The sequence below is a fragment of the Desulfacinum hydrothermale DSM 13146 genome, assembly GCF_900176285.1.
Classification (GTDB): Bacteria; Desulfobacterota; Syntrophobacteria; order Syntrophobacterales; family DSM-9756; genus Desulfacinum; species Desulfacinum hydrothermale.
Map to the genome: position 1 here is coordinate 251987 of NZ_FWXF01000001.1, position 111502 is coordinate 363488.

At 63.3% G+C, this 111502-nt stretch carries 109 protein-coding genes, 3 tRNA genes, 1 pseudogene and 1 riboswitch (1 of these 114 only partly in view); of the genes and pseudogenes, 47 read left to right on the forward strand and 66 right to left on the reverse strand.

Annotated elements, in window-relative coordinates:
- Nucleotides 1–296, reverse strand: a pseudogene (locus B9A12_RS16845) (hypothetical protein); the annotation flags it as partial.
- Nucleotides 297–500: 204 nt separating this feature from the next.
- On the opposite strand from B9A12_RS16845, the gene B9A12_RS01220 reads away from it, so the two are divergent.
- From B9A12_RS01220 to B9A12_RS01230, 3 genes are all read left to right on the forward strand, one after another.
- The gene (locus B9A12_RS01220) at nt 501–1757 is read left to right on the forward strand and encodes a thiolase family protein (RefSeq protein WP_084055719.1); all 1257 of its coding nucleotides are present in this window, start codon (nt 501–503) and stop codon (nt 1755–1757) included.
- Between the two features lie 3 nt (nt 1758–1760).
- On the forward strand, nt 1761–2099 hold the full coding sequence (locus tag B9A12_RS01225) for a thiolase family protein (RefSeq protein WP_084055720.1): 339 nt from the start codon (nt 1761–1763) through the stop codon (nt 2097–2099).
- Between the two features lie 80 nt (nt 2100–2179).
- Entirely contained in the window at nt 2180–2752 is a 573-nt protein-coding gene (locus B9A12_RS01230; protein ID WP_170920252.1) for an isochorismatase family protein, read from the forward strand.
- A gap of 495 nt (nt 2753–3247) precedes the next feature.
- Here B9A12_RS01230 and B9A12_RS01235 read toward each other — a convergent pair whose 3' ends face one another.
- Nucleotides 3248–4273, reverse strand: coding sequence for a peptidase U32 family protein (locus B9A12_RS01235; protein ID WP_084055722.1), 1026 nt, complete (start codon nt 4271–4273; stop codon nt 3248–3250).
- A 187-nt stretch (nt 4274–4460) separates the two neighbouring features.
- Between B9A12_RS01235 and B9A12_RS01240 the strand changes: the two genes are divergently transcribed.
- Nucleotides 4461–5159 carry a lipid-binding SYLF domain-containing protein gene (locus B9A12_RS01240; protein ID WP_084055723.1) on the forward strand — a complete coding sequence of 233 codons (699 nt, stop codon included), beginning with the start codon at nt 4461–4463 and terminating at the stop codon, nt 5157–5159.
- Nucleotides 5160–5311: 152 nt separating this feature from the next.
- Here the strand turns inward: B9A12_RS01240 and B9A12_RS01245 are convergent, their stop codons facing one another.
- The 4 genes from B9A12_RS01245 to B9A12_RS01260 all read right to left on the reverse strand — a co-directional run bounded on the left by B9A12_RS01245 (nt 5312) and on the right by B9A12_RS01260 (nt 9054).
- Nucleotides 5312–6757: a glycosyltransferase gene (locus tag B9A12_RS01245; RefSeq protein WP_084055724.1), complete on the reverse strand. Its 1446-nt coding sequence runs from the start codon at nt 6755–6757 to the stop codon at nt 5312–5314.
- A gap of 79 nt (nt 6758–6836) precedes the next feature.
- On the reverse strand, nt 6837–7637 hold the full coding sequence (locus B9A12_RS01250) for an energy-coupling factor transporter transmembrane component T family protein (protein WP_170920253.1): 801 nt from the start codon (nt 7635–7637) through the stop codon (nt 6837–6839).
- Nucleotides 7622–8368, reverse strand: coding sequence for an energy-coupling factor ABC transporter ATP-binding protein (locus B9A12_RS01255; RefSeq protein ID WP_084055726.1), 747 nt, complete (start codon nt 8366–8368; stop codon nt 7622–7624). Before B9A12_RS01255 ends, B9A12_RS01250 begins: the two co-directional genes overlap by 16 nt.
- Nucleotides 8369–8508: 140 nt before the next feature.
- Nucleotides 8509–9054, reverse strand: coding sequence for a biotin transporter BioY (locus tag B9A12_RS01260; protein ID WP_084055727.1), 546 nt, complete (start codon nt 9052–9054; stop codon nt 8509–8511).
- 309 nt (nt 9055–9363) lie between these two features.
- Here B9A12_RS01260 and B9A12_RS01265 point away from each other — a divergent pair, with 309 nt between their 5' ends.
- Nucleotides 9364–9774, forward strand: coding sequence for a hypothetical protein (locus tag B9A12_RS01265; RefSeq protein ID WP_084055728.1), 411 nt, complete (start codon nt 9364–9366; stop codon nt 9772–9774).
- Here B9A12_RS01265 and B9A12_RS01270 read toward each other — a convergent pair.
- Nucleotides 9771–10628 carry a lysophospholipid acyltransferase family protein gene (locus B9A12_RS01270; protein WP_170920254.1) on the reverse strand — a complete coding sequence of 286 codons (858 nt, stop codon included), beginning with the start codon at nt 10626–10628 and terminating at the stop codon, nt 9771–9773. The two genes, B9A12_RS01265 and B9A12_RS01270, sit on opposite strands and share 4 nt — an antisense overlap.
- Nucleotides 10629–10823: 195 nt before the next feature.
- Nucleotides 10824–12569 (reverse strand): FG-GAP-like repeat-containing protein, encoded by a 1746-nt coding sequence (locus tag B9A12_RS01275; protein WP_084055730.1) that lies wholly within the window; start codon nt 12567–12569, stop codon nt 10824–10826.
- A 455-nt stretch (nt 12570–13024) separates the two neighbouring features.
- Between B9A12_RS01275 and B9A12_RS01280 the strand changes: the two genes are divergently transcribed.
- Complete coding sequence (locus B9A12_RS01280; protein ID WP_084055731.1) at nt 13025–14374, forward strand: alginate export family protein; 1350 nt, start codon at nt 13025–13027, stop codon at nt 14372–14374.
- 183 nt (nt 14375–14557) lie between these two features.
- Here the strand turns inward: B9A12_RS01280 and B9A12_RS01285 are convergent, their stop codons facing one another.
- From B9A12_RS01285 to B9A12_RS01290, 3 genes are all read right to left on the reverse strand, one after another.
- On the reverse strand, nt 14558–15721 hold the full coding sequence (locus B9A12_RS01285; RefSeq protein ID WP_084055732.1) for a VLRF1 family aeRF1-type release factor: 1164 nt from the start codon (nt 15719–15721) through the stop codon (nt 14558–14560).
- A 118-nt stretch (nt 15722–15839) separates the two neighbouring features.
- Entirely contained in the window at nt 15840–15998 is a 159-nt protein-coding gene (locus tag B9A12_RS16850; RefSeq protein ID WP_170920255.1) for a hypothetical protein, read from the reverse strand.
- Nucleotides 15999–16583: 585 nt separating this feature from the next.
- On the reverse strand, nt 16584–16781 hold the full coding sequence (locus B9A12_RS01290; protein WP_084055733.1) for a hypothetical protein: 198 nt from the start codon (nt 16779–16781) through the stop codon (nt 16584–16586).
- A gap of 469 nt (nt 16782–17250) precedes the next feature.
- Here B9A12_RS01290 and B9A12_RS01295 point away from each other — a divergent pair, with 469 nt between their 5' ends.
- From B9A12_RS01295 to B9A12_RS01305, 3 genes are all read left to right on the forward strand, one after another.
- Nucleotides 17251–18513, forward strand: coding sequence for a CoB--CoM heterodisulfide reductase iron-sulfur subunit A family protein (locus B9A12_RS01295; protein WP_084055734.1), 1263 nt, complete (start codon nt 17251–17253; stop codon nt 18511–18513).
- A gap of 4 nt (nt 18514–18517) precedes the next feature.
- On the forward strand, nt 18518–20758 hold the full coding sequence (locus B9A12_RS01300) for a hydrogenase iron-sulfur subunit (RefSeq protein ID WP_084055735.1): 2241 nt from the start codon (nt 18518–18520) through the stop codon (nt 20756–20758).
- Between the two features lie 104 nt (nt 20759–20862).
- Nucleotides 20863–22077: a 4Fe-4S dicluster domain-containing protein gene (locus B9A12_RS01305; protein ID WP_084055736.1), complete on the forward strand. Its 1215-nt coding sequence runs from the start codon at nt 20863–20865 to the stop codon at nt 22075–22077.
- Nucleotides 22078–22387: 310 nt separating this feature from the next.
- Here the strand turns inward: B9A12_RS01305 and B9A12_RS01310 are convergent, their stop codons facing one another.
- Nucleotides 22388–23830: an FAD-binding oxidoreductase gene (locus B9A12_RS01310; protein ID WP_084055737.1), complete on the reverse strand. Its 1443-nt coding sequence runs from the start codon at nt 23828–23830 to the stop codon at nt 22388–22390.
- Between the two features lie 376 nt (nt 23831–24206).
- Between B9A12_RS01310 and B9A12_RS01315 the strand changes: the two genes are divergently transcribed.
- Nucleotides 24207–25373 (forward strand): DNA polymerase Y family protein, encoded by a 1167-nt coding sequence (locus B9A12_RS01315; protein WP_084055738.1) that lies wholly within the window; start codon nt 24207–24209, stop codon nt 25371–25373.
- A gap of 108 nt (nt 25374–25481) precedes the next feature.
- On the forward strand, nt 25482–28439 hold the full coding sequence (gene dnaE / locus B9A12_RS01320; RefSeq protein WP_084055739.1) for a DNA polymerase III subunit alpha: 2958 nt from the start codon (nt 25482–25484) through the stop codon (nt 28437–28439).
- A 178-nt stretch (nt 28440–28617) separates the two neighbouring features.
- Here the strand turns inward: dnaE and B9A12_RS01325 are convergent, their stop codons facing one another.
- Nucleotides 28618–29049, reverse strand: coding sequence for a secondary thiamine-phosphate synthase enzyme YjbQ (locus tag B9A12_RS01325; protein ID WP_084055740.1), 432 nt, complete (start codon nt 29047–29049; stop codon nt 28618–28620).
- A 21-nt stretch (nt 29050–29070) separates the two neighbouring features.
- On the reverse strand, nt 29071–29364 hold the full coding sequence (locus B9A12_RS01330; protein WP_084055962.1) for a hypothetical protein: 294 nt from the start codon (nt 29362–29364) through the stop codon (nt 29071–29073).
- Between the two features lie 359 nt (nt 29365–29723).
- Here B9A12_RS01330 and B9A12_RS01335 point away from each other — a divergent pair, with 359 nt between their 5' ends.
- The 4 genes from B9A12_RS01335 to B9A12_RS01350 all read left to right on the forward strand — a co-directional run bounded on the left by B9A12_RS01335 (nt 29724) and on the right by B9A12_RS01350 (nt 32492).
- Nucleotides 29724–30056, forward strand: a complete 333-nt coding sequence (locus tag B9A12_RS01335) for a hypothetical protein (protein WP_084055741.1) — start codon at nt 29724–29726, stop codon at nt 30054–30056.
- Between the two features lie 105 nt (nt 30057–30161).
- Nucleotides 30162–31088: a BtaA family protein gene (locus B9A12_RS01340; protein WP_139796429.1), complete on the forward strand. Its 927-nt coding sequence runs from the start codon at nt 30162–30164 to the stop codon at nt 31086–31088.
- A 52-nt stretch (nt 31089–31140) separates the two neighbouring features.
- Complete coding sequence (locus B9A12_RS01345) at nt 31141–31641, forward strand: rubrerythrin family protein (RefSeq protein WP_084055743.1); 501 nt, start codon at nt 31141–31143, stop codon at nt 31639–31641.
- A 17-nt stretch (nt 31642–31658) separates the two neighbouring features.
- On the forward strand, nt 31659–32492 hold the full coding sequence (locus B9A12_RS01350; protein ID WP_084055744.1) for a tRNA (adenine-N1)-methyltransferase: 834 nt from the start codon (nt 31659–31661) through the stop codon (nt 32490–32492).
- On the opposite strand, the gene B9A12_RS17920 is transcribed toward B9A12_RS01350, so the two are convergent.
- From B9A12_RS17920 to B9A12_RS01365, 4 genes are all read right to left on the reverse strand, one after another.
- Nucleotides 32410–32616: a FeoB-associated Cys-rich membrane protein gene (locus B9A12_RS17920; protein ID WP_139796430.1), complete on the reverse strand. Its 207-nt coding sequence runs from the start codon at nt 32614–32616 to the stop codon at nt 32410–32412. The genes B9A12_RS01350 and B9A12_RS17920 overlap by 83 nt on opposite strands.
- A gap of 78 nt (nt 32617–32694) precedes the next feature.
- Complete coding sequence (gene feoB, locus B9A12_RS01355) at nt 32695–34923, reverse strand: ferrous iron transport protein B (RefSeq protein WP_084055745.1); 2229 nt, start codon at nt 34921–34923, stop codon at nt 32695–32697.
- Complete coding sequence (locus B9A12_RS01360) at nt 34920–35162, reverse strand: FeoA family protein (protein WP_084055746.1); 243 nt, start codon at nt 35160–35162, stop codon at nt 34920–34922. Before B9A12_RS01360 ends, feoB begins: the two co-directional genes overlap by 4 nt.
- A gap of 338 nt (nt 35163–35500) precedes the next feature.
- Nucleotides 35501–35758 (reverse strand): FeoA family protein, encoded by a 258-nt coding sequence (locus B9A12_RS01365; RefSeq protein WP_170920256.1) that lies wholly within the window; start codon nt 35756–35758, stop codon nt 35501–35503.
- 525 nt (nt 35759–36283) lie between these two features.
- On the opposite strand from B9A12_RS01365, the gene B9A12_RS01370 reads away from it, so the two are divergent.
- The 4 genes from B9A12_RS01370 (at nt 36284) to B9A12_RS01385 (ending at nt 40622) form a co-directional block, all read left to right on the forward strand.
- Nucleotides 36284–38212 (forward strand): hypothetical protein, encoded by a 1929-nt coding sequence (locus B9A12_RS01370; protein ID WP_084055748.1) that lies wholly within the window; start codon nt 36284–36286, stop codon nt 38210–38212.
- A 141-nt stretch (nt 38213–38353) separates the two neighbouring features.
- A complete protein-coding gene (locus B9A12_RS01375) occupies nt 38354–39001 on the forward strand; it encodes a protein-L-isoaspartate(D-aspartate) O-methyltransferase (protein ID WP_084055749.1) in 648 nt (215 codons plus the stop codon).
- Nucleotides 39002–39502, forward strand: coding sequence for a TIGR00725 family protein (locus B9A12_RS01380; protein ID WP_084055750.1), 501 nt, complete (start codon nt 39002–39004; stop codon nt 39500–39502).
- Nucleotides 39492–40622: a DUF484 family protein gene (locus B9A12_RS01385; RefSeq protein ID WP_139796431.1), complete on the forward strand. Its 1131-nt coding sequence runs from the start codon at nt 39492–39494 to the stop codon at nt 40620–40622. The genes B9A12_RS01380 and B9A12_RS01385 overlap by 11 nt, the downstream gene beginning before the upstream one ends.
- Nucleotides 40623–40738: 116 nt before the next feature.
- Here B9A12_RS01385 and B9A12_RS01390 read toward each other — a convergent pair whose 3' ends face one another.
- From B9A12_RS01390 to B9A12_RS01425, 8 genes are all read right to left on the reverse strand, one after another.
- Nucleotides 40739–41581, reverse strand: a complete 843-nt coding sequence (locus B9A12_RS01390; RefSeq protein WP_084055752.1) for an FAD/NAD(P)-binding protein — start codon at nt 41579–41581, stop codon at nt 40739–40741.
- Complete coding sequence (locus tag B9A12_RS01395; RefSeq protein WP_084055753.1) at nt 41574–42635, reverse strand: 4Fe-4S dicluster domain-containing protein; 1062 nt, start codon at nt 42633–42635, stop codon at nt 41574–41576. The genes B9A12_RS01390 and B9A12_RS01395 overlap by 8 nt, the downstream gene beginning before the upstream one ends.
- A 102-nt stretch (nt 42636–42737) precedes the next feature.
- Nucleotides 42738–43688, reverse strand: coding sequence for a Coenzyme F420 hydrogenase/dehydrogenase, beta subunit C-terminal domain (locus B9A12_RS01400; RefSeq protein ID WP_139796432.1), 951 nt, complete (start codon nt 43686–43688; stop codon nt 42738–42740).
- Nucleotides 43685–44194 (reverse strand): hydrogenase iron-sulfur subunit, encoded by a 510-nt coding sequence (locus tag B9A12_RS01405; protein ID WP_084055755.1) that lies wholly within the window; start codon nt 44192–44194, stop codon nt 43685–43687. Before B9A12_RS01405 ends, B9A12_RS01400 begins: the two co-directional genes overlap by 4 nt.
- A gap of 106 nt (nt 44195–44300) precedes the next feature.
- Nucleotides 44301–46259 carry a CoB--CoM heterodisulfide reductase iron-sulfur subunit A family protein gene (locus B9A12_RS01410; RefSeq protein WP_084055756.1) on the reverse strand — a complete coding sequence of 653 codons (1959 nt, stop codon included), beginning with the start codon at nt 46257–46259 and terminating at the stop codon, nt 44301–44303.
- Between the two features lie 11 nt (nt 46260–46270).
- On the reverse strand, nt 46271–47173 hold the full coding sequence (locus B9A12_RS01415; protein WP_084055757.1) for a CoB--CoM heterodisulfide reductase iron-sulfur subunit B family protein: 903 nt from the start codon (nt 47171–47173) through the stop codon (nt 46271–46273).
- Nucleotides 47174–47318: 145 nt separating this feature from the next.
- Nucleotides 47319–47894 carry a 4Fe-4S dicluster domain-containing protein gene (locus B9A12_RS01420; protein ID WP_084055758.1) on the reverse strand — a complete coding sequence of 192 codons (576 nt, stop codon included), beginning with the start codon at nt 47892–47894 and terminating at the stop codon, nt 47319–47321.
- A gap of 46 nt (nt 47895–47940) precedes the next feature.
- On the reverse strand, nt 47941–48987 hold the full coding sequence (locus B9A12_RS01425) for a GAF domain-containing protein (RefSeq protein ID WP_170920257.1): 1047 nt from the start codon (nt 48985–48987) through the stop codon (nt 47941–47943).
- A gap of 381 nt (nt 48988–49368) precedes the next feature.
- On the opposite strand from B9A12_RS01425, the gene B9A12_RS01430 reads away from it, so the two are divergent.
- Nucleotides 49369–50628, forward strand: coding sequence for an MFS transporter (locus B9A12_RS01430; protein WP_212636783.1), 1260 nt, complete (start codon nt 49369–49371; stop codon nt 50626–50628).
- Nucleotides 50629–50861: 233 nt separating this feature from the next.
- A tRNA-Pro gene (locus B9A12_RS01435) sits at nt 50862–50939 on the forward strand.
- 96 nt (nt 50940–51035) lie between these two features.
- Here the strand turns inward: B9A12_RS01435 and B9A12_RS01440 are convergent.
- Together B9A12_RS01440 and B9A12_RS01445 are read right to left on the reverse strand one after the other, a co-directional pair.
- Complete coding sequence (locus B9A12_RS01440) at nt 51036–51533, reverse strand: NYN domain-containing protein (RefSeq protein WP_281247892.1); 498 nt, start codon at nt 51531–51533, stop codon at nt 51036–51038.
- A gap of 34 nt (nt 51534–51567) precedes the next feature.
- Nucleotides 51568–52218 (reverse strand): DNA integrity scanning protein DisA nucleotide-binding domain protein, encoded by a 651-nt coding sequence (locus B9A12_RS01445; protein ID WP_084055761.1) that lies wholly within the window; start codon nt 52216–52218, stop codon nt 51568–51570.
- Between the two features lie 206 nt (nt 52219–52424).
- On the opposite strand from B9A12_RS01445, the gene B9A12_RS01450 reads away from it, so the two are divergent.
- The gene (locus B9A12_RS01450) at nt 52425–54656 is read left to right on the forward strand and encodes a 6-phosphofructokinase (RefSeq protein ID WP_212636784.1); all 2232 of its coding nucleotides are present in this window, start codon (nt 52425–52427) and stop codon (nt 54654–54656) included.
- Nucleotides 54653–55174, forward strand: a complete 522-nt coding sequence (locus B9A12_RS01455; RefSeq protein ID WP_084055762.1) for a Slp family lipoprotein — start codon at nt 54653–54655, stop codon at nt 55172–55174. The genes B9A12_RS01450 and B9A12_RS01455 overlap by 4 nt, the downstream gene beginning before the upstream one ends.
- A gap of 10 nt (nt 55175–55184) precedes the next feature.
- Here B9A12_RS01455 and B9A12_RS01460 read toward each other — a convergent pair whose 3' ends face one another.
- The 6 genes from B9A12_RS01460 to B9A12_RS01485 form a co-directional block, all read right to left on the reverse strand.
- The gene (locus tag B9A12_RS01460; protein WP_084055763.1) at nt 55185–56468 is read right to left on the reverse strand and encodes a TRAP transporter large permease; all 1284 of its coding nucleotides are present in this window, start codon (nt 56466–56468) and stop codon (nt 55185–55187) included.
- 305 nt (nt 56469–56773) lie between these two features.
- Nucleotides 56774–57280, reverse strand: coding sequence for a TRAP transporter small permease (locus B9A12_RS01465; RefSeq protein ID WP_212636785.1), 507 nt, complete (start codon nt 57278–57280; stop codon nt 56774–56776).
- A 16-nt stretch (nt 57281–57296) separates the two neighbouring features.
- A complete protein-coding gene (locus B9A12_RS01470; RefSeq protein ID WP_084055765.1) occupies nt 57297–58316 on the reverse strand; it encodes a DctP family TRAP transporter solute-binding subunit in 1020 nt (339 codons plus the stop codon).
- A 279-nt stretch (nt 58317–58595) separates the two neighbouring features.
- Nucleotides 58596–60665 carry a molybdopterin-containing oxidoreductase family protein gene (locus B9A12_RS01475; RefSeq protein WP_084055766.1) on the reverse strand — a complete coding sequence of 690 codons (2070 nt, stop codon included), beginning with the start codon at nt 60663–60665 and terminating at the stop codon, nt 58596–58598.
- Nucleotides 60666–60677: 12 nt separating this feature from the next.
- The gene (locus B9A12_RS01480) at nt 60678–60944 is read right to left on the reverse strand and encodes a DUF8180 domain-containing protein (RefSeq protein WP_084055767.1); all 267 of its coding nucleotides are present in this window, start codon (nt 60942–60944) and stop codon (nt 60678–60680) included.
- A gap of 140 nt (nt 60945–61084) precedes the next feature.
- Nucleotides 61085–61897, reverse strand: a complete 813-nt coding sequence (locus tag B9A12_RS01485) for a DUF4198 domain-containing protein (RefSeq protein ID WP_084055768.1) — start codon at nt 61895–61897, stop codon at nt 61085–61087.
- 343 nt (nt 61898–62240) lie between these two features.
- On the opposite strand from B9A12_RS01485, the gene B9A12_RS16855 reads away from it, so the two are divergent.
- From B9A12_RS16855 to B9A12_RS01495, 3 genes are all read left to right on the forward strand, one after another.
- Nucleotides 62241–62390: a hypothetical protein gene (locus B9A12_RS16855; protein WP_170920259.1), complete on the forward strand. Its 150-nt coding sequence runs from the start codon at nt 62241–62243 to the stop codon at nt 62388–62390.
- Between the two features lie 75 nt (nt 62391–62465).
- Nucleotides 62466–62657, forward strand: a riboswitch (cobalamin riboswitch).
- Between the two features lie 212 nt (nt 62658–62869).
- A complete protein-coding gene (locus tag B9A12_RS01490) occupies nt 62870–63115 on the forward strand; it encodes a hypothetical protein (RefSeq protein ID WP_084055769.1) in 246 nt (81 codons plus the stop codon).
- Between the two features lie 54 nt (nt 63116–63169).
- Nucleotides 63170–64072 carry a sirohydrochlorin cobaltochelatase gene (locus tag B9A12_RS01495; RefSeq protein WP_084055770.1) on the forward strand — a complete coding sequence of 301 codons (903 nt, stop codon included), beginning with the start codon at nt 63170–63172 and terminating at the stop codon, nt 64070–64072.
- On the opposite strand, the gene B9A12_RS01500 is transcribed toward B9A12_RS01495, so the two are convergent.
- On the reverse strand, nt 64036–64890 hold the full coding sequence (locus B9A12_RS01500) for an epoxyqueuosine reductase (protein ID WP_212636786.1): 855 nt from the start codon (nt 64888–64890) through the stop codon (nt 64036–64038). The genes B9A12_RS01495 and B9A12_RS01500 overlap by 37 nt on opposite strands.
- Before the next feature lie 150 nt (nt 64891–65040).
- On the opposite strand from B9A12_RS01500, the gene B9A12_RS01505 reads away from it, so the two are divergent.
- Nucleotides 65041–65538: a hypothetical protein gene (locus B9A12_RS01505; RefSeq protein WP_084055771.1), complete on the forward strand. Its 498-nt coding sequence runs from the start codon at nt 65041–65043 to the stop codon at nt 65536–65538.
- Here the strand turns inward: B9A12_RS01505 and B9A12_RS01510 are convergent.
- A complete protein-coding gene (locus B9A12_RS01510) occupies nt 65499–66044 on the reverse strand; it encodes a hypothetical protein (protein WP_084055772.1) in 546 nt (181 codons plus the stop codon). The genes B9A12_RS01505 and B9A12_RS01510 overlap by 40 nt on opposite strands.
- 80 nt (nt 66045–66124) lie before the next feature.
- Between B9A12_RS01510 and B9A12_RS01515 the strand changes: the two genes are divergently transcribed.
- Nucleotides 66125–66997, forward strand: a complete 873-nt coding sequence (locus B9A12_RS01515; protein ID WP_170920260.1) for an HDOD domain-containing protein — start codon at nt 66125–66127, stop codon at nt 66995–66997.
- A 55-nt stretch (nt 66998–67052) separates the two neighbouring features.
- Here the strand turns inward: B9A12_RS01515 and B9A12_RS01520 are convergent.
- Nucleotides 67053–67129: transfer RNA gene (locus B9A12_RS01520), tRNA-Gly, on the reverse strand.
- A 161-nt stretch (nt 67130–67290) separates the two neighbouring features.
- Here B9A12_RS01520 and B9A12_RS01525 point away from each other — a divergent pair.
- Nucleotides 67291–68268 carry a threonine ammonia-lyase gene (locus B9A12_RS01525; protein WP_084055774.1) on the forward strand — a complete coding sequence of 326 codons (978 nt, stop codon included), beginning with the start codon at nt 67291–67293 and terminating at the stop codon, nt 68266–68268.
- 96 nt (nt 68269–68364) lie between these two features.
- On the opposite strand, the gene pyrR is transcribed toward B9A12_RS01525, so the two are convergent.
- Nucleotides 68365–68919: a bifunctional pyr operon transcriptional regulator/uracil phosphoribosyltransferase PyrR gene (gene pyrR, locus B9A12_RS01530; protein WP_084055775.1), complete on the reverse strand. Its 555-nt coding sequence runs from the start codon at nt 68917–68919 to the stop codon at nt 68365–68367.
- A 465-nt stretch (nt 68920–69384) separates the two neighbouring features.
- On the opposite strand from pyrR, the gene B9A12_RS01535 reads away from it, so the two are divergent.
- From B9A12_RS01535 to B9A12_RS01580, 10 genes are all read left to right on the forward strand, one after another.
- Nucleotides 69385–70068 carry a YfgM family protein gene (locus tag B9A12_RS01535; RefSeq protein WP_212636787.1) on the forward strand — a complete coding sequence of 228 codons (684 nt, stop codon included), beginning with the start codon at nt 69385–69387 and terminating at the stop codon, nt 70066–70068.
- 681 nt (nt 70069–70749) lie between these two features.
- Nucleotides 70750–72051: a phenylacetate--CoA ligase family protein gene (locus B9A12_RS01540; RefSeq protein WP_084055777.1), complete on the forward strand. Its 1302-nt coding sequence runs from the start codon at nt 70750–70752 to the stop codon at nt 72049–72051.
- A gap of 86 nt (nt 72052–72137) precedes the next feature.
- Entirely contained in the window at nt 72138–72569 is a 432-nt protein-coding gene (locus tag B9A12_RS01545; protein WP_084055778.1) for an ACT domain-containing protein, read from the forward strand.
- 78 nt (nt 72570–72647) lie between these two features.
- On the forward strand, nt 72648–73808 hold the full coding sequence (locus tag B9A12_RS01550) for an ABC transporter substrate-binding protein (protein WP_084055779.1): 1161 nt from the start codon (nt 72648–72650) through the stop codon (nt 73806–73808).
- A gap of 10 nt (nt 73809–73818) precedes the next feature.
- The gene (locus tag B9A12_RS01555; RefSeq protein WP_084055780.1) at nt 73819–74694 is read left to right on the forward strand and encodes a branched-chain amino acid ABC transporter permease; all 876 of its coding nucleotides are present in this window, start codon (nt 73819–73821) and stop codon (nt 74692–74694) included.
- Between the two features lie 71 nt (nt 74695–74765).
- Nucleotides 74766–75713 (forward strand): branched-chain amino acid ABC transporter permease, encoded by a 948-nt coding sequence (locus tag B9A12_RS01560; RefSeq protein ID WP_245802312.1) that lies wholly within the window; start codon nt 74766–74768, stop codon nt 75711–75713.
- Between the two features lie 67 nt (nt 75714–75780).
- Nucleotides 75781–76551: an ABC transporter ATP-binding protein gene (locus B9A12_RS01565; protein ID WP_139796434.1), complete on the forward strand. Its 771-nt coding sequence runs from the start codon at nt 75781–75783 to the stop codon at nt 76549–76551.
- Nucleotides 76552–76644: 93 nt separating this feature from the next.
- Nucleotides 76645–77388 carry an ABC transporter ATP-binding protein gene (locus B9A12_RS01570; protein ID WP_084055968.1) on the forward strand — a complete coding sequence of 248 codons (744 nt, stop codon included), beginning with the start codon at nt 76645–76647 and terminating at the stop codon, nt 77386–77388.
- A gap of 2 nt (nt 77389–77390) precedes the next feature.
- The gene (locus B9A12_RS01575) at nt 77391–78656 is read left to right on the forward strand and encodes a phenylacetate--CoA ligase family protein (protein ID WP_084055781.1); all 1266 of its coding nucleotides are present in this window, start codon (nt 77391–77393) and stop codon (nt 78654–78656) included.
- Between the two features lie 55 nt (nt 78657–78711).
- A complete protein-coding gene (locus B9A12_RS01580; protein WP_084055782.1) occupies nt 78712–79647 on the forward strand; it encodes a ketopantoate reductase family protein in 936 nt (311 codons plus the stop codon).
- Between the two features lie 149 nt (nt 79648–79796).
- Here the strand turns inward: B9A12_RS01580 and B9A12_RS01585 are convergent.
- The 5 genes from B9A12_RS01585 to B9A12_RS01605 form a co-directional block, all read right to left on the reverse strand.
- Nucleotides 79797–79895: transfer RNA gene (locus B9A12_RS01585), tRNA-Sec, on the reverse strand.
- A 93-nt stretch (nt 79896–79988) separates the two neighbouring features.
- A complete protein-coding gene (locus B9A12_RS01590) occupies nt 79989–81167 on the reverse strand; it encodes a DUF362 domain-containing protein (RefSeq protein ID WP_084055783.1) in 1179 nt (392 codons plus the stop codon).
- A 22-nt stretch (nt 81168–81189) separates the two neighbouring features.
- Nucleotides 81190–81864, reverse strand: coding sequence for a DUF1614 domain-containing protein (locus tag B9A12_RS01595; protein WP_084055784.1), 675 nt, complete (start codon nt 81862–81864; stop codon nt 81190–81192).
- Nucleotides 81865–82120: 256 nt separating this feature from the next.
- On the reverse strand, nt 82121–83740 hold the full coding sequence (gene pckA / locus B9A12_RS01600) for a phosphoenolpyruvate carboxykinase (ATP) (RefSeq protein WP_084055785.1): 1620 nt from the start codon (nt 83738–83740) through the stop codon (nt 82121–82123).
- Nucleotides 83741–83799: 59 nt separating this feature from the next.
- A complete protein-coding gene (locus tag B9A12_RS01605) occupies nt 83800–84381 on the reverse strand; it encodes a D-glycero-alpha-D-manno-heptose-1,7-bisphosphate 7-phosphatase (RefSeq protein ID WP_084055786.1) in 582 nt (193 codons plus the stop codon).
- A 149-nt stretch (nt 84382–84530) separates the two neighbouring features.
- Between B9A12_RS01605 and rnc the strand changes: the two genes are divergently transcribed.
- Complete coding sequence (rnc, locus tag B9A12_RS01610; RefSeq protein WP_084055787.1) at nt 84531–85241, forward strand: ribonuclease III; 711 nt, start codon at nt 84531–84533, stop codon at nt 85239–85241.
- 114 nt (nt 85242–85355) lie between these two features.
- On the opposite strand, the gene B9A12_RS01615 is transcribed toward rnc, so the two are convergent.
- The gene (locus tag B9A12_RS01615) at nt 85356–86048 is read right to left on the reverse strand and encodes a hypothetical protein (RefSeq protein WP_084055788.1); all 693 of its coding nucleotides are present in this window, start codon (nt 86046–86048) and stop codon (nt 85356–85358) included.
- Between the two features lie 248 nt (nt 86049–86296).
- Here B9A12_RS01615 and B9A12_RS01620 point away from each other — a divergent pair, with 248 nt between their 5' ends.
- Both B9A12_RS01620 and era read left to right on the forward strand, forming a co-directional pair.
- Nucleotides 86297–87508 (forward strand): elongator complex protein 3, encoded by a 1212-nt coding sequence (locus tag B9A12_RS01620; protein WP_170920261.1) that lies wholly within the window; start codon nt 86297–86299, stop codon nt 87506–87508.
- An 86-nt stretch (nt 87509–87594) separates the two neighbouring features.
- Nucleotides 87595–88500 carry a GTPase Era gene (era, locus tag B9A12_RS01625; RefSeq protein WP_084055790.1) on the forward strand — a complete coding sequence of 302 codons (906 nt, stop codon included), beginning with the start codon at nt 87595–87597 and terminating at the stop codon, nt 88498–88500.
- Between the two features lie 52 nt (nt 88501–88552).
- Here the strand turns inward: era and B9A12_RS01630 are convergent, their stop codons facing one another.
- The 6 genes from B9A12_RS01630 to B9A12_RS01655 form a co-directional block, all read right to left on the reverse strand.
- The gene (locus B9A12_RS01630; protein WP_084055791.1) at nt 88553–88993 is read right to left on the reverse strand and encodes a hypothetical protein; all 441 of its coding nucleotides are present in this window, start codon (nt 88991–88993) and stop codon (nt 88553–88555) included.
- A 73-nt stretch (nt 88994–89066) separates the two neighbouring features.
- Nucleotides 89067–91031: a VWA domain-containing protein gene (locus B9A12_RS01635; RefSeq protein ID WP_170920262.1), complete on the reverse strand. Its 1965-nt coding sequence runs from the start codon at nt 91029–91031 to the stop codon at nt 89067–89069.
- A 230-nt stretch (nt 91032–91261) separates the two neighbouring features.
- A complete protein-coding gene (gene mce / locus B9A12_RS01640) occupies nt 91262–91672 on the reverse strand; it encodes a methylmalonyl-CoA epimerase (protein ID WP_084055793.1) in 411 nt (136 codons plus the stop codon).
- A gap of 267 nt (nt 91673–91939) precedes the next feature.
- Nucleotides 91940–92890 (reverse strand): methylmalonyl Co-A mutase-associated GTPase MeaB, encoded by a 951-nt coding sequence (meaB, locus tag B9A12_RS01645; protein ID WP_084055794.1) that lies wholly within the window; start codon nt 92888–92890, stop codon nt 91940–91942.
- A 10-nt stretch (nt 92891–92900) separates the two neighbouring features.
- Complete coding sequence (locus tag B9A12_RS01650) at nt 92901–93308, reverse strand: cobalamin B12-binding domain-containing protein (protein ID WP_084055795.1); 408 nt, start codon at nt 93306–93308, stop codon at nt 92901–92903.
- Nucleotides 93309–93445: 137 nt separating this feature from the next.
- Complete coding sequence (locus tag B9A12_RS01655) at nt 93446–95125, reverse strand: acyl-CoA mutase large subunit family protein (protein WP_084055796.1); 1680 nt, start codon at nt 95123–95125, stop codon at nt 93446–93448.
- A gap of 476 nt (nt 95126–95601) precedes the next feature.
- On the opposite strand from B9A12_RS01655, the gene B9A12_RS01660 reads away from it, so the two are divergent.
- On the forward strand, nt 95602–95964 hold the full coding sequence (locus B9A12_RS01660; protein ID WP_084055797.1) for a molybdenum cofactor biosynthesis protein MoaE: 363 nt from the start codon (nt 95602–95604) through the stop codon (nt 95962–95964).
- Between the two features lie 56 nt (nt 95965–96020).
- On the opposite strand, the gene B9A12_RS01665 is transcribed toward B9A12_RS01660, so the two are convergent.
- From B9A12_RS01665 to B9A12_RS01730, 14 genes are all read right to left on the reverse strand, one after another.
- Nucleotides 96021–96362 (reverse strand): hypothetical protein, encoded by a 342-nt coding sequence (locus B9A12_RS01665; RefSeq protein WP_084055798.1) that lies wholly within the window; start codon nt 96360–96362, stop codon nt 96021–96023.
- 453 nt (nt 96363–96815) lie between these two features.
- Nucleotides 96816–97316 (reverse strand): hypothetical protein, encoded by a 501-nt coding sequence (locus B9A12_RS01670; RefSeq protein ID WP_084055799.1) that lies wholly within the window; start codon nt 97314–97316, stop codon nt 96816–96818.
- A gap of 295 nt (nt 97317–97611) precedes the next feature.
- Nucleotides 97612–98547 carry a malate dehydrogenase gene (mdh, locus tag B9A12_RS01675; RefSeq protein WP_084055800.1) on the reverse strand — a complete coding sequence of 312 codons (936 nt, stop codon included), beginning with the start codon at nt 98545–98547 and terminating at the stop codon, nt 97612–97614.
- A gap of 42 nt (nt 98548–98589) precedes the next feature.
- Nucleotides 98590–100608 carry a pyruvate carboxylase subunit B gene (locus B9A12_RS01680; protein WP_084055801.1) on the reverse strand — a complete coding sequence of 673 codons (2019 nt, stop codon included), beginning with the start codon at nt 100606–100608 and terminating at the stop codon, nt 98590–98592.
- A gap of 45 nt (nt 100609–100653) precedes the next feature.
- The gene (locus tag B9A12_RS01685) at nt 100654–100863 is read right to left on the reverse strand and encodes a hypothetical protein (protein ID WP_084055802.1); all 210 of its coding nucleotides are present in this window, start codon (nt 100861–100863) and stop codon (nt 100654–100656) included.
- Between the two features lie 127 nt (nt 100864–100990).
- Entirely contained in the window at nt 100991–101545 is a 555-nt protein-coding gene (locus tag B9A12_RS01690; protein ID WP_084055803.1) for an HDIG domain-containing metalloprotein, read from the reverse strand.
- A gap of 128 nt (nt 101546–101673) precedes the next feature.
- Nucleotides 101674–102003 carry a Rho termination factor N-terminal domain-containing protein gene (locus B9A12_RS01695; protein WP_084055804.1) on the reverse strand — a complete coding sequence of 110 codons (330 nt, stop codon included), beginning with the start codon at nt 102001–102003 and terminating at the stop codon, nt 101674–101676.
- Nucleotides 101996–102784: a slipin family protein gene (locus tag B9A12_RS01700; protein WP_084055805.1), complete on the reverse strand. Its 789-nt coding sequence runs from the start codon at nt 102782–102784 to the stop codon at nt 101996–101998. Before B9A12_RS01700 ends, B9A12_RS01695 begins: the two co-directional genes overlap by 8 nt.
- A 54-nt stretch (nt 102785–102838) precedes the next feature.
- Entirely contained in the window at nt 102839–104161 is a 1323-nt protein-coding gene (locus B9A12_RS01705; protein ID WP_084055806.1) for an NfeD family protein, read from the reverse strand.
- Nucleotides 104162–104346: 185 nt separating this feature from the next.
- Nucleotides 104347–105117 carry a uracil-DNA glycosylase gene (locus B9A12_RS01710; RefSeq protein WP_245802314.1) on the reverse strand — a complete coding sequence of 257 codons (771 nt, stop codon included), beginning with the start codon at nt 105115–105117 and terminating at the stop codon, nt 104347–104349.
- Nucleotides 105110–106318 (reverse strand): bifunctional phosphopantothenoylcysteine decarboxylase/phosphopantothenate--cysteine ligase CoaBC, encoded by a 1209-nt coding sequence (gene coaBC / locus B9A12_RS01715; RefSeq protein ID WP_084055807.1) that lies wholly within the window; start codon nt 106316–106318, stop codon nt 105110–105112. Before coaBC ends, B9A12_RS01710 begins: the two co-directional genes overlap by 8 nt.
- Nucleotides 106319–106375: 57 nt before the next feature.
- A complete protein-coding gene (locus B9A12_RS01720; RefSeq protein WP_084055808.1) occupies nt 106376–106825 on the reverse strand; it encodes a hypothetical protein in 450 nt (149 codons plus the stop codon).
- A gap of 150 nt (nt 106826–106975) precedes the next feature.
- Nucleotides 106976–107608 carry an MBL fold metallo-hydrolase gene (locus B9A12_RS01725; RefSeq protein ID WP_084055809.1) on the reverse strand — a complete coding sequence of 211 codons (633 nt, stop codon included), beginning with the start codon at nt 107606–107608 and terminating at the stop codon, nt 106976–106978.
- Nucleotides 107609–107631: 23 nt separating this feature from the next.
- Entirely contained in the window at nt 107632–108156 is a 525-nt protein-coding gene (locus B9A12_RS01730; RefSeq protein ID WP_212636789.1) for a nitroreductase family protein, read from the reverse strand.
- 231 nt (nt 108157–108387) lie between these two features.
- Here B9A12_RS01730 and B9A12_RS01735 point away from each other — a divergent pair, with 231 nt between their 5' ends.
- From B9A12_RS01735 to mlaD, 4 genes are all read left to right on the forward strand, one after another.
- The gene (locus B9A12_RS01735; protein ID WP_170920263.1) at nt 108388–108702 is read left to right on the forward strand and encodes an STAS domain-containing protein; all 315 of its coding nucleotides are present in this window, start codon (nt 108388–108390) and stop codon (nt 108700–108702) included.
- The gene (locus B9A12_RS01740) at nt 108689–109513 is read left to right on the forward strand and encodes an ABC transporter ATP-binding protein (protein WP_084055811.1); all 825 of its coding nucleotides are present in this window, start codon (nt 108689–108691) and stop codon (nt 109511–109513) included. The genes B9A12_RS01735 and B9A12_RS01740 overlap by 14 nt, the downstream gene beginning before the upstream one ends.
- A 44-nt stretch (nt 109514–109557) precedes the next feature.
- Nucleotides 109558–110355 carry an MlaE family ABC transporter permease gene (locus B9A12_RS01745; protein ID WP_139796435.1) on the forward strand — a complete coding sequence of 266 codons (798 nt, stop codon included), beginning with the start codon at nt 109558–109560 and terminating at the stop codon, nt 110353–110355.
- 74 nt (nt 110356–110429) lie between these two features.
- The gene (gene mlaD / locus B9A12_RS01750; RefSeq protein WP_084055812.1) at nt 110430–110888 is read left to right on the forward strand and encodes an outer membrane lipid asymmetry maintenance protein MlaD; all 459 of its coding nucleotides are present in this window, start codon (nt 110430–110432) and stop codon (nt 110886–110888) included.
- Between the two features lie 95 nt (nt 110889–110983).
- Here mlaD and B9A12_RS16860 read toward each other — a convergent pair whose 3' ends face one another.
- Both B9A12_RS16860 and B9A12_RS01760 read right to left on the reverse strand, forming a co-directional pair.
- Nucleotides 110984–111244, reverse strand: a complete 261-nt coding sequence (locus tag B9A12_RS16860; RefSeq protein WP_084055813.1) for a hypothetical protein — start codon at nt 111242–111244, stop codon at nt 110984–110986.
- Between the two features lie 97 nt (nt 111245–111341).
- Nucleotides 111342–111502: the end of a L,D-transpeptidase family protein gene (locus tag B9A12_RS01760; protein ID WP_170920264.1), read on the reverse strand. 814 nt of this gene lie beyond the right edge of the window; only the last 161 of its 975 coding nucleotides appear in the window; its start codon lies off the right edge, out of view; its stop codon occupies nt 111342–111344.

Sequence of the window (111502 nt, forward strand, 5' to 3'; positions counted from 1 at the left end):
AACCGTGCGCCCATCTCCCTCTGGAGGGATTCAAAGCGTTTATCGATGGCTTCAAAGCGCTTCTCCGCGGCGTCGAATCGAGCTGCTTCGATCTCTCGCAGGGATTTGAGTTCCTCCTCCACCCGGACCATGCGTTCCATGAGGGAAAGTTCCTTGGAACGGCGTTCGTTTTCCCGGACGAAGGCCGCGATCTTCTCGGCGAAAAGCCCGTCGGCTTCTCGTTGCAAGATCTGTTGCACGATGGCGGCGATCTTTTGCTCCAAAACGGCGTCGTCCGTGTGATGCGATACGGCCATGGGGGCCTCCCGTTGGGGAATGGGTACAACCGGGAAGATGCGCTCTGAATCTATATCATGGAGGATAATGTTCGGCAAGGTGGTCGAGCGACGCTGGAAAAGAGAAGAGAGTGTGCGGCCGACGGGGTTTCCGTGCCGCATCACGAACGGCCAAAACCCGAAGGGGGATAACCGACAACCGATAACGGGTTACGGAGAACGGGCATGAGGGATGTGGTGTTGGTGAGCGGGGTGCGCACCCCGGTGGGACGTTACCTGGGGGCGCTCCGGGAGGTGGAGGCCTACGACCTGGCCGCGCGGGTGTTGGACGAGGCGGTGCGAAGGGCCGGTATCGAACCCGCCCAGGTGGACGAGGTGGTCCTGGGTCAGGCCTACCAGAACGGCGAATACGTGAACATCGCCCGCATGGCGCTTCTCAAGGCCGGCTGGCCCGAATCCATCCCGGGCATCACGTTGGATCGGCGCTGTTGCACGGGCCTGGACGTGGTGCGCTACGGTGCGCTGCTCATCCGTTCCGGTGCCGCCCGGGTGGTGGTGGCGGGGGGCGTGGAGAGCATGAGCAACGCCGAATTCTACCTTCCCGGCCACATCAAGTGGGGTGTGGGCGGAAGAGAGGGCATGCCCCGTGGCCACGGGGATCTGTCCATCTGGGGCCTTCCCTTCTACGACCGCATTCAGCGGGCCCGGGTCATGTCCCAGCCCCAGGAACGCTATGGTGTTTTGCCGTCCATGATGAGCTGGGCGGAAGTCGCCGCCCGCCAGGAGGGCATCTCCCGAAACGATTGCGACGCCTGGGCGGTGGAGAGCCATCGGAAGGCCTGTGCGGCCTGGGCAGAAGGGCGTTTCCGGGCCGAGCTGGTGCCGGTGGAGGTGCGGGCTCCCAAGGGCCCGCCGGTGGTGGTGGACCGGGACGAAACGCCCCGTGAGGACACCACGGTGGAGAAGCTGGCCCGCCTCAAACCGGTGCTGGGCGGGGTGTGCACCGCCGGCAATTCCTCTTCGGAAAACGACGGTGCGGCCGCCGTGGTGCTCATGGACTCCCGGACGGCTCTGGAATGGGGCCTTCGGCCCATGGCTCGAGTTCTTGCCTGCGCCGTGGCGGCCTGCGATCCGCGGCGCACCTATGAGGCGGTGCCCACGGCCGTCAACAGGGCCCTGGACCAGGTGGGGCTCCACCTGGAGGCCATGGATCTCATCGAAGTCCAAGAAGCCTTTGCGGCCCAGGTTCTGGCGGACTTGAAGCAGATGGGGATCGGGCCGGAGCGCTACGATCGGGTGAACGTGAATGGAAGCGGCATCTCCCTGGGACATCCCATCGCCTGCACCGGGGTGCGTGTGCTGGTCACCCTTTGCCATGAGATGCGCCGTCGCGGGGTGCGCTACGGCCTGGAGGCCATCTGCGGGGGTGGCGGCCTGGGGATCGCCGCCGTTTTTGAAAACCTGGAAAATCCCGAGGAGTGAGCCATGGGGCGGTTGGTCCAGGACGTGGTGGTGGATTCGGTGCGCACCCCCTTCGGGCGCGCCGGGGAAAAGGGAATCTTCTGGAAGACGCGAGCCGAAGACCTGGCCGTGGCGGTGCTCAAGGCCCTCACGGAAAGAAACCCGGCTCTCGATCCTTCCCACCTGGATGACTGTCTGTGGGGCGTGACCAACCAGGTGAAGGAGCAAGGAGGCACGCTGGGCCGCATGGTGAGTCTTCTGGCCGACTGGGGCTGGACCGTTCCAGGCTGTTCCATCGATCGCTTTGCCTGCCGCAGCCAGGAAAAGGGCGCCTCCGGGCCCAATGGGGCCTTCCCCTTTTGACTCGCACCGGCCCCTTGCGTATGCTGGGCGCAAGGGACCCCCGTTTGCATCCATGCACCGCCTTGGAGGAGGAAGCCGTCATGACCGCAGACAACGCCCATGCCCGATTCATCCGACCCGAAGAATGCCTATTGTTCCTGGTGGACCTGCAAAAGGCCATGCTGGACCTGTGCCCGGACCGGGACCAGGTGGTGAAAAACGTGATGGCGCTTCTGGACATGAGCGCCATCGTAGAGGTGCCGGTTCTCTTTTCCGAACACAACGCGGAAAAGCTGGGGGGATTTCTGCCGGAGCTGGTGGCCAAGGTGCCCGAACCCAAGGTGCTCAACAAGCTGGAATTCAGCTGCTTCCAGAACCCGGCCCTGGCCGACGCCGTGGCGGCTTCCGGAAGGAACACGTTGGTGATCGCAGGGATCGAAGCCCACGTGTGCATCTTCCATACGGCCGCCCATGCGCTCCGGCTCGGCTACACGGTGCATGTGGTGGGCGATGCGGTGACGAGTCGAAGCGCCTTCAACCGGGAGACAGGCCTCCGGCGCCTGGATCGGGCCGGGGCGGTCATCACGTCCACGGAAATGGTCACCTTCGAATGGCTCAACCGGGCCGGAACGCCCCAATTCCGCCGAGCCCTTCCCATTCTCAAAAGTTTTTGATCATCGTGGGCGGCCCGCGATTCTTTCTTCCCCTTCGTTCCAAGGGGGAGGGCGCGTGCGCTGTGGGTGGGATGGATGAGGCGGTCACCGCCTCGAGCCGGAATCGGTCTTCGGCCGCACCTGAAGCGGCGGTTGGATGGGAGCTTTCAGATCTTTCTAGGGGATCGGGCAGAGCCCCCTCCCTTCGCTGCCGCTCCCGCCACAGCCCGTTGGGGCAGCGCTAGGGTGAAAGCGATCCATTGAACGATCGGGCCCATCTCCTGGCAGGCCGTCCGCCAATGGCCTTTGGGTCTTTGGAAGATTTCCAACGAGTTGAAATGGCAGTGTGCCGTGTGGCCCTTGGGGAGTTCTCAGAGCGCCTCGTGGGGGCGGGTTGGGAACCCACCCCCTGGTGCCGCAAGGCCAGGGCGGCCGTACGGGCCGCCTGGCCGTCCCAAACCTTTTGTGGGCACAAGAAGGGAGCAAACGAAGCGTTTTCAGGGAGCCTCCTTAGGCTTAGAGGCCCTTGATGTTTCGGTGCAGTTCCCGGGTCTTTTCCATGCGGGCCCGGTCCCGGTCCAGGGCGATGGCGTCCAGTTCCTTCTGGAGCGGGATGAGTTCCGGATCGTCGTGGGGTCTGCCGGCCCGGTGGGCATCGATCATGGCCCGGTAGATGGCGATCATGCGGCTGATGAGACGCACCGCGTACTCGCGGCCTTGCACCTTGAGGGTCGTGAGGCCCAGATCCATGTAGTCCCAGAGCTCCTTGCCGTTGATGGCGAAGGCCACGTTGGGGTGGCGACGGATCCGCTCGTTGATGCTTCGGATCTCTTCGTCCTTTCGGCCGCGCTTTTTGAGCACCTTCTCGCGCTGTTCATCGGTGAGCAGGCACAGCCGGAAGCAGCTTCCGCTCCGGTCGGGCCAGCCTTCGTATTCCACGATCTCGTTTCCGTCCTCGTCGTGGTAGATCTTCTTGATGTAGGAGTCGCTGATCAGTTCGTGAAAGCTGCAGTTGCCCACGCCGCCCACGCATCGATTGCCGTGGATAAGCACTTCCGTGCCCACGCCCTCCGCGTCTGCGTCGGCCTTGAAACGGCGGAGCTTTTCCACCGTGTCGATTTCCGTGCTGGCCACGATCTGCGAGGCGCCGTGGGCCTTGAACCGGGCGATCTGGGGCCGGGTCTGGATGTTGCACCCCACGCTGGCGTGAATCACCAGTTCCGGGAAGTTCTCCCGGACCATCTCCATGACCGCCGGGGTCTTGACGATCACACCCTCGGCTCCCCATGTGGCGTACTTGGCCACCTTCTTCAGGAGGATCATGAATTTGTCTGCGGGCACCTCGGCGTTTAGGGCCACGCGGATCTTGCCGCCCAGGGGGCGGGCGATTTGGATGGCTTCCCGGATCTGGGAATCTTCCATCTCCCAGGCGCACTTGCGGCGGCTGAATCCCTTGGATCCCACGTAGACCGCCTCGGCGCCGCTTTTCAGCACGCCTTCCACCATTTCGAGGCTGCCGCCCGGGGCCAGAAGTTCGTTCATGGAGGCCTCCTTGTGTTGCATCGAGGTCCGAATGGGTGTGAGAGAAAGAGACTTGAACGCGACCATTACACTTCATACTAATGAAATAAAGCGGGGAGTGCAAGAGGTGCAGGCCCTTATTGACCCGGGGCGTGGAAAGGGGCATAAGGGTCTGGAACGGTCAATCTGGATGCCAAGGAGGCCCTTCATGAAACGAAAGGTTGTGCTGATCATGGCCCTGGCGTTGGCTCTGGCACTGGGCGCCTTCGCCCCGGCCACGGCGGAAGATTCCATCTCCAAGCCGGAAACGCTGGTGGAAGAGGCCCGACTGACCCTTCAGAGCCTCACGTCCGATCCCAACTTTTCCTGGCTCACAACCCACCTCAAAGACGCCCAGGGCGTGCTCATCATCCCCCAGTTTCTCAAAGGGGGCTTTATCATCGGCGGATCGGGAGGCAGCGGGGTGCTGCTGGTCCGGGACCGTCAGAGCGGGCAATGGAGCCAGCCGGTCTTCTACACCCTGGGTGGGCTCAGCATCGGGCTTCAGATGGGCGGGGAAGCGGCCCAGGTGATCCTCATGGTCCGCACCCAGCGGGGCGTGGATGCCCTCATGACGTCCGGGTTCAAGCTGGGAGGCGATGCGGCCGTGGCGGCGGGCCCCATCGGCATGGCCATGGAAGGGGCCACACCCCACAACCTGAGCGCCGATTTTCTTTCCTTTGCCAAGGCCAAGGGGGCCTACGCGGGCATGAGTCTGGAGGGAGCCATCGTGAAGGTTCGAAACGACTGGAACGAACAATACTACGGCAAGCCCGTGAGTCCCACGGACATCGTGGTGACCAAGGCGGTGAGCAATCCCCATTCGGCGGCGCTTCGGGCCGTGCTGGGGGCCGTGGCCCGCCGGTGAGCAGAACCTGATTCTTTTCTTTCCGGAGACGACGAGGGGACAGAGGGGGCGCACGGAGGTGCGCCCTTTGTTCTTTTCCGTGTGTCGGGACGCCGTCCCTTTCGCCGCAGACCGGCCGGCCACAGGCCGCCCATGGGGTGCCGCCCCGGGGCCTATGCTTCCACGGCGACCGGAAGGTGCTCCCTATGGCTCAGAATCCGGGCGATCCAGGCATGTTCGTCCGCAAAGCGCGCTTCGTCACGGCGGCTCACGTAACGGCGGGCGCCGCTGCTTCCCAGAGCCACCAGGTCTTCGGTCCACCGGTATCCCCGCTCGGCAAAGAATTTACGGAAAACGGCGTTGAGACGCCGGCTGGAAACGGCGCTTCCGCTTTCCCTCAGGAACCAGCGGCGGGGCGAAAAGCGCCCGGGATCTTCCAGCACGGAGGCCACGGCGTCCGCAAGGTCCGCGTCGGGCACCGCCAGGCCCGTTTCTTCATTGAAAATCGCCGGGTTCATACCCGCCATGGAAGAAGACACCACGCAGGGAAGATCCGCGCGAAAGAATTCGTACACAGCCCGGCAGGCGTTTTCGTAAAGGGAAAGGTGCACTCCCACGCGGCAGCGAGCCAGAAGGGCCGGGATCTGGCTTCGGCGCAGATTGGCTCGGACCGTAACCCGCCGGGTCAGACCCCGTTGCGCCACCCTGTCTTCGAAGGCCCGGACCCTTTCGGGGACGCCCCGGCCCAGAAAAAGGACCGTGCGATCCCGAAGGCGCCGATGGTCCAAAAGGTCCAGCATGAGATCGTGGCGCTTTCGTTCCACATCGTCAAAGGTGGCGTTGAAGACCATGTCGTGGACCGGCGGCACCGTCGGCGGAACCGGCGGCTCGTCTTCCAGGAAATCGCCGTGGGCCAGGCCGACGGCAAGGGTCCCGGACTGGGTCTGGAGAAACCGGGCGTCTTCCGGCCCGCCCACGCCGAAAAGGCACGGGTCGTTCAGGCGGCAGAAGTGCCGCCACCACCCGTGTCGCCACACCACCCCCATGGGCGGTTCCACGAAGAAGACGTAACGCCGGCTCATTTTACGAAGGAGCCCGGGATCGGCCAGCAGGTAGGGAAGGGAAAAGAGGCGCAGAACGCCCTTTTCGTCCGGCCCTTGGGGCCGTTTCAGCACCTGGAGGAAGTGGCGTACCCGAAAGGTTCTGTCGGCCTTTTGGCGGACCTTTTCCAGGATCATTTCCCGCTCCCGACGAAGAAAGGCGGCCGTTTCCGAGTCGGGGGGCGCTCCGTCTTCCGCTTCCGCCAGCCGGTTCCACTGGCCCGGGAAGGGAAGCAGCGTGAGATAGAGGGACGCCTGGGCCCGAAGGAAAGGATCCTCCCCCCGATCCGCCTTCCGCTGGAGGATCGGGGCCGTTTGCTTGAGCACATGGTAAGGGTGATCCAGCCCCGGGCCGGCTTCCAGCCGCGGGCGGTGCCACACCAGGAGGGCATCCAGGGCCCGCCAAAGATCCCGGCGCCGCTTCCCATGGGCCGTCTCGTCCCGTACGGCCCACAGGACGCCGCTTTCCACATCGCGAACGAAACAATCCAGCAGATCCAAGGCCTGGCTGTACGTCATACGTCCAAAGCCCCTTCTGAAGGATGAGGCCCCGCCATGTCATGGGGCGAAAGATGGTTCAGCTCCGGGAGCCATCTTGTCAGAAAAGGTGCAGGGCGGCAAGAAGGGCCGCAAGCAGGCACAGGCCGGCCGCTTCTTTGGGGGGCCACGGGGGGATGTGAACGGGAAGGTCTTCGCGGTAGCCGCGGGCGGCCAGAGCCAGCGCGGTGGCTTCGCTTCGCCCCAGGGCCTTGCGAAAAAGCGCCGGGATCGTGGTTCGAAGACGCCGCCAGGGATTCCGGTTCCGGCCGGCCAGCCGCGCCCTTTGGGCCAGCCGAACTTCTTCCAGATCATCCAAAAGGAGGGCGAAAAAACGAAGCGATAGGGCGGTCATGACGGCGATCCGCCGGGCCGGGAGGAAACCGATGGGCCGCAAAAGCCACAAAACGGCGTTTTGAAGGTCCCGGGCAGGTGTGACGGCCGTAAAGACCACGGCCCAGAGCACCATGAGAAGCAGGCGCCAGGTGCCGACCCCCGCCTGGATGAGCGCCTCCCGCGGAAAACACGCCGCAAGGAAAGAGAGGCGCGCCGCCCAGGACGGGGCCGCCGCGGCGGAAAGGAAGGCGTTTCCAGATACATCCGGGGGCGAAAAGGCCTGGACCATGAAGATGAGGGCCAGGAAGGGCAGCCAGCCGCGAAGGGTGCGGACCAGAAGGCTCCAGGGAAGGTGGGAAGCCATCACCGCCACCGGAAGCCCCAGCGTGACGGCGGCGTAGACGGGCCCGTCCGGGCGAAAGAGGGCCATGGTGAGGGCCAGCACGGCGAAGAGCTTGGTGCGGGCGTCCAGCCGGTGCACGCCGGACGGGCGGGGAACGTAATGGAGCGCTAACCCGCGGGCCACGGCTGCAATCCTTTTCCCAGGAGAACGGAACAGGGGGGGCGCACACCGTGGCGACCCAGGCGAAGCGCCACCTCCGACGGCGGGCCCTCATCGGCCAATCGGCCGCCCTGGAGCACCATCACCCGGTCGGCGTGGGCCAGCACCTTTTCCACGTCGTGGGTGGATACCACCACCGTGCGACCTTCCCGGCGAAGATTCAGCAAGAGGTCCAGGAGCGCCCGGCTTCCCGGCCAGTCCAGGTGCGTGAAGGGCTCGTCAAAAAGGATCACCGAGGGATCCGCGGCCAGGACCCCGGCCAGGGCCACCCGCCTCTTTTCCCCGCCGGAAAGGGCGTAACAGGGCTTATCCCGAAGGGATTCCAGGCCGAACCGGGCCAGGGCCGCTTGCACCCGCTGGCGGACCTCCGCCTTGGAAAGTCCCAGGTTTTCCGGGCCGAAGGCCACGTCTTCTCCCACCGTTTCCCCCAGGATCTGGCTGTCCGGGTCCTGGAAGACCAGTCCCACACGGGCGCGCACCGCCTGGGCATCCCCGGCCGGGTCCAGGCCCAGGAGGCGGAGGGATCCCGCGTCGGGCCGAAAGAGTCCCGCCAGCAGATGCAGCAGGGTGGTCTTTCCCTGGCCGTTGGCGCCGCACACGACAACGAAGGCCGGCGTGGCGATCCGGAAGGTGACCCCCCGAAGGGCCTGGGTCCCGTCGGGATAGGTGAAGTGGAGGTCGTTGGCTTCGATCATGACTTTCGGGCGTCTTCGTGGAAGAATCGCCGATAGGAGGCGCGAAGGAAGGATCGGTCAGGACGCCTGAACAGCCCGATTGAGAGCCCTTTTCTTTGCGCCCCCGGTGTCGTTCCAGTGCGTTTTGTTTTGTGGAGTACTCAGGCGGAAGCCGTCCGCACATGGCGCAGGAGAGCCGGCCGAAGGGACCAGGCCAGCATCACGGCGGCGGCCGCTTTCACGGCATCTCCCACCAGAAAAGGGAGCATCCCTACGGCCAGGGCCTTGGTCCAGGCCATGCCGGTCACCACCTTGAGCCACGGGACGCCCAAGGCATAGATCACCAGGGACCCCAGCACCACGGCGATCCCGTCGAACCATCGGGAAGGCCTCCCATGGCTCAGGACTCCCACGAGCCAGGCGGCGGCCACAAAGCCCAGAAGATAGCCGCCGGTGGGCCCCAGCAAATGGGCCAGTCCCCCCTTGAAATTGGCAAAGACCGGAAGGCCCACGGCGCCCAGCAGCAGGTAAAGGCCCATGGCGGCCGCACCCTGGGTGGGTCCCAAGAGCAGCCCCGCCAGCAGGACGAAGAGGTTGGTGAGCACGATGGGTACCGGGCCGATGGGCACGGCGATCTGGGCCCCCACGGCCGTGAGGGCGGTCATGAGGCACACGAGCACCATCTTTCGAATCGATTCCAGCGGCATGATGGACCTCCATGGTTTCGTTGTGTGTCAACCCACAAGTTCGGCTGTAGTTAACGAAAAAGGGGGCGTGCGTCAAGGAAAAGGACCGCCCAAGCGCGGGGCCGGCGCACAGAACGGTGCGAATCGAAGAAGTTCTCGGTGTCCTGGTCGGGTCTTGGCGGTGCATGGTTTCGATGGGCCGCTCCCATGCCAACGGGTTTTGATCTGGCCGCCTGGGCCCACCTGTGCTAAAGAAGAAAGACAAAGCATCCGTTTTCTTCGGGCGGTACCCGCCTGCAACCCGCAAACCCTTTTTCACAGGAGGTCCCCATGAAGCGAAAAGCCACGTATCGACTGATGGTCACCCGCCGCGAAATGCTCTACGTCCACGACGAATTCGATCACACCCTCATGCTGGTGGAGATGGAAGGGGAGCCCATTGAGTACCAGGTGGGCGTGGCCGGAAAGTTCATCTCGCGGCGAAGCGTCACCTTCCATGATCGTGTCCGCGGGGCGGGGAAGATGACGGGCTATGCGGTGACGCACTTCGAAGAGGGGTCCATCTACAGCAAGTACGAAGGGGAACGCGACGCCGAGAGTAAGCTCACCAAGGGCACCTGGACCATCTACCGGGGTATCGGCAAGCTGGCCGGCATCAAGGGAAGCGGCACCTTCACGGTGAAGGCGGGCGCCCAGGACCGCGAATACATCCTGGACATAGAAGGCGAATACGAACTTTAGGACGGGGGATGGAGTCGAAAGCGCCGGAAGCGCCGGTGGACCCAGTACCACTGGGCGGGAAACCGGCGGATCTGCGCTTCGATGATACGGTTGAAGGCGGCGGTGAAAACCGCCGCCTTCTCTTCCAGGGTGCCGTGGGAAGGCGTCGGTATCTCGGGACCCATCTCGATGCGGTAGCGGCCGTCCGGGAGGCGGTGGTTGAAGACCGGATGGACGGGCGCTCCCGTTCGAAGGGCGATGTGGGCCAGGGTCTTGTGGGTGAGCACGTAGCCGCCGAAAAAGGGGGCCCAGACGCCCGTCTTTTTCCCCGCGTTTTGATCGAGGAGAAACCCCACCATTTCGTTTCGCCGCAGGGCCTTCAGGGTGTGGATGAGGGCGTACTGCTTGGGGATCACCCGGTTTCCCGAGCCTTGGCGCGTTCGGGTGACCCAGCGGTGGAGCGCTTCCGGCCGCACGGGCCGGGCCACGATGTTGAGACGGGCCGGAAGAAAGAAGGGGGCGCTGTAGGCCATCCATTCCCAGTTACCCAAATGGCCCGTGAGGATGAGCACGCCCCGGCCCCGCTGGAGCGATTCCAACAGGTATTCTGTTCCGCAAGGTTCCACGAAGCGCAGAAAGTTTTCCCGATTCATGCGGGCCATCAGGGGAAACTGGGAAAAGACCCGGGCCAGGTGCCGGAAGTTTTCCCGGGCGAGCCGGCGGGATTCCTGGGCGTTGAGTCCCAGGGCCATTCGGATGTTGGCCTCCGCCGTGCGGCGGTGTTTAGCGTCCAGGGCGTGCCAGGCGGAACCCAAGACCTGCGGCCACCGGGCGCCGTTATCCCGCTCCGCCCTATCTTTTTTTTCAATGGCCATATCGCGAATCTTTGAATCTCCTGCTTGGAAAAAATCGGGCCTGGCCCCAAGGGCCAACGCACATGCCGGGGCGGGTTTCCCTCGCCCCGGCATGTGCGCATTCTTCCGGACTGTTCCTCTGCGTTCGACGGATCGACGCTTGGGATGCTTATCCTATGATCCGTTCCCCCTCGAGGGAACCGCAATCCATCTGATTTACTGACGTTTTCGGGTCGTCTCGGCCGATCCTTTCTTTCCCACGTTCAGGTCGTAGGAAAAGACGGTGCTTCGGGCTTCCCAGAGTTTGAGCAGGTCTTTTCCCAGCACCAGGCTGGCGATGAGTTCGGGGGTTCCGTCCCCGTTCAGGTCGCCCGTTCGGATGCAGCTCACCATGCCGCTCACCTCCCGGGTCTTCCAGTTTTCGATGAGTCCCAGTTGGTCCCACGACAGGGACACGATCTCCCCCGCTTCGTAATACTTGAAGCCCTGGGGAAGGAAGCGGCTGTAGTCCGGGCTGCGGTTGACCACGATCTCATGGATCCCGTCCCGGTTGGCGTCCATGATGAGAATGGGCGACGGGATGAAGTAGCGCTCAATGTCATTGTAGCGCAGATCGCGGATCTTGCCTTCCAGGACATTGGTCGTTGCCGCAAAATGCAGGCGGCTTCGCCAGAGGCGGTTTCCCGAGCCGTCCAGGATCATCAGCCGGTTATCTGGACTGATCACCGCGTATTCAGGTGCCTTGTCATTGTTGAGATCGGCCACGGCAAAGTTATAGACGTTGCAGGGGCTGGGAACCGAAACGGGTGCAGCGGGAATGAGTTGTCCGCCACGCAGGCGCACCTCGTACAGGGTCGAATCAAAGAGATCGCCCATGGGGCCCGGCTTTTGCCCCAGAGCCACCGAGCCCCGATTGGGAAATGTGACCGCATTGAGATACATGCGCACATCAGAAGCCGCCACCGTCAGCTTTTTCCCTTGCAGCTTGAAAACATAGGAGCGCGGTCGCGGATTGTATTGAGCGCCGGATGTGATGGATTCCGATCCGCCACCCGTGGGGTTGATCTGGCGGTACACACTGGTGAGAAGAATCTCCACCTTTCCGTCCCCATCCACATCGGCCAAGGCAACCCACTTGAATTCTTCCAATTTGTTTGCCTTAACATCCGTTAGCAGCCGCAGACCTTGAGCGTACCTTCGGTAGACGGCCAGTCGCTTGGGGCTCACGGCGATCAGTTCCTGGCGACCGTCTCCGTTGGGATCGCCCGCGGCGATGCTCACCAGGGCTTCCTTGAAGGTTTGACTGCGCCACAGTCCCGCCTGTCGCATAGCGCCTTCCGGGGTCACCTGGATGAAATTCGGGTTGAGATAGGAAATTTCCATCCCCGGTTTCATGCCTCCGGGAATCAAGAGTTCGGGGTTCATGTTTTCTGCGGTGGGGGGAGGAGTGATGGTTTCGTCGGCCGACGGGTTCGCCTTGTTGAAGACCTTCCGATTGACGGTTTGGGCCAGGCGGTTGATGGTGGGGATGAGCTGATCCAGGGTGTCGGCTTGGAACGGCAAGCGGATGGGTGCACCAGGCGATGTCACCGGCGAAATGGTTGCGTCGATGCTGACCGCCTGTCCCACCGAAGTGATGCTTCCAAACAGCACGTAATCGGCGCCCAAGCGTTCGGCCGCTCCTCGGGCTGCTCCGCTGTCGGCCAGATCCCCGATGGATTGGGCCGTCTTGTCGATGGCTGCCTTGTCGACCACATGGACGGACCCGGGATCTTCAATGCGGGTGCGCAGCATGTCCCAGACCCCATCTTGGAGATAGCGCATCGAGTCCGGCGTGTTCATTTTGAACGGCATGATGGCAACGGTTTTGGGAGCGTCCTGCGACGCCTGGCAATAGGCCGTGATCCAGAAAGAAACGAGGCTGAAGGCCAGGAAACAAAGGACCGATTTTTTGTACTTCATCACGATGTTCCTCTCGCTCACGTGGTGGTTTCACATCCTTTTCGCAGGCTCCAAGCCCATTTTTGCATGTGGGCTTTTTGCCGACAACGGCAAAAACTTGGTGGACTCCACGGCGCGTGGAATCATGATTCGTTTAACATCCCATTGCGGACCACTTCCCGGAACTCTAGTGTGGTCTTCCACAGGGAAGCTAGCGTCAAAAGGGGAAGTGGCGCAAGAAGAATGTTTTCAAAAAAGTGGCGACAAGCCGTGAACCGTCCCCTTTTCCCCTTGACAGGGATCACGGGTTCGCTATAAGCGTGAGATGTGTAACTTTGGGCAGAAGGCTGTGAACGCAAAAGAGAAAGGGGGGATGCCGCGTCACATCGGATGACGAGCTTTGGGTGATTTTTGGGGCTGATCAGAAACCAAAGAAAGAGGGATCGAGAATCTCAAAACTTTCGTGGAGGAAAGAGATGAGAAAGAATCTGGTTGTACTTCTTGCGGTGTTGATGGCGGTTGCCATCGCGTTGCCGGCGTTCGCCGTCGATTTCAAGTACGGCGGTATGATGCGCGTTCGCTGGTATTCCTACAACAACTTTGACGGTACCGATGACGCCGATGATCACGCCAACTACTTCGATCAACGCGTTCGGATGTACTTCACCTTCGTGGCCAGCGAAAATCTTCAGTTGGTGACCAAGTGGGAAGAAGACAACGTGTGGGGCGCCAAGGGTGGCGACCGTGACCTGACCCACGCCACCAGCGATTTTCGCGATCCCTATGATATGGAAACCAAGAACGTTTACCTGGACTTCAATATTCCCAATACGCCCATCCGTGCCAAGCTGGGTCAACAGGGCTTCGGCCTCTTTGGCGGCCGAATAATTGCCGAGGACTACACGGGAGCCAAGTTCTCCATGCCCTTCGATCCCGTGAAGGTCACGCTGGGCTACATTGCGGAACAGAACGTTGACTATTCCTCCGAAAAAGACAACGTGGACATTTACTATCTGCAGCTCCAGTATGCCAATGGTCCCTTCAGCGGCGAGCTCATCGGCTTGTACCAGGATGGCAGCGATACCGCTGTGAGCCTGAAGACGGAATACGCCGATCCGGGTGTGGACGCCCAAGGTCGCGAGACCTACGATGGATATACTTTTGAAGACAACCACCTGTTCGACCTGGGCGTGAAGCTGGCCTACTCCAGCGACATGTTCAAGGCCACCGTTCATTTCATCAAGAACTTTGGTAGCGTTGATCTGAACGGCGAGTCTGCTGATTACAAAGGCTGGTTCCTGGGTGCTGATGTGGCTATCCCGGTCAATGATTTCACGTTCGGTCTCGGCGGCTTCTACACCACCGGCCAGGATGAAGGCGATGACGATGTGGAAGGCTATGTCTACCCGGGAGCTGTGGGAGACTCCTTCTACTGGGCTGAAATCATGGGCTTTGGCGTGCTTGATGACATGACGCCTCGAGCCTATACAGGCTACCCGGGCGCGGGCGAGTACACCGCCGGCGGCAATCCCAGCAACCTCTACACCCTGTATGCCTCGGTGGATTGGCAGGCGTTGGAAGCAACCAAGCTTCATTTGGCCTATTACTACCTCGGCACGGCTGAAGACGTGGTGGCCAACGCAGCGACCGGCGAGAAAGACGACTCCGTGGGAAGCGAAGTGGATTTCAGGCTGACCCAGAAAGTGGTGGACGGCCTGAATCTTGATGTTATCGGTGCCTACCTCTTTGCTGACGATGCTTTCTCCGGCACGAAGGATGACGACGATGCCTACGAAGTGGGCGCTCGGCTGCAGTGGGCTTTCTAGTCGGCTTCCTGAGCTGATCTAAGTAGCGCGAAGCCCGGGCCGATTTGGCCCGGGCTTTTTTTGTGGCGCCACGCCCTGGCGGTTGCCGGAAAGTCGGCACCAGGCGGGACGGTTTCAATTAACCCCAACCTTATTTTGTGGCCATGGGCTCCCGGCGGCGTCTCCGGCGGGTCTTTCCTTGCATCATCTCAGAAACGCGCCCACCGGGCCCGCCGATTGAAGGGCTTGCACCGCTTCCGGGTCACGGATCTCTTCCACGCGGCCGCCGAGAAGGAGCACCCGGTCGCACGCGGCCCAGACCGCATCGTCTTCTTCCTTGAGTGCGCCGGAACAATAGGGGCAGGTTTGCTGGGCCGGGCCGTGGTCCAAAAGAACCCGGCACGAGGGGCAATGCCAGCCGGGTGCGGAGAATCCCTCGGGCACCAGGATCTGGTAAACCCGGCCCTGGTTCACGGCGTCCAGCACGGCCTCCAGGCCCAGGACCGCCTTGGGGGATTCGCTCTGGGCCTTCCGGGCCGTGGTGATGCATTCGTCCACCAGTTCCCGTTCCCGGGCCGCGTCCAGCTGCCGGAGCACGGGAGCGGCCTGGTCCAGGAGATCCTGCGCCTTGGCGGCAACGGAAGCCCGGATCCGGGCCGCCACCCGGCTCAAAACCCCCTTGGGAAGGAGCCGCTTCAATTCCGCCGTCACCTCTTCCGGGCCGGCCAGCACCACCCGGTCGATCTGGTACGCGTCCATCATGTCGTGCAGCGCATCGGCCACTTCCTTCAAAAACCAGTGGCTCCAGGTGGCCGCCCGGCGCTGGAAGACCATCTGGGAACGCATGTGGTCGGATCCGGCCGTGCTCCGGTGGTGGACCGCCGGCGTCTGGAACGCCTCCTCCATCTCTTCCACTTCCCCCATGGACGCCACCAAGAGCCGGGCCCGTTCCCGGTCCACCACCACGATGCCGGTGCGTTCGTGTTCCTTCCAGGCGTCCAGGAGCGGCCGGATGTGCGGGCGCTTTTCGTACCAGGCCCCGTTGGGAAGCCGCACGGGAAGATCCTCCTGGTAGGTGTAGCCTTCCGACAGGTCACAGAAGAAGACCATGCTGCGTCCCTTGGGGATGTGCACCTCCACCTGGCGGCGGATCCAGTCGGCGTCTTCCTGGAAATGATCCCGCTGGTCCTCATCTGCCAGATGGGATTCCAGGTCCTTGAGGAGTTGATCCAAGACGAGCTTGTGGGCGCCCCGGCGGTTGGCCCGCACCTGGGGATCCACGTTGAGATAGACGCTCAGGATCCAGGATCCTTCGGGGGCGTTGCGCCGCGCCAGGCTTTCCAGGGAACTGGGATGCAAGGTTTTCATACGGGACCTCCTGGGGTGTGGGGATGGGAAGATGGGGTGGGCTTACCTGGTAATTCTTGCCGGTGGCGGGAGCGGGGTCAAGGGGGGCAGCCGCCGCCGTTTGGGGCATCCTTTTGGATCATCGGCCGGATCCGGCGGGCCAGAGGGTCGGTACCGTGGCGTGCGGGTTGTGGCGGTCCAGGTGCCGGCGCATCGGGTTTTGGGCGATATGGCGCCGGACGGCGTTCAGGGTGGGTTCGCTTCGGAGGATGTGTTCATAATCCTTTCGCTGCCACACAGGCTCGCCGGGGGTGGCGCGTCACGTGTTGATGTGCCGGGTCGAAAACGCCTTCAATGGACGCACGATTGCGGGCAAGCCGTAGCGTTTTGCAGTTGCAGGGCCGGGACCCGGCGGAGGAACGTCCGGTAACGGCGGATTGGGGCGGGTTCCAAAGCCCCTATCGGAAGTGATGATGACAAGGGCGTGGATGGGATGGGGCATGAGCGCGAAGGCGCCCCGTTGGATGTCTCCCACGTGATTGGGTAGATCCTGGCAGGTTTGTTCTACCAACCGTGCGTAATCGTTAACTCGTACCTGCCCGTCTTCCACTTTCCCAAACAGCAGGGATGTGCGCCGGTGGGTGCAGATGGTGGCCAAATGCGCGCCCGGTTGGCTGTAATCGTATCCCTTCAAGCGGGTGGGAGACGATGTCGGCGGTGGGGTTCCCATGGGGCCATGGCGTTGCCTCCACGCCTTGAGCCATGCAGCGTGAGGTTTCCCCCAAAGTCCGGACAAGCATCAAAGAGGAAAACACGGGGACGGTTCCCCGTGTTTTTTCTCTTCCTGCGTCTTCGGGAAGGGGCGGGCCGGTGGCGGACTCGGTCAGCTCAGGAACTTTTGCTTTAGTTTGTCCCAGGGAGCGAAGGCGGCCAGGAGTCCCGCCGAGACGAGATAGAAAGCGATGACCGAGGCGGGGAAGGTCACGTACAAAAACGCGTAGACGGGAAAAAGGGCCGCCAGGGACAAAACGATCTTCACCACGGGTTCCACCCACTTTTTGCTTTCTTGCCTTTCGTCCATAATCGCCTCTCCGTCTTCGTCTGAGGTATCTTCCGGTCTATTGGAGGGTTTGGCCGTGCGCCGATCTGGACCGCACACCCGGCCTCACAGGATCGCTCCTACCAGAGGGTCACGCTCCAGCAAATCGGTCTACTCTTATCGAAGGCCGGCCGATTTTTCAAGGGCAAGGTCCCCCGATAAGCTCTTTTTTTCACAACATGACCCGCCGGCCCCCCGGGGATTAAGGGCCGGGAGGCGAAAAAGCTCCTTTTTCGAAGGATCTAACCTGGCCATCTCACCAAGTTTTTGTTTGCGCGCCCGGGGGAGTTTGTGTATAGTTGCACATGATGCTCGCCCGGTTTTCCTGCCGGTTTCCGACGCATCGCGGCCCGTATCCCACGGGCGCATCCCGGTGCCACCACATGTTCGGCCCACGGTTGCAAGGGTTCTCGGGACATTTTCCATAGGCGTTTTCTTTAGGAGGATGAGCATGGCAAACACGGTGACGCAAAGCATCATGGTGGTCGGAGGCGGAATGAGCGGTCTCAGTGCCGCGATAGAAGCCGCCGAAGCGGGCTACGAGGTCTTCCTGGTGGAGAAGAATCCCTACCTGGGAGGGCGCGTGGCCCAGCTCAACCAATACTTCCCCAAGCTGTGTCCGCCTTACTGCGGTCTGGAGATCAACTTCCGCCGGATCAAGGACAATCCCCGGGTGAAGGTCTTCACCATGGCGGAGGTGGAAAGCATTCGGGGCGTGGAGGGGGACTTCGACGTGGCGGTGAAGGTCCATCCGCGTTATGTGAACGAAAAGTGTACGGCTTGCGGCAAATGCGCCGAGGCGTGCACCCTGGAGATCGAAAACCCCTTCAACTACGGCATGGACACGGTGAAGGCGGCCTACCTGCCCCACGACATGGCCTTCCCGCTGCGCTACGTGCTGGACCCGGCGCTGGTCCAGAGCGCCGAGGCCCAGAAGGTGAAAGAGGCCTGCCCCTACGACGCCATCGAGCTGGACATGGCCGAAAAGACGGTGGACCTGAAGGTGGGAAGCATCGTGTGGGCCACGGGCTGGAAGCCCTACGACATTTCCAAGCTGGACAACTACGGCGGCGGGGCCTACCCCAACGTGATCACCAACGTGCAGATGGAACGGCTGGCGGCCTGGAACGGCCCCACCCAGGGTAAGATCCTGCGCCCCTCCGACGGCCAGGCGCCCCAGACCGTGGCCTTCGTCCAATGCGCCGGGTCCCGCGATGAGAACCACTTGCCCTTCTGTTCCGGCATCTGCTGCCTGGCTTCGCTCAAGCAGGCCACCTACGTGCGGGAACAATACCCGGACGCCACCATCTACTTTTTCTACATCGACGTGCGGGCCACGGACCGGCTGGAAGACTTCGTCACCAAGGTCAAGGAAGACGAAAAGCTCATCTTCTTCAAGGGCAAGGTGGCCAAGATCACCCAGGACGACGCCACCAAGAATCTGGTCTGTCGCGTGGAAAACACCATGACCGAGGAGCTCCACGAGATCCCGGTGGACCTGGTGGTGCTGGCCACGGGCATGCAACCGGTGACCTCCGAGGCGCCGCTTCCCACCCCGGTCCCCTACGACGAATACGGCTTCGTGGCGTCCATGGACGCCATGCCGGGGATCTACGCGGCGGGAACCACGCGCACCCCCGCCAACGTCGCCGAATGTGTTGCCGACGGCACGGCAGCCGCTCTCAAGGCCATCCAATCCGTCGTGAGGAGGTAACTCAATGGAGAAGAAACTCGCCACCTATATCTGTACGGGATGCGGCATCGGAGATGCCCTGGACATAGATCAGCTGGCCGGAGTGGCCCAGAAGGAATGCAAGGTGCCGGTTGTGAAGACCCACGCCTGCCTGTGCAGCCAGGAAGGGGTGGATCTGATCAAGGCGGACATGGAAGCCGAAGGCGTCAATGCGCTCATGATCGCCGCCTGTTCCCCCCGGGTCATGTACGATGTCTTCCGCTTCGACGGCTGCATCGTGGACCGGGTGAACCTGCGTGAACAGGTGGTCTGGTGCCAGAAGCCCGGCGATGAAGACACCCAGATGATGGCCGAGGACTACGTGCGCATGTCCACGGCCAAGATCAAGAAGATGGATCTGCCGGAGCCCTACCAGCCGGAAGAGGAGATTTCCAAGGACATCCTGATCGTGGGGGGCGGCCTGGCGGGTCTCACCGCGGCCAAGGAAGTGTCCAAGGCCGGCTACAAGGCCGTGCTGGTGGAAAAGGAAAAGGAACTGGGCGGCTTCCAGAAGAAGGTGGCCAAGATCGCCACCTTCCCCTACAAGGATCTCAAGGACAACGACGTGGCTGCCCTGATCCAGGAAGTGACCTCGGATGCCAACGTGACCGTCTACACCGGCGCCAAGGTGGAAAAGACGGCGGGCGGACCGGGCCTTTTCCAGGTCACCATCTCCCAGAACGGGACCAAGGCGGAACACAAGGTGGGCGCCATCGTCATGGCCGCCGGCTGGAAACCCTACGACCCCGCCCAACTGGATCCCAAGCTGGGCTTCGGCCAGTCGCCCGACGTGATCACCAACGTCCTGTTCGAGGAGATGGCGCAGGGCGGCGGCCTGAAGCGGCCCAGCGACGGCAAGGACGTGACGAACGTGGCCTTTTTGCAGTGCGCCGGCCAGCGCGATCCGGAGCGGCTTCCCTACTGTTCGTCCACCTGCTGCATCACCAGCTTGAAGCAGGCCCTCTTCATCAAGCAAAACAACCCGGACGCCAACGTCTTCATCGTCTTCAAGGAGATGCGCACCCCGGGCCAGGCCGAGGATCTCTATCGCCGGGCCCAGGAAGAAGGGGTCATCTTTATCCGCTGCCAGGACCCCGAGGTGAAGGTCATGGGCTCGGCGGTGACGGTGGAGGCCCTGGACGAGCTGCTGGGTGAAACGGTGGTGCTGGAGAACCTGGATCTGGTGGTGCTGGCCACCGGCATGGTGCCCGTGACCGCCTTCGGCGAAGACTACGCGGTGGTGCGCGCCCGCATGGAGCAGCAGGAAGGCGAAGAGAAGAAGGAAGAAGAGGAGTTGGAGGTGCCCCAGGACGCCATCCTGGTCTCCGACATCCTCAACCTGGAATACCGCCAGGGCCCGGAACTTCCGGGCCTGAAGCACGGCTTTCCGGATTCGCACTTCATCTGTTTCCCTTACGAAACACGGCGGACCGGCATCTACGCGGCCGGCTGCGTGCGTCGGCCCATGGGCGTGGCCGCCGCCCTGGAAGACGGGGCCGGAGCGGCCCTCAAGGCGATCCAGTGCGTGGAGATGGTGAGCCAGGGCAAGGCGGTGCATCCGCGCGCCGGCGACATGAGCTTTCCGGAATTCTTCATGCAACGCTGCACCCAATGCAAGCGCTGTACGGAGGAATGTCCCTTCGGGGCCATCAACGAAGACGAAAAGGGCAATCCGCTGCCCCAGCCCACCCGGTGCCGCCGCTGCGGCGTGTGCATGGGCGCGTGTCCGGAGCGGATCATCTCGTTCAAGAACTACTCCGTGGGCATGATCGGCGACATGATCAAGAACATGGAGGTTCCGGAAGAAGACGAGGAAAAACCCCGGATCCTGGTGCTGGCGTGCGAAAACGACGCCTATCCGGCCCTGGACATGGCCGGGCTGCGTCGCATGAACTACAACCCCTGGGTGCGGGTGATCCCCATGCGCTGCCTGGGGTCCATGAACCTGATCTTCATCGCCGACGCCCTTTCCAGCGGCATCGACGGCGTGCTCCTCCTGGGCTGCAAGTACGGCGACGACTACCAGTGCCACTTCGTCAAGGGCTCCGAGCTGGCCAACATCCGGCTGGGCAAGATCAAGGAGACCCTGGACCGGCTGGTGCTGGAATCGGATCGCGTGCGCTTCGAGACCATCGCCATCACGGACTACGACAAACTGCCGCAGCTCCTGGACGACTTCGCCGAAACCCTGGAGGAAGTGGGTCCGAACCCCTACAAGGACTTCTAGAACCCGGCGAGACGGCGGCCGCCCCCACCGGGGCGGCCCCTTTTCACCCCAAGCATGGAACGGTCCATCCGATTGGGATTTGACCAGAACGAGGAGGCCTGAGGATGAGTATCAAGGTGGATCCGAACTTGATGAAGGATCTGAAGCACTTCGGGCTCAAGGACGCCAGCAAGTGCTTCCACTGTGGAAACTGCACCGCCGTGTGCCCCCTTTCGGAAACGGGCACGCCCTTTCCCCGTAAGCTCGTGAAATACGCCCAGATGGGCCTGAAGGACAAGATCCTCCAGTCCAGCGAGCCGTGGCTGTGCTACTACTGCGGCGAATGTTCCGACCGGTGCCCGCGCGGTGCCGACCCGGGTGAGACCATGATGGTCATGCGCCGCTACCTCACCAGCCAGTACGACTGGACGGGATTTTCCCGCCGGTTCTACACGTCGGAAAAGTTCGAGACCATGGCCGTGGTGGCCGTGGGGCTCTTCGTGGGCCTGCTCATGCTGCTCTTCGCCCAGGAGTTCGACTGGCAAAACGCTTCGTTGGAGAAGGCCTGGCCGGCCGCCGGCATGGAGATCGCCGACCTGATCATGGCGGCGATCCTGTCCTTCTTCCTCCTGTCCAACGTGTGGCGTTTCATGAAGTTCACCATGGGTGATCTGCTCACCAAGATCCCCCTGCGGATCTACGCCTCCGAAGCCAAACAATTGGTCCTTCACTTCCTCACCCAGAAGCGCTGGGCCAAGTGCGAAGACCGCACCCAGTGGATCATCCACCTGCTCATCATGACCGGATACACCACGGCCTTCATCCTGGTGGCGGTGCTGCTGTGCGGCGGTCTGGAAGTGATCGGCCTCAACTGGGATCCCCTGCGCTTCCAACGGCCCTTTGATCCCACGACGGGCCGCGACATGGTCTATCCCTTCTTCCATCCCATCCGGCTGCTGGGCTACTACGCGACCATCTCCGTGCTCATCGGCGCCACCTACGCGCTGCTGGGACGGTCGCGCCGGAGCAAGACCCCTTACAAGAATTCCCACGGCACCGACTGGATGTTCCTGGTCCTTCTGGAACTCACGGTGATCACGGGAATCGCTGTGCACATCCTGCGGATCATGAACATCCCCTTCGCCCTGTACGCCCTCTATATCATCCACCTCATGGTGGCCGTGCCCATGCTGGTGCTGGAAGTGCCGTTCGCCAAGTGGGCCCACTTGGCCTACCGGCCCATGGCGGCCTACCTCAAGGGCGTGAAGGAAACGTACTACGCCGAGTTGGAAGGGAAGAAGGCGGAGGCTCCGGCACAGGCCGAGGCCGAAGCGGTCTAGGAGCCTGTCTGAGAACGTCCAGGCTGCTCCTTCTTGTACGGACGGAAGGTTGGAACTCCCAGGCGGGCCCTTGCCGCCGGCCTGGTCGTGAAGCGGTAGGGGCGGGCTTCGAACCCGCCCCACCAAGGCTCAAAAAGAGCCACTGCGCACATTGAAATTTCAACCAGAAACCTCCCGAAAGGCTGAAAGGCCGTTTTCGGACAGGCTCCTAAGGTTCAGGGCCCTGCCAAGGGAGCAGCGAAAAAAGAACCGGAGACTTGGAAACATGCCGGGACGGCCGCCGCCGTCTCGGCAGTTTTTTTCTCACCCCTCATGGCTTCCCCCTTCCCGTTTCCGCTTCCAAGAAGGCCCGGTTGGGCACGAACATCTTGCCGGGGTTCAGGATGTTGTTGGGATCCAAAGCGTGCTTGATCCGCACCATGGCGTCCAGGGCCCCGGGATGCACCTCCCACTGGAAGAAGGGGCTTTTGGCGATGCCGATCCCGTGTTCACCGGAGATCGTCCCACCCAGTCTGAGCACTTCCCGGAAAAGTTCCTCCACGGCCTGCTGCGCCCGGGCCATCTCGTGACGATCGGAGCGGTCCACCATGATGTTGGTGTGGATGTTGCCATCCCCGGCGTGACCGAAGCTGACGATGATGAGATCGTGCCTGCGGGCCAGCTCCCGGTTGAAGCGGATGAGATCGGGGATGCGCGATCGGGGGACCGTCACGTCCTCATTGATCTTTCCGGGCCGGATGCGCCGAAGCGCGGGAGAGATGGCGCGGCGGGCGGCCCACAGCCGCTCCCGGGATGCGGGATCGCGGGCCGTTTCCACGTCTTGAGCGCCCATGCGCCGGCAGATGTCTTCGATGCGGCGCGCCTGCTCGTCCACCACGGCCTCCGGGCCGTCCACCTCCAGGATGAGCAAGGCGTGCGCCTGCACCGGGAGCCCCGCCTGCACGTGGGCCTCCACGGCCTCCAGGGTGGCCTGATCCAGCAGCTCCAAGCAGGTGGGAAGAATCCGGGCCCGCAGCACGGCCGTCACGGTTCGGCTCGCCTGGTCGATTTGCGGAAAGACGACTGCCAGGGTGCGCACCGTCTCGGGGGCCGGAACGAGGCGCAGGACCACCCGGGTGATGACCCCCAGGGTGCCTTCGGATCCCACCAGCAGGCGGGTGAGGTCGTAGCCCACCACGCCCTTCATGGTGCGGGTCCCCGTGGTGATGACCTCTCCGGTGGGAAGCACCGCCTCCAGGCCCAGCACGTAGTCGCGGGTGACCCCGTATTTCACGGCCCGGGGCCCGCCGGCGCAGGTGGCCACGTTGCCTCCCAGGGTGGAAAAGGAAAGGCTGGCCGGATCGGGGGGATAGAGGAGCCCGTGGCGGGCCGCTTCCTGCTGGAGGCGTCCTGTGACCACGGCCGGTTCCACCACGGCGATCATGTCGTCCGGGTCCAGTTCCAGGATGCGGTTGAGCCGGGTGAGGGCCAGCACCAGGCCGCCCCGGTCCGGGACGGCGCCGCCCACCATGCCGCTTCCGGCTCCGCGTGGATAGACGGGAAAGCCGTACCGGTTGGCGAGCCCAAGGATTTGGGAGATCTGGCGGGCGTTGGCGGGAAGGACCACGGCTTCGGGCAAAGCGGACAGCTTGCTGGCGTCGAAGCTGTAGGCCAGCCGGTCTTCCGGGGCCGTGAGCACGTGTTCCGGCCCGCAGATCCGCCTGAGCTCCTCCACGGGCAGTGGGGTTTCAGATCGGGATTCTTTCCATGCCATGTTCAGGGTGCCTTTCGCCCCTATTCTAACCGCTTCCGGGAAAAAATGGGTTCTTCCGAAAAAAACGATACCTGGCGCGTGCCTGAGAAATCATGGGGGAACGCCGCCTGCTCGAAAGGGACCGTGCCAGCGGGGGAGGTCCGGACCCTGTCCCCGTCGATCCTGTACCCTGCGGCCTGGAGGGCATCGCCTGGCGGACCACAGAATACGTCGGCCCGTGGGACGTCTTCAAGGCTTGGTTGAATGGAAGTCCAAGCCAGCGCCCGGCGGTCGCCGCGGGGGAGAGGGCTTGGGGTCCCTTGACTTTCACCTTCTATTCACCTTATGATCCCTCCACCAAGGCCCCCGCAAGGGGAGCTTCAGAGGGGAGGCATCGGTGGAACGAACCATCCTGCACATCCAGGTGCCGGACTTTTGCGCGGTGCTGGAAGCATTGCGGGATCCGTCCCGGGCGCACCGCCCCCTGGCGGTGGCGGACCCGACGGCGCGGTCCGTGGTGCAGGCGGTGAACCACCTGGCCCGCCGGGAAGGAATCCGGGAGGGAATGCCCCTGGCCAAGGCCCGGCGCCGGTGCCGCGGCCTGCAGGTGGTGCCGTGCGACCGGTCCTTCTACAAGCGGGCCCATGACCTGGTTGCCCGGGACCTGGCCGCCTTTTCCCCTCTGGTGGAGGGGGCCGTCCTGGGCCGTTTTTTCGTGGATCTCACGGGAACGCGTCGCCTGTGGGGCCCGGCCACGGACACGGCCTGCCGGCTGGAAGATGAGCTCTTGGCGCGCCGCCGGCTGGCGGCCCGGGCCGGGGTGGCTCCCAACAAGCTGGTGAGCCAAGCGGCGGCGGCCTGCGTGGACGTGGGGGACGTGAGTCGGGTCTTTCCCGGGGGGGAAAGGGCCTTTCTGGAGGGGCTTCCCGTGACGGCGCTTCCCGGCATCGGTCCCGGAACGGCCTCCATCCTGGGTGAGCTCAATGTCCGCCGGGTGGGAGAACTGGCCGGACTGGCCCCGGCGCACCTCTTTCCCGTTTTCGGTCGCCGGGCCGAACGTCTGATCCGGCTGGCCCGGGGCGAAGACCCGCTTCCCGTGGTGCCCTTGGAAAGGAAGGCCCGGCTGGAGGTGGCGAGGGCGCTTCCGGCGGACGAAATCGACCGGGGCCGGCTGGAGATCTTTCTCTTCCACATGGTGGAGGAGGCGGGCTGGGTCCTGAGACGCCAAAACCGCGTGCCGGGCAGGGTGCGGATCGTGGTCGGCCATGCCGACGGGGTGGAGCGCACCGCCACCCGCCGCCTTCCCGACTGGAACCAGATCCTGGACCGGGTGCTCTTCGGTGTGGTCCGGGATCTGTTTCGCAAGGTGGCGGTGCGCCGGGTGGCGGTGCGAAAGATGGCCGTGGAGTGGTTGGATCTGCGCATGCCGTTGGGCCAGCTTTGCCTCTTTTCGGACCGCCGGGTGGACCTGGCCCGGGAGCGGCGGATTCAGGCCGCCCTGGACGCCGTGCGAAGCCGGTTCGGGCGAAGCGCCGTGCGTTGGGGCCTGGCCGGGGAGGGGTGAGCCGTTGACCCCACGGGAGAGGGCGCCGAGGCGGCGTCCCGATCGGAAGAGGTTTTTTCTGCGTCTCCTTGGTGCCACGCAAAGCGGGTGGACCCAAAAGGGCGGGCGATGATCTGGGTGGTGCACAGCATCTATTCGTTCCTTTGGGGCGTGCGGTCCCCGGAAGATCTCTGCCGCGCGGCGGCCCAGCGGGGCCACGCCGTGGTGGTGTGTGCGGACCGAAACGGCCTGTACGGCCTGGTGCGTTTTCTTTCGGCCGCCCGCCGCTTCGGGGTGGAGCCCGTGGTGGGGGCGCACCTGGTACGGGACGGTCGGGAGGCGGTGGTGCTGGCCCGCTCTCCCAAGGGCTACGAGATGCTTTGCGGCCTGGTGAGCCGGCTTCACCTGGATCCCAGCCTCCGTCTGGAAGCGGCCGTGCCGGAGGCTCAAAAGCATCTGGTGGCCTTGAGTGCCGATCCCAGGTTTCTCAAGGAGGTTTCTTCCCGGGTGGAGTGTTACGCCGCCGTTACGCCGGGGCCCAGCGGCCGGCGCACCTTGCGGGCGGCGTGGGAACTGGGCGTGCCGCCCGCGGCCGTCTTTCCCGTCTATTTCGCCGATCCCCAAGACTGGGCGCTCCACCGTCTGGTGCGGGCCGTGGCCACCAACACCGTTTTGAGCGCCCTGGATCCCCGGGAGACGGCCCCGGCCGATGCCTGGATCCAGAGGCCCGAGGCGGGGCTTCGTCGGTTTCCCCACTGTCCGGAAGCGCTGGCCCATGCAGAACGGATCCTTCGGAGCTGTCGGGCCCGGTGGCTTTCCTTTCGCACCGTCTTTCCCCATTACGACGGCCGGGAGACGGACCACTTTCAGCTGCTGGTGCGCCGCTGCCGGGACGGCATCCGCCGCCGTTACGCCGGGACCTTTCCGGAGCTGGAACGGCGTCTGGCGGCCGAGCTGGCCCTCATTCGGGACAAGGGCTACGTGGACTACTTCCTGGTGGTGGCGGACATCGTGGGACGGCGCCCCATCCACTGCGGCCGCGGCAGCGCCGCGGCCAGCCTGGTGAGCTACCTTCTGGGGATCACCCACGTGGATCCCCTGCGCCACCGCCTGGTCTTCGAACGGTTCCTCAACCCGCAACGAAAGGACCATCCGGACATCGACGTGGACTTTCCCTGGGACGAACGGGACGGGCTTCTGGAGGAGGTGGAGCGCTGTTACGGGCCGGACCGGTTCGCCATGGTGTCCAACCACGTGGGCTTCGGCGCCCGGGCGGCTGTTCGGGAAACGGCCAAGGTGTACGGGGTGCCGCCGGAAGAAATCCGGGAGGTGACCCGGCGCCTGAGCGGCTGGACGCGTCCCAGCCGGATCGGCGAGCGGCTGGCCCACCACCCGGCCTTTCGGGGATTCCGCTTGGATCCTCCCTGGCCGGAGATTTTGGAACTGGCGGCGCGCCTGGAGGGGATTCCCCGCCACCTTTCCGTCCATTGCGGCGGGATCGTGCTGGCACCCGACCGGGTGGACCGCTACGTGCCCGTGGAGCGGGCCGCCAAGGGGGTTCGGATCATCCAGTGGGAAAAGGACCAGGCGGAAGAAGCGGGTCTGGTGAAGATCGATCTGCTGGGAAACCGGTCCCTGGGGGTCATCCGGGACGCTCTGGACATGGTGGCGGAGAACACAGGCCGTCGTCTGGATTATGCGTCCCTCCATCCCCTGGACGATCCGCCCACCCAGGCGCTTCTGGCCCGCGGGGATACCATGGGCGTCTTCTACGTGGAATCGCCCGCCATGCGCCAACTGCAGCGCAAGACACGCCGAGGCGATTTCGAGCATCTGGTCATTCATTCTTCCATCATCCGGCCGGCGGCCAATCGTTACATCGATGCCTACATCGAGCGGCTCCACGGGGCGTCCTACGAACCGATCCATCGCGACCTGGAAGAGCTCTTGAAAGAAACCTACGGGATCCTGGTCTACCAGGAGGACGTGGTGCGGGCGGCCATGGTGCTGGCGGGCTGGGACTGGGCCGAGGCGGACGGATTGCGCAAGGTTCTGAGCAAGAAGAGCCGGGAGCGGATCGAGGATTATCGCCGACGGTTCCAGGAAGGGTGCCGGCGCCGGGGCGTGTCGGAAGAGGTCATCCGTTCCGTCTGGGACATGTTCACCTCCTTTGCCGGCTATTCCTTCTGCAAGCCCCATTCGGCCTCCTACGCCCTGGTGAGCTTCAAGTCCGCCTGGCTCAAGGTCCACTACCCGGCGGAATTCATGGCGGCGGTGGTCGCCAACGGCGGCGGCTATTACACCCCCAGGGCGTACCTTTCGGAAGCGCAGCGCCTGGGCCTTCGGATCCTGGCCCCCCATGTGAACGAAAGCCGTTGGAAGTACTGGGGAAAGGACCGATGGATCCGGGTGGGCCTGCAGCAACTTCAAGGGGTGCGTCGGGAGAGCCTGGAGCGGCTGCTGGAGGAAAGAGAGAGAAACGGGCCCTACGAAAGCCTGGACGACCTGTTGGAGCGTGTCTGCCTGCCGCCTTCGGATGCCGTGGTTCTGGCCAAGAGCGGGGCTCTGGACGCGCTGGCCGACGCCCGGCACCTCAACCGGTCCCAGCTCCTGTGGTGGGTCCGGGCCCGGGCCGGGCGGAAAAGGGGCCTGCCGCGCAAGGGACCTTTCGGGGCCGACCCTCCGCCGCTACGGCCGCCGGATGTTGCCACGTTGTGGCGCCAGCAGGAAGAGGCCCTGGGTTTTGTCCTTTCCGCGCATCCGCTTCGAACCCACGCAAGGGCCTTCGCCGCTCGGAGGCGTCCCTGGATACGGGCCAAGGACCTGGAACGGTCCGTGGGAAAGACGGTGTGGCTCAAGGGGTGGCCCATCACGAAAAAGGAGGTGCTCACTCGGGAAGGGGATCCCATGGCCTTCGTCTCCTTCGAAGACGAAACGGCCATCTACGAGACGGTCTTCTTTCCCGGGGCCTATGGGCGGTTTTGTCGGACCCTGGGCTGGGAGCGCCCCTATGCCCTGAGGGGCAAGGTGGAGGCGTCTTTCGGGGCGGTGAGCGTCACCGTCAGCCACCTGGAGCCCGTGGCCTGAGTGAGTGGAGCGTGGAAATTGGAAAGGCGCGCTGACCATGTGGGGCTGAAAGGAGATAAGTGTCCGAAGGTTCTTCCTGGGGCGATGGGTCGGGTCGGCCCGATCAGAAGGTGGGTGGAGTGCCGTCCAGCAAGCCTTTTTGGGATAGTGCTCCGGCCGCCCGGCGGCCCCCGGCATCTCATCCGGTTCCCATGACGGTGACTTCCACCCGGCGGGAGCGGCTTCGGTTGTCGTGGTTGATGAGCACCACCTGCTGCCAGGTGCCCAGCACCAGGCGGCCTCGGCGAACCGGCAGCGCCACGGACGGCCCCAGCAGGGCCGCCTGCACGTGGCTGTGGCCGTTTCCATCGTGCCAGGCCTTTTCGTGTTCGTAATCCAGGCCCGGCGGTGCCAGGCGTTCGATGGCCCGCTTCAGGTCCTCCACCACGCCCGGTTCGTACTCGATGGTGGTGACCGATCCCGTGGACCCCACGACGGTCACGTTGAGGGTTCCCGTCCGGACCCCGGACGCCTGGATCGCCTGGCCCAGTTGTGCCGTGATGTCTCGAATGTCCACGCCCTGCTTCATGGGTACTTCCAAGGTTTCCGCATGGAGGATCCACCGGTTCATGCGCACTCCGTTTCGCTGGCCTCACGGTTCGTAATAGATGGGTTCGCCCATTTCCTTGAAGGAAAAGTTGTAGAAGACGTTGTGGCCGTTGTAGTCCAGAACCCGCAAGTCGTCGGTCTGCTTCAGATCACCCAGGATGATGGAGTACTGGAGCCCGTACTTTTCCTTCACCTTCTCCGTGGGGAGCTCCCTGGAGATGAACTTTTTGATCCCCTTGGTGGACATTTTCTCCACAAACTTGGGATCCGTGAAGGAATCGTAGCTCGTCAGCACCAGGATGGGTCCCGTTCCGGTAAAAATGATTCCCGCCTTCATGGTCATCCTCCTCCTTTTTGGGGTTATCAGGGAGCCCGCCGCGCCCACGCGGGGGCGTCCCGGCGCCTCTTGTGGGGCTCTTTCCGCATCCGAAAACAGGACAGGATGAGGATTGACAACCCTGCAGGAGATATTGGAAAACAGCGCCCGGAGCATGACCTGGAGCATGTGGAGGCGCTTGAAGCGTCTATGGAGATTAAAACCGGTGCTTTGTGGAGGCGGCAAGGTTTTTGTGACCGGAACGGCCGCGACCACGGAGGATGCAACTGGACGTGCGTATCGGGGGATGCACGGGGAGGGATTGCAATCCAAACCACTCCCCACTCTCCACTCACTACTCACCCACGCAGGAGGGGTGCATGAAGCAGTACGTGATCGATCAGCTGAGGGAATCGGACTACGAACAGATCCGCCAATACCTCACCAACCATACGGAAACCGCTGCCATGGAAGGGATCTACCACGTGGACCTTCCTCAGGAATTCTATTCCAGCCTCCAGAAGGAACACGGCGACTGCCAGCCCTACTACTTTGCGGTCAACCTGACCCGAAAGCAGGTGGGATTCGAATGGCTCATCCGGAGTCGCAACACCCTGCGCTGCGCTTGCATCGGCTACGCCACGCCGGACCAGCGTGACTACATCATCGGTTACGCGGACCGCATGCTGGAAGAGCTTCGGATCAAGATCTGACGGGCCGTGATGCGTCATCTGCCATCCGTCCTTCGTGATCCCGGAGCCCGTGGAGGGGAGAGGGCGGATCCGATGGTGGGCGCCTGGCGCTTTTGGGAAGGAACCATGACGGGAGGTGGCACAAGCTTTCATGGGGATTCGGATCCCTACCTGGTGCCCACGGAACATCCCTGGCGCGCCCTGGCCGATCGGGATCTCACGGGAAAGCGGGTGCTCACCGTGGCCGGAAGCGGCGATGGGCCCGTCTTTTGGAACGCCCGGGGCGTGGAAGCCGTGGTGGCGGTGGATGTGTCCCGGAAGGCGTGCTTTTTGACCGAACTGAAACGGGCCGCCTATGGAATGCTCCATCGGCAGGAATTCGCTTGCCTCTTCTTTTCCGGCCTGGAAGAGGTGGAACCGGCCGACGCGCAGATCGAAGGCTCCGGAAGGGATCCCAAGGCTTGCTACCAAAAGGTGCGGTCCCTGCTGACCGGCCCCGCTCGGGCCTTTTTCGATCCGCTCTTTGACGGCGCCCCGGAAGGATCCACTCCGCTCACCCGGTTTCTTCGCCCCACCGACCGCATCCACGTGGCGCTGTTTCCGCCTTTGACCTCCCAGGCGGCCTACCGGGCGTGGGCGGCCGGGGCCGCACGCCCCGTTTCCATCGTGTGCGCTCCCGTGGAGCGGTTCCTGGAAGAGACCGCCGCCTCCTTTCATCTCATCTACCTTTCCAATATCCTGGAATACGTCCGCCGGGATTTTCTCCTGGCGGAAGACGACGGCGGATTCCGGCGGTTTCTGGAGCGTTTCTGGACCCGGGTGGACCGGGCCCTTGAGCCCGCCGGGGCCGTGGGCGTCTATATCTTTCAGGGCCAGGATACGCACGCCTTTTCACACGCCATGGAGGATCTGGCCATTCCCCTCCACATGGGCTACAAGGCAGAGTTCATTCCGGTAACGATCCGCCCGCCGGGGTTGGACAAGGCGGTCTGGCGCCACACCCTGGTTTTTTTGGTTAAACCTGCATCACGCAAGTCCTTGGGTGAGGCGTGATGGGGAGCGGAGATTTTTCTGCACACTGCTCATCCAACAGAGGAGACATGGCATGGAAGAGAAAAGAAAGGCGCTCATGCTGGAAGCCTTCACGGGGGAGGCCCGGGCCCACTTTCGGCTGCTCCTTTTCGCCCAACGGGCCGACGAAGAGGGCTATCCGCAGATCGCCCGCCTCTTTCGTGCCGTGGCGGAAGCCGAAAGGGTCCATGCCCGCAATCACGCCATGCTGCTGGAATCGGTGGGGTCCACGGAGGACAATCTGAAGGCCGCCTTCGAGACGGAAACCTTCGCCAACCAGGTGGCTTACCCCAAACTCTTGAAGGAAGCGTGGGCCCTGGAGGACAAAGCGGCCATCTGGTTCCTCAGCTCGGCGCGAAATGCGGAGGAGCGCCACGCCCGGCTCTACAAGCACGCCCTGGAGGACCTGGTGGCGGAGCGCATGCCCGTCTATCAGGTCTGCAGCCATTGCGGCTGGATCGAGGAAGGGGAGGCGCCGCAGATGTGCCCCAACTGCAACAAGCCCCGGGACTATTTCATCCGGATTGGAGATTGAGAAAGGATAGCAAACCCATGACCGACAGCCGATTCGAAGCCGGCGAGCTGGTGCTCCTCACGTCCCAGAAGGGAAAGACGTGGCTGGTGCGGGCGGGCGAAGGCCCCTTTTCGTCCCACCTGGGGAACGTGGATCTGAACGACGTGGTGGGCCGCCAGGAAGGCGAATGCCTGGAGACCAACCAAGGGGCCAAGGTCTTTCTCTTTCGACCGTCCCTGACCGACTACGTCTTCAAGCTCAAAAGGAAGACCCAGATCATCTATCCCAAGGACATGGGGGCCTTTGTGGTCTACGGCGACATTCGGCCCGGCGACCGGGTCCTGGAGTCCGGCATCGGCTCCGGGGCGCTCACCCTGGCCCTGCTTCGGGCCGTGGGGCCCACGGGCACGGTGGTCTCCGTGGAAAAGCGGCCGGAATTCGCTCAGTTGGCCCGCCGTCACATCGAACGGTTCCTTGGACGGCCGCCGAAAAACCACCGGCTGGTGGTGGGCGATATCGAGTCCGTCCCACTGCGCTGCACCGTGGATCGGCTGGTGCTGGATGTGCCGGAACCCTGGCATGCCGTGGGGCCCGCGTCCCGGCAGCTGCGCACCGGAGGCCTGTTGATCAGCTGGAGCCCCAACGTGGGCCAGGTGCAGCTCGTTTGCCGGGAACTCAAGGCCCACGGCTTTGCCAATGTGACCACCTTCGAGCTGCTCAAGCGCAACTGGAAGATCGACGAGCGCCGGGCCCGGCCCGAGGACCGCATGGTGGCGCACACGGGTTTCATCACCGTGGCGAAGAAGATTGTCCGCACGGTGGGGGAGACGCCTCCAGCGATTCGGGATCCTGAAGCGCCCGTGCCGAGGTAGCGCACGAGCAGCCCGAACAGCCTGAGCACACGGGCTCCTGGGCTTTGAAGATCCGGAGGAAATGGCGAACCGTGTAAACCAGGCCCGCCACCACCGCGATTCCGATCACAAGGGTCTGCCACATGGATAGATCCTTTCTCTCTTTGCCTTCCCGAGGAAACGAAAGCTCCTGGCAAAGACGTGCGGTCCCGCCTTTGTCCTTTCAGAATCCCAGCAGGCGTCCGCCCTGGTAGACGGCTGTCGCGAAGACAAAGGCCACCGTCGTGTTGAAGGCCATGGAAAAGAGGCCCCACTTCCAGGAACCGGTTTCCTTCACGATGCATGTGACGGTGACAAAGCAGGGCGAATAGAGCATGATGAAGATCATGGCCGCCAGGGCGGTCAGGGGCTTCCAGTGGGGATCTTGCTGAAGCCGCTGGCTCAGAGACAGACTCTGGTCCGCTTCCACCTGTCCCAGCGAATAGGCGGTTCCCAGGGTGGAGATGATGACCTCCTTGGCTGCGAACCCTCCCACCAGGGCCACGTTGGTGCGCCAGTCGAATCCGCACCACCGGCTGAAGGTTTCCAAGGCCCTGCCCATACGGCCGGCGAAGGAATACTTCAGGGCTTCCGTGGCCTCCTGTCGGGAAAGCTCCGCCAGCGCCGTCGCGGCCTGAATCACCGCCGGGTCGGAAGATGCTGGATCCTCACCCGCCAGCAGTGGCGCGCGAACTTCCGCGGGAAGGCCCGCCACGACTTCCTGTCGCCCTTTTTCGAAGACCGCTCTCTTTTCTTCCGGCAGTCCCGGAAAGGCCATGAGCGCCCACAACAGCACGGAGATGGCCAGAATCGTCGTGCCCGCCTTGCTCACGTATTGCCAGATCCGTTCCCAGGTGTGGATCATGAGTCCCTTGAAGGTGGGGATCCGGTAGGGCGGCAGTTCCAGTAGAAACGGCGTGCTGGGGCCCCGCAGGATGGTGGATCGAAGGAGCTTGGCCAGCACCAGGGCAAAAATCCACGCCAGCAGGGTGAGAAGAAACATGACCTGGGCCCGGTTTTCCGAAAAGAAGGCGGCGATCAACATGGCCAACACGGGCACCTTGGCCCCGCAGTTCATGAAGGGGGCCGTGAGCAGAGTGGCCAGCCTTTCCCGGGAACTGCGCAGGGTGCGGGTGGCCATGACGCCCGGCACGGCGCATCCTCCCGCGATGCCCCCCGAGATGATGAAGGCCATGAAAGAGTTGCCGTGAAGACCGAAGATCCGAAACACGCGGTCCAGCATGTAGGCGGCCCGGGCCAGATAGCCCGTGTCTTCCAGGAAGGCGATGGCCAAAAACATGAGAAAGATCAGAGGGACGAACCCCACCACGCCGCCCACGCCGTTGATGATGCCCGATATCACCAGGGATCGTACGGGTCCCTCCGGCAGAACGCTTTCGGCCCAGGATCCCAGGGCGGAGAAGGCCGCTTCGAACCAGCCTACGGGTATCTCGCTGTAGGTGAAGGTGATCTGGTAAACCCCGTAAAGAACGGCCAGCATGATGAGGGGACCGAAGAATCGGTTGGTGAGGACTCGGTCGATCTGATCCGACCAAAGCAGCCGGTCGCCCCGCCACCGCTGTTCCACGATGCCTTGGCGCATGAGCCCCGAGATGTAACCGTAGCGGTGGTCCGCGATAATGGCTTCCGGGTAGCTGTCCAGGGTCTTTTGGATGTGCGTGATCACCTTGGCCGCCAGGGACAACAGCCGCTGGGTGAGATCGGGATCCGCCTCGCGGGCCTTGCCCAGCACCTGTTCGTCCTCTTCCAGGATCTTCAGGGCCGTCCAGCGGGCCGGATAGAGATCCGTGAGCAGCCCCTTTTCCTCGATGATCTGTTCCATATCCTGGAGGGTCGGGTCGATGTCCGCCCCGTAGGACAAGCGCAAGGGCTCCCACTTACGGCCGCTTTCGGACGTTTGCACGGCCGCCTTGAGGAGCGATTCCTTGCCTTCTCCGCGCCGGGCCACCGTGGGAACCACGGGCACGCCCAGGCGTCGAGACAGTTCATCGCAGTGAATCCGGACGCCGCGGCTTTCCGCCACGTCCACCATGTTGAGGGCCACCACCACCGGTACGCCCAGCTCCAGGAGCTGCACCGTCAGGTAGAGGTTCCGTTCCAGATTGGACGCGTCCACAATGTTGATGACCACCTCCGGCCTTTCGTGGACCAGGAAATCCCGGGCCACCAGCTCTTCCAGGGAGTAGGCCGTGAGGGAATAGGTTCCGGGAAGGTCCACCAGCCGGATGGTGTGCCCGTCCAGGCTGCACAGGCCTTCCTTCTTCTCCACCGTGATCCCGGGATAATTGCCCACGTGCTGGCGGGCCCCGGTGATGGCGTTGAAAAGGGTGGTCTTGCCGCAGTTGGGATTACCCGCCAGGGCGAACAGGTGTTCCTTGGCCGATGCGCTCATGAGCCGTCTGCAACCTCCACGTGAATGTGATCCGCTTCGTTGTTTCGCAAGGTGAGGGTGAAATCCCGGATCCGGATCGCCACGGGGTCCTTGAGCGGCGCTCGACCCTGGACGTGGAGGGGGGTGCCCGGCACCAGGCCCATGTCCCGAATGCGCCAGCCCAGCTCCCCGGTGGCCGTCACCTTCACGATGACCCCGCTCTGCTTGGGCTGCATGTGTCGCAAGAGAACCGTTTTCATAAAAGCCTCCATCCTGACGGGTCATGGGAACGAAGCACCATGCCCGGTTTTTCCCTGTGTCCATGAAAGGTTTCAGGTTCAGGGGGCGGGGAAGCCCCCCGGCGGCCGGTTGATTGGCCTTTCTGCGCCCCGTGTCCCTTGTGGTCGGGGACGGCGTGTCTGCTCAAGGAAGCGTTGCGTTGACCCACCAAGGTCCCTCCCAAATTAGGTGGCCCTAACTTATGGACCCCAAAAAAAGCAACCTCAGGACCCCATCCGGTTCTCCTCCCCGGTGATCTCCGTCCATGGGCCGCGATCTTTTTTCCCCGATGCCGGCATCCACCTTCCGGCACCCGCGTTCAGTTCGACGGGCCGCTGACCAGAATCTTGCGAGATATCCCCGCCCCCAGGCTGAGGGTGCTTCCGTGTACCTTCACCAGGCACGGGCAGTCGCAACCGGCGCAAACCAGTTCCAGCTCCGCCCCCGGGTAGATCCCCAGGGCGGCCATGCGGGCGCACAACCTGCGCCCTCCGTCGATGCGCCGCACCTTGAGGCGCGACCCCGACCGGGCGTGGGAAAGAGGAATCAGCTTTCCACAACCGTTTTCACGACTCACCGTAGCGCAGGATCCTCTTCCTCGTGTCCACCAGTTCATTGCCGACCTCTCCAGTCGAGTTTTGTTGTTAGGTACTCCAAACTTTATGCGGAGTCAACAGGAAATTGGTCATGGGAAAACTTGACTCGGATGACCGAACTTCACTGGATGCTTTCCATCCTGCCGCCGTCTCCATTCCAACTAAAGATAAGGATGGCGGCAAGAGGGGCAAGGGAGCCCTGGAAGGATCCCTTGGAGCCGGCCCGAGAACGCCCAGGTTGCTCCCTTCGAGTGCCGACGGAAGGTGGGGACGTACGGTGTCTGAATTGCGTTGGGCGCCGGTGCTTTCGCCTTTTGACTTGTTCCAGCCGTGGTTTTGGAAGATCCTGGAAGGCGCGGTTGGAAGGCGGGGGGCATCGTGAACGGCGCCTCCGCGCCCCGATGTGAAGATCGCGGCGAGTGGTGAAACGTGAGACGGAAGGGCAAAGAAGCGTGCGTCGCACTCCCCACCCCGGATGGCCGTTGATTCCTTCAGGGGGACAGACAGTGCAGGATCCCAAGACCCCCGATCAGGGCCTGAGGCGTCTGGTCCAAAGGGCGGCTCACCCGAATCCGCAGGTGCGGGAAACGGCCTTGCTGGCTCTCTTTGCTCCCCGGGACGGGGGGGACTGGGAGCATTGGAGCGGGGTCCTGGAGGCCGCGCTTGGGATGCCTCTGCCGGCCCTGGACAGGGAGCTGATCACGTTCCTTTTGGACCTGCTGTGCTGGCTGGAAGAGGACGGCAGCCCGACCCGGGGCAGGGCGGGAAAGGTCGGAACCTGGAAGCGGCGTTTCGCTTCCCGAAAGGATTCCCTGCAGGGGGCACGCGGGAGGGCTCGTGCCGTTCTGAGACGCCTGCCCGGCTATCTCCAGAGCCGACCCTATCCGCTGAGCCCACTGATGGCCTGGGGGCCTCCGATCCCCAAGCCGTACCGCCGCCCATCGTCCCGGCGCGCCTGGCTTCGGTGTCTGCGGTTGTTGGGGACCCGCATGGGGCGGCAAGTTCCGCCGCCCTGGTCCGTGGTGACCCTTCGGGATCTGGCCTCCGTGTGGATGCGAAGCCCGCGGGTGCAGCTCGCCCGCTTTGATCGCGGGCGGTGGCTGCGCGTGGGCCGGGCCATGTTGTATCCCATCACCTGCCCCGTCCGTGCGTCCTGCTGCCCGAAGATCCCGCCTCAGCCGGGCTTTTGGTCGAGGAGCCGACGGTGTGTCCTGGACCGCCTTGCGGAACGGACAGCCGAAGAGCTGGTGGCGATCCGCCGTCTTGCCACGGCGGTGAGCCGAAAGAAGCGACGTGTGGTCCTCAGCCTCCACAACGCCACCCTGGCCGCCTGCGGAGGCTGGGCCTTCGAAAGCCTGGGGGAGCAATTTCCCGATCCGGAGCGGGGGCGCCAATTTTACCGGCGCGTGTGGGAACGTGTGCGCCGGGCCGACGGAAGGTCCCAAGAGGCCACCGAAGCATCGATCCCCCAGTCCCTCTGGCGCCAATGGGAAAAGCGGCTGGCGCGGCCCAAGGTACTCTTCGCCCTGTGGGAGGCTTGGGGGAGGAGTCGGCTGGCGCCGTCTGATGCGGCCTTCTTGGAGCGCTATCTGCACCTTTTTGCATCCCTTGTGAATCCCCAGGAGTTCATGGACCAAGCGCCCACGCTTCCCTATGCGTGGCCGGGGTGGCTTGCGCCCCACCAGAGGCTTTCTCTCCCGCGTCTCTACGGCTGGTGGCAAGGACGCCGTGTGCTCTGGCCTCGGGGCTGGACCCTTCTGGAGGCCTTTCTGGCTGAGGGAAGGTTGTGGCTCCAAGAAGGGCGCGTGGAGTCCCTCGTCCTTCCCTGGATCGATAAGTTCTTCATCTCTTCCAGGCGGGATGGGGATGCGGGCTACCTGAGGGCGCTCTTTTCCTTTCTCCAGGGGCTGGAGGAGCCGCCCGTGATCCTTTTTTGGGAGGATACGGCCCGCTCGGCGGATCCCAGCCTGGCCTTGGCGCTTCGAAAACATTGGGAGCCGGATCAATTCCTTGGCTTCGGCGTCTTCGGTGACGGACGCTGGGGGCGTCAGGACGCAGAAAGCATCCTGGGGCAGATCGCCCGTCCGGGCTGCCTCTATGTGCTTCGTCCCCTGGACGACACCCACCATCCCATGGGATTAAAAGAAATCTTTTCCAGCCCTAGCCCGAATCTGGACCCCTACGACTCGTCGTGGAAGGACGGGATCCATGCCCTTTACGCAGGCACCCAGGTGGAGCCGCTCCTGTCCCTTCCCACCGACGCGGACCTGCTTCCCGCCTGGATCGGCTGGGATCGGTGCCGGCTCCCCTTGGGGGCGTTCTTTCGCCGCCGCCTGCGCCGGTTGGTGCTCGGACGAAACCGTTCCCGCGGCCCGGCGGACCCGGGGCGGGACCATGTGTGGGGCCTCTACGCCCGATGGGCCAACCTTTTGTGAGACGGGCTGGGGGAAAAAGGAATTGACAATGTTCTCGGATAGTTCTATGGGGTAGGTGCTTTTTTTGAAAAACATTCGTGCAATGTGAACCTCCTTGCCAACAGCAGCTACCCCATTGGATAAGCGGCAGATCACGAGACCATGACGCACAATTTTCAAAAAGCCCGCGACCGGATGGTCGAAACCCAGCTGATTCCCCGGGGCATTCATGATCCGCGGGTTCTGGCCGCCATGCGCAAGGTGCCGCGGCATCTCTTTGTGAGCGAAGCACTCCAGAGCCAGGCCTACGCCGACCATCCCCTTCCCATCGGTGATAAACAGACCATCAGCCAGCCGTACATCGTGGCGCTCATGACCGAAGCCCTCCAGCTCCAGGGAACGGAGAAGGTGTTGGAGATCGGCACCGGGTCCGGCTACCAGACGGCGGTGCTGGCCGAGTTGGCCGATACGGTCTTCAGCATCGAGCGCCTTCCGAGCCTGCTGCACCGAGCCCGCAAGACGATGGAACAACTGGGATACCGAAACGTGGTGCTCCGTGTGGGCGATGGAACGGTGGGCTGGCCCGAAGAGGCGCCGTTCGACGCCATCCTGGTATCGGCCGGCGCTCCCCAGGTGCCCCAGCCGCTGGTGGATCAGCTGGCCGTGGGGGGACGGCTGATCGTTCCCGTGGGGGACCGGCTCAGCCAGGAGCTGGTGTTGGTGGAGCGGGTTCCGGAAGGGGTGCGAAAGAGCCACTTGGGCGGCTGTCGGTTCGTGGATCTGGTGGGCAAGTGGGGCTGGGAGGAATAGGTGCGTCGACCGGTGATCGCCGTGGTGGGAGCCGGAACGGCCTCCGAGGCCGCCGCCGAGGCGGCGCGGCGGGTCGGGTCGGCCATTGCCAAAGCCGGAGCCGTGCTCATCTCTGGCGGGCTGGGCGGTGTTATGGAGGCGGCGGCCCAAGGCGCCAAGGAAGCTGGCGGGGTCACCCTGGGGATTCTGCCCGGTGCCGACACATGGAGTGCCAATCCCCATATCGATCATCCCATCGCCACCAACATGGGCCAGGCCCGCAACGCCGTGATTGTGCAGACGGCGGACGCTGTGGTGTCCGTGCACGGCGGCTACGGGACCCTCTCCGAGATCGCCCTGGCCCTGAAAGCGGCCAAGCCCGTCTTTTGTATCCATCCGCCCTGTGAGGTTCCGGGTGCCCGGATCGTGGAATCGCCGGAGGAGGCCGTGGAGCGGGCCGTGGCGGCGGCTCGAAAACGGATGGCATCATCCCGAGGAAAGGGAGTGGAGCGTGACGGATAAGACACCCAGGGAACGGATGTCGTTGGCCGAGCTCATCCGGGAAAACAAGGCGCTGCGCCGGGAACTGGAATCGGTGATTCGCACCGCCGCGGCCAACGAAGCCATCTGGCGCCACATGGTGGAGATCGAGAAGGTGCTTTTCCGCACCCGCCAATTCGATCTGCTGGCTTCGCAGCTTCTGGAGGAAATCCGGCGCCGCTTCGATCTGGACGGGGTGGTTTTGGCGGTGGGCCATCCGGACGTGCTGGAGCGCTTCTTCCCGCAACTGGCCAACGGAGACGGTGCCCGGGTGCTCTGGGCCGGAGACGGGGCGTGCATCGTCTCCTGCGCCCTGCCGGACGATCCCCAGGGGCCCGGGGAGGAAGCCTGCGGCCCACGGCTCCTGGACGAAACGGCCGTGGCCGCGCTCATGAACCTCCCGGAGGATTTTCCTCCCATCGGCTCCGCCGCCCTGGTGCCGCTTCGTATCCACGACCTTTTCTTCGGGTTCTTGCTGCTTGCCAGTCGCGATCCCCACCACTACCGGCCCGGGGACGGGACGGAGCTGTTGGAACAGATGGGCCACAAGGTGGCTCTGTGCATGGAAAACTGCCTGGCCTACGAAAGGGCCAAGGAGCTTTCCGATCGGGACGAAGCCACCGGTCTGCTCAATTTCTTCCAGATTCATTCGGTGTTGGAACGGGAGTTCCGGCGGGCCAGGCGGAAGTCCACGGATCTGTCTGTGCTGGCCGTGGACCTGGAATTCGTGGACGAGGCCTTCGGCCATGAAGACATGGTGGGTCCCGTGCTGAACCACGTGGGGGAACTGCTGCGCCGCACCTTCCCGGATGGTGAAGGCTTCATCGGGCGTTACGGCAGTGTGGAGTTTTTGGTGGTGTGCCCCTACGCAGACGAGCGGGAGGCCCAGGTGCTCCGGGACCGCCTCATGGACCTGATCCGCCGCTCCCCCTTCCGGCGCCAACGGACCGTCCTTCTCATCCGGCCCCGCATCGGGGTGGCCACCCTGACCGGGACCATGGAGCGGGCCCAGGATCTGCTGGATGCGGTCCAAAAGTCCCTGTGCCAGGCCAAGGCCGCCCAGCGCCTTCCCCAAGAGACGGAATCCGCCGGCCGATCCTGAAGGTCTTTCCGTGCAGGCCTTCGCCCTCGAGGCCCGGAAGGGCCGGGTTCACATCACCGTTTTGGAAACGACCCTGCCGTGGAGCCGCCCTGAAGCCGGGCGGCACGCCCTCATTTTTACAGCTCGGAAACCATTTGGCGCAGCTGCGTGTTGGAAAAGACCGGACCGTCCACGCACACGTAGGTGTCCCCGATGTTGCAACGGCCGCACAGGCCGATGCCGCATTTCATGCGCCGTTCCAGGGTGGTGAGGATCTGGTCGTCTTCGTAGCCCAGCTCCTTGAGGCCCGCCAGGACGAACTTGATCATGATGGGAGGTCCACAGGTGATGGCCACCCGGTTGTAGGGGCTGGGGGCCTCTTCCGCCAAGACGGTGGGAACGAATCCCACCCGTTCCTCCCAGCCGGGAAATTCCCGGTCCACGGTGAGAACCAGGTTGACGCCGGCGGCCCTCCACTGGTCGAACTCGTACCGGTAGCACAGGTCCTGGGGAGAGCGGGCGCCGTAGATCACCGTGATGTCTCCGAATTCCTCACGCCGGTCCACCATGGTGAGCAGCAGGGTCCGAAGGGGCGCCATGCCGATGCCGCCTCCCACGAAGAGGATATCCTTGCCCTTGAGGGCCTCCACGGGAAAGCTGTTGCCCAGAGGCGCGCGGACGCCGATGGGATCCCCCTCGCAGAGGCGATGCAGGGCCCGGGTCACCTCACCTGTTTTCATAACGCTGAACTGCAGATATTCGCGGCGGGTGGGCGGCGAGTTGATGACGAAGGTGGATTCACCCACCCCGAAGACGGACAGCTGTCCCACCTGGCCGGGCTCGAAACGGAAGGCGGCCATCTGTTCCGGGTCGTCCAGCACGATCCGAAAGGTCTTGATGTTGGGCGTTTCCTGAATGATTTCTCGGATGGTGCCCATCTGCGGCAGATAGGGATTGTTCTTGCTCACCACGTTAGGCATGCACCTCCTCCTGGACGGGCAGATCACGGACCACCGCGCGGATATCCACCGAAACGGGGCAGTGGCGGATGCAGCGGCCGCAGCCACAGCAGGCCACCTGCCCGTATTTGGAGACGAAATAACTGAACTTGTGTCCCACCCGGTTGCGGTAGCGTTCCACCTTGGACGGGCGCGGGTTGTGGCCGCTGGCCTCCAGGGTGAAGTGGGGGAACATGCACGCGTCCCAGGACCGGATGCGTTCCCCGCTCAGACCACGGGCCTCGTCGGTGATGGTAAAGCAGTAGCAGGTGGGACAGACGAAGGTGCACAGGCCGCAGCTGAGGCACTTGTCGATGTGGCCGTGCCAGAAGGCGGCGTCCTGGAATCGGGCCCGGAAGGCCGCATCCATGGCCGTGAGGGAGCCTTCCCCCACCATCTCACGGCCGGCTTGGTCCAGCATGTCCCGGGCCGCCTGGATCTGTTCCGCGGTGGGGCCACGGCCGATCTTTTCCACCAAGGCGGCGCCCCGCTGTGTGATGGCCCGCAACACGTAGCCGTCGGGTAGGGCAATGAGCTGCGCGTCGCTTCCTTGCGGATCCGCGGGACCGCTTCCCACGGCGGAACAAAAGCAGGCCCCATCCGCGTCCCGGCAGACCAGGGAAACGAAGGTGGTCTTTTCCCGGCGTTCCGCGTAGTAGGGATCCCGGTAGGGCCCTTGGAGGAAGACCCGATCGAAGGTGAGAAATCCGCGGGCGTCGCACGGCCGACAGCCGAAGACCACGGCCGGTGGGACGGTGCGGGTGTCGTCCACGTGAAGCCGGTGGCCTGCAGGAACCGAAAGGTCCTTTTCCTTGACGAAGCGAAGCAGGGCTTCCGACCGGGGAAAGAGGACTTCCTTGGCCGAGACCAAGCTGCGCGCGTCCAGCCGCACGGACAAGCCGGGCCGGTAGCGCTGGAACCGAACCAGGTCGGGCTTGGAGGCGTCGCCGGCGGGCACCCACACCTGCGCGTCGGCGCTCAGGGCCGCAAGGGCTTCATGAAGTTCCGTATCCGGAAGGAAAACAGCTTTTTCCATGGGCTTACCTCTTTCGGGGCAAGGCGAAAGACCGGCGGTCAGGAGTCAATCACTTTGACTGGATGCCTGGGGCCTTGGAGCTCGTTCCTTGCCCTCCCAAGCTCAGATGCCCGTCTCGGACGGGTCGAAGGTTTGCAGCGGCGGCGTGGCCGCCGGATCCACTCCCGCCTGGTAATCCCACAGGTCCAAAGCGATCTGGGCCATCTTTTCCTTGAAGAGGGCTACGGGGATGCCCACGGGACACACCCGCTCGCATTCCCCGCATTCGGTGCACCGGCCCGCCAGGTGCAGGGCATGGATCATGTGAAAGAGAAACTTGTCCCGCACACTGTCGCGCTGAGTGGTCCACTTGGGCGTCCGCGATTCGGCCAGGCAGCGGTCCCGACAGACGCACAAGGGGCAGGCGTTTCGGCACGCGTAGCAGCGAAGGCAGCGGTCCAATTCCCTTTCCCAGTAGGCCCGGCGTTCTTCCAGGGGCAGGGAATCGACGGCCTCCACATGGGCAAAAGAAGGCGCGTCGCAGCGGGCCGGTACCGGGTCGCCCAAAACCACGTCGGCAAGCAGCGGATTGGGCTGGCGGCATCGGCGACACCGCCGGGCCAGAACGGAATCCAGTGGGATCTCTTCCGTACCCTCGTAGGAATGGAGAATCAGCAGGTTGTCCTGAAAGGAGACCTGGGTGACCGGAGCCCGGTTCTTCCTGGCCTGGGCCAACGCCTGGGGATCCACCGTTCCCGGGCAGGGCAGGCCGATCACGTGCAGTCTTTCCCGGTCCACGAACCCTTCCTGGATCAAGGCGGTCAGGGAACGGGTGTCGCAGCCCTTGAGGCAAACGGCCACTTTCTTTTCCGTCTTCTCGGCGCTCTTGAGGATTTGGGGCAGGTAGACGGACAAGTTGGGAGCGCACAAGGGATTCCAGACAAGGCGGGCAAGGTCTTCCCGCCTGCGCACGAAAGCGGGGGTGGCCCGGAGCGGCTCGAAGCCGATCTCCCAGCCGATGACCAGCTCCAGCTCCTCGAAATGGTCCTCCAGGTGAGAGTGCAAGGTCTTCATAGGCTCCTCGGGCTGATGCATCGCTCGGTGTCCCCGGCTCCTCCTTGGGAGGACACCGCCTGTGGGGCGTTTTCGGTGACGGCGTCTTGACCGAAGCCCGGGTTGGGCCCCAGCTCCTGGATCACGGCGGAAAATTCGCTCACCACCTGCTGCCAGCGCTGGCCTTCGGAAGCCGATACCCAGGTGTAGTGAAAACGCCTGGGGTCCAGGCCCACGAAGGGCAGAAACCGCTTGACCAGTTCCAGGCGGCGTCGAGCGTAGAAGTTACCCACCGCATAGTGGCAGTCCTTGGGATGGCAGCCGGAGACGAGAACGCCGTCGGCTCCCTGGGCCAAGGCCTTCACCACAAAGAGCGGGTCCATGCGGCCCGTACAGGGGATGCGGATGATGCGCAGCAGGGGCGGCTGCTTGAATCGGCATACGCCCGCCGTATCCGCGCCGCCGTAGGAGCACCAGTTGCAAAGAAATCCCACAATGCGAAGCTGTTTGTCGTTCTTTTCGTCCACGCTCACCGCCTCACGGGTTCAGTTGCCGGTCGTCAGTTCTCGTTTCCCGGGTCCGGCAGGATCCCACTTTCCGGGAGGGTCCGGCCCGCCCCTGGCGCCTCGGGCCTCACGCGCACAAGGCGTCCAACTCGGCCAGGATCTGGTCGTCGGTGAAGTGCTTGAGTTGGATGGCCTTGGGCGGACAGGTGGCGTTGCACAGCCCGCAGCCCTGGCAGACCGTTTCCAACACCTCCGCCTTGCGGCTGCCGTCCCGAAGGGTCTTCCACTGGATGGCCCCGAAAGGACACACGCTCAGGCACTTGCCGCAGCCGATGCACACGCTTTCCAGCACACCCGCCACCTGCGGGTCGGTGGCGATGGTGTCCCGGGCGAAGAGGGCCAGGACCTTGGAGGCCGCCGCACTTCCCTGGGCCACGGAGGCGGGGATGTCCTTGGGACCCTGGCAGGCGCCGGCCAGATAGACCCCCGCCGTGTTGGTTTCCACAGGCCGCAGCTTGGGATGGCTTTCCATGTAGAATCCGTACTGGTCGTAGGAGATGCGAAGCTTTTCCGCCAGCTCCTTGGCCCCCCGGGACGATTCCACGCCGGTGGCCAGCACCACCAGGTCGGCTTCCACCTCCACCTGGGCTCCCAGCAGGGTGTCGGCGCCCTGGACCACCATGCGGTCGCCCCTGGGATAGATCTTGCCCACCCGCCCGCGAATGTATTGCACGCCGTATTCTTCAATGGCCCGGCGCACGAACTCGTCGTAGTTTTTCCCGGGAGAGCGGATGTCCATGTAGAAGACGTAGCATTGGACCCCCGGCAGATGGTCCCGGGCCAGGATGGCCTGCTTGGCGATGTACATGCAGCAGATGCCGGAGCAATAGGGTCGGTCCACGGACTTGTCGCGGGACCCCACGCAGGCCACGAAAACGATGTCTTTCGGTTCCTTGCCGTCCGATGGGCGCTTCACATGGCCGCCGAAGGGGCCCGAGGCGCTCAGGATGCGCTCGAACTGGATGCCGGTGATCACGTCCGGATAGCGTCCGGCGCCGTATTCCCCGTACGGAGCCGGATCAAACAGATCGTAGCCCGTGGCCACGATGATGGCGCCCACCTCTTCCACCACCTCCCGGTCTTCCATGTCGTAGTGGATGGCGTTGGTGGGGCAGATCTTCTGGCAGACCTTGCACTTGCCCGTGGCGAAGTAACGGCAGGCGTCCTTTTGGATGCGGGCCTTCTTGGGGATGGCCTGGGGGAAGGGGATCTGGATGGCGCTGGTGGTTCCCAGGTTCTCATTGAATCGGTCCACCGTCTTCTTGGACGGACACTTTTCCATGCACAGGCCGCAGCCGGTGCAGGCGTCCCAGTCCACGTAGGTGGCCTTCTTGCGGATCTTCACCGTGAAATTGCCGATGTAGCCGCTCACGGCCTCCACTTCACTGTAGGCGTGCAGGGTGATGTTTTCCTTCTGGGCCACGTCCACCATCTTGGGCCCCAGGATGCACGACGAACAGTCGATGGTGGGAAATGTCTTGTCCAGCTTGGCCATCTTGCCGCCGATGGACTGTTCCCGTTCCACCAGGACCACGTCCAGGCCCGCATCGGCGCAATCAAGCGCCGCCTGGATGCCGGCCACGCCGCCCCCGATCACCAGCACCCGCTTGTTGATGGGCACTTCCGAGGCGAACAGGGGTTCGTTGCGGCGAAGCTTCTCCACGGCCATGCGCACCAGCTCCATGGCCTTCAGGGTATTGGCGCCCTTGTCCTGACCGATCCAGGAGACATGCTCCCGGATGTTGGCCATCTCGAACATGTAGCGGTTGAGGCCCGCCTTTTCCACGGCCCGGCGGAACGTGGCTTCGTGCATGCGGGGCGAACAGGCGGCCACCACCACGCCCTGGAGCCGGTGTTCGGCGATGGCCTTCTGGATCTCCTGCTGACCCGGTTCCGAGCAGGTGTACATGTAGTCGGTGGCGAAGACCACGTCGGGATAGTCCAGGGCCCGCTGGGCCACGGCCCCGGTGTCCACGGTCGAGGCGATGTTGGTTCCACACTGGCAGACAAATACACCGATGCGCATGATCTCTATCCTCAGCCCGCGTTGGAAAGGGAGTCGGCGGTATCCGACGCCTGGTCGATTCTCGACAAGAGCGATTCCGGGGAGACGAAGAGCTTGTCCAGGCCCAGGTCTTCCGGGGCGAGTCCCAGGGCCAACCCCACCAGCTGCGTGATGTAGAGTACGGGAAGGCGGAACGACCGGTGGTTGGCCTTTTCCACCTGCTGCTGGCGAAGGTCCAGATTCTGCTGGCACAAGGGGCAGGCCACCGCCACGGCGGCCGCGCCGACGCGGACGGCCATGTCCAGGATCCGCCCTGTGAGGCCCGTCACAATGGGGTTGCGGGTAACGCCGTAGGTGGCCCCGCAGCATTCTGTCTTGAAGGGAAAGTCGGGCACCGTGCAGCCGATGGCTTCCAGAATCCGGTCCATGGACACCGGATTTTCCGGGTCGTCGAACTGGGCGAAGGAGGCCGGGCGGGTGAGCAGGCATCCGTAGTAGGGCACCACATTGGCCCCGGTGAGCGGGTGGCGGACGGCCTGCGCCAGGGCTTCCGGCCCGATCCTTTCCAGGAGCAGCTGCAGGATGGAGACGACCCGCACACGCCCGTCAAAAGAACGCCCCAGGGCGTCCTGGAAGCAGGCAGGGTCTTCGCGGTACTTTTCCAGGCTTCCCTTGAGCGCCTTCAGGCAACCGGGACAGGGCGTCATGACCACGTCCAGCCCCGCGTCTTCTGCCAGAGCCAGGTTGCGTCCGGCGAGGGCCGCCGAAAGCAGGGGAGTGTAGCCATGGGCCGGCGTGGAGCCGCAGCAGTTCCAGTCGGGAATCTCCACCAGTTCCAAGCCCAGGGCACGGCACACCGCCCGGGTGGAGCGATCGTATTCCTCGGCCAGTCCTTCCAGGGAACAACCCGGATAATAGGCGACGGTTCTCTTCATCGGCTTCGCATTCCCTTCGGGTCCCGTTCAAGGCTTTGTTGTCAGGAGCCCGATGATTGTTTTTCCCGGGGGGAGGGCCTTTGGCGTGTGGGGGGCGCCCTTCCCGCCCGGAACCCCTGGTCACGCCCCGTCAGCGCGGGACGTCCTAGCGTTGCGGCTGAGCGTCCACGAATCGGCGCACGATGGCGGCCACTTCCTTGCGTCCCCGGATGCGCTGCGGCATGAGGGCCAGCTTGCCCTTTCGAAGCACCTGCGGGGCCAGGTCCGCGTCGGTCAGAGGCTTTCCGGTCTTCAAGTTGTACGCGGCCAAAAGCCCCGTTTCGAACACGCGGCCGAAGGCGGCCACGGACTTCAAAAATTCGTCGTAGAAGAGCCGGATGTCCTTTTCGCTCACCTGGCCGGCCTCCACGGCCATGACCCGCAGCGTCTCCATGACCCGGGCCACGTCGATGTTGCACGGGCACCGGGTGGTACACGCCTGGCACTGGGCGCACAGCCAAATGGAACGGCACCGGAGGACCATGTCCCTCTGGCCCAGCTGGATCAGGCGCATGATCTGGTTGGCGGGAAAGTCGTAGACGTGGGTGTAGGCGCAGCTGGCGCTGCAGTTACCGCACTGGTAACACTGGGAGACGCGCTGCCCGCTTTCGCGTTCCACCCGTTCTACGAATCCGGCGTCGCGGCTTTCCTGGATGCGAAGGAGGTTCTGGCCGTTTTTCATGGCGTGTCCGATTCCGATGCGTTGCTGGTTCTTCCCACGCAATGGCTCAGCTACTGCTGCCTTCGTAACCGAAATCGATCAACAGCTGCTGGTACTCGTACTTTACCCTCTGGTACATGCGGGCGTTTTCGATGGCCATGGCACACTGCTGGGCCACGGCCGCGGCGTACTGGATCTCCAGATCGTGGAATGGTTCCCGGTCCCCGGTGAAGATGCGCAGCACCCCGATCACCTTTCCGCGCACCTGCAGCGGGATGGACAGGATCTTGCGGATCCCTTCCTCGATCACCTCCGCCCGGTACTGGATGCGAGGATCCGTGTAGACGTCCTCGATCACCACGATGTGGCCGGCCATGTTTTCGGCGATGCTCTTCTGGGCGTCCACGGGGCCCTTGTTGAGGAAGCGCTCGCTGAGCCCGCAAGCTTGAGCCAAGTACAGGGTGTTGGTCTTGTTGTCAAGGAGCCGCACCGAGGTGCCCAGCACTCCCATGACCTCCGTGATCTTGGTGACCACCAGCTTGAGGACCTTGTTGATGGTGAGCGTGGAATTGATGGCCTGGGCGATCTCCTGGAAGTTCTGGAGGTAGTGGCGTTCCCGTTCGATGATGCCGTGCACCCGGCGTTCCCAGGCGAGGGAAAGGAAGGCGCGGCTGGTCAGCGCCTTGGCGAATTGGATTTCTTCCTCGGTGAGGGTTCGGGGTTCTTGGGAAAAGAGGACCACCATGCCCAGGGGCTCTTGGTCCACCTCCATGGGAAGGATGGCGGCGGCCCGGATGCCTTCCACCATCATGGCTTCGTAATCGCCGTTGTCTTCGGCTCGCACATCCTTGATCTGCACCACCTGGGGGGGAACCGCGGCGCAGACGCTGCCCGGAGCGGGCTTGGAAAAGAGGAAGTGCTCGGTGAGCCCGTAGCTGGAAAAGAGCTCCAGGCGTTTGCGTTCCGGGTCGTAGACCTTGACCACCACACCCTTGAGTTCCAGGGCCTCCGTGAGACGTCGCGCGATGAGATTCATGACGCTCTGGCTGTCGACGCCGTCACACAGGGCCTGGCTCACTTCCACGAACGGCTTCAGGATCTGCTGCGCTTCCATGGGCACCTCTTTTCGCTTCAAGCCCGGGACATCACGCCATCGGGCCGGGACGTCGTGTGCCGGTGTCCGCGGGCGGCTGGGGGCATCCACTTTGGTGGTGAGTCCAAAAGGCCCCTCAAGGGCTTCGAGGGGCCACTGAATGAATAACCATTCATTCGTGGCCCATGCTATCCAAACCATGGGCCGCTGGTCAAGGCAAAAGATGAAGGAGGGTCGGTGGGGCCGATGGCGTTTTTTGAGGGCCAGGGTCCAGGCTCGGACAGGTGACGGCGGAGGCCGTTGTGTGGTCTTTTGGATCCAGTGGGCGTATATAGGTGAGGGTGGGAACGCGCACGACTGCCGGCACCTGCAACGATAGGCTGTTTGCGAAGGGAGAATCCCGTGGGAAAAGACGCGTCGGCCCTTGAAACGCTTCGGGAAACGGGCAGACGGCTCGGTGGATTTCTCGGATTGCAGCGCAGCACCGTGGGGGTGCTTTCCATGGTGGTGCTGGTGGGCCTGGGCGAGCGGATGGCCGAGCGCTTCCTGCCCATCTATATCATGGCCCTGGGCGGCGGGGCGGTGGCCGTCGGACTGCTGCAGGCCATGGACAATCTACTCTCGGCGCTCTATTCCTTCCCGGGGGGCTACCTTTCGGACCGGATCGGCGTCAAGAAGTCGCTGCTCTTCTTCAACCTGGTGGCCATGGCGGGATTCGCTGCGGCCATCGTGGCGCCCACCTGGCAGGCGGTGCTGGCCGGAGCGGTGCTCTTCATCTCGTGGTCGGCCATTTCGGCTCCAGCCACCCTGAGCCTGATCTTCCGGGTGCTGCCCCGGCACAAGCGTGTCATGGGTGTGAGCATGCACTCGCTGGTGCGGCGCATCCCCATGGCGCTGGGTCCCGTCTTGGGCGGCCTGTGCATCAGCCTCTGGGGAGAGACAGACGGGGTCAGGGTGGCCTTCGGCGTTGCGGTTTTCATGGCGGGGGTCGCCCTGGTTCTCCAGCAGAAGATGATCGAGACGGACGGTGGCGGCCGGGATGGCGCCGCTGCCAGCGAACTGAGGCCCGAGAAGAGCCCGCTCAAGCTCTTTCGCCTCATGAACCGGCCCATGAAGGGGCTGCTCGTCTCCGACATCCTGATCCGCTTCTGCGAACAGATCCCCTACGCCTTTGTGGTGGTCTGGTGCATGAAGACCATCGCCCAACCGGTATCGGCCCTTCAGTTCGGACTGCTGACCACCATCGAGATGACCACGGCCGTGCTGGTCTACATCCCGGTGGCCTACCTGGCCGATCGAAGCACCAAGAAGCCCTTTGTGCTGCTCACCTTCGTCTTCTTCACCTGCTTTCCCTTGGTGCTCCTGTTCTGCCGGTCTTTTTCCTTCCTTGTGGGTGCCTTCATCCTGAGGGGTCTCAAGGAGTTCGGCGAACCGACCCGGAAGGTGCTGATCATGGAGCTGGCCCCTGAGGGGTGCAAGGCGGGCATGTTCGGCCTCTATTATCTGATCCGCGATGTGGTGGTGAGCGCCGCCGCGTTGGGCGGGGCGTTCCTGTGGCGGATCGGCCCGGAGGTGAACCTGATGGCCGCCTTCGCCTTCGGCGTGGTGGGAACGGTGGGCTTTGCCTTGTGGGGAAAGGACATGCCGCGATCGAAGCCGTGATCCGAGGCGCGCCATGGCCCGGGAACGGACTCCAGTTCCGGATGGGGTGCGGTGTCGAGCCTGCGTGCCTTCGGGCCGTGTCTGGGATTCCCAAGGGGTGAGGGCAAGGCGTCTTGGACGGTCTGGAGGCCCACCGGAAGGGACCGGTGGGCCTCAGAACCCGGGAATCGTCTTGCTTTTTGGGGGATGCTGTGCTACCCACCAAAGCCGATCGGCGTGGTGTTTCGTGGCGTCGGGGCGTAGCGCAGACTGGTCAGCGCACCTGCCTTGGGAGCAGGGGGTCGGCGGTTCAAATCCGCCCGCCCCGACCAAGCAGTCGATGAACTGGCCGGCCTCTTGGGGCCGGTTTTTTTGCCACCTGGGACGTAACGACTCCTATTCCAGTTCCGGTAGAATGATGGTCATTTTTACTGCGATAAGTTCCCGGCGTTGCACCCTCTCATCCTGTCCTCGTCAATAGGGATTCGGATATCTGCGGTCTTCCACAATTCCAGGTGGTATTCGTTCCGATCCGATGAGCAGGCCAGGATCACTCTGGTTCCGTTGTTCTTCGCTTTCTGCACAGCCGGTACGAAGTCGCTGTCGCCTGCAACCAGGATCGCGGTGTCGATCCTTTCCTTGGCGCTCAACTCAACGCGATCGATGCTCAATAGAACATCGACCATCTTCTGATTGAAGCTCGATCCTCTTTTCTCGAGACGTCCGAGGCGCACCTCAAAGCTTTCCTGGTTGTCTATGAAGTGCACGAATCTTTGGAAGTTCCTATAGCGTTGCTTCTCATCCTCTGTGGGTGAGCTGGATTGGTAAGGGGGTGATCCCGTCAGCTCATCTCCATATCCCCTGCTCAGTAAGGGTAAAAGATGGCCCCTTGTTACCCTCCGACTCCCTCCCCTAGCTCCTCCCACCAAGGGGGGGAACGTTTAGGAACCTATCAAGCTCCTAGTCCTCCCTTTTGCTCACCACCATGACGTCGGCTTCCGTTTCTTCCGACACGGGACCGGTGAGGTGGAGGCTGAAACGGCTGAAGAGCCAGATTTCCGGCAGGATTTCGCTGATGAGTTCCCCGTCGTCGAAGACGCGCACGATGGAACTTTCGGAAACCACCACGGCCACCGCCCCGGTTTGGTGGGTGATGGAGGCTGCCGCCATGTGACGGCTCCCCAGGCCCAGGGGCAATGAGATCCCCTCCGCGGTGGCGTTGAGATAACGGCAGGCGGAAAGCACCACGCCTGTGTCGGAGACGATGAAGGCCCCGTCCAGCTGGGCCAGTTCCTTGATGGTTTCCCGCATGTCCGGGTCTTGGATGGATTTGACCTCTTCCGGATGTCCGTAGAGGGGATCCAGGATGAGTGTCCGGGAACGCTTGAGGACCTCCTGGGCGTCGGAGACCACAAAAAGGGTGCCCACCTTGCGGCCTTCGCGGCCTTCCCGGGCGATTTCCACCGCCAGGGTGATCACGGCTTCCAGAGTCTTGGGATTGACGCCGCGTCTTTGAGAACAGACCGAGTCAAAAAGGGGGCTGTCCAGGCCGGGCCTTCCTTGGGCGCCGGGAAAGGGGGGCCATAACTTTCCATGCCGAAACGGGGCCATGAAGGGGTATCCTCCTTTGGAATCGGCTTCAATCCTGGGAGCGGATCCGGAAAAAAAGCGGGTTTTCCTTACTCCGGCCCTACCCGGCCCGGAGTCCGGTCCTCGAAACCCGTTGCCAGGAGAGGGCCGGGGGGATATGCGTATCTTAACGGCCAAAGGCGTTGAGTCCAAGTGTGGCGATGACGTTCAGTGCGGGGGAAGAGACGATGGTTCGAACCATGGCGGTGATGACCAGCGGAGGGGATGCTCCGGGTATGAACGCCGGCGTGCGCGCCGTGGTGCGGCGGGCTTTGGACGGCGGCATGGACGTCTACGGTGTCTTCAGCGGCTACGAGGGCCTGGTTGCCGGAGGCGATGCCATACGGCCTTTGGGCTGGAACGATGTGGGCGGCATTCTTCCGCGGGGCGGCACTTTTCTGGGAACGGCCCGGTCCGAGCGGTTCCGAACGGTGGAAGGCCGAAGGCAGGCGGTAAAGAACCTGTGCGAGCGGGGTATCCAGGCCCTGGTGGTCATCGGTGGGGACGGATCCCTCATGGGAGCGCGGGTGCTGGCGGAAGAGTGGCAGATGCACTGCGCTGAGCTGGGCCAGGAGGCACCGGCCGAGGGCCGTGCCGGGATGCCCGAGCGGTTGCACGTGGTGGGCCTTCCCGGGTCCATCGACAACGATCTGTACGGGACCGATATGTCCATCGGTGCCGACACGGCCCTGAACCATATCGTGCATGCCATCGACGATCTCACCTCCACGGCCGCCTCCCATCAGCGCACCTTCATCGTGGAAACCATGGGGCGCCATTGCGGCTATTTGGCGCTCATGGGCGCCCTGGGCGGCGGGGCCTCCTGGGTGCTGGTGCCGGAAGAAGAGCTGGATCTTCGGTGGCATGAGAAGATGAGTCGAGCCATCGAGCGGGCTCGAGCCATCGGCCGTCCCCATCAGATGGTGGTGGTGGCGGAAGGGGCCCGTCACCCGGACGGACTGCCCATCCGCACGGAAGAACTGAAAAGGATTCTCGCCGAACGGCTGGGGATCGACGTGCGGGTGACCGTGTTGGGGCACGTGCAGCGGGGAGGCCCGCCTTCGGCCTTCGATCGCATCCTGGCCACCCGGCTGGGGGTGGCGGCGGTGGAGCTGCTCATGGGCGCCGGCCCCGAACCCCTCTGCCACATGGTGGGGCTTCAAAAGAACCGGGTGACCACCACGTCCCTTTCCGAGGTGGTGGAAAAGAGCCGTGCGGTGGGTCGACACATCGACCGTGGGAACTACCAAGAGGCCCAGCGGCTTCGTGGCGAGGGGTTCGTCCGGACCTTGGATCTGGTCAAGACCCTGACCCGCATCGAACCGGCCGCCTCCCGCCAGGAAGAGGGCTGTGTGGCGATCCTCACGGGCGGGGCCGACGCGCCGGGAATGAACACGGCGGTGAGTATCGCGGCCCGATGCCTCCTGAACGATGGATATGCGGTGCTGGGCGTTCGGGACGCCTTCCGGGGGTTGATCGCGGCGGACTTCCAGCCGCTGGAATGGAACCAGGTGACGGGCTGGGTCAATCGGCCCAGTTCCGAACTGGGGACGGCGCGCCATGAGCTGAGCGGCTCGGATCTGGAGCGGATCGCGCGCAACATCCAGGCACACCACATCCGTGGGCTCATCGCCGTGGGCGGCCTGGGGGCCTACCTGAACGCGAAGCGTCTGATGGAAGGGGCGTCCTCCCATCCGGCCTTGGCCCTTCCCCTGGTCCTGATCCCGGCCACCATCGACAACAACCTGCCGTGCACCGAGTTTACCATCGGCTGCGACACGGCTCTCAACAATATCGTGCAGGCCCTGGACAAGATCCGGCACACGGCTGGAGCAAACCGGCGGGCCTTCGTGGTGGAGGTCATGGGACGCCAGAGCGGGTTCCTGGCCCTGGCCGGGGCGCTGGCCTCGGGAGCCGAGAAGGCCTACCTGCCCGAACGGGGCATCTCGCTGGCCGAACTCAACACGGATGTGGAGGCCTTGAGGGAAAGCTTCCGCTGTGGAAAGCGCATGGTGATCTATTTACGAAACGAAAACGCCAGCCGCCACTACACCACGGATTTCATCGCCCGGCTCCTGGAAGAGGAGAGTCGGGGGCTTTACCAGGTTCGCACCGCCATCCTGGGCCACCTGCAGCGGGGGGGCTCGCCCACGGCCTTCGACCGCATCCTGGCCTGCCGCATGGGGTCGGCCGCGGCCCGAGAGATGGGCCGCCTGCTGGAAGAAGGGGCTCGGGACGGGGTGGCTCTGGGGCTTCGCGGCCGGGGTGTGGAGGCGATTCCTTTGGGCGAAGCGCTGGAGGCGCTGGATCTGCAAGCGGGCAGGCCGCGCCGGCAGTGGTTCTTGGAATTGGACAGCGCGGCCCAGATCCTGGCCAGATCGGCGCCTTCGTGCCTGGTGCAAGGAGAAGGGGAGTCATGAAACGGTTCACGTTGACGGTGCTTGCGGCGCTGATCCTCTTTCTGGGGGGATGCGCCCACGTGATCTCGCCGGCCGTCCGCCGGCAGGCCCAATGGGATCTGAGTGTTTCGGAAGTTCAAAAAAATCCCGACTATTACCGGGGCAAGGTGGTCATCTGGAGCGGGCGGATTCTTTCCGGGGAAAACTTGAGCACGGCAACGGTGCTGGAGATCCTGCAGCTTCCGGCGGACCGGCAGGGAAGACCCCGCGACTTCACCCGTTCCGAAGGCCGCTTCCTGGCCCGGGACAAGCGCTTTTTGGATACGGCCCTCTACGCCCCGGGCCGCCTGGTCACGGTGGCGGGAACCGTGGCGGGCGCGGAAAGGCGCCGGGTGGGCCAGGTCCCTTACACCTACCCGGTCCTGGATGTGCTGGAACTCCACCTGTGGCCCCAAGAGTCCCAACGGGTTCGGGATCCCTACGCCTGTGATCGGTATCCGCCCATCTGGTGGCACTTTTATTTCGGGCACGGCTGGTGAGCCCACCGGGTCAGTAGAGTCCCCACAGCTTGGGCAGGTAGAGGCTCAGGGACGGAAAGAGGATCACCAGGATGAGGGCTGCGGCCATGGCGGCGATGAAGGGCAGGGCGGCCGCCGATGTCTTCTCCAGGGGGGTGCCCGCCAGGTTGGTGGTCACATACAGGTTGACGGCCACGGGGGGCGTGAATTGGCCGATGGCCAGGTTCAGTGTCATGACCACTCCGAACCAGAGCGGATCCCAGCCGAAGTGGGCCACGATGGGCAGCAGGATCGGCAGAAAGACATAGTAGATGGAAATGGCGTCCAGGAGCATGCCGGCCACCAGGATGAGCCCGTTGACCATGGCCAGCACTACCCACTGGTTGTGGGACAGGGTGAGCAAGGCACCGGCGATCCGTTCCATGACCCCCAGGGTGGCGCCCGCCCAGCTATAGAGGCCTGCCAGAGCCACGATCAGAAGGACCACCGCCGAAGACAGCGCCGCGTCCACCAGGATCTGGTAAAAGGCCTTGAGGTCCAAGGTGCGGTAGACCCCGAAGCCCAGCACCATGCCGTAGAAGACCGCCACGACGGCCGCTTCGGTGGCCGTGCAGATCCCGCCGTAGATGCCGCCCAAGATGACCAGCGGGGCCATGAGTCCCCAGAAGGCGTCCTTGAAGGCGGCCCAGAGCTCGCCCAGGTTCCCCCGCTCTGCGCCCATGTAGCCCCGGCGTTTGCTGATCCAATAGGCGGGAAGGATGAGTGAGAGCCCCGCCAGGATGCCGGGAAAGACCCCCGCCGCGAACAGGGCCGGCACCGACGTGGTGGTGATCACCCCGTAGAGGATGAAAGCGATGCTGGGGGGCACCACGATGGCCGTGGAGCCTCCGGCGGCGATGAGGGCGGCGCTGAATTCCTTGTCGTAATTCTTGCGGGCCATGGCCGGAATGAGGACGGCGCCCATGGCCGCGGCATCCGCCGGCCCGGACCCGCTCACGCCGCCGAAAAAGACGCAGACCAAAACGGCCACGATGGCCAGCCCCCCGGGGATGGACCCCACCAGCAGGCTCGCCAGGTTCACCAGCCGCTGGGACACGCCGCACCGCTCCAGGATCATGCCGGCCAGGATGAAAAACGGAATAGCCAGCAGGGGGTACTTGGCGATCCCCGCGTAAAAGTTGGATGAAATCACCGGGATGCCCAGGTTGAACTGCCAGATCATGAAGATGGCCACACCACCCAGAGCCACGGCGATGGGGATGCCGAAGAAGAGGAGCACGACAAAGAGGAAAAAGAGCCAGAACGCTGCATCCATGAAAGATCCACCTGAGGGAAAGGTTTGAGGAGCAAGGGAAACGGTGACGGAGCCTGTCTGACAAGGGGTTCTCGGCCCTTTTGAGCTTTCCGGCCGGTTGAAATGCCACCGGGCCTTGTGGTGTTTTCGTAATTCTCAGACAACCTTGTAGGGACGGGTTCGGAACCCGCCCCTGCTGTTGCAAGGCCAAGCTGGCAAGGCGAGCCTGCTCGGGAGTCCCAACCTTCCGTCCGCTCAAGAAGGGAAGAACCTGGGCATCCTCGGACAACCTCCTAAGGCCGCTCGCCCCGATGGCTTCTTCCGTGTCACCTTGTTTCTTTGGCCTTGGAAGGCCCCTTTTCCCGCCCCCACAGCTCCACCGTTCGCTCCACGGCCCGAACCATGACGAGGACGCTGCCCAAGGGAACGGCCAGCGTATAGATCCACTGGGGCACCTCCAGGGCTTCGGACAGGGTCTCCAGATCCATTTCGTCACGAATCTGAAAGATCCCATAGTAGGTGAGGGTCCCGAAGACAAAGAAGACCAGGGCCAGGGAAAGAACCGACACCACCTGCCTGGCCGGCCGGGGAAGCCGTTCGTAGACGAACTGGAGCCCCAGATGGAGGCCCCGCCGGAACGCGGCGGCACCTCCGAAGAGCGTGAGGTAGACCAGGGCGCCCACCTCCACTTCTTCCGTAAAGGCGAAGGAGTAGTTGGTGAGGTAACGGATCACCACATTGACAAAGGCGATGAGGGCCATCACCAGGAGAAGAAGCGCGCAGGCGCTCTCCTCCAGATGGTCCCACAGCCAGGAAAGAGCGCGTCGGATCACTACCGGCTCCATCCCCTCAGCGGCCCAGGATCTTCTCGGCCTGGGCCACCAGGTCCTCACCGATCTTCTTGCGCCACTCATCGTAGACCGAGCGGGTCTTTTCCCGAAAGGCCGCCCGCATCTGCGGCGTGAAGACTGTCACCTTCATACCGTGGTCACGAAGGGTCTGGAGCGCCGGCATGTCGCCCTCCAACCCCTTTCTCGCCTGGGCCACTTCCCAGGCGCAGGCATCCGCCGCCGCCTGCTTGATGATGGCCTGGTCTTCCGCAGAAAAGGACTCCCACGTCTTCTTGCTCACACCCAGGATGAGCGGGTCGATGGCGTAATGCCAGATGCTGATGTATTTGTGCACCTGCCACAGCTGGTAAGGAATGATCACCGCGTTCACCGGGTTTTCCTGGCCGTCCACGGTGCCCTGCTGGAAGGCCGTCTGGGCTTCGCCCCAATTCATGTTGATGGGGTTGGCGCCCAAGGCCCGAAAGGTGTCGATGAAGATGGGCGATCCCACCACACGCACCTTGAGGCCCTGCAGGTCTTCGGGGGAGTTCACCGCATGCTTACGGTTGGTCAGTTCCCGGAAGCCGTTTTCACCCCACGCCAGGCCCACCACGCCCTTCTCCTCGATCTGACGGAAGAGTTCCTGACCAGGGGCGCCGTTTTTCACGGCGTCCAGCTGTTGGTAGTCTTCGAAGAAGAAGGGCAGGGCGAAGAGGTTGAGAGACGGCACCTGGGGCGACCAGTTGATGGTGGAGGCCAGGGCGAAATCGATGACGCCTTGGCGCATGAGCAGAAATTCATTGGTTTGTTTGCCCGCAAAGAGCTGTCCGGCGAAGTAGCACTTGATGTTGATGCGCCCTTGGGTCCTCTCGCGCACCAGGTCGGCGAACTTCTGCGCGCTTTCCCCCCAGGGACCCTTGGGGCCCACCACGATGCTCATCTTGTACTCGTCCTTGGTGCCGGCCGCCCCCACCGGCGGAAAGCTCAAGGACAGAGCCGCCGCCAACACGACAACCACCGCCAGAAAGCCTCTTTTCATAATGCGCTCCTTCGTTTGTGAGGTTGACGGAAAGGGAGTCGGCCGACGGGGGCACGGGGCCTCGCCGGCGGTCCCCAAGCCTTGGTGGGATCAGGCCGCCGCTGCCCTAAGCGAGGGATCTCGGCGACCCTATCAAGGTCCTCAAAAAGTGCAATGGCGCCCCGGGGGATGTCAACCCAAGAGTCGAAGGGCGGGGAAGAAATGTGGCTGTAATTTCAAGATATTTAACATTGCATGATTTCAAGAAACCGTTTGCGCCCTTGCTATCCGCATTTCGGATTAGGGATTGCGGATCCGGCAGGGAAGGGCGCGCACCTGGGGGGTGGCCATGACGGGATCGGTTTCGTCCACGGGGGTGAGCCGGTTCACGTTGGCTTCCGCCCAGCCCCGCAGGGGATCCTCCGTGCGTTCGGGAAACCACCAGCCGTAGTCGGCTAGGATCACCTTGGGGTGCACCCGCTCCGTGAGGTGGGCCGCCTGGGTCATGGCGCCCCAAGGGGTTTCCACCAGGACCTTCTGGCCTTCCCGGATACCCCGTTCCCGGGCCGTCTGGGGGTGAAGGTGCACGCGGGGTTCCGGGTGGCGTCGGCGCAGGCGTTCCAGGTGCCGGTAGGCGGAGTGGAAGAAATCCTTGGGTTTTCGACTGGTGAGGAGCAGGGGAAAGGCGTCGCTGAGGGGTTGGGGTTCTCGTGCCCGGGGAAGGGGGGCAAACCCCCACTTTTCCAGCAGACTGGACCTGAGTTCCACCTTGCCCGAAGGGGTTTTGAAGCCTTTTCCCATGTAGGTGCGGACCTTTCGAGGTCCGAACAGCACGCCCTTTTCCCTGAAGTCCTCGTAGGAAAGTCCCGACGGGGCCAGGATGGCGTCCAGGATGTCTTCGGGCCGATCCCAGAATCGATCCTGGAATCCCATGCGTTTTCCCCATTCGTTCAGGATCCATAGATCCGAGCGGCATTCCGGCGGGGGATCCACCAGTTTGGGGCGGGCGGTTACGAATCCATGGGGCAGGCCGTAGTGGCCCAGATCGTTCATCTCCATGGGCAGGGCCACGGGAAGAACCAGGTCGGCCAGGGCCGCCGTGGGAGTGAGTACCTGATCGGCCACGGCCAGGAAATCCAGCCGGCAAAGGGCCTCCCGAACGGAGTCCGCGTCCGAGTAGGTCATCATGGGGTTGGTGCCCTGGGTGTAGAGGCAGCGGATGGGATAGGGGCTCTGGTCCAGGATGGAGCGGATGAGCATCCAGCCGGGCACGCTGATAAGCCGCGGGATGATGCCGTGGTGGTGGTTCAAAAGCTTTCGGGGCCGACCGGGGAAGGCGTCCAGGGCCATGAATTCGCTCAGGCGCAGGAGCCGCGGGGCCTGGGCTCGGATGTTCCCGCCTGGTTCTTCCAGATTGCCGGTGACGGCCATGAGGTGCACCAGGGCCTGGCAAGCGGCCGCGCTGTTGGGGGTATGCTCCACGGCGTTACCCCACTGGAGGCAGGCCGGGCGGGAGGTGGCGTAGAGCCGGGCGGCGTTCACAAGTTCTTCCCGTTCGATCCAGCAGGCTTGTGCCACCCGTTCGGGCGTGTACGGTTCCACGGCGCGGGCCAGGTCCTCCAGGCCCACCGTCCAGGCATCCACGAAGGCCGTGTCCGCCAGTCCTTCCGCCAGGATCACGTGAAGGAAGCCCAGGGCCAGGAAGTCATCGGTTCCCGGCCGGATGGGAAGCCACATGTCCGCCCTTTCAGCAAGCGCGGTGCGGTAGGGATCCACCACCACCAGGCGGGCGCCGCGGTCCAAGGCGCTCTTGAGGTGGCCGCCCAGGACCCCTTCTTCGTTGGTGCGCATGGGGTTGCTGCCCCAGAGCAGGATGCACCGGGTGGGGCCCTCCAGGTCCGCCACGGGAAAGAATCCGCAGGTCACCAGGGCCATCTGTTCCCGCGGCATGTGGCACACGTGCTGGGTGCCCGCCACGTTGGGACATTGGAGCAGGTTGGCCAGCCGGAGGAGCAGGAAGAATTCCGGGCCCTTGGGAGCGCCCTGGGCGAAGGCCACGGCTTCCGGGCCGGAATCTGCCATGGCCTTTTGAAAGGCGGAGGCGAGTCGGTCCAGGGCTTCATCCCAGCCGATTTCTTCCCACTGGCCGGAACCGCGCGCCCCCTTTCGTTTCAGCGGCGTTCGAAGCCGATGGGGACTTTCCAGGCGCTCGGCGGCCGAAAGCCCCTTGGGGCAGGCCCATCCACGGCTGAAGGGATCGTGGGGATCGGCAACGACCTGGGTCAGGCGGCCGTTTTGGACCTGGACCTTCAGGCCGCAGCCGCCGTGGTCGAACCGGGCGCAGTGGGTGCTGAACCATCCGTTGCTCATGGCAGACTCCTGTTACGCATTACCCATCTCGTCCAGTTCCTTTTGGGCCTCTTCCAGGATCCGGTTCAGTTCCAGGGATCCGTCTGCCACCCGTTCCAGGGCCCGGGCCACCGATGGCAAGCCTTCTTCCTGGGCCCTTTGCGCCCACTGCCGATAGGACTGCACGTGGTCTTCCGTGTGGTGAATCCAGTGGTGGATCATCCGGGCCAATTTTTCCCGGGTGCTCAGGGGCTTTTCGGTTTTGTCGGCGGTCGAAGGGTGCGGATGGTCATGGCTCATGGGGCTTCCTCGCTTGGAAAAGAGAGGGTTGAGTGCTGGAAAGGTCAGTCTGGGACGGACCAACACGGCCGGGTCCATCATGGAGGAGCCCGGCCGGGTCTGTCAATGACCGGATTCGTCCGGTCACTTTATGTCGGTGGTTATTTCATGTCGGTGGTGTGCACCCAGAAGACGGCCCCGATCTCCACGGGCTTCTGTCGGCCGTCTTTGGGCAGGGTCCAGGATGCTTCGCTCAGCGCCGCAAAGCCCCACCAGCCCGCTCGCGGCATGGCGTAGGTGAAAACGCCGTTGGCGTCGGCCTTGATCACCTGGGTGACGAAGGCGTCGGCCGGCGCCGTTACCCGGGACGGATTATGGGGCGACCCATTGAGGTATTCCACTTCCACTTCCGCAAAGGGCACGGGCTTTCCCTTGAGGAGAACCCTTCCTGTGAAGACGTTGCCGGTCCAAAGACCGTAGGGCCGGGTCAGGGGGATGATCTCCGTTTCCAACCCCACGGGCCGGTCCCATCCTTCTTCCAGTCCCAGGGCTTGCACGCACACCTTGGTGTAGTGCACGATGAACTTGTCTTCGGCCGGTTCCCAGTAGGGTTCCGGCTCCACGAAAAAGATGTAATCACCGGGCCTTTTGATGGTATAGCGGGTTTCCCAGTAGGTGTGGGCCCCTTCCTGGTCGGCCGAACGGGCCTTTTGAGGGGTCAAGGTGTCCAAGAGATCCGTTGTCTTGCCGCGGCTCATCACGGCGAAGCGCCTGGGCTTGGCCATTTCCATGTATTGGCCTTCAAAGGGGTGGAGAAATTTTGCCTGAACGGTGATGGTCTTGGAGTCGTGGGCCGAGATGATGTCGTCCGAAGGCAGGATGAGGCCGAAATGGGCCAAGGCTCCCGGCACGGGGTACGCCAAGAGCGCCAGGGCGACCATCAGGATCTGTAAGAGACGGGAACGGAATCGCATTGTTTCCTCCTTGATTGACGGATAGGGTTCGAGTCTGCGAAAACACAAACCAGAGCCTGGCGGCCGTTTCTTCGGTCCGCTCGGTGAGGGTCTTCTTGACCTTGGATTGGTTTTTTGAAGCCGGTTTCAGGAAAAGGGCACCTTCAGGTGGGGCGGTGAGGGAAGTTCCTGCTTCCCAATCGCATGTGCAATGTGTCGCAGGCAGTACCTTTTGTCAAGGGATATGGGGATGGGAAAGGAGAATAGGATCATGGCTCAAGGGGTTTTCGTCCAAGGGGACATGGCCGATTATCGGAGCGATTGTTGATCGGGTTTTCTGGACGTAAGTTTACGTCTTCGTTTCGTGAAGCCCGGCGACACCTTCGCCGTGCTGGTCACTTCCGAGCAGCGCCCCAAGATGGAGCGGGTGGTGGCCCACAACGGCGGCCGGGTGCTGGAAATGGAAGAGGTGGAACCGGGATCGGTGCGTATGGTGATTGCCAAGGCGCCGTGAAACTCGAGGCCGGCTTCCCCTCCGAAGCATTTAGGGCTTGACCCCGGCCAGGCGACCTGATAGGAATAGTTTCACAATTGAATCGAGCGGTCAGGTGCCCGGCCGTGGGCTTAAGAGGGAATCCCGTGCGAATCGGGAGCGGTCCCGCCGCTGTGAACGGGGACGAAATCCGCGCAAAAGCCACTGCTTCTCTTTTTGAGAAGCGGGAAGGTGCGGAGAGTAGGGCGATCCGTGAGCCAGAAGACCTGCCTGACCGAAGGGAAGCGGGGCACGGGTGTATGCCTTGAGCTTCCGAGCGCAAGGACCAAGTGAAACTGGGTGCAATCCTTAGAGCCGCCGGCTCTAGGGATTTTTTTTTGGGGAAAGGACGGCCCATCCTTTCCCCGGCACCACCCTCCTCATCGTTTCCTTCAACCCCTAGACCGCCCGCGGGGGTTCCAACCGCCGCGGGCGCCCTTCCCCGAAAAGGAGATGGACCCATGAAGAGAGGCTTGATCGTCTACGTGACAGGAGGGGCCGAACTGGCCGATGACAGCTGGGGTATCTATGCGTGCATGGACCGCTATGCGGCTCACGAGGTGGGGGTGGCCCGCGACGAGTCGGAGATCGCCTACAACTGGTGGCGCATGGTCGTCCGGGGCATGCAAGAGGTGATGTGTGTGCGGGCCCGGGTGGATGGAGACGGCATGGAACTGATCGGAATGCCCCTGCGCCTTTGTGGTTGAAACGTGCTGGCAAAATCGTTGGGTGACACTTGTGCGGATGCAAGGAGGTGGCCTATGCTGAAACGGTTGACCGTGGTGATGGCTGTGATGGTGATGGTGGGTCTCCTGATGGGAGGAGCGGGCGTGTCCAAAGCGTGGGCGATGCATGGCAAGGCAAGGCATCAGAAGCAAGCCATCCTGATGGTGGCCTTCGGTACCAGCGTGCCGCAGGCGCAGAAGGCCTTCCAGATCGTCGACGAACGGGTGAAAGAGGCCTTTCCGGGTGTGGAGGTCCGCTGGGCCTACACGTCCGGCGTGATCCGAAAGAAACTGGCCGCCCGGGGAACCTCCATCGATTCTCCGGAAATGGCCTTGGCTCGGCTCATGGACGACGGGTTCACCCAGGTGGCCGTCTGCTCCCTGCACACCATCCCGGGAGAAGAATTTCATGAACTTTACGGCAATGTGCGCCTGTTCGCCCAGATGGCCGGCGGCTTCGATCGGGTGAGCGTGGCGCGGCCCCTCCTGTCTTCTTATGAGGACATGACCCGGGGGGTCACGGCCCTGCTGGATCAGGTGCCCGCAGACCGTAAACCCGCAGACGCCGTGATCTTCATGGGCCACGGCTCGGGACACCACCCCGCCGACGCGGTCTACACGGCCATGGATGCCCTTTTTCAAAAGGCGGATCCCAACGCCTTTCTGGCCACCGTGGAAGGCCACCCGACCCTCCAGGATGTGATCCCCATCCTCAAGGCCAGAAAGATCACTCGGGCCTATCTCGTCCCCTTGATGCTGGTGGCTGGGGATCACGCGCGAAACGACATGGCGGGGGATGAGCCGGACAGCTGGAAATCCGTCCTGAAGGCTCAGGGAATCCAGGCCGTTCCCGTCCTGCGCGGGACCGCCGAGATTTCCCAGGTGGTGGACGTGTGGCTCGATCACTTGCGCCAAGTGTTGCGTGCTCCTAAGGAGTGAGACGCCTTGGAGGCCGGGGCGGTGTAGCTGCACGGGACGTGGGCGACACATTTGCCGCAGACGTCCACCAAGGGGAGGTCGGCGTAGTGCCGGTCGTTTTCCAGGAGCCGGGCGTAGCAGCGATGCCGGTCGAAGCCGTCCCTTGTCAGTGCGCCATAGACGCAGCGGGAGATGCACTGGGCGCATTCCTTTCCCGCCTTGGCCAGGCAGAATTCCCCTGTGGGACGGGGCGTGGGCGCCAGGGCGCAGGACGTGACCAGACTTCCCAGACGGCCGCAGCAGCCGGCCGGGGTGATGATCTGGTGATGGAGCCCGAAGGTGCCCAAACCGGCGATATAGGCCAGGTGCTTGTGGGACCAGCGGCTCAGGAGCCGTTGTTGGTCGAAGTTATGGGTGGCGGGAGTGACGGCGCTTCGATGACCTTCCTCCGCCCATCGGCTCTGGAGATGGTCGCAGATGCGGCCGATGAGGGAATTGGTGGCCACATAGGCTTGGGCCCAGGCTCGGGAGGCGAAGCCGGCGGCGTCCGCCCTGCCGGCGGCATCCGCCCTGCCGGCGGCATCCGCCCGGTTGGAATGGACCACGTCCTTTTGAAACGGTAAGAAGAAGACCACCACGGACCGGGCGTCCGGCAGTAAGTCCCGGGGAAGGAGGTGGTCCGGGGCCGCCACCCGCGGCAGTTGGTCGAAGAGGGGGTCCTGGGCGGAGGCGATCCCCACCTGCACGGGGCGCCTCCAATAGTCCGAAGACCGGCCTTCCCTGATCCATTGATCCATGATCCCTTCGATTTCCCCGGCGATCCATTCCTGAGCGTTCATCGACTGTCCGTCCTTTCCCTTACTGACGAGCAGGGCGTATTCCATGCGTCCAATTGCCGGTTTCTTTCCCGGAAAGACAGTGGTAACACATGGCGGCGGGAAAGCAAGCCCGGTGAACAAAGCCGGGGACCAACCGGAGGTGGAGGACGCGTGGGTGCGCAAGGTGCGGATGAGGCACGGGTTTCCGTGGGCGAGCTGGAACGGCGGGCCCGCCGCTGGGATGTGCTGGTCACGGTGGTGCTGGCCCTGACCCTCTTGATTCCCCTTCCCTTCGTCTCCTTTCGCGCATGGCCGGGAGGGGAGCTCATGTTGGTGCGGCCCGTGCTTCCCTGGAGTTCCTTTCGACTGTGTTACCTTCCGGCGGGAGGGGACGGGCCGGTGGAGGAGCTGTACCGGTTCACGTGGGACGGAAAGATCGTTCCCGGAGGCGGGGAGCTGACACACGCTGCGGCGCTGGAATCATGGGAGGCGCCGCTTTTGGGTTGGCAGGGCCAACCCGAATTGGAGCTCACCACCCTCTATCGAAACGGCCAATTCCTTGTGGTGCGCACCCGGTGGCGTCCCCTGGTGGTCTGGCCGTTGGCCATGCTCGTGAGTTCCTGGAAGGATCACGACGGAGGGTTCCAGGGCGGAGCGGCCGGCCGGTAGGTGATGTGGATCCGGTCCGGGTCGATCCCCGAATCCAATAGCGCGACCACCTGCCGCAGGCTCCGGCGCAGCTTATGAAGCGCCGTGTAGGAGGAAACCAGGGCGAAAGGGGCGCCCTCCAGTTCCGGATAGGCCTGGAGGAAGGCGGCCAGAGCCGCCTCCACGGCGATCAGGCCCTGGTGGTAATTCCTTTCCAGAAGCTCCACGGAGGCCAGGTTGCTCAAAAGGCCGAAGCGCAGAGTCACGTCTTCCACCTCCAGCGACAGGCCCTCAAGCAGAAGGCGGCGGGCCTTCCCGGTGGCTCCGTGGTGCAGGTGGATGTGGGCGGCGTCCCGGCAGAGCTGGGCCTGGAGCCGGGTCAGGCCGTGGGCGCGGGCGTGGTCCAGGGCTCGCTGGAGGTAATGGAACGCCGGGATGAAGTGCCTCCGAGCGCAGGCCCGGTAGGCTTGGGTGGCCCAGAGCAGGGTCTGCTCCCGCGCCCTTTCTCGTGTCTCATGGTCCATCATTTGCTTGCCTCGCGGTCCTATTACGATATAGTGGCCTGTGGAAAGACACGCCGCCTTGACCTCCCCTGGGAATGGAAAGCATGCATCCTGTGCACCCGCCACGATCCAACGAAGAGGTTCTTCGACTCGTGGGCGACATCCCGCCCTTTCCCCGGGTGGTGGACCGCCTTGTGGAGCGCGTCAAGGATCCCCACGCCACCATGACCGAACTGGCGGAGATCATCTCCGTGGATCCGGCCCTGAGCGCCTATGTGCTCCGGATGGCCAACTCGCCCCTGTACCGGCGGGGTTACGCCGCCGCCGTGACCCTCACCGTTTCCCGGGCCTTGCATATCTTGGGGCGACGGGCCCTGGAGTCGGTGGTTTTGAGCTATGCGCTCAAGAGCCTGCTTCGCCCGTCGTCCCTGGTGGAAAGCCTCCTGTGGGAACACTGTGTGGCGGTGGCCGTGGCCGCTTCGGAGATCATCCGTCGGGTCCATTCCAAGCAGATGGAAACCGCCTACGTCTGCGGCCTGCTGCACGATGTGGGCAAGGTGATTCTCAACGCCCGGTTTCCCGACCCCATGCGGGCCATCATCCAAGATCAGTATAACGACAACTGGGAGCCGGGCAACCAGCCGTCGGTGGTCTTGGAAAAGGATCGTATGGGCGTGGATCACTGCCAGGTGGGGGCGGTGGCCTTGGATGTGTGGCAGTGCGGCGAGGAGGCGGTCCTGTCGTGCGCCTACCACCACAGGCCCCGGGATGCGGCCCGCCGATCCATCCTGCCCACCGTGGTGCGCATGGCGGACCTGGTGGCCCAGAAGCTGGAATACGGTCCCGTGCGGCGACCGGAGCTGGATCTGTCGGCGGTCCAGCGGGCCATCAAGGCGGCAGACAAAGACTTCACGGCCCTTCTTGAAGGCGTGCAGGCCAGAGTCCAGGAGGTCCTCCAGCTGTTCGGCGACCCGTGAGATCCACACAAAAAAATCGCCCGACCCTAGCGGGCCGGGCGATTTTCGCGTTCTTTGGAGCGGGAGACGGGCTTCGAACCCGCGACCCTCAGCTTGGAAGGCTGATGCTCTAGCCAGCTGAGCTACTCCCGCTTGAACGGACGTTATCTAACACGCTCCGCCTTCCTTTTCAACGGAAATTTTGCCTTGCCTTTTGGGAGGGAACGTGGGATTTGACATTGTGAAACATCGTTTTATTCGGCCTGTGGTCCCCGCCCTTTCGCGTTCGGATCCCCAACCGGTGAGGAGGAAGCATGGAAAAGCATTACGAGGAATCCATCGCCAAGGTGAACATGTTGGAGGTGTTCAAGGCGCGTCGGATCGTGGAGCGGGTCCTGACCCGGACGCATCTCACCGCGTATCGGCGTCTGTCGGAGGAATTGGGCGCGGAGGTGTACGTCAAGCACGAAAACCACCTGCCCACCAATTCCTTCAAGGTGCGGGGGGCGGTGAACTTCATGGCCCAGGTGCCCCCTCAGGTGGTGCGTAACGGCATCGTGGTGGCCACCAAGGGTAACCACGGGCTGGCGGTGGCCTGGGCGGCTCAGGAAAGAGGAATCTTTTGCAATGTGGTGGTTCCGGAAAACAACAACCCGGAACTCAACGCCAACATCCTGGCCACCGGAGCCCAGCTCATCGAGCAGGGAAGCGACTTCTATGAAGCCCAGGACTACTGCGAGGAGCTGGCGGAAAACGCCGGCTACTACTACCTGCGCCAGGGCAACGAGCCACTGCTGATCACCGGCATTGCCACCCTGGGCCTGGAGATCTTCGAAGAGCTTCCCGACGTGGAGGCGATTCTCATGCCCATCGGCGGTGGAACGGGCTGCGCGGCGCTGGCCACGGTGATCCAAGGGATCCATCCCCAGGTGGAGTTGATCGGGGTGCAGGCGGCCAACATGCCGTCCTTCTACGAATCGTGGCGCCAGGGAAAGAAGGTGGTGGTGCCGGCGGCGGAGACGGTGGCCGACGGCCTGGCGGCTCGGTCCGCCTTCGAAGTCCCCTGGGCCATCCTCAAGGATTGCATCAGCGACGTGGTACTGCTTTCTGAAGAGGAACTCCTGGAAGGGGTGCGGCTGGCCGTGCGCTATACCCAGAACCTGGCCGAAGTGGCGGGAGCGGCTTCCCTGGCGGCCGCCTTCAAGATCCGCGACCGCCTGCGGGGAAAGAAGGTGGTGGCGGTCATGACGGGCGGAAACATCAGGGCGGAGCGCCTTCGCGATCTTTTGTGAGCGGCCCGTCCTCGGCGTTCCCGTAGGCTCTCGGCCGCGCCCACCGGCGCTTTCTGCTTGCCGGATGACGGATCGCGGCTCCCGGACTGCGGGATCTCACGCGGCCGACCGGCATTCCAACACCACCCGATCGGCTCCGTCCTTTTCCTTCAAATAGACGTTCACCTGTTCGTCCGGAAGGGTTTCCAGTTCCAGACCCACGAAGTGGGCGCAGATGGGCAATTCCCGGTGCCCCCGGTCCACCAGGGTCGCCACGCGCACCCTTCGGGGCCGGCCGTAGTCCATGAGGGCGTCCAGGGCGGCGCGGATGGTCCGACCCGTGAAAAGAACATCGTCCACGAGCACCACGTCCTTGTCGTCCAAGGAGCCGGGGAGCCGGGTGGCCCGGACCACCGGCTGGGTGTGAAGCCGGGACCAGTCGTCCCGGTAGAGGTTGATATCCAGGGTGCCGATGGGGACTTTGCGGCCGTGTTCCGTGTCCAGGATCTGGCCGAGCCGATGCGCCAAATAGACGCCTCCCGTGTGGATACCCACCAGCACCAGGCCTTCGGGGTCGTCCAGGTCGGCGACGATCTGCCGGGCCATCTGGCGCAGGGCCTCTTCCATCTCCGTATGTTCCATGACGATCCGTTCTCGAAACTGTCGTCCCATGATGTCTTCACTCTCTCGCGGGGCGCACCGAAAATGAAAAGGGCACCTCTCGGCACCCTCTGTCCGGAAGGCCTTTCGGCTCTTCTCCCAATACTCTCTTACACTAGGAAAGTGGGATCCGCTTGTCAACCGCCGTGCTGCCGGCTTGGCCGGGCCGCTTGAGGGGCGGGTTCGGAACCCGCCCCACCAAGGCTGTCTGAGAATTCTAAAAGCAGCACAGGGCCGGTGAAATTTCAACTGGTCAGAAAGCCACAAAAGGCCGAGAGGCCATTGTCAGACAGCCTTCTCGGCAGATGTTCCCGGCCATCGGTCCATGGTCTTGGGATCTCCGTTCCCTTGGCTTGACCCCGCCGGTCACCCTCTGCTATCAGGGAAACCCGTTGAAGCCCGCTTTCGGACCATGGATGATGCATGACGGAGCGCGGCGGTTGGGATGGATGTTCAAACCTTTGGGGAGGATGCGCGTTGGGAGCCAAGAAGATCAAGGTCAAGAAGAAGCCCACGGAAAAGGCCGATGAAATCCTCGGCTTTTCGGATCGCCTGCTGGAATGGGGCCGGGACAACATGGCCTATCTGGCCGGAGCCGTCGGGGGGATCGTCCTGGTGGTGCTCATTGTCTGGGGCGTGGGGCTCTACAATCAATCCAAGGAGCGCAGCGCCGCTCGGGAATACGCCCGGATCACGGCGCAGGAGCCGGTGGATCCCGCCAACGAAGAAGCCTTGAAGGCCAGGCTGGACGCCTTCAAGGGCTTTTTGGAAAAGCACGAGGGAACGGGGGCCGCGGTTCTGGCCGCGGTGGACCTGGGGCGCCTGCTCCAGGAGGCCGGCCGCTATGAGGAGGCGCTCCAGTGGTATGATCGGGCCGCCCAGGACCTTCCGGAGGGCTCGGCCCTGGATCTGACGGTGGACTACGGTCGGGCGCTCGCCCTGGAGGCCATGGAGCGGACCGACGAGGCGTTGGCCGCCTGGGGCGCCCTGGCGCAAAAGGCCGATGACGGCCTGAAGAGAGAATGCCTGTGGCACCAGGCCCGCCTGGCCGCTCGGAAGGGCGACAAGAAAGCCGCCCAGGGCTACTACGACCTGGCGCTCCAGGCCCAGGGGGCCTATCCCGGAAAGAGCTTGCTGGAGGCGGAAAAAAACGCTTTGTAGGGCCTCCGCACCGCCGTGCGCCGAGGCGGCTTCCGGAAACGGTCGATTCGGTGGGCCAGCAGCGGCCTGAGCCGGAGAGGTCCCATGGATTGTCCCTTCGGGCTTTTCCGAAAACGCCCAGGTTCTTCACTTATTGTGCGAACGGAAGGTTGGGGTATCAGGCGCGCCCGCGCTACGGGCCTTGCCATGCGGGAGTAGGGCCGGGTTCCGAACCCACCTCTGTCAGGGCTCCCGAAGAGCCACAGGGCACATTGGAATTGCAACCAGTTGGAAATCTCCCGATGGCTGGAAGGCCATTGTCGGACAGGCCCCTTCGCTTCCGGGCGGCGACCGCCATCTTTGTCCTTGACAGCTTCCGGGCGCATTGGCTAATGAACGGGGACACGAAACGGCAACCATTGCGACACACGGAGACGACGAAACGGTCATGGACAATCGGTTCTTTCGCTTTCGCTTTTTCGGTTTTTTGGGCGGCTTCTTTTTTAGGAAGTCCGCCCATGGCCGGGAAAGGTAGGCGAAGAGGACCTTAACCGGGAAAAAAGCAGCCATGGGTGGACGGAAGCAGAACCCATGGCTGTTTTTGTATGATGGGCCGTGGGTTCCCAGGAACCCCGGCCTTTTTTGTTGGAAGTTGGAAGGTTGGTGCAGGGGAAACCCCTTGGGGAAAGGAGAAGAGAAGCCATGATTCACGACATCGAATACGAAACCATGCCTCGCGAAGCCTTGGAAGCCATCCAGCTCAGGCGGTTGCAGACCACGCTGCAGCGGGTCTATGCCACGGTGCCGTTCTACCGGAAGCGCTTCGACGACGCCGGCTTCAATCCGGCGGACATGAAGACTCTGGACGATCTCAGACGGGTGCCCTTCACCACCAAGCAGGACCTTCGGGACAACTACCCGTTCGGACTTTTCGCCGTGCCCATGGACAACGTGGTGCGCATCCACGCCTCGTCGGGCACCACGGGAAAGCCCACCGTGGTGGGCTACACGGCCCGGGACGTGACCACCTGGTCGGAGCTGATGGCCCGGTCCCTTTCGGCCGCCGGGGCCACGCGCGGAGACATCATCCACAACGCCTACGGGTACGGTCTGTTCACGGGCGGCCTGGGCGTCCACTACGGGGCGGAACGCCTGGGGGCGTCGGTCATTCCCATCTCGGGCGGCAACACCAAGCGCCAGATCATGATCATGAAAGATTTCGGTGCCACCATCCTCACCTGCACCCCGTCCTACGCGCTGCATCTGGCGGAAGTCGCCGAAGAGGTGGGCGTGGACTTCAAGGACTTGAAGTTCAAGGCGGGTATCTTCGGGGCCGAGCCCTGGTCGGAAAAGATGCGCCAAGAGATCGAAAAGAAGCTCAACCTGGACGCCTTGGACATCTATGGGCTGAGTGAAGTGATCGGGCCGGGTGTTGCCGTGGAATGCCTGGAAGCCAAGGCGGGCCTACACATCTTCGAAGACCATTTCATCCCGGAGATCATTGATCCGGAAACGGGTGAGGTGCTGCCTTACGGGGAGACGGGCGAGCTGGTCTTCACGTCCATCACCAAGGAGGCCTTCCCCGTGATCCGCTACCGCACCCGCGACATCACCAGTCTCAATCCCGCGCCCTGCATCTGCGGCCGGACCCACGTGCGCATGAACCGCGTGAGCGGCCGCACCGACGACATGCTCATCATCCGCGGCGTGAACGTCTTCCCGTCCCAGATCGAAAGCGTGCTCATGGAAATCGAAGGGGTCGAGCCCCACTACCAGTTGGTAGTGGACCGGGAAGGCACCCTGGACATGCTGACGGTCATGGTGGAGGTGGGTGAAAAGGCCTTTACGGACGAGATCAAGGGCCTGCAGCACCTGGAAAAGCTCATCGCCAAAAACATCAAGGAGTACCTGGGGGTTTCTGCTAAAGTGAAGCTGGTCGAGCCCAAGAGCATCGCCCGGAGCGAAGGCAAGGCCGTGCGGGTGATCGACAACCGTAAGCTCTAAGCACCGGCGCTTGGGACGGCCGCGGTGCGTTTTGGCAAGTTTCTGGAAACCCATCCAACACACAGACAAGGAAAGGAGGACCGAGCATGCGTGTGGAACAGATTTCGGTCTTTTTGGAGAACAAGGCGGGACGTCTGGCGGAAGTGACCCGGATCCTTTCGGAGGCCGGGGTGAACATCCGGGCCCTGTCTCTCGCCGATACGTCCGACTTCGGTATCCTGCGCCTGATCGTCAACGACAACGAAAAGGCCAAGCAGGCCCTCAAGGAGGGCGGTTTCACCGTGGGTAAGACCGACGTGGTGGCGGTGGAAGTGCAAGACCGGCCGGGCGGCCTGCATCGGATCCTGGATATCCTGCGCAAGGCGGGGATCAACGTGGAATACATGTACGCCTTTGTGCAGCAAAGCGGAGACAATGCGGTGATCATCTTCCGCTTCGACAACCTGGACGAGGCGGTTCGGGTGCTCACCGAAAACGGCGTGACGGTCATCAACGGGAGCAAGGTCTACACCATGTAACCGGTTCGGGCCGGAGACCGCCGCAGGGGCGGACGCCGGCCCTTCATTGGTTCACTCAGAACGGAAGGAGGTTGTGCCATGAAGCGTGCAAGCACGAAGGCGATCTGTTGGATGGCGGCCCTGGTGGTGGGGCTGGGGTTGTGGTGGAACGCCCCGGCGGTCTTTGCCGCCCAGGCCTACAAGATCGGCGGGATCTTTGCCGTGACCGGCCGCGCCTCCTTCCTGGGGGATCCGGAAAAGAAGAGCCTGGAGATGGCCGTGGATGAGATCAACGCCCGGGGCGGCATCGACGGACACCCGGTGGAGGCGGTGATCTACGACACGGAAGGAGACCCCACCAAGACGGTGCTGGCCGTCAACAAACTCATCAGCAAGGACAAGGTGCTGGCCATCATCGGTCCCAGCCGCACGCCCACCACGCTGGCGGTGGTGCCCATCGTGGAGCGGCTGCAGGTTCCGCTCATCAGCTGCGCGGCGGGAATCCAGATCGTGGAGCCGGTCAAGCCCTATGTGTTCAAGACGGCTCAAAGCGACGTGCTGGCTGTGGCCGCCATCTACCGGCACATGGAAAAGCAAGGGATCAAGAAGGTGGGAATCCTGGCGGTCACTAACGCCTTCGGGGTGAGCGGCCGGGATCAGCTGCTCAAGCAGGCCGACGAGCACGGGATCCAGGTGGTGAGTGAACAGGCCTTCGGGGCTTCCGATACGGACATGACGGCCCAGCTCACCAAGATCCGCAAGGAAGAGCCCGACGCGATCATCTGTTGGGGCACCAACCCGGGACCGGCCGTGGTGGCCAAGAACATGCGCCAACTGGGCATGACCATCCCGCTCTACCAGAGCCACGGCGTGGCCTCGCCCAAGTTCATCGAGCTGGCGGGTGAGGCGGCCGAAGGGGTGCGCCTTCCCACCGGTAAGATCCTGGTGGCGGATCTGCTGCCCGAAAGCGATCCCCAAAAGCCCGTGCTGCTGCGCTACATCGCGGACTTCAACAAGCGCTACGGAGGCGGGGTTTCCGGATTCGGAGGCTATGCCTACGACGCCATGCATCTTCTGGCCAAGGCCATGGAAGGAACGGGCGGCGACAAGGCCAAGATCCGGGACAACCTGGAAAAGATCTCCGGCCATGTGGGCATCAGTGGCACCTTCACCTTCTCCGACAAGGACCACAACGGCCTGGGCCAAGACGCCTTCGTGATGGTGGAGATCCGAAACGGCACCTGGAAGCTTCTAAAATAGCGGACGGGCCATGAGCGAAATCGTCCAATACCTCATGAGCGGACTCACCGCCGGGGCGATCTATGCCGTGATCGCCCTGGGCTACACCCTGCTCTACAACGCCACGGAACTGGTGAACTTCGCCCAGGGCGAGTTCGTCATGCTGGGATCCCTGGGGCTCTTCACCTTCCTGTCCGTCCTGGGCTGGCCTCTGTGGGCGGCCTTTCCCGCCGTGACGCTGGTGGTGGGGCTGCTGGGTGTGGTGCTGGAGCGCTTGGCCATCCGGCCGGTCAAAAAACCTGAGCCCATCACGCTCATCATCATCACGGTGGGGGCGAGTATCTTCCTGCGCGGTCTGGCCATGCTCTTGTGGGGAAAGGATCCCCACAGCGTGCCCGGGTTCGCTGCGGCGGCTCCCATCCGAGTGCTGGGCGCCGCCATCATGCCCCAGAGCCTGTGGATTCTGGCCGTGGTGGGGCTGCTCATGGGCGGCCTTCACCTTTTCAGCAAGCACACCCTCACGGGCAAGGCCATGGAGGCCTGCGCCATCCACCGCAGCGGGGCCTGGATCCTGGGGATTCCCAGCGACCGCATGGCGCAGCTGGCCTTTGCCATGAGCGCCGCGCTGGGCGGTATCGGCGGGATCATCATCTCACCCATCACCATGGCCGGCTACGACATGGGAACCATGTTGGGCCTCAAGGGCTTTTGCGCCGCCATGCTGGGCGGGTTGGGAAGTCACTGGGGAGCCGTCGTGGGTGGACTGCTTCTGGGCGTGCTGGAGTCCCTGGGGGTGGGCTTCTTCTCATCCGGGATCAAGGACGCCATCGCCTTCCTGCTCCTGCTGGCCATCCTCATGGCTCGCCCTTCGGGGCTCCTGGGGCCAAAGGCGGTGACACGCTTTTGACGCAGTCATCACCCACCGCGTGTTACGGCGCTGCGGGTAAGAAAGAGTCGAGCCAGACAGAGGGAGGATCTGTGACCGGAAAAAGGAGGCTTTGGGCCACCACGGCCTTTGCCGGTGCCATCGCCGTGGCATCCATGGCCGTTTCCAACGCCTATCACCAGCAGCTGCTCACCGTCATCGGGATCCACACCCTGCTGGCCCTGGGCCTCAACATGCTCATGGGCTATGCGGGGCAGATCTCCCTGGGCCATGCGGCCTTCTACGGCCTGGGGGCCTACGGAACCGGCATCCTCACCACCCACTACGGCTGGTCGCCCTGGGCGGCCTTTCCCCTGGTGCTCGTGGCGGCCGGCGCGGTCGCTTACGTGATCGGCCGTCCCACCCTGAAGCTGTCGGGCTACTACCTGGCCATGGGCACTCTGGGTCTGGGCATCATCGGCCATGTGATCTTCCGGGAGTGGGATTCCATGACCGGCGGGGCGTCCGGTATGGTGGGAATCCCGCCGCTGCAGGTGGGTGGCACGGTGTTGAGCCTGGGGCGAAGCGGTATGATCCTGGTGTGGGTCGTGGTGCTGATGGCCTTCTTTTTCTGCGACCGTCTGGTGGACTCGCGCATCGGCCGGGCGCTTAGGGCCCTGGGCGACAGCCAGGGAGCGGCCGCGGCCTGCGGCGTGGATACGGGCCGACTGAAGGCCGTGATCTTTTCGTTCAGCGCGGTCCTGACCGCCCTGGCCGGCTTTCTCTACGCGCACCTGGTGGGGTTCATCAGTCCCAGCTCCTTCGACTTTCTCATGTCCATCCGCATGGTGACCATGGTGGTCATCGGCGGTATGGCGAGCATCTACGGATCGCTCTTCGGAGCCTCCGTGATCACCCTGCTGCCCGAATGGCTCCACGTCTTTTCGGACTACGAAATGATGGTCTACGGCCTGGTGCTCATGCTGGTCATGATCTTTCTGCCCCAGGGCCTCACCCGGGGCGTGCTGGACGCGCTGGAAGGTGTCAAGAGTGAGTCGTAAGGCGCAAGGGGCCGAAGCAGGGCGACGCACGCGTCGTGAACCACGACGTACGGATCACGGATCGCGCATGGCGGACCGAACGATTCTTCACATTGACGGAGTCTCCAAGGCCTTCGGCGGCGTGCAGGCCCTCTACCGGGTGGGGTTTCGCGTGGCCAAGGGGCATATCCAGGCGGTGATCGGTCCCAACGGAGCGGGAAAGACCACGCTTTTCAACGTGATCACGGGGGCCACCTGCCCGGACGAAGGCCGGATCGTTCTGGAAGGAATGGAAATCCAGGGGCGGCCCATGCACGAGCTGGTGGCCCGAGGGATCGCGCGCACCTTCCAGAACGTGGAGCTCTTCGCCAGCCTGACGGTCTTGGAAAATGTGCTGGTGGGCCGGCATGTGCGCACCCGCTGCGGCCTGGTGGGGGCCATGGTGCGCTGGCCGTGGGTGGAGCGCGAGGAACGGGGGGCCCGGGACGCCGCCATGGAACTTCTTGGCTTTGTGGGCCTGGAAGAGGTCGCCCACAAGATGAGCGGCGATCTTCCTTTCGGCTGGCAGCGCCTGGTGGAGATCGCCCGGGCGCTGGCCTCGGATCCGCGCCTGCTCCTTTTGGACGAGCCGGCGGCGGGCCTCAACGCCGTGGAAACGGCAGCCTTGGCCGATCTCATCCAAAAGATCCGATCCCGCGGCATCACTGTGGTGCTGGTGGAACACGACATGAATCTCACCATGGACATCTCCGACCGGATCGTGGTGCTGGACCGGGGGCGGAAGCTGGCCGAAGGCACGCCCCGGGAGATCCAGGCGGACGAGGCGGTGATGGAGGCCTATTTGGGGAGGAAGGGGTGAGGAAGTGAGCGCCCATGCTCGGGTGTTCTGGAACCTTGTGCCTTGGGGCGTTTCCCTTTCCCCTGGAACCTGTTTGATTTGACGGACGGATCCATGCTCACGATTCGCAATCTGCGGGGCGGCTATGGGCGCATCGAGGTGCTGCATGGGGTGAGCCTTTCGGTGCGCCGGGGCGAGGTGGTGGCCCTGGTGGGGGCCAACGGCGCGGGCAAAAGCACGCTGCTCAAGGCCGTGAGCGGCCTGCTGCCGCAATGGACGGGGGAGGTTCTCTTCGACGGCCGTCCCCTTCAGGGGAAAAAACCGCCGGAGATCGTGGCGCTGGGCGTGGGGTTGGTGCCCGAAGGGCGATGGATCTTTCCGCCCATGAGCGTGGTGGACAACCTGCGCTTGGGGGCCTACCTGCGTCTGCGCCGCGGCGATCATAAGGGCGTGGAAGAAGAACTTGAAAGGGTGTACGAACTCTTTCCCATTTTGGCGGAACGGCGCCGTCAGCCCGCGGGGATCCTGTCCGGGGGAGAGCAGCAGATGTTGGCCATGGGCCGGGCCCTCATGACGCGGCCCCGGATGCTCCTTCTGGATGAGCCCACCACGGGGCTGGCGCCGCTTCTGGTGGAAAAGATCTTCCAGATCATCGCCAGGCTTCGAGACGAAAGCCTGACGTTCTTGCTGGTGGAACAAAACGCCCAGGGCGCCCTGGCGCTGGCCGACCGCGGTTACGTCCTGGAGACGGGCCGCATGGTGCTCCAGGGGCGGGCCCGGGAGCTGTTGGAAGACCAGGAAGTGAAGCGCGCCTACCTGGGCCGGGATTACAAGGAATTCGTGGAAGGGAGGGTCTGAGGATGGTGGGTGCCGGCAACGGCGAGTATCTGGATCCGGCGGATCGGCGGCAGATGCAGCTGGAACAGGTGCAGGTGTCGTGCAACCGTGCTTTCAAGAATGTGCCCTTTTATCGCAACCGGTTCCTGGAAGCCGGGGTGTCGCCCCAGGACATCACGAGCCCGGAGGACCTGGCCAAACTGCCCTTCACCGAACGGCGCCACTTCAGTGAGCACTATCCCTACGGGCTCTTCGCCGTGCCGCTCCGGGACATCGTGCGGATCCACACGGCGCCGGGAACGGCGGGAAATCCCACCGTGAGCGGCTACACGGTGCGCGACCTGCGGCTCTGGCGCCAATTGGTGGCCCGGGCGCTTACGGCCGCCGGGGTCGGGGCGGACGACATCGTGCAGATCGTGCTCCATCCCGGCTTGGCCAACTGGGGCCGGGATTACAAGGACGGGGCGGAGGCCATCGAGGCGAGTGTCATACCGTTGAACGCTTTGCATCTGGCCAAGCAGATCATGGTGTTGCGCGACTACAAGAGCTCGGTGCTCATCACCACGCCCGGTTCCGCGGCCCAGATGGAAGAGGCGCTTTTCAGCGCCGGGATCAACCCCACGCAGCTGGCCCTGAAGACCCTGGTGCTGGTGGGCGAGCCGGTGGATCAAGCCCAGCGCCGCTTCCTGGAAGATCGGCTCCACGTGACCACCTGGATTCATTACGGGCTGAGCGAGATCCCGGGGCCGGCCGTGGCCTTTGAGTGCCCAGAACACAGGGGGCTGCACCTGGCGGAAGACCACTTCCTGGCGGAGGTGCTGGACCCCGCCTCCCGGCAGCCCGTGCAGGCCGGGGATCCCGGTGAGCTGGTCCTGACCAGCCTCACCACCCAGGCCTTCCCGCTCATCCGTTTCCGCACCGGAGATCGGGTGCGGGTGGTGCCCGATCCGTGCCCGTGCGGCAGGACCTTGACCCGGCTGGAATGGCTCCCCGGAAGAATGGACGATCTGATGGTGCTCCAGGGAGTGAAGATCGATAAGGACCAGGTGGTCTTGCGCGTTCGGCAAACCCTGGGCACTGAAGCCGCCGTCCTTCGGGTCGGGTTGGAAGAAAGGGGGAGTTACAAGGGCCTGGAGGTCCGGCTGGGCGTGGATGAGCGGCTCTTTTCCGACGAGATCAAGGAGCTGGAACGGATCGTACGAAGGCTCGCCTTCGAGCTCCGCCAGGAATTCGGCGTGCCCGCCGAGGTGCGCCTGCTGGAGGCGTCGGGTATGCGGGACGAGGCGTGAAGGGCGGTTCGGTGTCTTCCGAGTCGCTGCAGTCAAAGAGAACGGAGGAGCCCATATGGATATTCTGGTTGTGGGAGCCGGGGCCATCGGCGGCTACTACGGCGGGCGGTTGGCTCAGGGCGGTGCGCGCGTTTCGGTGGTGGCTCGAAGCGACTATGAGGCGGTGGTCCAAGACGGTATCGCGGTGGAAAGCCCGGCGGGGGATTTCGTCTTTCGGCCGCACCGGGTGTTCCGATCGGCTTCGGAAGTAGGGGCGCCGGTGGACGTGGTCCTGGTGGGCCTCAAGGTGCTTCCCCAGATTCCCGTGGTGGATCTCATCCGGCCGGCGGTGGGGCCGTCCACGGCCATCCTGCTCATTCAAAACGGGGTGGGCATCGAGCGGCCCGTGGCGGAGGCCTTTCCCCACAACGAAATCATCAGTGCCCTGGCCTTCATCTGTGTGAGTCGGTCCGGCCCGGGCCGTGTCTGCCACCAGGACTACGGCCGCATCGTGATCGGGCGCTATCCCCAAGGAACGTCCAGGACGGCCGAAGCCCTGGCGGATCTTTTGCAAAAGGCGGGCGTGCCCTGCCAGGTGAGCACCGATGTGGTCACGGACCGCTGGCAAAAGCTGGTGTGGAACGCCCCCTTCAACCCCATCTCGGTCCTTTCCGGCGGGGCCAGCACCCGGGAGATGCTGGAAAGCGAGGAGATGACCCGGCTGGTCCGTGCGGTCATGGAAGAGGTGTGCGCGGTGGCGTCGGCGGCGGGGCGGGCGCTTGCGGACGACGTGGTGGATCGCATGATCGCCGATACCCGCAAGATGACGCCCTACAAGACCAGCATGCTGCTGGACTACGAGGCGGGCCGGCCCATGGAGGTGGAGGCCATCCTGGGAAACGCCGTGCGCATGGCCCGGGACCTGGCCGTGCCCGTTCCCCACATGGAAACACTCTACGCGTTGCTCGGCGCCCTGGAGCAGCGCAATCCCCCCCGGGCTTCCCGTTCCTGACCCAGGCGCTTCTGGGCCGCGGGGCCCAAGCCCCGGGACGACGGTAGCGGAGCAGACCTGGGATGGGAACGGGGCGGCTCGTTTCTTCCGCGCGGAGGAAAACCCCGCCCACAAAAAAACCCCCGGTTTCGGGGGTTTTTTTGTTCGTGTGGCGGAAGTGCATGGGAATCGAACCCACCTGGGACGCCCCTCAGCGCCCCACACCGGATTTGAAGTCCGGGAGCCCCACCAGTGAGCTTGGCACTTCCACCGCCCCTTTTACACAAAGCATCCGGTCTTGGCAAGGGGCCGATGGCCTTTGCGGTCCTTTTGGGCCGGAACGTCCGTTTTCGGACGAACTCCTACCGGTGCCCCTTCTTTTTCTTAGGGGGCGTGACGCGGATGAGCTCATAGGCGCGGCGGCCCAGGCCCACCGTTTCCGCGTAGTCCAGCTGATGTTCCCAGTCGATCTTCGGGTAGACGGCCCGGAACTTGTCCTGGGGCGCGGGATCCCGATCGCTGAGCTGGGAGTGGGGGAGCACCGGCTGGGCGTTCACCAGGTCCACGGAGGCCTGGTCGATGGCCACCGGGTCGGCCGAAGCCAGGATCCCCACGTCGCCCACGATGGGAGCGTCCGCCGACGGGTGGCAGTCGCAGGCGGGTGAGATCTGGGTGAGGACATTGATGAAAAAGGACCGCTCTTCTTTGCCGTGAAGGGCCCCGGCGGTGTATTCCACCATGCGCTCCAGAAAGCGGGGGATGTCCTTGTCCCAGTTGATGTCGATGGCCCCTTCCGGGCAGGCGTGGATGCAGGAAGCGCAGCCCACGCACTTTTCCGGGTCGATCCGGGCCACCTTCTTGACCGAATCCTTGGGGCGGGCCATGGAAGCGTCCCGATCCACCAGGGCGATGGCGTGGTGGGCGCACTGCTTGACGCATGAGCCGCAGGCCACGCATTTCTTGGGCTTGATCTTGGGTTCCACCCCCGAGTGCTGTTGAAGCTTGCCGCGGCGCGAGGCACCGCCCATGCCCACGTTCTTGATGGCCCCACCGAACCCGGCCGCTTCGTGCAGCTTGAAATGGGCCACGGAGACCAGGGCGTCCGCTCGGGCGATGGCCGACCCGATATAGGTCTCTTCGCAGTGACGGCGACAAACCGGAACTCCCACCTCATCCCGGCCGTTCAGGCCGTCGGCGATCACGATGGGGGCTCCTGTCACTTCCAGGCCGAAGCCGTGCCGGAGGGCCGTGAGGGTGTGGTCCACGGCGTTTCCTCGGGCGCCCACGTAGAGGGTGCTGGCGTCGGTGAGGAAGGGCTTGCCGCCGGCCGCCTTCACGGCGTCCACCACGGGGCGCACCAGGATGGGCCGCACGAAGGCGGTGTTTCCCCGCTCGCCGAAGTGGATCTTGACCGCCGTGAGTCCTCCCCGGGGGATGCGTTTGGCCAGGCCCGCCTCCTGGAGGAGCAGGCCGATCTTATCCAGCAGGTTGCATTCGTCGTTGGCACGAAGATCGATGAAATAGACGGCGCTTCGAGACATGGGTGTTCTTCTCCTTTCCTCTCTACCACGAAAGCAGCACGGCCAGGATGCCGGTGAGAAAGACCCCGTCGAAGGTGCCCGCTCCACCGATGGACGCCACCGGGGCATGGAGTTCCTTGATCCGGTCCAGGTTGAGGATGTCGGCTCCGATGAGGGTCCCCAGGGTGCCGGCCACGTAGGCCGTGGGCGGCGCCCAGTGGGGATTGATCACCAAAGCCACCAGAGCGGCCACCAGGGGCGGGATGAACATGGGCGTGGCGATGCCCAGGCCCGGCACGGGCCGGGCGATGCGATGGACCACGTAGGTGACCACGGCCACGGCCAGAAGCATCCGCACGGGATGGGGGGCGTGGGCCAGGAGATAAAGGGAGATGCAGGTGGGGATCACGGCACCTCCCACATTGACGGCGATCACCATCTCCCGCGGACGGCGCCATCGGGGCACTCGGTAGCGCAGGCCGAAAAAGGAGACCATCTCCAGCACTTCGGGCTCCTCCTGGAGCTGGACGCGTTTCACGGGGATGTTCACCATGCTTCCCACGATGCACAAAAAGAGCAGACTGAAAAGCTGGTCGGGAGGAATTCCCAACTTGGCGAAGGCCACGGCGAAGAGGCCGAACTTGACCAGCCCGAAAAGGAAAAAAAGGAGGAAGCCGAAAAGGAAGACGAAAAGGATGAGAAACGGTGGGAAAAACATGGTTTCCTCCCTGTTCGTGAGATGGTGCAATCTACCCGTGCCCCATTTCCCGCAGCGCAGCCTTCCAGGGCTGTGCGACGAAAAAAGCGCTCGTCCCTCAAATAGGGGCGACCCTTCGAGGGTCGCCCCACGAGCGCAAAGCCGGTTCACTCGCCGGCCGGCAGGACGCATGGTCCCGGCCGTCTCCAGCCGGCCCGGTCCGCACGGAAAGGAACCCACTTGTTCGTGTGGGGAGAGCCCCCTTGGTCTTCGCACCTCACCCCATGACCCGGCGCACGTCCGGGTCCACAGTGTCCGCGAAGGCCCGGAAGTTTTCCCGAAAGAGCCCCTTGAGATGCTCCGCCTGCCGGCGGTAGGCCTCCGGGTCCCGCCAGGTCTGTTGGGGGCGGAGGATCTTTTCGGGCACGTCCGGACAGGCGGTGGGGATGTGCAGGCCGAAGTGAGGTTCCCGCTCCATGGGGACCTCGTCCAGGACGCCGTTCAGTGCCGCGTGCACCATGGCGCGGGTGTGGCGGATGTGGATGCGCTGTCCCACCCCGTAGCCACCGCCGGACCAGCCCGTGTTGATGAGCCAGCAGCGGGCCTGGTGCTTTTGCATGCGTTCTCCCAGCATACGGGCGTAGACGGCGGGCGGCAGGGCCATGAAGGGCGCTCCGAAGCAGGTGCTGAAGGTGGCCTGGGGTTCGGTGATCCCGGCCTCGGTCCCCGCCACCTTGGCCGTGTAGCCGGAAAGGAAGTGGTACATGGCCTCCTGGGGGCTCAGCCGGGAGATGGGCGGCAGCACTCCGAAGGCGTCGCAGGTGAGCATGACGATGTCCCGGGGATGGGGGGCCGTGCCCGTACGGGAGGCGTTTTCGATGAAGTGGATCGGATAGGCGGCCCGGGTGTTTTCCGTCAGGGAATCGTCGTCCAGGTCCACCAGGCGGGTGCGGGCGTCGATGGCCACGTTCTCCAGCACCGTGCCGAACCGGCGGGTGCAGGCGTAGATCTGGGGTTCGGCTTCCGGCGAAAGGCGGATTACCTTGGCATAGCAGCCGCCTTCGAAGTTGAAGATCCCGTGGTCGCTCCAGCCGTGTTCGTCGTCTCCCACCAGAATGCGTTCCGGATCCGCGGAAAGGCTCGTCTTTCCCGTCCCGGACAGGCCGAAGAAGATGGCGACCTGTCCGTCGGGTCCCACGTTGGCCGAGCAGTGCATGGGAAAGACGCCCCGCTGGGGCAGGAGGTAGTTCATCACGGTAAAGATGGATTTTTTGATCTCGCCGCCGTAGCCCGTCCCGCCGATGAGGACGAGCTTTTTTCCGAAGTGGATCAGGACGACGGCTTCCGATCGGGTGTGGTCACCGGCCGGGTCGGCTCGGAAGCGGGGAGCGGCGATCACGGTGTATTCCGGTTCAAAGGCGGCGTATTCGTCCGGGCTTTGCATCCGAATGAACATGTTGCGGGCGAAGAGGCTCTGCCAGGCCATTTCGGTGACGACCCGGATGGGAACCCGATAGGCGGGGTCGGCTCCGGCGTAGCAGTCCTGGACGTAGATCTCCCGGCCCTGCAGGTAGGCCAGCAGGCGGGCGTGGATCCGGTCGAAGTCGGCTGGCTCGAAGGGGCGGTTCACCTCGCCCCACCAGATCTTGTCCTCGCTGGACGGCTCACGGACCAGGAACTTGTCGTTGGGGGCCCGGCCGGTGAAGCTGCCCGTTCTCACCACCAGGGGGCCGCGGTGGGCCAGCAGGCCTTCCTGCCGGCGGATGGCCTGTTCATAGATCTGGGGGGTCGAAGGGTTGTGGAAGATGCGGGTGTAGTTGACGATGCCCTGTTGTTCCACGGGAACCTTGGGGCTGTTGTTGATTGTTTCGCATGTTTCCACGGTGCTGTCCTCCATCGGTGTCTCTGTGAACTCCTTGTTATGGTCCGTTGTGGATTGTTACCTGGTGTGCCTTCCTAATCCGGATCGGGAAACAAATCTTGTACCGCATCCAGCAGGGTCGTGTAAACGGGCACACGGGCGGCCTCGGCCCGGCTGAGCACCTCGGGGCTTCCGGTACCGTTTCTGTGCAGCAGCACAGGCCGGCACCCGGCGTTTCGAGCCGCCTCCAGGTCCGATTCCTTGTCGCCCACGAAGCAGGTCTTTGAAAGATCCATGGGGTAGAGACGGGCGGCGGCCCGGAGCATGCCGGGAGCCGGTTTGCGGCAGGAACAGCCCTCGTCCGGCCGGTGCGGGCAGAAGAAGGCGGCGGCCAGGTGGGCGCCGCTTCGGCGGATTTGGGCCGCTATGTTTTGATGAAGGTGGAAAAAGGCGTCGTAGGTCATGATGCCGCGGTTCAGGGCCGACTGGTTGCTCACGAGGACCACGTCCACCCGGCGCCGGGAAAGGAAACGCAGGGCCTCCAGGGCGTCCGGATAGAAGTGGAATTCATCCCAGCTCTTGATGTAGTGCGGGCTGTCTCGATTCAGCACCCCGTCCCGGTCCAGGAAGACGAACCGGGATCCGGTCGGTTCCACACGGTGGATCCAGGCGATCATGGGCGGCTCCGTTCCCTTAGGGGAGATGGCCTTCCAGGTGCATCTCTCGCCTTGACAGCGCGTGGGGTTGCGGAAAAAATCAGCAGGCGCGGCCGTGCGAGCGCATTTCAAACGATGTGGTTTCTATCTGGTAACAGGAAAAGGCGGGCATGGCAACTTCCATCCAAAAATTGGCCGAGACCCTGGAATACCGGTTTCGGAACCCGTCGCTGCTTCGACAGGCCCTGGTGCACCGGTCCTTTGCCCACGAAAACCCGCAGGCCGTTTCGGGCGACAATGAACGACTGGAATTCCTGGGCGATGCGGTCTTGAGCGTCACCATGGCACACCTGCTGGTGGAACGGTTCCCGGATCTGAACGAGGGGGATCTGTCCCGGCTGCGGGCATCTCTGGTCAACGAGCGGCGTCTTGCCCAGGTGGGGCGGGCCATGGGCCTGGGCGACCTGCTTCGTTTGGGAAAGGGCGAAGAACAGTCGGGCGGGCGCCGCAAGCCGTCACTCATCGCCGACGCGGTGGAGGCGGTGCTGGGGGCGCTCTATCTGGACGGCGGCCTGGAGGCGGCTTTCCGCGTGGTGCGAAAGTTCCTGGGGCCCTTTCTGGAAGAGGAGGCGGAGGCCAGCGATCCCCTCCGTAAACTGGATAAAGACTTCAAGACGCGGCTGCAGGAAATCACCCAGGCGCGCTTTCGCAGGGCGCCGGCCTACGCCGTGGAGGGCGAGGAAGGCCCGGACCACGACAAGATCTTTCACGTGGCGGTCACCCTGGACGAGCAGGTTCTGGCCCGCGGATCGGGAAGGAGCAAGAAGGCGGCCGAACAAGATGCGGCCCGTAAGGCCCTGGATGCGCTGGAAGATTCTTAAGAGAGCCCGGTGGGACGGGACCGACGTCTGCCCTCGGCCGGTGCTTCGTGGCCGGTAAGACCATGGAAGCAGGGGATGGATGGCCGTTGCGGGAAATGAACAGGCAGGGCGGCGTTAAGCGGCCGGTTGGGCCTTCAGTTTTGCCACGTCCCGTTCCAATGCGCCCAGGCGCTTTTCCAGCTTTTCGTGTTCGTCCCGACGCACAATCGCTTCGTAAAGTCGGTCCATGCGGCTGTTGATTTTATCCACGCGCAGGGTCAGTTCCTGCCGCAATTTATCGAGGCGCTGGATCAGGTCAACACGCAAAGCATCAGTGCGATTGTTGGCCTGATCAATGCGCTGGATCAGGTCATTACGCACTTCTTCGATGCGAGCGTTGGTCTGATCGATGCGAGCGTTGGTTTGATCGATACGCTGGATCAAGTCATCACGCAAAGCATCGGTGCGGCTGTTGGACTCATCGATGCGCAGGATGAGTTCCTGTCGCAGTGCGTCGATGCGCTGGATCAGGTCAACACGCAAATCGTCAGTGCGATTGTTGGCCTGATCAATGCGCTGGATCAGGTCATCGCGCAGTTCTTCAATGCGAGCGTTGGTCTGATCGATGCGAGCGTTGATCTGATCGATACGCTGGTTGGTCTCATCGATCCGTCGGCTCTGGTCCACCAGGTGCGCGTTCATGTCGTCCAGGCGCTTATGAACGGCTTCCAGATGAACCTTCGTCTCCGCCTGGTCTTTGCGGATCTGATCCAACTCCGGAACGATGAGTTCCTGGATCGCCGCCCGTATGGCATCTCTGATTTCCATCTTGTTTCCCCTTGGTTGCGCGCCTGTGCGCCATTCGCTGGGCGAGGCCACGTCCGTCCGGCAAGGCTCTGGCATTCAACCGGGTGCACCGTACTATAAAATAGGTTAACATGGCGCTTCTGACAAATCCAGAAGCAGGCCTCGCGGAAGATGGCGGCTGGAACTTGACCGAAGCTGACACTGGGATGGGGTGGCATGATGACCCTTGCACGAATCACGAAGGGGCGGTGTGCGGCGGAGGAACCCCTGTGAAAAGGCCCCTCATCTACCCCGTCTTCCTGCCCCAGCAGGGGTGTCCCCACCGGTGCGTCTATTGCAACCAACACGCAGTGACGGGCCTTCCGGAAAGGGACCCTTGGCAGGCTGTGCGGGACGCCCTGAGGTGGGTGGCCCGTCACGGCCGGAAGGCCCTGGAAAGCCATCGGCCGGGCGAGATCGCCTTCTACGGCGGCACCTTCACGGCCCTGGAGGACGAATCCTTGCGGGTTCTTCTCGGGGAAGCCGGGATGTGGACGAAACGGGGGGCCTTCACGGGCATCCGCTTTTCCACCCGGCCCGATGCGCTGGGGGACACGGTCCTTTCCGTGCTTTCGGACTATCCGGTCCGGACCGTGGAAATCGGGGCCCAGAGCCTGGACGACGCCGTGCTGGAAGCCTCCGGGCGCGGCCACGACGGGGCGTGCGTTTCGGATGCCTGCCGGCGGGTTCGAAGCAGGCATTGGCGGTTGGGGCTGCAGCTCATGGTGGGCCTTCCGGAAGAGACGGAAGCCAGGTGGCGGGAAAGCGTGCTGCGCGCCGTGGATCTTGGGCCCCACTTCGTTCGGATCTATCCCGCGCTGGTTCTATTCGGCACGGCCCTTGCCAAGTGGTATCGCCGGGGTCGGTACCGCCCGCTCGGATTGGAAGAAGCCGTAGAGCGCTGCGCTTGGGCCGCAGACCAATTGGACGCCGCGGGCATTCCCATCGCCCGCATGGGCCTTCACCCGGACCCGGCCCTGGACGCGCCGGGCGCCGTCCTGGCCGGACCCCGCCACCCGGCCTTCGGCTACCTGGTGCGCTCCCGCCAGTGGCGCCGCCGCGTGGATGCTGCTCTGGTGCGATGGGGCGCGTCACCAGGGAGACCACCGGGGGAGATTCCAATCGGCTGGTCCCATAACCAACCGAGGGAGCTTTTGAAACGGGCCTGTCTGATCGTGAAAGCTCCCTTACGGCGTATGAGCGAAGTGATCGGTCCCGGCCGATCCAATGTGATCTATTGGAAAGATCGCTGGGGATTTTCAGATGTTCGGGCGGAATGCGGCAGGGATTTGGAGGTGGTTGTTCGCAAGTTGGACAAGTGCGAGCGGAAAGCCCGAAAGGGGCCGGTAGGCAGGAAAGTGGTTGAGCCGTTAACGACCGACCCTTGCATTCCACGGGATGTTGATCCCGAAACTCTAAATTCCAATCTCCCCCAGTGCTGATGTACGGTTGGTGAATTGGGACGACCTCGGTTTTGATATTGAAATGAAAGGTTGAGTGCATATAGATGACCATTGAAGGATCGGACATGAAGGATGCCATCCGTTCGGGCTTTATTGCGCTTCTGGGGGCGCCCAACGTGGGAAAGTCCACGCTCATGAACCAGGTGCTCCAGGAAAAGATCTCCATCACCTGCCCCAAGCCCCAGACCACTCGAAACCGGATCCTGGGCATTTTCAACCGGCCGGATTGTCAGATGATCTTCGTGGACACGCCGGGGATCCACCGGGCCCGGGATACCTTCAATAAAATCCTGGTGGAAACCGCCCTGAGCGCCCTGAAGGAAGTGGACGTGGCGGTCTTTCTGGTGGACGTGACGGCGCGAAGTACGGATCTGGACCGGTTCGTGTTGGAGTGCATGGAATCTGTTCCCACTCCGGTGGTGCTGGCCCTGAACAAGGTGGATCTGCTCAAAGACAAAAAGGCGCTTTTACCGATCCTGGAACGCTACCGCACCATGCGCGACTTCGCCGCCGTGATTCCGCTTTCCGCCTTGACGGGGGACGGGGTGGATGACCTGGTGGCGGAACTGGTGAAACTGCTTCCCCAGGGGCCGCGCTACTATCCGGAAGATTACCTCACCGATCAGCCGGAACGGTTTTTTGCTGCGGAGATCATCCGCGAAAAGGTTTTTCACCTGACAGAACAGGAAGTGCCCTATGCCGTGGCGGTCACCATCGAGCGGTTCCGGGAAGAACCGGAGCGGAACCTGGTCCGGATCGAGGCCACCATCCACGTGGAGCGCGATTCCCAAAAAGGGATCGTGATCGGCAAAGGCGCAAGGATGCTTCAAGAGATCGGCCGTCAGGCCCGCCAAGACCTGGAGCGGTTCCTGGGCTGTCGGGTGTACCTGGGGCTCTTCGTGCGGGTGCAGAAAAACTGGCGGCGCGACCGGCGGGTGCTGGGCGAATTCGGCTACCGCATGCCCAAATGAGCGTGATTTTCTAAAGGTCTTTGGAGGAAGGCCCTTCTCCTCGGTTGGGGTTCTAAAGGAGGTGGAAGCTTCTGAGGATGGCCGCCAGGTCCTCGTTCTTGGCGGCGTATTGGCGAAGGGCCAGGATCACGTCCCGAAGGCGGCCTTCCCGCTCCAGGTCTTCCTTGGTTTCTTTCTTGGCCTGGGTAATGATGGTTCGCCGGTCCCAGTAGGCGAAGCCGATGACCGCGACCACCAGGGAGGTGAAGATGCCCGCCAGGATGTAAAGGAAGTCCATGAGCTGATCAAAGCGCTTGTCGATCTGCGCAAAAACCTTTGCCTGCTCTTCAAAGCGCTTGTCGATTTCAAGCATGCGGGTGCGCAGTTCAATGAGCAGGTCGCGGTCCCGGCGGGTGAAGCCCGCCTCTTCCGCCCAGGCGGCCCCCGGCGTTGTCCAGAGCCCCCACACGATCGCTGCCGCTAAAAGAAAGGCGGGAATCTGTCTTGCTTTCATACCCATCCCCTCTGCTCGATTCTTCCATTTGTCTATCACAGGGGATCGGGCAGGGCAAGGTGGGCCGGGGGAATCACCGCCCGTTCAAAAGACGGTCCACGGGCAGATAGACGGCTCCCATGCGCCGGGCGATCTCGTAGCTGCATCCCATGGCCATGGGATCCATTTCCGTGTCCACGAACAGGGCCTGGATGCCATGGCGGCGGACTTCGCGAGCGTAATGGAACGTTTCATCCACCGGATCCGCTCCGAAGCAGCTCACGTTGGGCCGCCCGTCGGAAAAGAGGAGCAGGACGGGAACCGTTTCCGGATTCTTTCGCATCTCCTGGCGAAGCAACCGAAGGCCAAGATCCAGGCCCGAGGCCAGGGGCGTGCGCCCGCCCACGGGCAGTGCGTCCACGGCCGCCGCCGCGTCCCGGATGTTGTGGGTGAGCGGAAGGAGCACCTGGGCCCCCGTGTGCCGAAAGGCAACGATCCCCAGCTTGTCCCGCCTCAGGTAGAGGTCCTGCAGGAGCGCGTCGATCACCCCCTTGGTCACGGCCATGCGGTCGTTGGTGCGCATGCTGGCGCTGGAGTCCACGACCATCACCAGGGAAAGGCCGGTCTTTCGGGACCGTTTGCGAAGGCGCAGGTCGTGGGGCAACAGGATGGGCCGCTCGTGGGGCCCACCATTTCGCCGATGGGGCTGGCAGGGGGCCGCCGCCCGCAGGGTTGCCATGAGCGACAGATCCGAAAGATCGTCTTGGGGCCGGGGATGGCGGCTGCCGTGGATGGTCCCGGACTTGCGGGCCAACGGCAAAAGGAAGCGGCGCCCGGGGTGGGTTCCCGGGAGAATGCGGTGCCACGGCACCGTGACGACGAGACTTCGGGCCGTGGGACAAAGATGGGTCGCGCATTCCGTGGGGGCCTTGTAGGTTCGGACCTTGGACGAATGCTTGGGGGCGTTCTGGTGAACGGGGACCCATTCCCGGGCCTCCCCCGCCGCCGCGGACGTTTCCGCCTGCAAAAGCTCCTTCAGCTTTCCCTCGTCCAGTTCCGCCTTTTCCAGCGGGGTCTTCTTTACGCGGTGCGCGAGCACCAGCCGGGCGGCCAGGTGCAGGTCGTCGGCCGTGACAGCGTCCCGGCCTTCCAGGGCCGCGTTGGCCCGGGCCGCCTTCATCATGGCGATGTCCGCCCGGTGTCCGTCGGTTCCCATGGCCACGGCGATCCGGGATGCCCGCTGGAGCAGTTCTTCCGTGAAGGCCGTGGAATGGAGCCGGGACCGGGCGGAGGCGATCCGCCGGGCCAGTTCCCGGTCCGCTTCGGCCCAGCGGGCGCGAAACCCTTCCGGGTCCGCTTCGAATTCCAAGCGCCTCTTCACGATCTCCACGCGCTCTTCCACGGACTCGATCCCCTGAATGGTGACCGAAAGCCCGAACCGGTCCAGGAGCTGGGGCCTCAGGTCCCCTTCTTCCGGGTTCATGGTCCCCACCAGGACAAACCGGCTGGCGTGACTGAAGCTGATCCCTTCGCGCTCCACCACGTTGCGGCCCGATGCGGCGGCGTCCAGGAAGAGGTCCACGATCTGGTCGTTGAGAAGGTTCACTTCGTCCACGTAGAGGATGCCCCGGTGGGCCTCGGCCAGCAGTCCGGGCTCGAAGGCCTTGGTACCGGTCTTGAGCGCCTTTTCGATGTCGATGGTTCCCAGGAGGCGGTCTTCGGTGGTGCCGATGGGTAGATTCACCAGGGGCACCTTGCGTTCCACCACGGGAAGGGGTCCACCGGAGGCGGCCCGCCGGCGGCACGACGGGCACCAATCATCGGGTGCGTCGGGATCGCAACGAAACGGACAGTTTTCCACCACCCGGATCAGGGGCAGAAGATCCGCCAGGGCACGCACTCCCGTGGATTTGGCCGTTCCCCGTTCGCCCTTGATGAGGACTCCGCCCAGGGTGGGGTCCACCACGTTCAAAAGCAGGGCCCGCTTCATGAGGTCCTGGCCCACCAGGGCCGAGAAGGGAAAGGTCTGTTCCGCTGCGTGGTTGGAGGTTCGGATCATGGTTGCGTTGTCCACTCCGCGTCCATTTTTCAACCGTTGAACGATGCGCCGAGGCGGCGGCCTCCGGTCCTTGCGCCGCCTTGGCTTCGGAGTCAAGGCCGCCCGCACAAGGGCCCGGAACCGGAAGGGGATCCGGATCCTGCGGCGCATGCGGAAAGCCGGGCGGAGACGGCTTTCCGGCGATGCGGGCGCCCCTTCCCGCAGTGTGCGGAAAAGCGCCGCCCGTATCCTTACGGTTCTTTCCGTTCGCACAATTCCACCAGGACGCCGTGGGTGGACTTGGGGTGCAGGAAGGCGATGCGGGCGCCCCCGGCCCCTTGGCGCGGGGTCTGGTCGATGAGTTGGACCCCCTGGGCCTTCAATTCCTCCAGGGCCGCGTCCAGATCGTCCACCCGAAAGGCGATATGATGCACTCCTTGGCCCTTTTTTTCAATGAACTTGGCTACGGGACCGTCGGGGTCCGTGGCTTCCAGGAGTTCCACTTCCGTGTCCCCCACGGGGAAGAAGGCGGTGGTGACCTTTTGTTCCGCCACGGTTTCCCGGCCGTGGTCGGCCAGACCCAGAAGGTCGTGGTAGAGTTTCTGGGCTTCGTCGATGGATTTGACCGCGATGCCGATGTGGTCCACTTTGAGCACCTTCATGGGAATCCTCCTTAAACGGTTGGGTTGGGGTGTGGAAGGGTGCGTTCCCTGTGGGTTTGATTCGGTCTTGAACAAACGCCAACATCGCCGCCCAGGTACAACGAGCGCAGGGACCGGCGCACCTTCGTGGCGGTGCCGATCATCTGGGGCGTGATGCGGTTGACTTCCACGTAAGAGCCCGTCGCTCAGGTGGGGCCAAGCGGTCCTTGGGGCCGGGGCGGGACTGTTGCGCCGCGCCCCCAGCCTTTCCGGTCGCTTCGGTTAAAATCACTCCCTCATCCAGCGCGCCACCACGTGCTGCATGGCCCGATAGGGACTTTCGCGCCTTTGCACGATGGCTTCCACCAGGGCGTCCAGTTCCCCGTTGGCCGTGAGACGATCCCGGATGCGCCGGTAGAGCTCGCCGTGGATCAACTGGAGCGTCTCTTCGCGGGCGCGGCGCCGCCGTTTTTCTTCCAGCGCGCCGGATTCTTCCAGGAACTTCCGGTGCGCCTCCACCGCCTCCACCAGGTCGCCGATGCCCTCGTCGTCCACGGCCACGGTCCTCATCACCGGCGGCGTCCAGGCCCGCTCCCGGATGCTGGCGTCCTGTTCCACCCGGGTGGTCACTTCCGCGTAGAGCTGGTCCGCACCGGGGCGGTCCGCCTTGTTGATCACGAACACGTCGGCGATTTCCATGACCCCGGCCTTCATGCTCTGGATGGTATCGCCCAGGCCCGGAACCAGCACCAGACACGTGGTGTCCGCCAGGCGGATGACGTCCACCTCGTCCTGGCCCACCCCCACGGTTTCGATGAGGATCACGTCCTTTCCCAGCGCATCCAGGACCTTCACCACTTCCCCCGTGGCCTTGGCCAGGCCCCCCAGGAAGCCCCGGGTGGCCATGCTGCGCATGAAGACCCCCGGATCCATGGTCAGGCGGCTCATGCGCACCCGGTCTCCCAGCACCGCTCCGCCCGTGAAGGGGCTGCTGGGGTCCACGGCCACGATCCCCACGGTGAGGCCCTTCTTCCTGAGCGCGAAAGTGACCTTGTCCGTAAGGGTGCTCTTGCCCGCTCCGGGAGACCCCGTGATGCCCATCACGTAGGCGCGGCCCGTGTGGGCATAGAGCCGCTCCATGTGTTCCAGGGCGCGCGGGTCCTCATCTTCCAGCCAGCTGATAAGGCGGGCCGCCGCCCGGACCGATCCTTCCAGCACTTCCTTGGCGTAGTCTCGCATGGATCTTCCGCTAATCGCGCGTTCGAACGTTGTTCTTGATGAATGCCACGATCTCCGCCGTGGGCGTTCCCGGCCCAAAGATCTCCGCCACCCCGGCCTTCTTCAGTTCCGGGATGTCCTCCTTGGGGATGATGCCGCCGCCCACCACCAGCACGTCGTCCAGGCCCTTTTCCCGCAGCAGCTCCACCACCCGGGGAAAGAAGTACATGTGTACCCCGGAAAGGCTCGAAAGGCCTACCACGTCCGCGTCTTCCTGCAGGGCCGTTTCCACGATCATCTCCGGGGTCTGCCGAAGCCCCGTGTAGACCACCTCCATGCCCGCCTCGGCGAAGATCCGGGCCAGCAGTTTGGCGCCTCGGTCGTGGCCGTCCAGGCCGGGTTTCGCCACGATGATCTTGATCTTCCTGTCTTCCGTCATGGCTGTCGCTCCTCCGATCTATTGGCGCGAAACGGCACCGCGCTTCGCCAATCGCAAGCTCCTGGGGCGCGGCGCGTTGCAGAAGCGCCCCACGAGCCGTTTCTCTTCGATCTCCACGTCTGGGCGCTGGGATGTCTTTACACGAACTCCTTGGGCCGGTATTCCCCGAAGACGTCCCGCCACACGTCGCAGATTTCGCCGATGGTGGCCCGGGCTTTTACCGCGTCGATCACGGCGGGCATGACGTTTTCGTCCGAAAGGGACACCTCCCGGAGCTTGTCCAGAGCCGCCTTCCAGCGGGTCTGGTCCCGTTCGGCGCGGAGCTTTTTGAGCTTGGCCGCTTCGATTTCCCCCACCTTCATGTCCACCTTGAGCAGGTTGGTGGGTTCGGGCTCTTCCATGGTGTACTTGTTGATCCCCACGTAGACCCGTTCTCCCGATTCGATCTCCTTCTGGAAGCGATAGGCGCTGTCCTGGATCTCCTTTTGGATGTAGCCCTGCTCGATGGCGGCCAGGGTGCCTCCCATGGCGTCGATCTTTTGGATGTATTCCTCGATCTCCGCTTCGATCTTGTCCGTCATGGCTTCCACGAAGTAGGAGCCCGCCAAAGGATCGATGGTGTCGGTGGCGCCGCTTTCTTCCGCCACGATCTGCTGGGTGCGCAGGGCCACGGTCACCGCTTCCTGGGTGGGCAGGCACAGGGCTTCGTCGAAGGAGTTGGTGTGGAGCGACTGGCAGCCGCCCAGGGCCGCCGCGTAGGCCTGGAGGGCCACCCGGACGATGTTGTTCAGGGGCTGCTGGGCCGTGAGGGTCACGCCGCCCGTCTGCACGTGGTAGCGCATCATCATGGACCGCGGATTGGATGCCCCGAACCGCTCTTTCAGGATCCGTGCCCAGACCCGGCGGCCCGCCCGGAACTTGGCCACTTCCTCCAGCACGTTGGTGAAGGCGTTGAAGAAGAAGCTCAGCCGGGGCGCGAAGCTGTCCACGGCCAGACCGCGGTCCACGCAGGCCTTCACGTAGGCGATGCCGTTGGCGATGGTGAAGGCCATCTCTTGGGCCGCCGTGGAGCCGGCTTCCCGAATGTGGTAGCCGCTGATGGAAATGGTGTTCCAGCGCGGGACGTTCTTGAAGCAGTAGTCGATGAGGTCCACCGTCAGGCGCATGCTGGGCTTGGGCGGGAAGATGTATTGGCCGCGGCAGATGATTTCCTTGAGGATATCGTTTTGGACCGTGCCACCCACCTTGTCGAAGGAAACGCCCTGTTCCTCGGCGATGGCCAGATACATGGCCAGAAGCACCGTGGCCGGGGCGTTGATGGTCATGGACGTGGTCACCTTGTCCAGGGGGATGCCGTCGAAGAGGATCTTCATGTCGTCCAGGCTGTCGATGGCCACTCCCACTTTGCCCACCTCGCCCATGGACAGGGGATGGTCGCTGTCGTAGCCGGCCTGGGTGGGAAGATCGAAGGCCACGCTGAGACCCGTTTGGCCCTGTTCCAGAAGGTAGCGGTAGCGGGCGTTGCTTTCCCGGGCGTTGCCGAAGCCCGCGTACTGGCGCATGGTCCAGAAACGGCCGCGGTACATGGTGGGCTGAACTCCCCGTGTGAAGGGATACTGGCCCGGGTAACCCAGATCCTTTTCGTAGTCGAGATCGGCCGTGTCCAGCGGCGTGTAGAGGCGCTCCACGGGCATGCCGGAAATGCTGGTAAAGACCGGCTTGCGCTCCGGGAATCGACTCAAGGCCTTTCCGAGCGTTGTCTTTTCCCAATTTTCCTTTCCGGTTCGAATGCGTTCCAGTTCCTTGTCATCGTACATGGTGTCCCTCCTCACTCTGTCCTATGGCCCAGGGAAACGCCCGGAACCGCCCGGCCGGGGCGGTGGTACGCGCCGGCGCAGCGAGCGGGCCCGAGCGATGAAATCTTGACAAATGCAACGGATGGGGATAGGGGCGAAGGTCCCCGGAAAGGGCGTGCAGTGGAATGTGTGGAAAAGTAGTGGGCTGGCACGTCGATCGTTCCGTCTGCTGGTAGGGTGGAAAAGGAAACAGCGCCTCTGCCGGATGCGTCGTCAACAGCGTGGAGCGGGTGCCTTCGAGTCGTGGTCGTGCCGGATAGGTTCGGATAGGGTGCGGTCTTGCCGCAACGGACTGAACCTTTACGCTTATAGCAGTGATGACGGACGGGATCAAGCGTGGAAAGGTGGGACAAAGGGAGCGGTGGATCTTTTCCCCGGCATTCCAGCGCTTTTCCATGTGCTATGTGTGAATTCATGACTTCATGGAAGGAGACAACATGGCGAACATCCAGGAAATGATCGAAGCCGTAAAGGCCAAGGTGGACCCGGCGGCCGTGGGCATGTTGGCCTGCCACAACGGTGTCGTGCGGGCCACCAGCCGGGACGGCAAGCCGGCCCGAGCCCTGGACATCGACTGCGACCGGAAGGCCTGGGAGCGGGTGCTTCGAGACATGCGGGCCCGGCCGGGCATTGCGGCCGTGGAGGCCCACCTCTGCACGGGCCACCGCCAAGTGGGCGACGACGTGCTGTTGGTGGTGGTGGCCGGTGATATCCGGGAAAACGTCTTTCCCGTGCTGGAAGAGACGGTCAACCGTCTCAAGGCGGAAGCGGTCAAGAAAAAGGAGTGGCTGGCGGATTGAACGCCAGCGAAAAGATCGTAACGGGATCGGGGGCGGAATGATTTCGTGCGGGAATATTAGTCCTTGTTCTTGTGTTGCAAATAGGGGCGATAGTCCGGAACGTTTCTCATGAAACGCTCCTTGCACTTGTCCAGACAGTCGGGGTCGTTGCCGCAGTTTCGCTTACATTCAATGTATTCCTGCCTATTTCGACATCCGAGCTCGCACATTTCCAGCAGCTCAGCGCAGGAAACGTCGTTAATCACACTTTCGGCGGTCTCCTTTTGCTTGCATCCTTTGTATTCTTGCTGGCAATTCCGGCTGCATTCGTCATAGCTCATGAGGCCGCCAGCCCAGGAAAAGGCGGCACTGAAGACGAAAAAACAGGCCACAGTGGTCGCAAAAAGAATCCGTGACATGGTCTCTCCTTTATCAGTTCAAGAGCTCCGTCATGCAATACAACTTCCGCCCCCGATTTCACCTTCACGTCTCTCTCAGATTCCATGCTCCGACCTTGACCCTCAAAGATCACCATAAGCTGAGCGCCCCGCAGCGAGGGATCATCCCGAGATGGGCCTGTGCAAAAGCTGCTTTCCGGCTCAAAATGCCATGAGATTTCCCTTCCCTGCGTAGCCGTGGGACGTGGGCCCTGCGGGACAGGGCATCGCAGCCCCACCAAGGGGCACGCCATACCCGATGGCCATGCAAGGATTGGGGACTTTCCCCCAATCCTTAGAGGCTGCACTGGGAAAAAATGCTTCTTCCCCAGCGTTATTGGAAAGCTTCCCGCCAGCTCCTTTCTTGCATATGACGGCGAACCGGATGGCGGCCATGGCCGCTCCGGCATGAGTCAAGAGAGCGGTTCTTTCAGATCACTGAGGAACCCGCCGCAGGAGCATCCGGGTCATGCCGTCCTTGACGGGCAGATGCAAATCTTCGATCAGTACTTCGATCTTCATTGGGTCCACATGAGCAGACTGCTGGACGCCCTGGGCCTGCCAGCCAACGAAAATCCACGATGAGGGCGTCCCTGAAAGCCGCTCATCCCCCACGTAGTAACCCCTGGCCAGGGCCGCGCGCGGGACTTTGGTGCGGCTGACTTTTTCTGGCGGCGGCGAGGCGTCCGGAAAGTACCCGTCGTCTCCCCACAGGTTCATTCTGGTGTGAAACGAAAACGAGCGTCCGTCCGCTACGAGCCAGTCGAAGCACCACGGGATCTCCTTCCCGTTAATCTTCAGGTGTCCATGGCGGGCTTCCGAACGGCTACCCTTATTGCTGTAGGTAAGGTAATGTTCTACTGTCACTGCTCGGGCGGCACAGGCAGCCCCCATCGCTGCAAGAAGCAGAATCAGTACGGACACTACGCGCTTCATTGTCTTCGCTCCTACCACTTGAATTTAACCCTCCCCATCAGCATCGTGCGCCACGGCCAGCTGAGAACGAGAAGATGCTTCTTTCCCTTTGGGAAGGTCCGAAACCCGCGCCAATGCACCGTAAAAGGGGAGTCGGTTTAAGGTTCTCCATTTGTGCTGCTGGGACCACGCACCCGGAAAAAGAGTCGGCCCACCCTCTCCTTTTCCCAAGCGCTCGCGCCAGGTGCGCCCATTGCGGCGTTCGGTGAAAGGAAAGGGCGGGCCAACGGAGTGCAGCCGATGGGTGTGGAATCGGCTAGATATCGATCTTTTTCACCAGGTTTTTCACTGCCTCCACGGATTTCTGGAAGGCTTCCTTTTCTTCCGGGAGCAGCTGGATCTCGATCACCTGCTCCACGCCGCCCGCGCCCAGTTTGACGGGCACGCCCACGAAGTAGCCGCCCACGTCATATTCCCGGTCGCAGTAGGCCGCGCAGGGAAGGATACGCTTCTTGTCCTTGAGGATGGATTCGGCCATCTGAACGGCGGAAGCGGAGGGAGCGAAAAAGGCGCTTCCCGTCTTGAGGAGATTGACGATCTCGGCGCCCCCGTTGCGGGTCCGATCCACCAGGGCCTGGATCTTTTCAGGCGGCAGCAGGTCCGGCAGCGGGATGCCGGCCACCGTGGAGTAGCGGGCCAGGGGCACCATGGAGTCCCCGTGGCCGCCCAGCACGAAGGCCGTCACATCTTCCACGGAAACATTGAGTTCCATGGCGATGAAGGTGCGGAACCGGGCCGCATCCAGAACGCCCGCCATGCCCATGACCCGGTTGGTGGGAAAGCCGCTCACCTTGTGGGCCACGTACACCATGGCGTCCAGAGGGTTGGAGACGATGATGAGATGGGCGTTGGGCGAGTACTTGGCCACCTGCTCGGTGACGGTCTTGACGATGGCCGTGTTCTTGGCCAGCAGGTCATCGCGGCTCATGCCGGGCTTTCGGGGAAGGCCCGCCGTGATGATGACGATGTCCGAATCGGCCGTGTCCGCGTAGTCGTTGGTGCCGATGATGTTGGCATCGAAGCCCTCCACCGGGGAGGCCTCCATCAAATCCAGGGCCTTGCCCTGGGGCATGCCTTCCACGATATCGATCAGGCACACATCGCCCAGTTCCTTGGCCGCCGCCCAATGGGCCGCCGTGGCGCCGACAAAACCCGCTCCCACCACCGTGATCTTCTTGCGCTTGAGACTCATGGCATCACTCCGTGTTCGTGAATCGTGAATCGTCCAATGGCATCAGCCGATGACGGCCAGCACGTCGCCCTTCTGCACGCTGTCTCCGTCCTTGAAGTGGACCTTGACGACCGTTCCGGAAACGGGGGCGGTGATGGAATTTTCCATCTTCATGGCTTCCAGGATGAGCACCACGTCGCCTTCGTTCACCGTATCGCCTTCCTTCACTTCGTAGCGGATCACCATGCCGGGCATGGGGGCTTCCATGGGGGTCCCGCCTGCCACGGCCGGGGCAGCCGGCTTGGGCGGTGGCGGCGCGGCGGCGGGCTGGGCGGCCGGGGCAGCCGGCTTGGGCGGAGGCGGGGGCACCACGGGCTGGGCCGGGGCCGGTTGCGGGGCGGTGGGCTGGGGCGCGGAAGGCGCCACCGGTGTGATCTGGCTCACCACGGGCACACCGCCCACCTGTTCCACGTCCACCTCGAAGTATTCGCCGTCCACGAACACATTGAAGGTGCAGACGCCCGGTCCCTTGGGCGGGGCTTCCTTCTGGGGCTTTTCCACCAGGAGGCCCGCCTTGGCCTTCTTGACCAGTTCCTCTTCGGCCTGCACATCTTCCAGAGTCTTGGGTTTGACCTCGTCCGGCATGGGTTCATGGCCGTACTTCCAGCGCAGGAACCGCTTGCCCGTGGTGGGGTAGAGGGCGTAGATCAAGACGTCGTCCAAGTCCTTGGCCAGGCCTTCCACTTCCTTTTTGGCCTTTTCCAGTTCCGGTTCCAGCACGTCGGCGGGGCGCACCGTGATGGGCGTTTCGCCCCGCGGGTAGCCCTTGAGGGCCTTTTTCTGGACTTCCGGGTCGATGGGTACGGGGGTCTTGCCGTAGAGGCCGTAGCACATGTCTTTGACCTGGGCCGTGATCATCTTGTAGCGCTCTTCGGGGGTGTCGAAGAGCACGTTGTTCACCGTCTGGATCCCCACGATCTGGCTGGTGGGAGTGACCAGGGGCACCTGGCCCAGCTCGCGGCGCACGATGGGAAGCTGCTTGAACACCTCGTCCAGCTTGTCCAGCGCGTCCATTTCCCGCAGCTGGTTCACCAGGTTGGAGAGCATGCCGCCCGGGGTTTGGTGCAACAACACGTTCGTGTCGATGATGGACATGCGGTTGTCCAGCAGGTGGCGGTACTTGGGAGAGATCTTTTCCATGTACTCGCTGCACTTGGCCAGCTGCTTGATGTCCAGGCCCGTGTCGCGGTTGGTTCCGCGCAAGGTGACCACCAGGGGCTCCACGGCCGGGTGGGACGTGCGGTAAGCCCAGGGCGAAAGGCACGTGTCCACGATGTCCACGCCCGCCTCGATGGCCTTGAGCAGCGACATGTCGGCCATGCCGGACGTGAAGTGGCTGTGCAGGTGGATGGGCACCTTCACGTTTTCCTTCAGGGTCTTGATGAGGATGTAGGCGTCGTAGGGGGCGATGAGGCCAGCCATGTCCTTGATGCAGATGGTGTCGGCGCCCATGTCTTCCAGTTGCTTGGCCTTCTGGACGTAGTAGTCCAGGTTGTAGACCTCGCCGCCCATGCGTGGTTCGGTGAGCGAGTAGCAGATGGCGCCCTGGAAGTGCTTGCCGCACTTTTTGATCACCTTCACGGCCGTTTCGAAGTTGCGGAAGTCGTTGAGGGCGTCGAAGACCCGGAAGATGTCCATGCCGTTTTCACAGGCCCGCTCCACGAAGGCTTCCGCCACGTCGTCGGGGTAGTTGCGGTAGCCCACCAGGTTCTGGCCGCGCAGCAACATGGAAAAGGGGGTGTTCTTGATGTATTTTTTGAGGGTTCGAATCCGTTCCCAGGGATCTTCGCCCAGGAAACGGTGCATGGTGTCGAAGGTGGCTCCGCCCCACACTTCCATGGAGTAAAAACCCACCTGGTCCATTTCCTCGGCGATGGGAATGAAGTCTTCCGTGCGTCCCCGCGTGGCAAACAGCGACTGGTGGCCGTCTCGGAAGGTGAGGTCCTGGATCTTCACCGGATGGGTCACTTCAATGGGTTCGTCCACAAGGCCTGCCGTCAACACGCCGTGCTGTTCCGCCATAGTGTTTCTCCTTTTGATTCCCAGACCTTCCGGTGTGGAAGGGTGTTATCGAACCAGGCGCATCTGGAGCATGCGCCGCATGTCCATCATGGATTGACGTCCGGAATAGCTCCAGAGGCTGAAGGCCGCCGCAGGTGCGGGAGCCGGCTCCCGTCTTGCCTCCGGAGGCGCTTCCGCCTGGGCCGACTGTTGGGCCTGCATGTACATGGCGATGGCCGTCGTGATGGCCGCCACGATCTTGGGATGGACATTCATAGGCGATCCCTCCTCATTGTGCGTCCCGATTCCATAGGTCCCGTTGCGCTTCCGCTTCCGCTGCCGCTATGGTGAGTGACGGGAGGCGGATCCCCGAGGGGGTTCTTCATCCGCCTTCCGTCCCGCTCTAAAGCCCCAGTTGGTCGGCGATGCCGGCCATGGCCCCAAGGCTCATCTCGATGAAATCGTTGAGGGGAAGGCCGATCTGCTCGCACAAGGCGATATGATCCCGGTTCACATTCCGGGCGAAGTCCTTGCTCTTCATGCGCTTTCGAACCGACTTCACCTTGACCGAGGCGATTTTCTTGTCCGGATGGACCAGGGCGGCCGCCACGATGAGTCCCGTGATGGTCTCGGCGCAGGTGAGTGCAAAATCCAGTCGGGTTTCCCGCGTAAGGCCCAGGGCCTCCGCGTTGTGGCGCGCGATGGCCCGGCGCACCTCGTCGCCAAGATCCGTTCCCTCCAGAAGCTCCAGGGTGCGTTTACCGTGGGAGGCGGGATCATCGCGGGTTTCTTCGAAGTCCAGGTCGTGAAGCAGCCCGGCCACCGCCCAGGCCTCTTCGTCTTCTCCGAAATGGCGTGCCAGCGCCCGCATGATGGCCTCCGTGGCCAGGCAGTGCTTTTTCAGATTGTCCGCGTGGATGTGCTGGTTCAGAAGATTCAGGGCTTCCTCTCGGGTCATGGGTTGCACCTCATCACGCCGTGGAATGGAAAGGAAAAGTGTGGATTGGGGGGTAAGGAGTGACGCCCGCGGCGGCCAATAAACGGAAGCGGGGAGGCGCTGCCGCGCGCCGCCCCGCCGCTGGATGATCAAGCCGCTCGGCGTGTCTTCTTCTTGAGGTTGCTGATCCGCCGTCTCAAGGCGTCCGCCAGCTTGTTGTTGCCGGCCGCCTTGGCTTCATCACGCCGTGCGCGCAACTCGCGGATCTTGGCCTTCAGGGCCCGCACATCCACCGCCTTTTTCTTGGGGCCCTCGTCCACGATGCCCTTGGCCTCCTTGATGGCCGCGATGAGCTCCGTCTTGTTCATGGCGTGGACCCCCACGATGCCTTCCAGGCCCAGGGCCACTTCCCGCAATTCCTTGGCGGTCATTTTCTCCAGCGGTTTTTCCTTGGCTTGTTTCTCCTTCTTCTTACCCATCCTGTGACTCCTTCTTCGCTTCCGTTGTCTTTGATGCCGTATCCGCAAGGAACGGTTTGATGAGATCAATGGGGATCGGGAAGATGGTGGTGGAATTGTTTTCCGCAGCGATTTCCCTCAAGGTCTGCAGGTAACGAAGCTGCATGGCCATGGGGTTTTCTTGGATGATCTGAGCGGCCTGCCGCAGCCGTTCCGCCGCCTGGAACTCACCCTCCGCATGGATCACCTTGGCGCGCCGTTCCCGTTCCGCCTCGGCCTGGCGGGCCATGGCCCGCTGCATCTCCTGCGGCAGGTCGATGTGCTTGAGCTCCACCACGGTGACCTTGATGCCCCAGGGGTCCGTGTGGCGGTCCAAGATGTCCTGGAGCTGGGCGTTGATCTTTTCCCGCTCGGAAAGCAGCTCATCCAGCTCGGCCTCGCCGCACACGCTCCGAAGCGTGGTCTGGGCCAGCTGGCTCGTGGCAAATAGGAAATTCTCCACGGCAATGACGGCCTTCACCGGGTCCACCACCCGGAAGTAGATGACCGCGTTCACCTTGACGGACACGTTGTCCCGGGTGATCACGTCCTGAGGGGGCACGTCGGAGGCGATGAGCCGCAGACTCACCTTCTGCATCCGGTCGACGAGCGGGATGAGGATGATGAGCCCAGGCCCCTTGGCGGCGATGACCCGTCCCAGGCGTAAGACCACGCCCCGTTCGTATTCGTTGAGGATACGAATGGCGTTGGCAAAAAAGAGCACCACGAGCACCGCAACGGTGATGAGCCCATAGAGGGACATGGGGGCCTCCGTAATCTCAAGGAAAATCGAGTTGATGCCCGAAAAAGACTGAGCCTATTTATCATCTATCCTCTTGACTTGCAACTTCAAATTCCGCACCGACACCACTTCCACCCGGGCTCCTTCCGGGATGGGTTCCTCACTTTGCGCGTTCCAGAGTTCACCTTCCACGAAGACCTTTCCTTCCCGGCCCGGGCCCATGGCTCGGGTCACCACGCCGACCGCTCCCACCAGGGCTTCCAACCCGGTCTGGGGGGGGCGCCTTTGGGCGCGGAAGGCCAGGGTGGCCACGCCCACGAAAAAGGCGGAAACGGTGAGCACCGTGGGGATGAAGACGGGCAGGGCCAGGCGGAAGGGCTCACCGGGAACATGGAAGAGCATGAGGGATCCCAGGACGAGACAGGTGATGCCGGCCAGGCTCAGCATGCCGTAGCTGGCCACCTTGATCTCCAGGATGAAGAAGACCACCGCCAAGGCGATCAGGATGAAACCGGCGTAGTTGACCGGAAGGGTCTGCATGGCATAGAAGGCCAGCACCAAAGCGATGGCTCCGATCACCCCGGGAAGCACCACGCCGGGCTGAGACAGCTCGAAGTAGAGGCCGGCCAGGCCGATCATGAGCAGGATGTAGGCGATGTTGGGATTGCTGATGGCCCGAAGCACCTTGTGGCGCCAGCCGGGCTCCAGGTGGCGGATCTCTGCCCCCTTGGTGGTGAGGGTCCGGGAATAGCCCTTTCGCTGCACCTCCCAGCCGTCCAATTTTGCCAGCAGATCGCCCAGATCCCGGGCCACCAGGTCGATGACGTTCAGCGCAAAGGCCTCCTCCGCCGTGACGGACACGCTCTTTCGAATGGCCTCTTCCAGCCACTGGCCGTTTCGTCCCCGTTCCTCGGCGATGCTTTTGGCGAAGGCCACCATGTCGTTCACCACCTTCTCGTTCATGGTCTTGGGCACGTCCCCGCCCGTGGCCGTCACCGGGTGGGCCGCCCCGATGTTGGTTCCCGGAGCCATGGCCGCCACGTCCGCCGCCGCCGTGATGAGCACTCCGGCGGAGGCCGCCTGGGCGCCGCTGGGCGCCACGAAGACCACCACCGGGATCTTGGCGTTCATGATGGATTTGACGATCCCGCGCATAGCCGTCATGAGCCCCCCCGGGGTGTCCAGTTCCATGATGAGACATTGGGCGCTGTCTTCTTCCGATTGCGCAATGGCGTACTGGATGAAGTCTTGAAGGCCGGGGTTGATGGTATCTTGGACGCGGATCACGTTGATGTGGCGGTCCTGGGCGTGGGCGGATCCCCCAGCGCCTGGCAGGAGCCAACCGACTGCGCAAAGGATGAGGATCAGTGCGGTTGCGTGGATACGCCGATGTTGCATGCGGCCTCCTCTGCCCTGCGACCCCGGGGGACGAGGAAAATCCCGGCCCGTGTTCCGGACCCGCCCCCCGAGCGGTTAGGATAGCGGCCCAGGACCCTCCAGATCCCTTCCCATGGCGAGCGCGCCACCCGTCGTCCATGGCGCATCTCGGATGTGGGATCGCCATTTTTCGCCTTCGGCCGGGTTCAATCTTCCAGGATCTGAAGCACCCGGAGAAGATCCTCCCATACGTTCGCCTTCTTGGCGGGGTTTCGCAACAGGTAGGCCGGATGGTACGTGGGCACCACCGGAATACCCCGCCACAGGCGCACCCCCGAACGCAACTCGGAGATGGGTTTGGTGGTCTGGAGGATCGTCTGGGTGGCACAGGCACCCAAGGTACAAATAACCTTGGGCTGGACGACTTCCAACTGTTTGTAAAGAAAAGGAGAGCAGGGTTCGATTTCTTCCGGAATCGGGGTGCGGTTTCCCGGCGGGCGGCATTTGACCACGTTGCAAATGTAGACCTGCTCTCTGCGCAAGCCAATGGCTTGGATCATCTTGTCCAGAAGCTTTCCGGCCCGGCCCACGAAAGGGCGCCCCAGACGGTCCTCGTCGGCTCCCGGGCCTTCGCCCACGAAGACGAGACGCGCCGCGGGATTTCCTTCCCCGAAGACCAGATGGGTTCGCGTCCCATGGAGCTGGCAACGGGTGCACTCCCCCAATTCCTCCCGCAGGGCCAGGAGCCGCTGCGCTTTCTCATTGGCACTTTCCGACGGGGCGTCCTTTTCCGCAAGGGCGGGCTCCGCCGCCCGCGGAGGGGGCTCCGTCGGGATTTCCGGCTCCCCGGACTCTTCCCCCACGGGGGAAGCCGGCTTGGGATCGTGGCGGAGGATCTCCTTCAGCCCGGCGCGCCGAAGAGAAGCCACCGTCCCCAGAACGCTTTCGGCCATCCGCCGAATTTCCGACTCATTCATGATCGACCTTCTGCAAAAGGGTCTCGACACGGTCCAGAATCCGCCGGGCCACTTCGTTCTTTGTCAGGCAGGGCAGGGTATCCACCTGGCCCCCCCGGTCCAGGATCTTCACCTGGTTGGTGTCGCAGCGAAAGCCCGATCCGGGCCGGGTGAGGTCGTTGGCGACGATGAAGTCCAGGTTCTTCTTTCGAAGCTTTTCTGTGGCGTTTTCAATAAGATTTTCCGTTTCCGCAGCGAATCCCACCAGCACCTGGTCGGCTCTTTTGACCGCCCCCACGCCCGCCAGGATGTCGGGCGTTCGAATGAGTCGGATGGTGAGGTCCCGGTCGGACTTTTTCACCTTCTGGGGGGCCGTTTCTTCCGGCCGGTAATCGCTGACGGCGGCGGACATGACGATCACATCCGCTGTTGCGGCCAGGTCCCGGACCACCCGGTCCATCTCCAGCGCCGTCTTCACCCGGTGTGTGGAAAGAAAAGGCGGATCCAGGAGGTTGGTGGGGCCGGTCACCAGATCCACGTGGGCCCCGCGCCGTGAGGCCTCCACGGCGAGAGCGAATCCCATCTTGCCCGAAGAGGGATTAGTGATGAAGCGCACGGGATCGAAGGGCTCCCAGGTGGGGCCCGCCGTGACGAGCACCCGCTTACCCTGGAGGCTCTTGGGAGTGAGGACCCGAACGGCCGTTTCCACAATAAGGGAAAGGTCCGCGAGGCGCCCTTGGCCTTCCTCGCCGCAGGCCAGCTCCCCGGCTTGCGGTTCCACCACGTGGACGCCTCGGTTCTTTAGAAGGCGCAGGTTGTCCTGGGTCGCCGGGTTGGCGTACATCACGTGGTTCATGGCCGGGCAGACGATCACCGGGGCCGTGGCGGCCAGGATCACCGTACTCAGATAGTCGTCGGCCAGCCCGTGGGCCATCTTGGCCAGTAGGTTGGCCGTGGCGGGAGCCACGAGGATGAGGTCCGCTTCCCTGGCGGCCTGGATGTGGCCGATCCGGGATTCCATCCCCAGGTCGAAAAGGTCCGTCAGGACCGGCCGACCGGAGAGGGCCTGGAGGGTAAGGGGCGTGATGAACTGTTGCGCCGCGGCGGTCATGACCACCTGGACCATGGCCCCCTGTTTGTCCAGTAACCGGATGAGCTCCGCCGCCTTATAGGCCGCGATGCCGCCCGTCACACCGAGAAGGATGGATTTTCCTCGAAGCATCGCCCGTGATCCGTCCGTCAGTGGTAAAATGCTTGGTTTTCTGTTCGTACCTCTTACCTACATACCCCGGAGGGTGGGAACCACGTAAATCTCCACATACGTGTAGAAATGGCGTTCATACACATTGACGATGCAGAACCGATCGTCCTTTTCAAAAAGGAGCAGGGATTTGCGGTAGCGGATGCTGCCCTTCATGCGCCACTTTTCCCGGGCCAAAGACACCTGGAAAAAGTTGATGACCGAACTGGGATCCACCCGACCCTTGAAGACCAGCAGCCCCGTCTTGACTCCCCCGCCCTGGAAGACGGTGGATTCCTTGGACTGCAGGCGCAGTTCGTTGGGAACGGGAATATCGGGAAAGTCGTAGAACGTGGGGGCCGATGTGGAGGCCGGCTGCTGCGCCGGCTCGGTTCCGGCCGGAGCTTCCCGCTGGAACCAGGCACAACCTCCCAGAGACAGACTCCAAAGCGCGATCCCCATCACAACGATTCCAAGTCGGCGGTTCATGACTCTCTCCTCTTTCCGTGCGCCTCGTCTGTTTTCGGATGCCTTGGAAAACGGTCCTCCCCTGGAAAGGGGGAGTGGTGCAAGGAAAGCAGTGGGTGCGTTGGCTTCCCTCACGGGTTGCTCCTTCAAACGGCCTGGCGTGCCGGCCGTTCACTGAAAGAATGGATTGGTGCGCCGTTCCCGTTCCACCGTGGTCTGGGGCCCATGGCCGGGGTAGACCTTCGTCTGGCCGTCCAGGGGGAAGATCTTTTCCTGGACGGACCGAATGAGCTGGTTGTAGGAGCCGCCGGGAAAATCGGTCCGGCCGATGGATCCTGCAAAGAGGGTGTCGCCCACGAAGAGGATGCCGGCGTCCGGCATATGAAAAGCGACGTGCCCGGGGGTGTGGCCCGGGGTTTCCAGAACCACCATGCGGATGGATCCGAAGGTGAGCTCCTCGCCTTCCTCCAGCCATTCGTCCACCTTGCCCCGGGGCGACTTGGCCATGGAGGCGAACAGGGCGCCCAGGCCCACCTTATGGTCGGAAAGGAGCGCTTCGTCTTTGGGGTGAAGAAAGATCAGTCCGCCCAGCTCCTCCTTCAAGGTCCAGGCGTCCATCACATGGTCGAAGTGCCCGTGGGTGTTCAGGATTCCCACCAGTTCCAAGTCCAACTGGCGGATTCTTTCGGCGATCCGTTCCGCATCGCCGCCCGGATCGATGACCACCGCTTGCCGTGTGTCTTCGTCGCCCACCAGGTAGCAGTTGGTCTGGAGCATGCCCACCACGTAGTGTTCCAGGATCATCGGGTGTCCTTCGCGTTGGAGGGTTATCGTTCGAAGACAATCAATTCTTCCAGGGGTCGGCGGTGGGACGACTGCTTGGTGTGAGCCGGATGGCCCACGGCGACCACGGCCATGAGGTCCAGGCGCTCCGGAAGCCCCAGGGCCTGGCGCACCTGTTCCTTGTTCTTGAGGATCTCGCCGATCCAGACGGCTCCGAGCCCCTGCGCGTGGCAGGCCAGAAGGAGGTTCTGAAGGGCCGCGCCCACGGCCTGGCAGTCTTTCACGTAGTCGTAGGAGCTTTCCTTGTCCAAAAAGACGGGGATGAGGACGGCGGCGGCCTTTAAGGTGGTCGCATAGCGGGTCAGACCCGCCAGGGTGTTTTTCAGTTCGCCGTCCCAGACGAAGGCGAAGCGCCACGGCTGGTTGTTGAGTCCCGACGGGGCCCAGGAGGCCGCCCGAAGCGCTTCCATCACCCGGTCCCGTTCCACCGGGGCGTCCTGGAAATGGCGGACACTCCGGCGCTCGTAAATGGCCTGCATTACATCCATTTTGCCTTGGGTTTCGGTCATGACCCCTCCTTGGAGGTGTGTGGATCCGACGGAATGTATGGTCAAAGTCCAGTGGACCGAGTATATTCGTAAGCCGTGACAGGGGTCAAGGTAAGGGGAAGTGGTGCGAAATAAGGGTGGGCCCTACCAACCCGCCTGTCCTTCCAAAGCACGGGCGGGATACGGCCCCTTCACCACGCACGGATGAAGGATCAGGGAATCACCAGCAAGGGTTGCCAAATGGAAATGCGAATGGACTGGGATGCGGACGGGGCGTTGCGTCTTGCCCTCCAGGGCCGGCTGGACCTGGAGACGGTTCCGGATATTCGAAAGCGCGTGCTGAAGGCCCTCAAGAAGAAGCCCTCGGCGCAGGTGGCGGTGGACCTGTCCGGAATCGAGCGTATGGACACAGCCGGTGTGGCGTTCTTGGTGGAACTGCGCAACCTGGTGGGGGGCAAGGCGGGAGACTGGCGTCTTGAGAAGGCCAGCGGTGCCGTGATGAAGATGTTGGAACTGGCCCGGTTGGACGTCCTGGCCGATGCGGGAGCGGACCATGGCAGAGACTGAGGCGGGAGCGATCATCCAAGTCAAAAGTCTCAACAGCTTCTACGGACAAAGACGCGTTCTTCAGGACATCTCCTTTGAGGTGCCGGCCGGGAAGGTGACCGTGATCATGGGGGTGAGCGGGTGCGGCAAGAGCACGCTGCTGCGACACCTGATCGGCCTCAAGCCCACCGATCCCGGCCAGATCTTTGTGGAAGGACGTGATCTGGCAGGCTTCGATGCACGGCAGATGGAAGCCTTCCGCAAGCGGATCGGGGTGCTCTTTCAGGCCGGAGCCCTTTTCAATTCCATGAGCGTGCGGGACAACATCGCCGTGCCGCTCAGGGTCCACACGCGCCTGGCGGAGCCCACCATCTCCATCATGGTTCGCATCAAGCTGCACCAAGTGGGGCTCACCCGGTTCGGCGATTACATGCCCTCCCAGCTGAGCGGTGGTATGCGTAAGCGGGCGGGACTGGCCCGTGCTTTGGCCATGGACCCGGAGATGCTCTTCGTGGACGAACCCTCTTCGGGGCTGGATCCCATCACGGCGGCGGGCCTGGACGACCTCATCCTGGAGCTGCGCGAAGCCATGGGAATGACACTCATCGTGGTGACCCACGAGCTGGAAAGCGCCTTTCGCATCGCCGATCAACTCATCGTCTTGGACCAGGGGCGGGTGCTGGCTGCGGGGATGCCGGAATCCATCCGGGAAAGCCGTGATGAGCGGGTGGTGCAGTTCTTGACTCGGCGCGCCGACGAAAGAACCCGGGACCAGGAAGGATACCTGTCGGACCTTCTGACCGGGGGGCGGAAGGTGGGCGTCCACCCATAACGTGTTCGGGCCTTTGCTCGTTGTGCGCGAAGGTGGGAGTGATCATGGAAGGACTGCTACTGGATGTTTTGAGCGGATTGGGTCGCTGGACCCTGGGGCATGTGCGGGGGACCGGTCGAGCGGGCATCTTCCTGATGCACGGGGTTCGGGGCGTCTTCCGAAAGCCCAAGAAATTTCGCGCCATTCTGGGTCATGTGCACTTCATCGGCACCAAGTCCTTTTTCGTGATCGGCTTTACCGCCGCCTTCACCGGGATGGTGCTGGGGCTCCAGGGCTACTACACCCTGTCCAAGTTCGGTTCGGAAGGATTGCTGGGGGCGGCCGTGGCCTTGAGCCTCATCCGGGAGCTGGGGCCGGTCCTTTCGGCGCTCATGGTTACGGGACGCGCTGGGTCGGCCATCTGTGCCGAGATCGGCATCATGCGGATCGAAGAGCAGATCGACGCCCTGGAATGCATGGCCATCGACCCCCATGCTTATCTGATCGCTCCCCGGTTTGTGGCTTCCCTGGTGGCCATGCCCTTGCTCACGGCCTTCTTCGACGTGGTGGGAATTGCGGGCGGCTACCTGGTGGGGGTGTCGCTTCTGGGGGTCAATCCGGGCGCCTACCTGGACGGCATGCAAAAGAGCGTGGAATGGCTGGACGTCTACATGGGCCTTGTCAAGTCCTTCATCTTTGCCATGCTCTTCATTTGGATCTGCACCTACAAGGGCTATTTCGCCGGCGTGGACCGGGGCAGCTTTGGTCCGGAAGATGTGGGCCGGGCCACCACCGACGCTGTGGTGGTCTCGTCGGTGGCCATCCTGGTAAGTGACTATGTGGTCACCTCGCTTTTGCTGTGAGGCGGCGAAAAGAGGGTGACCGAAGGCCCGCGGCCTTCAAAGGGGAACCGCAGACTCGTGGAGGAATCAAACCGATGAATCGGAATTCGTGGGGGCTGGAAGCCGGAGTGGGGCTTTTCATGGTGATCGGTCTGGTCTGTGTGGCCTATCTGTCCCTGAACCTGGGAGATGTGCGCCTGTGGGGTAGCTCCGATTACGTGGTCTATGCCCGCTTTTCCAACGTGTCGGGCCTGAAGAAGAAGGCGGCGGTGACCATGGCGGGGGTGGAGATCGGCCAGGTGGAGGACATCCAACTGGATAGCGGAGAGGCGGTGGTGACCTTGAGGATTCGAAAGGACGTGAAGCTCGAAGAAGACGTTATTGCGAGCATCAAGACCATGGGCATCATCGGGGACAAGTATATCGCCATCACAGCCGGGGGATCGGATACGATGATCGAGCCCGGGGGATGGATCATGGACACCCAGCCGCCCCTGGACATCGAGGATCTGCTGGGCAAATACGTGTTCGGCCAGATCGGGGAAAAGAAATAGAAGGAGGCCGGTTGGCCTCCGGGCGGGAACCGATGCAAAAGGCCGGCGCCCCCGAAGGGACCCGGCCTTTTGGTTTGTGAAGGTTGGATGGAAAACTACTTCTTCATGTGCTTCATGAAAATGGATTCGCACTTGTTGGCCATGGCCTCGGCGCGATCGGCGGCAGCTTCCGCCCGGCGGGCCGCGTCTTCACACTGTTGGGTGTTGTCCATCTGGGACTTTTCCAGGCTGTCCAGGCGTTGCATGATCTGATCCTGGTTGGCCTGAAGTTGTTTGATGGTGTTCTGGCTGGCACAGCCACCCAGCATGGCCCCGCAGAGAGCCACGACGAAAAATACGGCCAAGATCCTTTTCATAACCCTTTCCTCCTTTTGCTTGAACGTTCCACACGCCAAGTCCTTACCCTTCCGTTCCCCAATGCTACCCGAGAACCCGGGACGGAGCAAGAACCTTTTAGGGATCCATGCGCGGTGGCGCCAGGCTGGCACGGACTTGCTCGGGCGGCTTGGACACGTTGGTGGGCACTCCATTTTGGAGCTTAACGGCAAGAAAATATCTTTCGCGATCTATATTGTCCGCATAGGGAAAGGTTTTGAGTTTTTCCTCGGCGTATT

Excerpts from the sequence above, each read along its gene's own strand:
- B9A12_RS01220 (WP_084055719.1), top strand. The coding sequence starts at position 501 with ATGAGGGATGTGGTGTTGGTGAGCGGGGTGCGCACCCCGGTGGGACGT.
- B9A12_RS01225 (WP_084055720.1), top strand. The coding sequence starts at position 1,761 with ATGGGGCGGTTGGTCCAGGACGTGGTGGTGGATTCGGTGCGCACCCCC.
- B9A12_RS01230 (WP_170920252.1), top strand. The coding sequence starts at position 2,180 with ATGACCGCAGACAACGCCCATGCCCGATTCATCCGACCCGAAGAATGC.
- B9A12_RS01235 (WP_084055722.1), bottom strand. The coding sequence starts at position 4,273 with ATGAACGAACTTCTGGCCCCGGGCGGCAGCCTCGAAATGGTGGAAGGC.
- B9A12_RS01240 (WP_084055723.1), top strand. The coding sequence starts at position 4,461 with ATGAAACGAAAGGTTGTGCTGATCATGGCCCTGGCGTTGGCTCTGGCA.
- B9A12_RS01245 (WP_084055724.1), bottom strand. The coding sequence starts at position 6,757 with ATGACGTACAGCCAGGCCTTGGATCTGCTGGATTGTTTCGTTCGCGAT.
- B9A12_RS01255 (WP_084055726.1), bottom strand. The coding sequence starts at position 8,368 with ATGATCGAAGCCAACGACCTCCACTTCACCTATCCCGACGGGACCCAG.
- B9A12_RS01260 (WP_084055727.1), bottom strand. The coding sequence starts at position 9,054 with ATGCCGCTGGAATCGATTCGAAAGATGGTGCTCGTGTGCCTCATGACC.
- B9A12_RS01265 (WP_084055728.1), top strand. The coding sequence starts at position 9,364 with ATGAAGCGAAAAGCCACGTATCGACTGATGGTCACCCGCCGCGAAATG.
- B9A12_RS01270 (WP_170920254.1), bottom strand. The coding sequence starts at position 10,628 with ATGGCCATTGAAAAAAAAGATAGGGCGGAGCGGGATAACGGCGCCCGG.
- B9A12_RS01275 (WP_084055730.1), bottom strand. The coding sequence starts at position 12,569 with ATGAAGTACAAAAAATCGGTCCTTTGTTTCCTGGCCTTCAGCCTCGTT.
- B9A12_RS01280 (WP_084055731.1), top strand. The coding sequence starts at position 13,025 with ATGAGAAAGAATCTGGTTGTACTTCTTGCGGTGTTGATGGCGGTTGCC.
- B9A12_RS01285 (WP_084055732.1), bottom strand. The coding sequence starts at position 15,721 with ATGAAAACCTTGCATCCCAGTTCCCTGGAAAGCCTGGCGCGGCGCAAC.
- B9A12_RS01290 (WP_084055733.1), bottom strand. The coding sequence starts at position 16,781 with ATGGACGAAAGGCAAGAAAGCAAAAAGTGGGTGGAACCCGTGGTGAAG.
- B9A12_RS01295 (WP_084055734.1), top strand. The coding sequence starts at position 17,251 with ATGGCAAACACGGTGACGCAAAGCATCATGGTGGTCGGAGGCGGAATG.
- B9A12_RS01300 (WP_084055735.1), top strand. The coding sequence starts at position 18,518 with ATGGAGAAGAAACTCGCCACCTATATCTGTACGGGATGCGGCATCGGA.
- B9A12_RS01305 (WP_084055736.1), top strand. The coding sequence starts at position 20,863 with ATGAGTATCAAGGTGGATCCGAACTTGATGAAGGATCTGAAGCACTTC.
- B9A12_RS01310 (WP_084055737.1), bottom strand. The coding sequence starts at position 23,830 with ATGGCATGGAAAGAATCCCGATCTGAAACCCCACTGCCCGTGGAGGAG.
- dnaE (WP_084055739.1), top strand. The coding sequence starts at position 25,482 with ATGATCTGGGTGGTGCACAGCATCTATTCGTTCCTTTGGGGCGTGCGG.
- B9A12_RS01325 (WP_084055740.1), bottom strand. The coding sequence starts at position 29,049 with ATGAACCGGTGGATCCTCCATGCGGAAACCTTGGAAGTACCCATGAAG.
- B9A12_RS01330 (WP_084055962.1), bottom strand. The coding sequence starts at position 29,364 with ATGAAGGCGGGAATCATTTTTACCGGAACGGGACCCATCCTGGTGCTG.
- B9A12_RS01335 (WP_084055741.1), top strand. The coding sequence starts at position 29,724 with ATGAAGCAGTACGTGATCGATCAGCTGAGGGAATCGGACTACGAACAG.
- B9A12_RS01340 (WP_139796429.1), top strand. The coding sequence starts at position 30,162 with ATGACGGGAGGTGGCACAAGCTTTCATGGGGATTCGGATCCCTACCTG.
- B9A12_RS01345 (WP_084055743.1), top strand. The coding sequence starts at position 31,141 with ATGGAAGAGAAAAGAAAGGCGCTCATGCTGGAAGCCTTCACGGGGGAG.
- B9A12_RS01350 (WP_084055744.1), top strand. The coding sequence starts at position 31,659 with ATGACCGACAGCCGATTCGAAGCCGGCGAGCTGGTGCTCCTCACGTCC.
- B9A12_RS17920 (WP_139796430.1), bottom strand. The coding sequence starts at position 32,616 with ATGTGGCAGACCCTTGTGATCGGAATCGCGGTGGTGGCGGGCCTGGTT.
- feoB (WP_084055745.1), bottom strand. The coding sequence starts at position 34,923 with ATGAGCGCATCGGCCAAGGAACACCTGTTCGCCCTGGCGGGTAATCCC.
- B9A12_RS01360 (WP_084055746.1), bottom strand. The coding sequence starts at position 35,162 with ATGAAAACGGTTCTCTTGCGACACATGCAGCCCAAGCAGAGCGGGGTC.
- B9A12_RS01375 (WP_084055749.1), top strand. The coding sequence starts at position 38,354 with ATGACGCACAATTTTCAAAAAGCCCGCGACCGGATGGTCGAAACCCAG.
- B9A12_RS01390 (WP_084055752.1), bottom strand. The coding sequence starts at position 41,581 with ATGCCTAACGTGGTGAGCAAGAACAATCCCTATCTGCCGCAGATGGGC.
- B9A12_RS01395 (WP_084055753.1), bottom strand. The coding sequence starts at position 42,635 with ATGGAAAAAGCTGTTTTCCTTCCGGATACGGAACTTCATGAAGCCCTT.
- B9A12_RS01400 (WP_139796432.1), bottom strand. The coding sequence starts at position 43,688 with ATGAAGACCTTGCACTCTCACCTGGAGGACCATTTCGAGGAGCTGGAG.
- B9A12_RS01410 (WP_084055756.1), bottom strand. The coding sequence starts at position 46,259 with ATGCGCATCGGTGTATTTGTCTGCCAGTGTGGAACCAACATCGCCTCG.
- B9A12_RS01415 (WP_084055757.1), bottom strand. The coding sequence starts at position 47,173 with ATGAAGAGAACCGTCGCCTATTATCCGGGTTGTTCCCTGGAAGGACTG.
- B9A12_RS01420 (WP_084055758.1), bottom strand. The coding sequence starts at position 47,894 with ATGAAAAACGGCCAGAACCTCCTTCGCATCCAGGAAAGCCGCGACGCC.
- B9A12_RS01425 (WP_170920257.1), bottom strand. The coding sequence starts at position 48,987 with ATGGAAGCGCAGCAGATCCTGAAGCCGTTCGTGGAAGTGAGCCAGGCC.
- B9A12_RS01445 (WP_084055761.1), bottom strand. The coding sequence starts at position 52,218 with ATGGCCCCGTTTCGGCATGGAAAGTTATGGCCCCCCTTTCCCGGCGCC.
- B9A12_RS01450 (WP_212636784.1), top strand. The coding sequence starts at position 52,425 with ATGGTTCGAACCATGGCGGTGATGACCAGCGGAGGGGATGCTCCGGGT.
- B9A12_RS01455 (WP_084055762.1), top strand. The coding sequence starts at position 54,653 with ATGAAACGGTTCACGTTGACGGTGCTTGCGGCGCTGATCCTCTTTCTG.
- B9A12_RS01460 (WP_084055763.1), bottom strand. The coding sequence starts at position 56,468 with ATGGATGCAGCGTTCTGGCTCTTTTTCCTCTTTGTCGTGCTCCTCTTC.
- B9A12_RS01470 (WP_084055765.1), bottom strand. The coding sequence starts at position 58,316 with ATGAAAAGAGGCTTTCTGGCGGTGGTTGTCGTGTTGGCGGCGGCTCTG.
- B9A12_RS01475 (WP_084055766.1), bottom strand. The coding sequence starts at position 60,665 with ATGAGCAACGGATGGTTCAGCACCCACTGCGCCCGGTTCGACCACGGC.
- B9A12_RS01480 (WP_084055767.1), bottom strand. The coding sequence starts at position 60,944 with ATGAGCCATGACCATCCGCACCCTTCGACCGCCGACAAAACCGAAAAG.
- B9A12_RS01485 (WP_084055768.1), bottom strand. The coding sequence starts at position 61,897 with ATGCGATTCCGTTCCCGTCTCTTACAGATCCTGATGGTCGCCCTGGCG.
- B9A12_RS01490 (WP_084055769.1), top strand. The coding sequence starts at position 62,870 with ATGAAGAGAGGCTTGATCGTCTACGTGACAGGAGGGGCCGAACTGGCC.
- B9A12_RS01495 (WP_084055770.1), top strand. The coding sequence starts at position 63,170 with ATGCTGAAACGGTTGACCGTGGTGATGGCTGTGATGGTGATGGTGGGT.
- B9A12_RS01500 (WP_212636786.1), bottom strand. The coding sequence starts at position 64,890 with ATGAACGCTCAGGAATGGATCGCCGGGGAAATCGAAGGGATCATGGAT.
- B9A12_RS01510 (WP_084055772.1), bottom strand. The coding sequence starts at position 66,044 with ATGATGGACCATGAGACACGAGAAAGGGCGCGGGAGCAGACCCTGCTC.
- B9A12_RS01515 (WP_170920260.1), top strand. The coding sequence starts at position 66,125 with ATGCATCCTGTGCACCCGCCACGATCCAACGAAGAGGTTCTTCGACTC.
- B9A12_RS01525 (WP_084055774.1), top strand. The coding sequence starts at position 67,291 with ATGGAAAAGCATTACGAGGAATCCATCGCCAAGGTGAACATGTTGGAG.
- pyrR (WP_084055775.1), bottom strand. The coding sequence starts at position 68,919 with ATGGGACGACAGTTTCGAGAACGGATCGTCATGGAACATACGGAGATG.
- B9A12_RS01540 (WP_084055777.1), top strand. The coding sequence starts at position 70,750 with ATGATTCACGACATCGAATACGAAACCATGCCTCGCGAAGCCTTGGAA.
- B9A12_RS01545 (WP_084055778.1), top strand. The coding sequence starts at position 72,138 with ATGCGTGTGGAACAGATTTCGGTCTTTTTGGAGAACAAGGCGGGACGT.
- B9A12_RS01550 (WP_084055779.1), top strand. The coding sequence starts at position 72,648 with ATGAAGCGTGCAAGCACGAAGGCGATCTGTTGGATGGCGGCCCTGGTG.
- B9A12_RS01555 (WP_084055780.1), top strand. The coding sequence starts at position 73,819 with ATGAGCGAAATCGTCCAATACCTCATGAGCGGACTCACCGCCGGGGCG.
- B9A12_RS01565 (WP_139796434.1), top strand. The coding sequence starts at position 75,781 with ATGGCGGACCGAACGATTCTTCACATTGACGGAGTCTCCAAGGCCTTC.
- B9A12_RS01570 (WP_084055968.1), top strand. The coding sequence starts at position 76,645 with ATGCTCACGATTCGCAATCTGCGGGGCGGCTATGGGCGCATCGAGGTG.
- B9A12_RS01575 (WP_084055781.1), top strand. The coding sequence starts at position 77,391 with ATGGTGGGTGCCGGCAACGGCGAGTATCTGGATCCGGCGGATCGGCGG.
- B9A12_RS01580 (WP_084055782.1), top strand. The coding sequence starts at position 78,712 with ATGGATATTCTGGTTGTGGGAGCCGGGGCCATCGGCGGCTACTACGGC.
- B9A12_RS01590 (WP_084055783.1), bottom strand. The coding sequence starts at position 81,167 with ATGTCTCGAAGCGCCGTCTATTTCATCGATCTTCGTGCCAACGACGAA.
- B9A12_RS01595 (WP_084055784.1), bottom strand. The coding sequence starts at position 81,864 with ATGTTTTTCCCACCGTTTCTCATCCTTTTCGTCTTCCTTTTCGGCTTC.
- pckA (WP_084055785.1), bottom strand. The coding sequence starts at position 83,740 with ATGGAGGACAGCACCGTGGAAACATGCGAAACAATCAACAACAGCCCC.
- B9A12_RS01605 (WP_084055786.1), bottom strand. The coding sequence starts at position 84,381 with ATGATCGCCTGGATCCACCGTGTGGAACCGACCGGATCCCGGTTCGTC.
- rnc (WP_084055787.1), top strand. The coding sequence starts at position 84,531 with ATGGCAACTTCCATCCAAAAATTGGCCGAGACCCTGGAATACCGGTTT.
- B9A12_RS01615 (WP_084055788.1), bottom strand. The coding sequence starts at position 86,048 with ATGGAAATCAGAGATGCCATACGGGCGGCGATCCAGGAACTCATCGTT.
- era (WP_084055790.1), top strand. The coding sequence starts at position 87,595 with ATGAAGGATGCCATCCGTTCGGGCTTTATTGCGCTTCTGGGGGCGCCC.
- B9A12_RS01630 (WP_084055791.1), bottom strand. The coding sequence starts at position 88,993 with ATGAAAGCAAGACAGATTCCCGCCTTTCTTTTAGCGGCAGCGATCGTG.
- B9A12_RS01635 (WP_170920262.1), bottom strand. The coding sequence starts at position 91,031 with ATGATCCGAACCTCCAACCACGCAGCGGAACAGACCTTTCCCTTCTCG.
- mce (WP_084055793.1), bottom strand. The coding sequence starts at position 91,672 with ATGAAGGTGCTCAAAGTGGACCACATCGGCATCGCGGTCAAATCCATC.
- meaB (WP_084055794.1), bottom strand. The coding sequence starts at position 92,890 with ATGCGAGACTACGCCAAGGAAGTGCTGGAAGGATCGGTCCGGGCGGCG.
- B9A12_RS01650 (WP_084055795.1), bottom strand. The coding sequence starts at position 93,308 with ATGACGGAAGACAGGAAGATCAAGATCATCGTGGCGAAACCCGGCCTG.
- B9A12_RS01655 (WP_084055796.1), bottom strand. The coding sequence starts at position 95,125 with ATGTACGATGACAAGGAACTGGAACGCATTCGAACCGGAAAGGAAAAT.
- B9A12_RS01660 (WP_084055797.1), top strand. The coding sequence starts at position 95,602 with ATGGCGAACATCCAGGAAATGATCGAAGCCGTAAAGGCCAAGGTGGAC.
- B9A12_RS01665 (WP_084055798.1), bottom strand. The coding sequence starts at position 96,362 with ATGTCACGGATTCTTTTTGCGACCACTGTGGCCTGTTTTTTCGTCTTC.
- B9A12_RS01670 (WP_084055799.1), bottom strand. The coding sequence starts at position 97,316 with ATGAAGCGCGTAGTGTCCGTACTGATTCTGCTTCTTGCAGCGATGGGG.
- mdh (WP_084055800.1), bottom strand. The coding sequence starts at position 98,547 with ATGAGTCTCAAGCGCAAGAAGATCACGGTGGTGGGAGCGGGTTTTGTC.
- B9A12_RS01680 (WP_084055801.1), bottom strand. The coding sequence starts at position 100,608 with ATGGCGGAACAGCACGGCGTGTTGACGGCAGGCCTTGTGGACGAACCC.
- B9A12_RS01685 (WP_084055802.1), bottom strand. The coding sequence starts at position 100,863 with ATGAATGTCCATCCCAAGATCGTGGCGGCCATCACGACGGCCATCGCC.
- B9A12_RS01690 (WP_084055803.1), bottom strand. The coding sequence starts at position 101,545 with ATGACCCGAGAGGAAGCCCTGAATCTTCTGAACCAGCACATCCACGCG.
- B9A12_RS01695 (WP_084055804.1), bottom strand. The coding sequence starts at position 102,003 with ATGGGTAAGAAGAAGGAGAAACAAGCCAAGGAAAAACCGCTGGAGAAA.
- B9A12_RS01700 (WP_084055805.1), bottom strand. The coding sequence starts at position 102,784 with ATGTCCCTCTATGGGCTCATCACCGTTGCGGTGCTCGTGGTGCTCTTT.
- B9A12_RS01705 (WP_084055806.1), bottom strand. The coding sequence starts at position 104,161 with ATGCAACATCGGCGTATCCACGCAACCGCACTGATCCTCATCCTTTGC.
- B9A12_RS01710 (WP_245802314.1), bottom strand. The coding sequence starts at position 105,117 with ATGAATGAGTCGGAAATTCGGCGGATGGCCGAAAGCGTTCTGGGGACG.
- coaBC (WP_084055807.1), bottom strand. The coding sequence starts at position 106,318 with ATGCTTCGAGGAAAATCCATCCTTCTCGGTGTGACGGGCGGCATCGCG.
- B9A12_RS01720 (WP_084055808.1), bottom strand. The coding sequence starts at position 106,825 with ATGAACCGCCGACTTGGAATCGTTGTGATGGGGATCGCGCTTTGGAGT.
- B9A12_RS01725 (WP_084055809.1), bottom strand. The coding sequence starts at position 107,608 with ATGATCCTGGAACACTACGTGGTGGGCATGCTCCAGACCAACTGCTAC.
- B9A12_RS01730 (WP_212636789.1), bottom strand. The coding sequence starts at position 108,156 with ATGACCGAAACCCAAGGCAAAATGGATGTAATGCAGGCCATTTACGAG.
- B9A12_RS01735 (WP_170920263.1), top strand. The coding sequence starts at position 108,388 with ATGGACTGGGATGCGGACGGGGCGTTGCGTCTTGCCCTCCAGGGCCGG.
- B9A12_RS01740 (WP_084055811.1), top strand. The coding sequence starts at position 108,689 with ATGGCAGAGACTGAGGCGGGAGCGATCATCCAAGTCAAAAGTCTCAAC.
- B9A12_RS01745 (WP_139796435.1), top strand. The coding sequence starts at position 109,558 with ATGGAAGGACTGCTACTGGATGTTTTGAGCGGATTGGGTCGCTGGACC.
- mlaD (WP_084055812.1), top strand. The coding sequence starts at position 110,430 with ATGAATCGGAATTCGTGGGGGCTGGAAGCCGGAGTGGGGCTTTTCATG.
- B9A12_RS16860 (WP_084055813.1), bottom strand. The coding sequence starts at position 111,244 with ATGAAAAGGATCTTGGCCGTATTTTTCGTCGTGGCTCTCTGCGGGGCC.